The sequence below is a fragment of the Rahnella laticis genome, from assembly GCF_015644585.1.
GTDB lineage: Bacteria > Pseudomonadota > Gammaproteobacteria > Enterobacterales > Enterobacteriaceae > Rahnella > Rahnella laticis.
This window is the reverse complement of record NZ_JADOBI010000015.1, coordinates 1-115,343: the sequence shown is the minus strand read 5'-3', so window position 1 is coordinate 115,343 and position 115,343 is coordinate 1. Positions and strand designations below refer to the sequence as shown.

The 115,343-nt window shown below is 52.1% G+C and carries 104 protein-coding genes and 1 rRNA gene (1 of these 105 running past the window's edge); 62 read left to right on the top strand and 43 right to left on the bottom strand.

Annotated elements, in window-relative coordinates:
* A protein-coding gene (gene oxyR / locus IV433_RS23530) for a DNA-binding transcriptional regulator OxyR (RefSeq protein WP_152325045.1) crosses the window boundary here: on the bottom strand, window positions 1–533 show its 5' portion. The gene continues 391 nt to the left of window position 1, outside the view; the window shows 533 of its 924 coding nt (coding positions 1–533); its start codon is at window positions 531–533; its stop codon lies off the left edge, out of view.
* A 160-nt stretch (window positions 534–693) separates the two neighbouring features.
* Between oxyR and IV433_RS23525 the strand changes: the two genes are divergently transcribed.
* From IV433_RS23525 to IV433_RS23490, 8 genes are all read left to right on the top strand, one after another.
* Window positions 694–1,455, top strand: coding sequence for a glutathione peroxidase (locus IV433_RS23525; RefSeq protein ID WP_152325044.1), 762 nt, complete (start codon window positions 694–696; stop codon window positions 1,453–1,455).
* A 189-nt stretch (window positions 1,456–1,644) separates the two neighbouring features.
* Window positions 1,645–2,667 carry a LacI family DNA-binding transcriptional regulator gene (locus tag IV433_RS23520; RefSeq protein WP_195816164.1) on the top strand — a complete coding sequence of 341 codons (1,023 nt, stop codon included), beginning with the start codon at window positions 1,645–1,647 and terminating at the stop codon, window positions 2,665–2,667.
* A gap of 113 nt (window positions 2,668–2,780) precedes the next feature.
* Complete coding sequence (locus IV433_RS23515) at window positions 2,781–4,166, top strand: Sapep family Mn(2+)-dependent dipeptidase (protein WP_195816163.1); 1,386 nt, start codon at window positions 2,781–2,783, stop codon at window positions 4,164–4,166.
* A 6-nt stretch (window positions 4,167–4,172) separates the two neighbouring features.
* On the top strand, window positions 4,173–4,493 hold the full coding sequence (locus IV433_RS23510) for a PTS fructose transporter subunit IIB (protein WP_152325041.1): 321 nt from the start codon (window positions 4,173–4,175) through the stop codon (window positions 4,491–4,493).
* 36 nt (window positions 4,494–4,529) lie between these two features.
* Window positions 4,530–5,765, top strand: a complete 1,236-nt coding sequence (locus IV433_RS23505) for a PTS fructose transporter subunit IIC (RefSeq protein ID WP_195816162.1) — start codon at window positions 4,530–4,532, stop codon at window positions 5,763–5,765.
* A gap of 52 nt (window positions 5,766–5,817) precedes the next feature.
* Complete coding sequence (locus IV433_RS23500; RefSeq protein WP_195816161.1) at window positions 5,818–6,903, top strand: aminopeptidase P family protein; 1,086 nt, start codon at window positions 5,818–5,820, stop codon at window positions 6,901–6,903.
* Between the two features lie 217 nt (window positions 6,904–7,120).
* The gene (locus tag IV433_RS23495; protein ID WP_195816160.1) at window positions 7,121–11,302 is read left to right on the top strand and encodes an RHS repeat-associated core domain-containing protein; all 4,182 of its coding nucleotides are present in this window, start codon (window positions 7,121–7,123) and stop codon (window positions 11,300–11,302) included.
* An 88-nt stretch (window positions 11,303–11,390) separates the two neighbouring features.
* Window positions 11,391–11,744 (top strand): hypothetical protein, encoded by a 354-nt coding sequence (locus IV433_RS23490; RefSeq protein WP_195816159.1) that lies wholly within the window; start codon window positions 11,391–11,393, stop codon window positions 11,742–11,744.
* A 117-nt stretch (window positions 11,745–11,861) separates the two neighbouring features.
* On the opposite strand, the gene argH is transcribed toward IV433_RS23490, so the two are convergent.
* The 3 genes from argH to argC form a co-directional block, all read right to left on the bottom strand.
* Complete coding sequence (gene argH / locus IV433_RS23485; protein ID WP_195816158.1) at window positions 11,862–13,238, bottom strand: argininosuccinate lyase; 1,377 nt, start codon at window positions 13,236–13,238, stop codon at window positions 11,862–11,864.
* 102 nt (window positions 13,239–13,340) lie between these two features.
* Window positions 13,341–14,114 (bottom strand): acetylglutamate kinase, encoded by a 774-nt coding sequence (argB, locus tag IV433_RS23480; RefSeq protein WP_101079876.1) that lies wholly within the window; start codon window positions 14,112–14,114, stop codon window positions 13,341–13,343.
* 130 nt (window positions 14,115–14,244) lie between these two features.
* Window positions 14,245–15,249: an N-acetyl-gamma-glutamyl-phosphate reductase gene (argC, locus tag IV433_RS23475; protein WP_195816157.1), complete on the bottom strand. Its 1,005-nt coding sequence runs from the start codon at window positions 15,247–15,249 to the stop codon at window positions 14,245–14,247.
* Between the two features lie 135 nt (window positions 15,250–15,384).
* On the opposite strand from argC, the gene argE reads away from it, so the two are divergent.
* Window positions 15,385–16,536, top strand: a complete 1,152-nt coding sequence (gene argE, locus IV433_RS23470) for an acetylornithine deacetylase (RefSeq protein WP_101079878.1) — start codon at window positions 15,385–15,387, stop codon at window positions 16,534–16,536.
* Window positions 16,537–16,824: 288 nt separating this feature from the next.
* Window positions 16,825–19,470, top strand: coding sequence for a phosphoenolpyruvate carboxylase (ppc, locus tag IV433_RS23465; RefSeq protein ID WP_195816156.1), 2,646 nt, complete (start codon window positions 16,825–16,827; stop codon window positions 19,468–19,470).
* Window positions 19,471–19,544: 74 nt separating this feature from the next.
* On the opposite strand, the gene metF is transcribed toward ppc, so the two are convergent.
* The 3 genes from metF to metB form a co-directional block, all read right to left on the bottom strand.
* On the bottom strand, window positions 19,545–20,453 hold the full coding sequence (gene metF / locus IV433_RS23460) for a methylenetetrahydrofolate reductase (RefSeq protein ID WP_195816155.1): 909 nt from the start codon (window positions 20,451–20,453) through the stop codon (window positions 19,545–19,547).
* Window positions 20,454–20,694: 241 nt separating this feature from the next.
* Complete coding sequence (locus IV433_RS23455) at window positions 20,695–23,130, bottom strand: bifunctional aspartate kinase/homoserine dehydrogenase II (protein ID WP_195816154.1); 2,436 nt, start codon at window positions 23,128–23,130, stop codon at window positions 20,695–20,697.
* 2 nt (window positions 23,131–23,132) lie between these two features.
* Complete coding sequence (gene metB, locus IV433_RS23450; RefSeq protein ID WP_195816153.1) at window positions 23,133–24,293, bottom strand: cystathionine gamma-synthase; 1,161 nt, start codon at window positions 24,291–24,293, stop codon at window positions 23,133–23,135.
* A gap of 329 nt (window positions 24,294–24,622) precedes the next feature.
* On the opposite strand from metB, the gene metJ reads away from it, so the two are divergent.
* Entirely contained in the window at window positions 24,623–24,940 is a 318-nt protein-coding gene (gene metJ / locus IV433_RS23445) for a met regulon transcriptional regulator MetJ (protein WP_004392248.1), read from the top strand.
* A 168-nt stretch (window positions 24,941–25,108) separates the two neighbouring features.
* Here metJ and rpmE read toward each other — a convergent pair whose 3' ends face one another.
* Window positions 25,109–25,321, bottom strand: a complete 213-nt coding sequence (rpmE, locus tag IV433_RS23440) for a 50S ribosomal protein L31 (protein ID WP_152325030.1) — start codon at window positions 25,319–25,321, stop codon at window positions 25,109–25,111.
* A gap of 201 nt (window positions 25,322–25,522) precedes the next feature.
* Between rpmE and priA the strand changes: the two genes are divergently transcribed.
* The 7 genes from priA to rraA all read left to right on the top strand — a co-directional run bounded on the left by priA (window position 25,523) and on the right by rraA (window position 33,591).
* On the top strand, window positions 25,523–27,718 hold the full coding sequence (gene priA / locus IV433_RS23435; RefSeq protein ID WP_195816152.1) for a primosomal protein N': 2,196 nt from the start codon (window positions 25,523–25,525) through the stop codon (window positions 27,716–27,718).
* A gap of 190 nt (window positions 27,719–27,908) precedes the next feature.
* Window positions 27,909–28,937 carry a DNA-binding transcriptional regulator CytR gene (cytR, locus tag IV433_RS23430; RefSeq protein ID WP_195816151.1) on the top strand — a complete coding sequence of 343 codons (1,029 nt, stop codon included), beginning with the start codon at window positions 27,909–27,911 and terminating at the stop codon, window positions 28,935–28,937.
* Between the two features lie 80 nt (window positions 28,938–29,017).
* The gene (gene ftsN, locus IV433_RS23425; protein ID WP_195816150.1) at window positions 29,018–29,971 is read left to right on the top strand and encodes a cell division protein FtsN; all 954 of its coding nucleotides are present in this window, start codon (window positions 29,018–29,020) and stop codon (window positions 29,969–29,971) included.
* A 115-nt stretch (window positions 29,972–30,086) separates the two neighbouring features.
* A complete protein-coding gene (hslV, locus tag IV433_RS23420) occupies window positions 30,087–30,617 on the top strand; it encodes an ATP-dependent protease subunit HslV (protein ID WP_056774599.1) in 531 nt (176 codons plus the stop codon).
* Window positions 30,618–30,629: 12 nt separating this feature from the next.
* Complete coding sequence (gene hslU / locus IV433_RS23415; RefSeq protein ID WP_152325025.1) at window positions 30,630–31,961, top strand: HslU--HslV peptidase ATPase subunit; 1,332 nt, start codon at window positions 30,630–30,632, stop codon at window positions 31,959–31,961.
* A gap of 97 nt (window positions 31,962–32,058) precedes the next feature.
* On the top strand, window positions 32,059–32,985 hold the full coding sequence (locus tag IV433_RS23410; protein WP_195816149.1) for a 1,4-dihydroxy-2-naphthoate polyprenyltransferase: 927 nt from the start codon (window positions 32,059–32,061) through the stop codon (window positions 32,983–32,985).
* A 120-nt stretch (window positions 32,986–33,105) separates the two neighbouring features.
* Window positions 33,106–33,591, top strand: a complete 486-nt coding sequence (rraA, locus tag IV433_RS23405) for a ribonuclease E activity regulator RraA (protein WP_152325023.1) — start codon at window positions 33,106–33,108, stop codon at window positions 33,589–33,591.
* A gap of 64 nt (window positions 33,592–33,655) precedes the next feature.
* On the opposite strand, the gene zapB is transcribed toward rraA, so the two are convergent.
* Complete coding sequence (gene zapB, locus IV433_RS23400) at window positions 33,656–33,895, bottom strand: septal ring assembly protein ZapB (protein WP_013577585.1); 240 nt, start codon at window positions 33,893–33,895, stop codon at window positions 33,656–33,658.
* Between the two features lie 589 nt (window positions 33,896–34,484).
* Between zapB and IV433_RS23395 the strand changes: the two genes are divergently transcribed.
* From IV433_RS23395 to glpX, 3 genes are all read left to right on the top strand, one after another.
* The gene (locus tag IV433_RS23395) at window positions 34,485–35,333 is read left to right on the top strand and encodes an MIP/aquaporin family protein (protein ID WP_152325022.1); all 849 of its coding nucleotides are present in this window, start codon (window positions 34,485–34,487) and stop codon (window positions 35,331–35,333) included.
* A gap of 45 nt (window positions 35,334–35,378) precedes the next feature.
* The gene (gene glpK, locus IV433_RS23390; RefSeq protein ID WP_152325021.1) at window positions 35,379–36,902 is read left to right on the top strand and encodes a glycerol kinase GlpK; all 1,524 of its coding nucleotides are present in this window, start codon (window positions 35,379–35,381) and stop codon (window positions 36,900–36,902) included.
* 143 nt (window positions 36,903–37,045) lie between these two features.
* Complete coding sequence (gene glpX, locus IV433_RS23385) at window positions 37,046–38,056, top strand: class II fructose-bisphosphatase (RefSeq protein ID WP_195816148.1); 1,011 nt, start codon at window positions 37,046–37,048, stop codon at window positions 38,054–38,056.
* A gap of 68 nt (window positions 38,057–38,124) precedes the next feature.
* Here the strand turns inward: glpX and emrD are convergent, their stop codons facing one another.
* The gene (gene emrD / locus IV433_RS23380; protein WP_195816147.1) at window positions 38,125–39,318 is read right to left on the bottom strand and encodes a multidrug efflux MFS transporter EmrD; all 1,194 of its coding nucleotides are present in this window, start codon (window positions 39,316–39,318) and stop codon (window positions 38,125–38,127) included.
* Between the two features lie 308 nt (window positions 39,319–39,626).
* On the opposite strand from emrD, the gene fpr reads away from it, so the two are divergent.
* Window positions 39,627–40,373 carry a ferredoxin--NADP(+) reductase gene (gene fpr, locus IV433_RS23375; RefSeq protein ID WP_195816146.1) on the top strand — a complete coding sequence of 249 codons (747 nt, stop codon included), beginning with the start codon at window positions 39,627–39,629 and terminating at the stop codon, window positions 40,371–40,373.
* 7 nt (window positions 40,374–40,380) lie between these two features.
* Here the strand turns inward: fpr and IV433_RS23370 are convergent, their stop codons facing one another.
* Window positions 40,381–40,809: a DUF805 domain-containing protein gene (locus tag IV433_RS23370; protein WP_195816145.1), complete on the bottom strand. Its 429-nt coding sequence runs from the start codon at window positions 40,807–40,809 to the stop codon at window positions 40,381–40,383.
* A gap of 158 nt (window positions 40,810–40,967) precedes the next feature.
* Between IV433_RS23370 and IV433_RS23365 the strand changes: the two genes are divergently transcribed.
* On the top strand, window positions 40,968–41,573 hold the full coding sequence (locus IV433_RS23365) for a DUF1454 family protein (RefSeq protein WP_195816144.1): 606 nt from the start codon (window positions 40,968–40,970) through the stop codon (window positions 41,571–41,573).
* Window positions 41,574–41,700: 127 nt separating this feature from the next.
* The gene (gene tpiA, locus IV433_RS23360; RefSeq protein ID WP_104923984.1) at window positions 41,701–42,468 is read left to right on the top strand and encodes a triose-phosphate isomerase; all 768 of its coding nucleotides are present in this window, start codon (window positions 41,701–41,703) and stop codon (window positions 42,466–42,468) included.
* A gap of 64 nt (window positions 42,469–42,532) precedes the next feature.
* Here tpiA and IV433_RS23355 read toward each other — a convergent pair whose 3' ends face one another.
* The 3 genes from IV433_RS23355 to cpxP all read right to left on the bottom strand — a co-directional run bounded on the left by IV433_RS23355 (window position 42,533) and on the right by cpxP (window position 45,558).
* Window positions 42,533–43,522: a sulfate ABC transporter substrate-binding protein gene (locus tag IV433_RS23355; RefSeq protein ID WP_104924834.1), complete on the bottom strand. Its 990-nt coding sequence runs from the start codon at window positions 43,520–43,522 to the stop codon at window positions 42,533–42,535.
* Window positions 43,523–43,716: 194 nt separating this feature from the next.
* Window positions 43,717–44,703: a 6-phosphofructokinase gene (gene pfkA / locus IV433_RS23350; protein WP_152325016.1), complete on the bottom strand. Its 987-nt coding sequence runs from the start codon at window positions 44,701–44,703 to the stop codon at window positions 43,717–43,719.
* Between the two features lie 345 nt (window positions 44,704–45,048).
* Window positions 45,049–45,558, bottom strand: a complete 510-nt coding sequence (gene cpxP / locus IV433_RS23345; protein WP_195816143.1) for a cell-envelope stress modulator CpxP — start codon at window positions 45,556–45,558, stop codon at window positions 45,049–45,051.
* Window positions 45,559–45,709: 151 nt separating this feature from the next.
* On the opposite strand from cpxP, the gene cpxR reads away from it, so the two are divergent.
* The 3 genes from cpxR to trmL are packed head-to-tail and all read left to right on the top strand — an operon-like array spanning window position 45,710 to window position 48,289.
* Window positions 45,710–46,411 carry an envelope stress response regulator transcription factor CpxR gene (gene cpxR, locus IV433_RS23340; protein ID WP_013577597.1) on the top strand — a complete coding sequence of 234 codons (702 nt, stop codon included), beginning with the start codon at window positions 45,710–45,712 and terminating at the stop codon, window positions 46,409–46,411.
* Window positions 46,408–47,778, top strand: coding sequence for an envelope stress sensor histidine kinase CpxA (cpxA, locus tag IV433_RS23335; protein WP_152325014.1), 1,371 nt, complete (start codon window positions 46,408–46,410; stop codon window positions 47,776–47,778). The genes cpxR and cpxA overlap by 4 nt, the downstream gene beginning before the upstream one ends.
* A 37-nt stretch (window positions 47,779–47,815) precedes the next feature.
* Entirely contained in the window at window positions 47,816–48,289 is a 474-nt protein-coding gene (trmL, locus tag IV433_RS23330) for a tRNA (uridine(34)/cytosine(34)/5-carboxymethylaminomethyluridine(34)-2'-O)-methyltransferase TrmL (RefSeq protein WP_195816142.1), read from the top strand.
* Window positions 48,290–48,348: 59 nt separating this feature from the next.
* Here trmL and cysE read toward each other — a convergent pair whose 3' ends face one another.
* The 5 genes from cysE to IV433_RS23305 form a co-directional block, all read right to left on the bottom strand.
* A complete protein-coding gene (cysE, locus tag IV433_RS23325; protein WP_101079904.1) occupies window positions 48,349–49,170 on the bottom strand; it encodes a serine O-acetyltransferase in 822 nt (273 codons plus the stop codon).
* 88 nt (window positions 49,171–49,258) lie between these two features.
* Window positions 49,259–50,278: an NAD(P)H-dependent glycerol-3-phosphate dehydrogenase gene (gpsA, locus tag IV433_RS23320; RefSeq protein WP_195816141.1), complete on the bottom strand. Its 1,020-nt coding sequence runs from the start codon at window positions 50,276–50,278 to the stop codon at window positions 49,259–49,261.
* Window positions 50,278–50,748 (bottom strand): protein-export chaperone SecB, encoded by a 471-nt coding sequence (gene secB, locus IV433_RS23315; protein ID WP_013577602.1) that lies wholly within the window; start codon window positions 50,746–50,748, stop codon window positions 50,278–50,280. The genes gpsA and secB overlap by 1 nt, the downstream gene beginning before the upstream one ends.
* A 64-nt stretch (window positions 50,749–50,812) precedes the next feature.
* Window positions 50,813–51,064: a glutaredoxin 3 gene (gene grxC, locus IV433_RS23310; RefSeq protein ID WP_101079906.1), complete on the bottom strand. Its 252-nt coding sequence runs from the start codon at window positions 51,062–51,064 to the stop codon at window positions 50,813–50,815.
* Between the two features lie 53 nt (window positions 51,065–51,117).
* On the bottom strand, window positions 51,118–51,549 hold the full coding sequence (locus tag IV433_RS23305; RefSeq protein WP_152325009.1) for a rhodanese-like domain-containing protein: 432 nt from the start codon (window positions 51,547–51,549) through the stop codon (window positions 51,118–51,120).
* Window positions 51,550–51,853: 304 nt separating this feature from the next.
* On the opposite strand from IV433_RS23305, the gene gpmM reads away from it, so the two are divergent.
* The 5 genes from gpmM to IV433_RS23280 all read left to right on the top strand — a co-directional run bounded on the left by gpmM (window position 51,854) and on the right by IV433_RS23280 (window position 58,110).
* A complete protein-coding gene (gene gpmM / locus IV433_RS23300) occupies window positions 51,854–53,398 on the top strand; it encodes a 2,3-bisphosphoglycerate-independent phosphoglycerate mutase (protein WP_195816140.1) in 1,545 nt (514 codons plus the stop codon).
* Window positions 53,399–53,570: 172 nt separating this feature from the next.
* Entirely contained in the window at window positions 53,571–54,836 is a 1,266-nt protein-coding gene (envC, locus tag IV433_RS23295) for a murein hydrolase activator EnvC (protein ID WP_195816171.1), read from the top strand.
* A gap of 2 nt (window positions 54,837–54,838) precedes the next feature.
* Window positions 54,839–55,771 carry a divergent polysaccharide deacetylase family protein gene (locus IV433_RS23290; protein ID WP_195816139.1) on the top strand — a complete coding sequence of 311 codons (933 nt, stop codon included), beginning with the start codon at window positions 54,839–54,841 and terminating at the stop codon, window positions 55,769–55,771.
* 183 nt (window positions 55,772–55,954) lie between these two features.
* Window positions 55,955–57,178 carry a glycosyltransferase gene (locus IV433_RS23285; protein ID WP_195816138.1) on the top strand — a complete coding sequence of 408 codons (1,224 nt, stop codon included), beginning with the start codon at window positions 55,955–55,957 and terminating at the stop codon, window positions 57,176–57,178.
* A gap of 2 nt (window positions 57,179–57,180) precedes the next feature.
* Window positions 57,181–58,110, top strand: a complete 930-nt coding sequence (locus IV433_RS23280) for a hypothetical protein (RefSeq protein ID WP_195816137.1) — start codon at window positions 57,181–57,183, stop codon at window positions 58,108–58,110.
* A gap of 58 nt (window positions 58,111–58,168) precedes the next feature.
* On the opposite strand, the gene tdh is transcribed toward IV433_RS23280, so the two are convergent.
* Both tdh and kbl read right to left on the bottom strand, forming a co-directional pair.
* Window positions 58,169–59,191 carry an L-threonine 3-dehydrogenase gene (tdh, locus tag IV433_RS23275; RefSeq protein ID WP_195816136.1) on the bottom strand — a complete coding sequence of 341 codons (1,023 nt, stop codon included), beginning with the start codon at window positions 59,189–59,191 and terminating at the stop codon, window positions 58,169–58,171.
* A 9-nt stretch (window positions 59,192–59,200) separates the two neighbouring features.
* On the bottom strand, window positions 59,201–60,397 hold the full coding sequence (kbl, locus tag IV433_RS23270; protein ID WP_195816135.1) for a glycine C-acetyltransferase: 1,197 nt from the start codon (window positions 60,395–60,397) through the stop codon (window positions 59,201–59,203).
* A gap of 242 nt (window positions 60,398–60,639) precedes the next feature.
* Between kbl and rfaD the strand changes: the two genes are divergently transcribed.
* The 11 genes from rfaD (at window position 60,640) to coaD (ending at window position 71,908) form a co-directional block, all read left to right on the top strand.
* Window positions 60,640–61,572, top strand: a complete 933-nt coding sequence (gene rfaD / locus IV433_RS23265) for an ADP-glyceromanno-heptose 6-epimerase (RefSeq protein ID WP_101079915.1) — start codon at window positions 60,640–60,642, stop codon at window positions 61,570–61,572.
* A gap of 29 nt (window positions 61,573–61,601) precedes the next feature.
* On the top strand, window positions 61,602–62,651 hold the full coding sequence (gene rfaF / locus IV433_RS23260; RefSeq protein ID WP_195816134.1) for an ADP-heptose--LPS heptosyltransferase RfaF: 1,050 nt from the start codon (window positions 61,602–61,604) through the stop codon (window positions 62,649–62,651).
* Entirely contained in the window at window positions 62,651–63,634 is a 984-nt protein-coding gene (gene rfaC / locus IV433_RS23255) for a lipopolysaccharide heptosyltransferase RfaC (protein WP_195816133.1), read from the top strand. The genes rfaF and rfaC overlap by 1 nt, the downstream gene beginning before the upstream one ends.
* Window positions 63,635–63,636: 2 nt before the next feature.
* A complete protein-coding gene (locus tag IV433_RS23250; protein ID WP_195816132.1) occupies window positions 63,637–64,740 on the top strand; it encodes a glycosyltransferase family 9 protein in 1,104 nt (367 codons plus the stop codon).
* Window positions 64,727–65,731 (top strand): glycosyltransferase family 8 protein, encoded by a 1,005-nt coding sequence (locus IV433_RS23245; protein WP_195816131.1) that lies wholly within the window; start codon window positions 64,727–64,729, stop codon window positions 65,729–65,731. The genes IV433_RS23250 and IV433_RS23245 overlap by 14 nt, the downstream gene beginning before the upstream one ends.
* Window positions 65,732–65,869: 138 nt before the next feature.
* Complete coding sequence (locus IV433_RS23240; protein ID WP_195816130.1) at window positions 65,870–66,877, top strand: glycosyltransferase; 1,008 nt, start codon at window positions 65,870–65,872, stop codon at window positions 66,875–66,877.
* Window positions 66,878–67,036: 159 nt separating this feature from the next.
* The gene (gene rfaQ, locus IV433_RS23235; RefSeq protein WP_195816129.1) at window positions 67,037–68,119 is read left to right on the top strand and encodes a putative lipopolysaccharide heptosyltransferase III; all 1,083 of its coding nucleotides are present in this window, start codon (window positions 67,037–67,039) and stop codon (window positions 68,117–68,119) included.
* Window positions 68,112–69,257: a glycosyltransferase family 4 protein gene (locus tag IV433_RS23230; protein ID WP_195816128.1), complete on the top strand. Its 1,146-nt coding sequence runs from the start codon at window positions 68,112–68,114 to the stop codon at window positions 69,255–69,257. The genes rfaQ and IV433_RS23230 overlap by 8 nt, the downstream gene beginning before the upstream one ends.
* A 120-nt stretch (window positions 69,258–69,377) precedes the next feature.
* On the top strand, window positions 69,378–70,652 hold the full coding sequence (gene waaA, locus IV433_RS23225; RefSeq protein WP_195816127.1) for a lipid IV(A) 3-deoxy-D-manno-octulosonic acid transferase: 1,275 nt from the start codon (window positions 69,378–69,380) through the stop codon (window positions 70,650–70,652).
* Window positions 70,652–71,419 carry a glycosyltransferase family 2 protein gene (locus tag IV433_RS23220; protein WP_195816126.1) on the top strand — a complete coding sequence of 256 codons (768 nt, stop codon included), beginning with the start codon at window positions 70,652–70,654 and terminating at the stop codon, window positions 71,417–71,419. The genes waaA and IV433_RS23220 overlap by 1 nt, the downstream gene beginning before the upstream one ends.
* Window positions 71,420–71,425: 6 nt before the next feature.
* Window positions 71,426–71,908 (top strand): pantetheine-phosphate adenylyltransferase, encoded by a 483-nt coding sequence (gene coaD, locus IV433_RS23215; protein ID WP_101079926.1) that lies wholly within the window; start codon window positions 71,426–71,428, stop codon window positions 71,906–71,908.
* A gap of 7 nt (window positions 71,909–71,915) precedes the next feature.
* On the opposite strand, the gene mutM is transcribed toward coaD, so the two are convergent.
* The 4 genes from mutM to radC form a co-directional block, all read right to left on the bottom strand.
* Window positions 71,916–72,725: a bifunctional DNA-formamidopyrimidine glycosylase/DNA-(apurinic or apyrimidinic site) lyase gene (gene mutM / locus IV433_RS23210; RefSeq protein WP_195816125.1), complete on the bottom strand. Its 810-nt coding sequence runs from the start codon at window positions 72,723–72,725 to the stop codon at window positions 71,916–71,918.
* A 140-nt stretch (window positions 72,726–72,865) separates the two neighbouring features.
* Window positions 72,866–73,033, bottom strand: a complete 168-nt coding sequence (gene rpmG / locus IV433_RS23205; protein ID WP_004392084.1) for a 50S ribosomal protein L33 — start codon at window positions 73,031–73,033, stop codon at window positions 72,866–72,868.
* 11 nt (window positions 73,034–73,044) lie between these two features.
* A complete protein-coding gene (gene rpmB, locus IV433_RS23200; RefSeq protein WP_101079928.1) occupies window positions 73,045–73,281 on the bottom strand; it encodes a 50S ribosomal protein L28 in 237 nt (78 codons plus the stop codon).
* Window positions 73,282–73,546: 265 nt separating this feature from the next.
* Complete coding sequence (radC, locus tag IV433_RS23195; RefSeq protein ID WP_195816124.1) at window positions 73,547–74,227, bottom strand: RadC family protein; 681 nt, start codon at window positions 74,225–74,227, stop codon at window positions 73,547–73,549.
* Between the two features lie 183 nt (window positions 74,228–74,410).
* Here radC and coaBC point away from each other — a divergent pair, with 183 nt between their 5' ends.
* The 3 genes from coaBC to slmA all read left to right on the top strand — a co-directional run bounded on the left by coaBC (window position 74,411) and on the right by slmA (window position 76,832).
* The gene (gene coaBC, locus IV433_RS23190; protein ID WP_195816123.1) at window positions 74,411–75,628 is read left to right on the top strand and encodes a bifunctional phosphopantothenoylcysteine decarboxylase/phosphopantothenate--cysteine ligase CoaBC; all 1,218 of its coding nucleotides are present in this window, start codon (window positions 74,411–74,413) and stop codon (window positions 75,626–75,628) included.
* Window positions 75,606–76,064, top strand: coding sequence for a dUTP diphosphatase (gene dut / locus IV433_RS23185; protein WP_195816122.1), 459 nt, complete (start codon window positions 75,606–75,608; stop codon window positions 76,062–76,064). The genes coaBC and dut overlap by 23 nt, the downstream gene beginning before the upstream one ends.
* Before the next feature lie 171 nt (window positions 76,065–76,235).
* Complete coding sequence (slmA, locus tag IV433_RS23180) at window positions 76,236–76,832, top strand: nucleoid occlusion factor SlmA (protein WP_101079931.1); 597 nt, start codon at window positions 76,236–76,238, stop codon at window positions 76,830–76,832.
* Between the two features lie 70 nt (window positions 76,833–76,902).
* On the opposite strand, the gene pyrE is transcribed toward slmA, so the two are convergent.
* Both pyrE and rph read right to left on the bottom strand, forming a co-directional pair.
* The gene (gene pyrE / locus IV433_RS23175) at window positions 76,903–77,544 is read right to left on the bottom strand and encodes an orotate phosphoribosyltransferase (RefSeq protein WP_195816121.1); all 642 of its coding nucleotides are present in this window, start codon (window positions 77,542–77,544) and stop codon (window positions 76,903–76,905) included.
* Between the two features lie 84 nt (window positions 77,545–77,628).
* Window positions 77,629–78,345 carry a ribonuclease PH gene (gene rph, locus IV433_RS23170; protein ID WP_101079933.1) on the bottom strand — a complete coding sequence of 239 codons (717 nt, stop codon included), beginning with the start codon at window positions 78,343–78,345 and terminating at the stop codon, window positions 77,629–77,631.
* 126 nt (window positions 78,346–78,471) lie between these two features.
* Here rph and IV433_RS23165 point away from each other — a divergent pair, with 126 nt between their 5' ends.
* Window positions 78,472–79,335 carry a YicC/YloC family endoribonuclease gene (locus tag IV433_RS23165; RefSeq protein WP_195816120.1) on the top strand — a complete coding sequence of 288 codons (864 nt, stop codon included), beginning with the start codon at window positions 78,472–78,474 and terminating at the stop codon, window positions 79,333–79,335.
* An 89-nt stretch (window positions 79,336–79,424) separates the two neighbouring features.
* Here the strand turns inward: IV433_RS23165 and fabF are convergent, their stop codons facing one another.
* Together fabF and IV433_RS23155 are read right to left on the bottom strand one after the other, a co-directional pair.
* Complete coding sequence (fabF, locus tag IV433_RS23160; RefSeq protein ID WP_195816119.1) at window positions 79,425–80,699, bottom strand: beta-ketoacyl-ACP synthase II; 1,275 nt, start codon at window positions 80,697–80,699, stop codon at window positions 79,425–79,427.
* A 139-nt stretch (window positions 80,700–80,838) separates the two neighbouring features.
* Window positions 80,839–81,459 (bottom strand): TetR/AcrR family transcriptional regulator, encoded by a 621-nt coding sequence (locus tag IV433_RS23155; RefSeq protein WP_195816118.1) that lies wholly within the window; start codon window positions 81,457–81,459, stop codon window positions 80,839–80,841.
* Between the two features lie 344 nt (window positions 81,460–81,803).
* Between IV433_RS23155 and IV433_RS23150 the strand changes: the two genes are divergently transcribed.
* Window positions 81,804–82,421: a trimeric intracellular cation channel family protein gene (locus IV433_RS23150; RefSeq protein ID WP_195816117.1), complete on the top strand. Its 618-nt coding sequence runs from the start codon at window positions 81,804–81,806 to the stop codon at window positions 82,419–82,421.
* A 21-nt stretch (window positions 82,422–82,442) separates the two neighbouring features.
* Here IV433_RS23150 and ligB read toward each other — a convergent pair whose 3' ends face one another.
* The gene (gene ligB, locus IV433_RS23145; RefSeq protein WP_195816116.1) at window positions 82,443–84,140 is read right to left on the bottom strand and encodes an NAD-dependent DNA ligase LigB; all 1,698 of its coding nucleotides are present in this window, start codon (window positions 84,138–84,140) and stop codon (window positions 82,443–82,445) included.
* 278 nt (window positions 84,141–84,418) lie between these two features.
* Between ligB and gmk the strand changes: the two genes are divergently transcribed.
* From gmk to IV433_RS23105, 8 genes are all read left to right on the top strand, one after another.
* Entirely contained in the window at window positions 84,419–85,042 is a 624-nt protein-coding gene (gmk, locus tag IV433_RS23140; RefSeq protein ID WP_104923929.1) for a guanylate kinase, read from the top strand.
* A 54-nt stretch (window positions 85,043–85,096) separates the two neighbouring features.
* The gene (rpoZ, locus tag IV433_RS23135; protein ID WP_015699238.1) at window positions 85,097–85,372 is read left to right on the top strand and encodes a DNA-directed RNA polymerase subunit omega; all 276 of its coding nucleotides are present in this window, start codon (window positions 85,097–85,099) and stop codon (window positions 85,370–85,372) included.
* A gap of 19 nt (window positions 85,373–85,391) precedes the next feature.
* Window positions 85,392–87,500: a bifunctional GTP diphosphokinase/guanosine-3',5'-bis pyrophosphate 3'-pyrophosphohydrolase gene (spoT, locus tag IV433_RS23130; RefSeq protein WP_095924090.1), complete on the top strand. Its 2,109-nt coding sequence runs from the start codon at window positions 85,392–85,394 to the stop codon at window positions 87,498–87,500.
* 5 nt (window positions 87,501–87,505) lie between these two features.
* The gene (trmH, locus tag IV433_RS23125) at window positions 87,506–88,204 is read left to right on the top strand and encodes a tRNA (guanosine(18)-2'-O)-methyltransferase TrmH (protein WP_195816115.1); all 699 of its coding nucleotides are present in this window, start codon (window positions 87,506–87,508) and stop codon (window positions 88,202–88,204) included.
* A complete protein-coding gene (gene recG, locus IV433_RS23120; RefSeq protein WP_195816114.1) occupies window positions 88,201–90,282 on the top strand; it encodes an ATP-dependent DNA helicase RecG in 2,082 nt (693 codons plus the stop codon). Before trmH ends, recG begins: the two co-directional genes overlap by 4 nt.
* 246 nt (window positions 90,283–90,528) lie before the next feature.
* The gene (locus tag IV433_RS23115) at window positions 90,529–91,854 is read left to right on the top strand and encodes a PTS sugar transporter subunit IIC (protein WP_195816113.1); all 1,326 of its coding nucleotides are present in this window, start codon (window positions 90,529–90,531) and stop codon (window positions 91,852–91,854) included.
* Between the two features lie 265 nt (window positions 91,855–92,119).
* Window positions 92,120–93,511 (top strand): nucleobase:cation symporter-2 family protein, encoded by a 1,392-nt coding sequence (locus tag IV433_RS23110; protein WP_195816112.1) that lies wholly within the window; start codon window positions 92,120–92,122, stop codon window positions 93,509–93,511.
* Between the two features lie 154 nt (window positions 93,512–93,665).
* Entirely contained in the window at window positions 93,666–95,357 is a 1,692-nt protein-coding gene (locus IV433_RS23105; protein WP_195816111.1) for an AsmA family protein, read from the top strand.
* 69 nt (window positions 95,358–95,426) lie between these two features.
* On the opposite strand, the gene fabY is transcribed toward IV433_RS23105, so the two are convergent.
* The 5 genes from fabY to typA all read right to left on the bottom strand — a co-directional run bounded on the left by fabY (window position 95,427) and on the right by typA (window position 100,305).
* A complete protein-coding gene (gene fabY, locus IV433_RS23100; RefSeq protein WP_152324954.1) occupies window positions 95,427–96,359 on the bottom strand; it encodes a fatty acid biosynthesis protein FabY in 933 nt (310 codons plus the stop codon).
* Window positions 96,360–96,392: 33 nt separating this feature from the next.
* A complete protein-coding gene (gene dtd / locus IV433_RS23095) occupies window positions 96,393–96,830 on the bottom strand; it encodes a D-aminoacyl-tRNA deacylase (protein ID WP_195816110.1) in 438 nt (145 codons plus the stop codon).
* A gap of 9 nt (window positions 96,831–96,839) precedes the next feature.
* A complete protein-coding gene (locus IV433_RS23090; protein WP_195816109.1) occupies window positions 96,840–97,718 on the bottom strand; it encodes a virulence factor BrkB family protein in 879 nt (292 codons plus the stop codon).
* 11 nt (window positions 97,719–97,729) lie between these two features.
* A complete protein-coding gene (gene yihX, locus IV433_RS23085) occupies window positions 97,730–98,317 on the bottom strand; it encodes a glucose-1-phosphatase (RefSeq protein ID WP_195816108.1) in 588 nt (195 codons plus the stop codon).
* A 164-nt stretch (window positions 98,318–98,481) separates the two neighbouring features.
* Window positions 98,482–100,305: a ribosome-dependent GTPase TypA gene (gene typA / locus IV433_RS23080; RefSeq protein WP_152324949.1), complete on the bottom strand. Its 1,824-nt coding sequence runs from the start codon at window positions 100,303–100,305 to the stop codon at window positions 98,482–98,484.
* 471 nt (window positions 100,306–100,776) lie between these two features.
* On the opposite strand from typA, the gene glnA reads away from it, so the two are divergent.
* The 3 genes from glnA (at window position 100,777) to glnG (ending at window position 104,909) form a co-directional block, all read left to right on the top strand.
* Entirely contained in the window at window positions 100,777–102,186 is a 1,410-nt protein-coding gene (gene glnA / locus IV433_RS23075) for a glutamate--ammonia ligase (protein WP_101079951.1), read from the top strand.
* A gap of 253 nt (window positions 102,187–102,439) precedes the next feature.
* Complete coding sequence (gene glnL, locus IV433_RS23070) at window positions 102,440–103,489, top strand: nitrogen regulation protein NR(II) (protein WP_195816107.1); 1,050 nt, start codon at window positions 102,440–102,442, stop codon at window positions 103,487–103,489.
* 7 nt (window positions 103,490–103,496) lie between these two features.
* On the top strand, window positions 103,497–104,909 hold the full coding sequence (glnG, locus tag IV433_RS23065; RefSeq protein ID WP_101079953.1) for a nitrogen regulation protein NR(I): 1,413 nt from the start codon (window positions 103,497–103,499) through the stop codon (window positions 104,907–104,909).
* Window positions 104,910–104,969: 60 nt separating this feature from the next.
* On the opposite strand, the gene hemN is transcribed toward glnG, so the two are convergent.
* Together hemN and yihI are read right to left on the bottom strand one after the other, a co-directional pair.
* Entirely contained in the window at window positions 104,970–106,343 is a 1,374-nt protein-coding gene (gene hemN / locus IV433_RS23060) for an oxygen-independent coproporphyrinogen III oxidase (RefSeq protein ID WP_195816106.1), read from the bottom strand.
* 188 nt (window positions 106,344–106,531) lie between these two features.
* A complete protein-coding gene (gene yihI / locus IV433_RS23055) occupies window positions 106,532–107,083 on the bottom strand; it encodes a Der GTPase-activating protein YihI (RefSeq protein ID WP_152324940.1) in 552 nt (183 codons plus the stop codon).
* Window positions 107,084–107,661: 578 nt separating this feature from the next.
* Here yihI and yihA point away from each other — a divergent pair.
* Window positions 107,662–108,306: a ribosome biogenesis GTP-binding protein YihA/YsxC gene (yihA, locus tag IV433_RS23050; RefSeq protein WP_195816105.1), complete on the top strand. Its 645-nt coding sequence runs from the start codon at window positions 107,662–107,664 to the stop codon at window positions 108,304–108,306.
* A gap of 163 nt (window positions 108,307–108,469) precedes the next feature.
* Here yihA and IV433_RS26495 read toward each other — a convergent pair whose 3' ends face one another.
* The 5 genes from IV433_RS26495 to IV433_RS23030 all read right to left on the bottom strand — a co-directional run bounded on the left by IV433_RS26495 (window position 108,470) and on the right by IV433_RS23030 (window position 113,909).
* Window positions 108,470–108,517: a spot 42 RNA, inhibition of DNA synthesis gene (locus IV433_RS26495; protein ID WP_071892919.1), complete on the bottom strand. Its 48-nt coding sequence runs from the start codon at window positions 108,515–108,517 to the stop codon at window positions 108,470–108,472.
* A 180-nt stretch (window positions 108,518–108,697) separates the two neighbouring features.
* Window positions 108,698–111,502, bottom strand: a complete 2,805-nt coding sequence (polA, locus tag IV433_RS23045) for a DNA polymerase I (RefSeq protein WP_195816104.1) — start codon at window positions 111,500–111,502, stop codon at window positions 108,698–108,700.
* 388 nt (window positions 111,503–111,890) lie between these two features.
* The gene (gene dsbA, locus IV433_RS23040) at window positions 111,891–112,514 is read right to left on the bottom strand and encodes a thiol:disulfide interchange protein DsbA (protein WP_101079959.1); all 624 of its coding nucleotides are present in this window, start codon (window positions 112,512–112,514) and stop codon (window positions 111,891–111,893) included.
* A gap of 46 nt (window positions 112,515–112,560) precedes the next feature.
* A complete protein-coding gene (locus IV433_RS23035; RefSeq protein WP_195816103.1) occupies window positions 112,561–113,547 on the bottom strand; it encodes a serine/threonine protein kinase in 987 nt (328 codons plus the stop codon).
* Window positions 113,548–113,639: 92 nt separating this feature from the next.
* Window positions 113,640–113,909, bottom strand: a complete 270-nt coding sequence (locus IV433_RS23030) for a YihD family protein (protein ID WP_195816102.1) — start codon at window positions 113,907–113,909, stop codon at window positions 113,640–113,642.
* Between the two features lie 151 nt (window positions 113,910–114,060).
* On the opposite strand from IV433_RS23030, the gene mobA reads away from it, so the two are divergent.
* Complete coding sequence (gene mobA, locus IV433_RS23025) at window positions 114,061–114,648, top strand: molybdenum cofactor guanylyltransferase MobA (protein WP_195816101.1); 588 nt, start codon at window positions 114,061–114,063, stop codon at window positions 114,646–114,648.
* Window positions 114,645–115,175 (top strand): molybdopterin-guanine dinucleotide biosynthesis protein MobB, encoded by a 531-nt coding sequence (mobB, locus tag IV433_RS23020; protein ID WP_195816100.1) that lies wholly within the window; start codon window positions 114,645–114,647, stop codon window positions 115,173–115,175. The genes mobA and mobB overlap by 4 nt, the downstream gene beginning before the upstream one ends.
* A 95-nt stretch (window positions 115,176–115,270) precedes the next feature.
* On the opposite strand, the gene rrf is transcribed toward mobB, so the two are convergent.
* Window positions 115,271–115,343: ribosomal RNA gene (gene rrf, locus IV433_RS26490) — 5S ribosomal RNA — on the bottom strand; the annotation flags it as partial.

The window sequence follows — 115,343 nt, the reverse complement described above, 5'->3', positions numbered from 1 at the left end:
CGGGATGCCCACGGATGATCGTCGTAGATCGCCAGTTTCATCGGCTCATCAAACAGCGGCACTTCAATAAAGGCTTCGCTTTCTTTGACCAGCGCCAGAATTGCGCAATCGAGTTTTCCGCTGTCGAGCTGCGCCAGTAACTGATGGGTTTGTGCTTCGTGCAGATACATTTCGAGTTTAGGGAATGTTTTATGCAGTGAAGGAATGATTTGCGGCAACAGATAAGGCCCGACGGTAGGAATTAGCCCGATATGCATCGGCCCGGACATCGCTTCGCCCTGCTGGCTGGCCATCTCTTTGAGGACTTTCACTTCACGCAGCACCGTGCGCGCCTGATCTACCAGCAGTAAACCGGCTTGTGTAAACAGCACCTTACGACTGGTTCTTTCAAGCAGCATCACGCCCAGTTCATCTTCCAGCTTACGGATTTGCCCGCTTAACGTCGGCTGGCTGACATGGCAGGAGTCTGCTGCACGACGAAAATGGCGAAACTCTGCCAGTGCCACAAGATACTCTAAATCACGAATGTTCATTTTTCCTCCAGTCCCTATAAGGCAATGCGATAGCCGATAACGATAGATAAGATAGCAATCAACGATTATATCTATCAACCATTATCGTGAATAATGCCTTCCAACGAAACGGCAATGCCGAAAATAATTCATATTCTATCGATTAATTAAGAGGTTATTCATGTTTGCAAGCCAGGAAGGGAAACACGTACCGCACGTTACTTTTCACACCCGCCAGGGCGATCAGTGGGTAGATCTCAGCACCGATGAATTGTTCAAAAACAAAACAGTGATTGTCTTTTCACTGCCGGGCGCATTTACCCCGACCTGTTCTTCAAGCCATCTGCCGCGTTACAACGAACTGGCACCGGTATTCAGACAACACGGCGTCGACAGCATTCTGTGCGTCTCCGTTAACGACACGTTCGTTATGAATGCCTGGAAATCAGAACAGAAGGCATCGAACATTACCTTTATTCCGGACGGCAACGGTGAATTCACCAAAGGCATGGACATGCTGGTCGAGAAAGCGGATTTAGGTTTCGGCCCGCGTTCATGGCGTTATTCCATGCTGGTACGTAACGGCGTGGTCGAGAAAATGTTCGTTGAGCCAAACAAACCGGGCGACCCGTTTGAAGTGTCAGATGCAGACACAATGCTGAAATACCTGGCACCAGAATACAAAGTGCAGGAATCGGTTTCCGTATTCACCAAACCGGGCTGCCCGTTCTGTGCCAAAGCCAAGCAGATGTTGCAGGAACGCGGTATTCAGTATGAAGAAATCGTACTGGGCAAAGACGCCACCACCGTCAGCCTGCGCGCTGTCACCGGCCGCGCGACCGTGCCGCAAGTCTTTATCGGTGGGCGCCACATCGGCGGAAGCGACGATCTGGACGTTTACCTGCATTCAGAAACACAAGAAGTGTGCGAAGTTGCACAATAAGCTTCACCGGAAACAGCTGTAAGAAGTAAGACGATAATCCCTGCATTACCAACAAAAAAGCAAAGTTAGACTACGTGAACTTTCGGCGGGCTTAGTGCCCGCCATTTTTTTGTTTCTGCGATCTCAGCCCGTTTTTTTCCGACCTTCTCCTGCAACACTTTGCGGTCAATTTATTCGAATGGCAGGACGATGACGGCGCAAAAACCCCGCACTAAAATTACTCAGCAGGATGTCGCGCGTCTGGCAGGCGTTTCCGTTGCGGCGGTTTCGCTGGTGCTCGGCGGCAAAGGACGGATATCCCCCGAAGGGGTGGAGCGCATTTATCAGGCTATCGATCAGCTCGGTTACCGTTTGCCGGCCACGCCGTCAGTCACACCTTTCACACGATCGGGCATTCTGCTTTCACCGGATTGCGCTTTCGCCGCCGGTTTACTCCCCGAATTGTCCCGTGCGCTGCAACAAACCGGCTTCACACTTATACCGGGCTACGCAGACACCTCAACGCTTCTGGAGCACGCCGCGCAGCTTCTGGCGCAGGACGTGCGCGGGATTTTCGTTTGCGGGAAATTACTCAATGCACAGCCTGATACGCTGAAAGCCCTGCATGCGCGGGCGACGGCGCGGCATGTGGCGCTGACCGCCGTCGGCACGCATTTCCATACCGGTCCGCTCGCGACAATTCATCCCGACAATGCGCTGGCCGCACACATGGCAGCGGACGCGTTACTTCAACAACAGCATCAGAATATTGGTTATCTCGGCGGGGAAAATCATTCGCTGGTTCGCGCCGAGCGGCTGGGCGGCCTTTCCCTCGCGCTCGGGAAAGCCGGTCTGGCGTTTTCCGCATCGTTAAGTCAGCCCTGCGCGGCAACGTTTGACGACAGCTTCCGCGCAGTCACTCAGCTCATTAAACAAAGCCCCAAAATTTCCGCGATCCTTTGCGACAACCCGACAGTATTACTGGCCGCGCATCACGCGCTGGCCGAGGGTTTGCAAACCTCCCGGTGGCGGCTGTTCTCGCGGCGCATCGCACTGACGGGTTTCGGCGAGTGCGAACATTCCCTGAAACTGGCTTTGCCACTGGTTGCCGCACGTCATACCGAGATGGCGACGCGGGCAGTGGAATGCCTGCATGCGCAGCTGGCCGGAGAGTCATTATTGCCTGACGACCCGCGTCTGAAGGTATCTCCGGCGTTTCTCGCTTCTGCTTAAAAAAACCGGCGAAAAATTTTACCCGTTTTATTTATCAATTCTGAACCCTGCCTTTTGACGGTTTTTCCGCCAGACCCAATGCTGTGACCATGTTTTTCGGAGGGTTAACGTCAATGACTGACTTCGCAGCGCATGCCCGGGATCGGGCGCAGCATTTCCTCACCTTACTCGCCCAATGGGTGGCGATCCCTTCGCCGTTCGACGCAGCCAGCCAGCAGCAGGATGCGCCTTTTGGCCGTGGCGTTGCCGACGCGCTCAGCTGGTGGCAAAAACTCGGCGACGACGCCGGGCTGAACACGCTCAATGTCGACAACCACGCCGTCCATATTGAATACGGCAGCGGCGAGGAAATCGTGTATGTCTTCGGTCACGCTGACGTAGTTCCCGCCGGTGACGGCTGGCATTTTCCGCCGTATCAGCTCTCGCGGTTGGGCGACAATCTGATTGGCCGCGGCGTCGTGGATGACAAAGGCCCGATGATTGCCGCCTGGCTGGCGCTGGATATTCTGCGTGAACTGAATCTTCCTCTCTCACGCCGCATCCGGCTGGTGGCGGGCGGCAACGAAGAGACCGGTTTCCGCTGCATTCGCCGCTATTTTGAATCGCAGCCGCAACCTGACTTTGCTTTCACGCCGGACGGAAAATTCCCGGTGATTTACGGCGAAAAAGGCTCTTTGCTGGTCAGGCTGACGTCGCCGGTTGAACAGCCTGATTTGACCGTATCCTGCGGCAGCGTGCTGAACACCATCCCGGACGTCGCCCGGCTGAACGGATTGTCGCTCTCCTCCGGCGGCTGGACGTTACCCGACGGTTTTACGTTGCTGGCCGAGCCGGGGCAAATTAATCACTGGCAGCTTTATGGTTGCGGCGGACACTCCTCAAAACCAGAAGCCTGTCTGAATCCGATTGCCGGTGCCGCACAACTGCTTCATCAGCGTTTCAGCGCACGCTGGACACAACAACTTTGCGAAATCACCGCGCCAGAAACCGGCCAGAGCGGCGTGCAATTCGCGCTGGATACGCCGGGAGAATGCGGTCAGATCCTGCTGGTTCCCGTCGTCCTGAACATCAAGAACGGGATGATGTCGCTGACGCTGAACGTCCGTTATCCCGAAAACCTGACCCCGGAAAATATCGCTGAACGGCTCTCGATCTGGAACCTCAGCTGGCCTGACAGCCACATCAACATTGAGCCGGTCAAATCACCCAGCCTTTATCCGCCGGACAGCGCGCTGGTGAAGACGTTGCACGAGATTTACACCCGTCATACCGGCGATACAAACCACCCGTCGCGCACCACAGGCGCAGGCAGTTACGCCAGCGCAATGCAAAACGCGGTGATTTTTGGCTGCGAATTTCCCGACGGCTCCTCAGGCAATACACACGGCGCGGACGAATACGGCAGCCTGAGCCGTTTTATCAGTGCCATCGGCATCTACGCCGAAGCCCTTTACCGGCTGGCAAATCTGCCCGCCGCTTCTTCCGATAACACGAGGTAATTCACGATGTCTGCAAAAAAACTGATTGCGCTGTGCGCCTGCCCGATGGGTCTTGCTCATACCTTTATGGCCGCCGAAGCCATTGAAGTCGCCGCCCGCCAGCGCGGTTATGACGTGAAAATTGAAACACAGGGTGCCGACGGCATTCAGAACGAACTGACGGCAGAAGATATCGCGCAGGCTACGGTCATCATCCACGCTACCGGCATTACGCCGCAAAATATCGAGCGTTTTAACGGCGTCGAAGTGTATGAAGTTGAACTGAAAGATGCAGTGAAAAATGCCGGCGGCCTGATTGATGAGATTGAGGCCGATCAGGCCCAGTGATCCCACTTTTGCTTTTTTAAGCGCAAGGAGTTTTCCGTGGCGATAAGAAAAAGAGTCATTAATACCGGTCACAGCCAGGCGTCCGACACGCCGTCTGCGGGGCCAGCGGGTAAAGGCCAGAGCCATGCCTGGAAAGAATTCAGCAAACACATCATGACCGGCATTTCCTACATGATCCCGGTGCTGATCATGGGCGGTCTGATTGGCGCGTTGTCGCAAATCATTCCTTATGTTTTTCTGGGAATGTCGCCGGACGAATCCATCATGGCGGCGCTCAACAGCGGGCGCTTCAGCGGCAGTTCAGTCTGGATGCTGCAAATCGCCAGCATCATGGAAAGCTTCGGTTTCACGCTTTTTGGCTTCGCTATTCCGATGTTCGCGGCATTTACCGCCAACTCTATCGGCGGCAAAACCGCGCTGGCGGCCGGGTTTATCGGCGGTTATGTCTCGATTAAACCTGTCGCTATTCCGGCTCTGATCAATGGTGAATGGGCAGCCGCTGCGCCGGTCGCTTCAGGCTTTCTGGGTGCTATCGTGATTGCCTTCGTCGTGGGCTATTTCGTCCGCTGGCTGAACAACACCATCAAACTGCCGCACAACTGGCTGGCATTCAAAACCACCTTCTTCATCCCGCTGATTTCCGCCATTGTCGCGATGTTGCTGATGGTTTTCCTGATAACCCCAATTGGCGGCTGGCTGAACACGCTCATCCGTGAAGCCTTGCAGGCCGCAGGCGCGGCGGGCACGTATTTCTACGCAACCTTACTGGCAGCGGCGACGGCGTTTGATCTCGGCGGTCCGGTGAACAAAGCCGCCGGATTCGTGGCGCTCGGCTTTACGACGGAAAAAGTGTTGCCGATCACCGCGCGCTGTCTGGCGGTCGTTATTCCTTCGTTCGGTCTCGGGCTGTCGACGGTGATCGACAAATGGCTGGTCGGGCGGCGTGTTTACGATCGCCAGTTCAACCAGATTGGCCGCACCGCGATTTTCCTCGGTTTTATGGGGATTTCCGAAGGGTCTATTCCGTTTGCGCTCGAACGTCCGGGGTTTGTGATCCCGGTGTACGTGATCGGGGCCATTATCGGCGCGCTGCTGGGGGTTTCGCTCGGCGCGGTGCAATGGTTCCCGGAATCCGCGATCTGGGCATGGCCGCTGATCAGCAACATTCCGGCCTACCTGATTGGTCTGGCAGGCGGTTCACTGTTTATCGCCGTAACCTGCGTGTTCTACCGCAACCGTCTGATCAAAAAAGGCTTACTCGAAATCGCCTGATCGCCATCCTGACAGGGCGCACCCGCGGCCTGTTCTGCTCACGGGAGGAAACATGAGCCGTCAGCAACGCCTTAATGTCCTGCGCCAGCACATGGCAGAACATCGCATGTCCGCCGTTTTACTCACAGACAGATTCAGCAAATATTCGCTGGCTGATCTCTACAGCGCGTCCGGCTACGTGCTGGTTACCGCAGACCATCTGCTGATACTGGTCGATGGCCGCTACAGCGCGGAATGCCGGCAGAACAATCCCAACACAGAAGTCGTCACGCTCACCGCAAAACTTCCGCTGGCAGAGGTTCTTGCGCAGCATATTTCCGGTGATGAAACGCTGTTTGCCGATGCCAGCGCGCTGTCTCATCTGGCCTGGAAAACGCTGGAAAACCAGTGCAACGCGCCGCTGCAACACTGGGACGCATCGGTTCTGCGTGTGCATAAATATGCCGATGAAATCGCGAAAATCCGTGAAGCGGCGGCGATTGCCGATCGCGCCTTGCAGGCTATAAAGCCGCTGATCCGGCCAGGTATCAGCGAGAAAGCGCTGGCGGATCATATAGAAATGGCGGTCCGTCAGGCCGGTGGCAGCAAAACATCGTTTGATACCGTGGTGGTCTCCGGCCTGCGCGGCGCGTTGCCACACGGGCGCCCGACGGATAAAAAACTCGCGGCGGGTGAATTAGTGACAATTGATTTTGGCGCGGTCTTTCAGCATTACTGTTCCGATATGACACGGACGTTCGCACTGGGCAGCGTCAGTTCAGAACTGAAAACGTTATACGACACGGTACTTCTGGCTCAGCAGTCCGCACGCGACGCCGTCAGGCCGGGAATTCGTTGTCAGGAACTTGATGCCGTGGCGCGCGATATTATTTCTGCGGCCGGATTTGGCGAGTACTTCAGCCACAATCTGGGGCATGGATTAGGTCTGGATGTCCACGAAGCCCCCGCGCTCAGCCCGCAAAATACGCAACCGCTGGAACCAGGCATGGTGATCACCATCGAACCGGGCATTTATGTTCCGGGTCTGGGCGGTGTGAGAATTGAGGATGATGTTCTGGTAACAGAAAGCGGCAGCGAAGTGCTGACGAAAAGCCCGCGGGACTGGGAGGAGATGAGTGAGTTGATTAAATATTTTTGACTCCAGATTAATTTCAGGCGGACGCCTGCCCGCCTTTTCCCCTTCACTTATTCTGCATTCCTCATACCTGTGAACCTCCTCACAACGCGCACTCCTTTTAAGGTCTAGCTTCTGTCATCATTTTGATTTTGTTGTATTTATCTGATGAATAAAACAATAGATACCCCACCTTCAAATCAATCATTCCACGGACGCTTTACCCAAAAGGACTTTACCCATGACCGGATTTCCCGCTGCCCGGCAGTTCGATAAAACCGCCATTGGCGGCCCGATTGTTCAGGGCTCGCTCGGCGTGATGATTGGCGCACCTACGGGCGTCGCCTGCTCGGTTTGCCCCGGCGGCGTGCTGGAAGGCAGCCCCGTGAACCCGTCCCTCGGCGCCAAAGTTCTGCCCGGCGAGACCGATATCGCGCTGCCCGCGCCGCTGCCCTTTGCGCTATCGCGTTCTTACAGCAGCTATAAAACGGACACGCCCGCGCCGGTCGGCATGTTCGGCCCGGGCTGGTCGGCGGCGGCGGATATCCGCCTGCAAATCCGTGCAGACGAACTTATCCTTAACGACAATGCCGGGCGCAGCATTCATTTCCACCTGCTTCCGCCCGGCCAGATTGCCTTCAGCCACAGCGAAAAACTCTGGCTGGCGCGCGGCGGCGTGGATAAACAACCTGAAAACCATCCGCTCAGTCCGCTCTGGCGGGCGTTGCCGGAAGCTCTGCGCAACAGCCCGCACTATTATTTTGTGGCCAACGACGCCACCGGACCCTGGTGGATTTTGGGCTGCGTGCAGTTACCCGCAACCGCTGAAGACGTGCTGCCGCGGCCATTGCCATCGTCGCGTGTGCTTTTGGGTTTGTCCGACCGTTTCGGCAATCAGCTTAACTATCACCGCGATGAAGAAGGCGAGTTCGCCGGGCAGATTACCGGCGTCACCGACAGCTGCGGGCGGCGTTTCCGCCTTGAATTAGTCACGCTGCGGGATTTCAGACCCGTTCTGAATACAGCCTGGGGTTCTGACTGTGGCGTGCGGCTTTCCGTCGTCTGGCTGACGAAGGATGCGGCGTTTCCGGATTTGCCGTCAAAACCGCTGGCCCGCTATGACTACACCCCGCGCGGCGAGCTGAAAACCGTGTACGACCGCGCCGGTGAAATTGTCCGCCAGTTTGACTGGCATCCGGAACCAGCCGGCACCGGCCTGATGGTCGCGCACCGCTACGCCGGACGTCCGGCCACGCGCTACGTGTACGACGCGTCCGGCAGGGTTGTTTCGCAGGTGAACCCGGGCGGCCTGAACTATCAGTTTGAATACAGTACGCACCAGACCCGCGTCACCGACAGCCTCGGGCGGCTGCGCGTGTATCATTTTGAGGGCGAGAAAGGGTTGCGGCGCGTGGTCAGGCTCGACAACGCCGACGGCAGTTATGTACAAAGCACCTTCGACAGCCGCGGCGGGCTGACCTCGCAGACTGATACCGCCGGGCGCACCACCGGGTTTCATCTCAACCCGGCCAGCGGCGACCTGACCGAAATCGTCCACCCCGGCGGCGAAAAGCGCAGCCGGTTCAGCTATAACCGCGCCGGGCAGCTGATTACGGCCACCGCGCCCGACGGACGTCAGATACGTAAAGACTACGATTCTTCAGGCCGCCTTACGGCTGAGACCGACGCCCTGAACCAGACCCGCCGCTACCACTACGCCGGCGACAAGAGTGCGCAGCCCTGCGCCACCGAAGACGCGGCAGGCGGACGGCAAACGCTGGAGTGGAACGCATCGGGGCTGCTGGAAAGTTTTACCGACTGTTCCGGTTTCAAAACAGTTTACCGCTATAACCGCGACGGCCAGCCGGTGGAAATCCTGCACGAAGAAGGGATGAAGACCCGCTTTGCGTACGACGCGCGCGGCAGACGGATTGTTCGCGAAGATGCCAGCGGGGCAAGAACCCACGAGGAATACAACGCCGCGGGCGACGTCATCACCGTCACCCGCCCCGACGGCACGCAGTCCACGCAGACTTACGATGAGCGCGGCAACCCGACCTCGCAGACCGAAGGCGGGCTCACTCGGCAGACCGGATTTGACAGCGCGGGCAGACTGGTGCGGCTGGTTAATGAAAACGGCGCAGAAACGCATTTTGCCTACGACGTCATGGACCGCCTGATACAGGAAACCGGCTTTGACGGGCGCGTGCAAAACTATCTGTACGACTTATCAGGACGGCTTATCCGCAGCGACGACGCCGGGCTGATTACGCACTGGCACTACGATGAAGACGGCCAGCTTATCCGCCAGCAGCGCCCGGACACGGACGATGGTCCGGACGAGGTGCTGTGGCAGTACGACGCCGCCGGGCGCGTCAACGAAACCGCCCACCGCAGCGAAACCCATCTGGTCACCGTGCGCTTCCAGTACGACGACAACGATAGCCTGACCGGCGAGCGGCAGATTATCCGCAACGCGCACGGCGATTTGCTGTGGCAGCACACCGTCCGCCACCAGTTCGACCCGCGCGGGTTCGAGGTCTCGGCCCGCTACGACGGCCTGCCGGAAATCCACTGGCAGACCTACGGCCCCGGCCACCTGCTGGGCGTGAAGCTCGGGCACGACGTGGTGCTCGAACTCAGCCGCGACAGGCTGCACCGCGAAACCACCCGCCGGTTCAGCGATAACTGGCAGAGCGAAAACGCCTACTCCCTGACCGGACAGCTCGCCGGCCAGAAGACGCCCGACGTCGGCCACCCGAACCTGATGCGCGATTATCATTACAATACCGCCGGGCAGATGACGAAGATGACCACCGGCCTTGGCGACCATCACTATGCTTATACGCCGGCCGGACGGCTTCAAAGCGTCAGCTCCCCCGACGGCTTTCTCGCCACCCTGACCGACCCCGCCGGCAACCGCAGCGTCACGCACCATGACCTGAACGTGCCGCCGGAAGACGCACGGCCGGTCTGGTACCACAACCGCGTACAGCGCGATGAATGTTACCTTTATGAATACGATAAATTCGGCAACCTGACCGAAAAGCATCCGTTCCACGCGGGCCGGATGCACACCCCGCAGAACGGCGGGGCCATCAGCCATTTGGCCTATGACCAGGCGCACCGACTGACGCGCCTGACAACGGAAGAGGACGGACAGACGCTGATGCGGGCACGTTACATCTACGACCCGCTCGGGCGGCGGGTGGGCAAACACGTCAGCCAGATAAACCCGCAATCCGGCGAAGTACAAACGCAGAATACCTGGTTCGGCTGGGACGGCGACAGGCTGGTGCTGACCGAGAACCGCGACACCCAGCTGCACACCATTTATCACCCGGGCAGCTTCGTCCCGCTGCTGCGCGCGGAGCACGCCCGGATGGAAGACAGCCACCGCACGCTGGCGGAAAAGCTCGAGGAAGACGCCGGCAGCCCGTTCCCCGGCGACATCCATCAGCGCTTTAATGATATCGAAAAGGAAATCCGCCGGAACGACGTCAGCGACGCGCACCTGCAGTGGCTGGCCTCCGTGGGCCTGAAAACCGAAAATCTCGCGCCATGGCTCGAACCGCTGCCGGAAGCCGGTGAACTCAAACTGCACCTGTACCACTGCGACCACCTCGGCACGCCGGTGGCGCTGATTAATCACAAAACCGGCAAGGTGGAATGGGACGCGATTTTAGACGTCTGGGGCAACGCGGTAGATATTTTCAACCCGTACAAACTGCGCCAGCCCATAAGAATGCAGGGCCAGCATTACGACGAGGAATCGGGGCTGCATTACAACCGCCACCGTTATTATGACCCGGCGCAGGGACGGTATATTACGCAGGATCCGATTGGGTTGAGAGGGGGGTGGAATAGATACATATACATTAATAATCCTGTTCAATACATCGATGCCTTGGGACTAAAAGGCTTTGGAATTGGTATATCGCAAACTGGTCAGGCGGCAGAATCAGCTGGTCGTTATTTGTCAGAAAGTGATCGTGAAGGTGCGCTATTAGCGATATCCGGACCTTACTATGCACCAATGTCTGGTTCTATCTCTGTAGATTTGTCATACGCACTTGATTTCTTTATGGGTGGGAACGATTCATATGGCTTAGCTGCTGGAACAAATGTAGGGTCTCCAATCGGCGTGGATCTATGTACCTATCGTTCACTTTGCGAACATGAAGGAATTGGAATTGCGGCCGGAGGCGCATTTACAGGAACTATATCAGGAGGAAGCGTATCTTCCGGAGAAAGCGATCTCGAGGGTTGGGGAGGTGCCGGAGGCTGGTTGGGTAAATTTGGGATAACAGCAATGAAAGATAGTGCAGGGAACAAATCTGGCTCGCTTGGAGCAGGGCCAGGTGCCGGTGCATTTGTAGGGAAAATCACCTGCCACCAATCAACTAAATGTGCTTTCGACTAGGATAGTCATGATAATTTATAATAGCTGTATCAAATACTTTATATTGATCGTCATGATTTTTACAATCGCAGCCTGTGATAGTAAAAACATGCAAGAAGTACAACTTGAAATAAAAACGTTTCAAGCAGAGTACAATGATAATAACCTAAAGGAAATGTATGCAGAGACGTCAAATGATTTCAAAAATGCAATGCCTGAAGGGAACTTTATCATCCTCATGAAGGAAAAGAAGAAAATGTTAGGGCCATATGAAAAATCAAGAGTCCTATACAGTCTAGAGAAGGACAATTCCTTGATTAAAATAACTTATATTTCCGAGTACAAAAAATATATTTTGGCCGAAGAATTTGCTTATAAAAAAAACAAAACAAACAACAAATTTGAGTTATTTAGCTTCTTGGTTGATTCAGGGGGATTTATACAGCCCGTCATGAAAAAATAACACGCTTATAAAAAATGACACCATTGTTAATTATTATACAAAAGTCCTTTCAAAATTAATAAACCAGCACAGGTGCTGGTTTATTAATATCGTTAGAAGATTGTAAACATCGAAAAACTAAAAACCTAAACGCGCTTTCGCATCGGCGATGGCCTGTGCGACTTGTTGCGGAGAAACACCGCCTTTGGCTGCACGTTTGTCGAGGCAGGATTGCAGCTCAAGGATCGGATAAACGTCGTCGCCGATCACGCTGCTGAATTTCTGCAAGTCAGCCAGCGTTAAGGCTTCCAGCGCTTTACCTTGTCTGATGGCTTCGACCACGGCTTCACCGACAATGTGGTGTGCTTCGCGGAACGGCACACCTTTGGCAACCAGATAATCCGCCAGTTCGGTGGAGTTCGCGTACCCCTGCTGCGCGGCTTCTTTGGCACGCGGGCGTTTCACCTGAATGCCATCCAGCACCAGCGACGCCATGTTCAGGCAATCCATCCAGGTGTCGAGCGCGTCGAACAGCCCTTCTTTGTCTTCCTGCATGTCTTTGTTGTACGCCAGCGGCAGACCTTTCATGGTCATCATCATGCCGGTCAGCGCGCCCTGAACACGGCCACATTTACCGCGGATCAGTTCCAGCGCATCCGGGTTTTTCTTTTGTGGCATCAGGGAAGAACCGGAAGTCACGCGGTCGGACAAATCAATAAACGCCGCTTCGCCGGTGTTGAAGAAAATCAGATCTTCGGCGAAACGGGAAAGGTGAACCATGCTGATGGCGGCATTGGACAGCAGCTCCAGCACGTGGTCGCGGTCGGAAACGCTGTCGAGGCTGTTACGGGTTGCCGAAGCAAAACCTAACCAGCCAGCCAGTTGCTCGCGATCCATCGGATACGCAGTACCGGCCAGTGCGCCACAACCCAGCGGGCTGACGTCCAGACGGGTCAGGGTATCTTTCAGACGGCTTTCATCACGCGCCAGCATTTCCACATACGCCATACACCAGTGCGCAAACGTCACCGGCTGCGCGCGTTGCAGGTGCGTATAGCCCGGCATCACGGCATCCTGATTAGCTTCGGCAGTGGCGACCAGCGCCTGTTGCAGATGATGCAGCGCGTCGCCCAGTTCAACCACCTGCGCTTTACACCACAATTTGATGTCAGTTGCGACCTGATCGTTACGGCTGCGGCCGGTGTGCAGTTTCTTGCCCAGATTGCCGACTTTGTCGATCAACTTGCCTTCAACCCAGCTGTGAATATCTTCTGCGTCGCTGGCTAAAATAGCGCGCGGATTGGCACGGACTTCTTCCAGCAGAATGTTCAGCGCTTCTTCGAGCTGAACTTGCTCATCAGCGGTTAACACATTCACGGTCACCAGCGCTTTGGACCAGGCGACGGAGCCCACAATATCCTGCTCTGCCAGCCGGTAGTCGAAACGCAGTGAGTCATTGAGTTCTTTAAACCGCTGATCTGCTGCCTGAGTAAAACGTCCGCCCCAAAGTGCCATTTTCCTGCTCCTGAATTTTTTTATGCAAAAGGGCGCAAACTGCTGCGCTCTGACAAAAGTGTGTACCAAATGCGCCAGACCTTAAATCTGCCGAAGGGCAAACTACGCCAGAATACGTGTGCCGATCGCGACGCCGTTAAAGAGTGCCGGTAACTGCTCGGCGTGACGCCAGCTGGCGATATCCACCGGGCGCCCGAGAGAACGTGCGGCGTCGAGCGCCGCATGAACTTTGACGATCATACCGTCAGTAATAATGCCCTGCTCAATCAGATGTTCAGCTTTCTCCGCACTCATTTCCGGAATGCGCTGGCCTTTGCCATCGAGAATGCCGCTGACGTCAGACAGCAGAATCAAATCCGCGCCCAGCGTCGCCGCCAGAGCCGTTGCAGCCTGATCGGCGTTGACGTTCATCAGCTCGCCGGCTTCGGTGATACCGATAGAGCTGACAATCGGCAGATAGCCCGCAGAGGTCAGGGTATTGATCAGCGCAGGATTACCCGCTTCGGCTTTACCGACGAAGCCCAGGGATTCATCCAGCTGGGTTACGCTGACCGTGCCGCCGTCTGCCAGAGACAGGCCAACGGCGTTAATATGGTTTTTCACCGCCCACGCCAGCAGGGTTTTGTTCGCGCTGCCCGCCAGTGCGCCGGTAATAATGTCAATCTGATCGGCCGGCGTCACACGCAGACCGGCTTTTTTCACGACAGGAAGATTTAGCTTTTTCATCAGCTCATCAACCAGGCAGCCGCCACCGTGAACGATCACCAGCGGGCGATGATATTCCTGACGATAAGCCACGACCGCCATGAACAGGCGCTCAAGTGCTTCTTCATTATCCAGCAACACACCACCTAACTTGATGACTAACGGATTCATAGCTGTTCGCGCCTCGACCGATTGATTATGTTAATTAATAACAATGCGTTTAATTTAATCTACCATCCCTGAACGTCTGAATAAACGCTCAGGGACGCGTGTTTTCTGTTTGCTGACAATCTGAGGATTGTTAAAGCAGGGATTGTGTTTCCGGGAAGCCAAAGCGGATATTCATGCACTGCACAGCCTGCGCGGACGCTCCTTTCAGAACGTTATCTTCCGTCGCCACCACAATCAGATGTTCGCCTTTCACCGCGAAGCCGATATCACAGAACGGCAGACCGACCACGTCTTTCAGCGCCGGAACGCCCTTGGTATACAGACGCACCAGCGGTTTGTCGTGATACGCATTGTGGAAAGCTTCCGCCACATCCTCCTCCGTCACACCCGCATTCAGGCGGCAGGTAATGGTCGCGAGAATACCGCGCGGGAAGTTACCCAGATGTGGCGTGAAAATCACCGGCACGCCAAGATGCTCGGCGATTTCCGGCTGATGGCGATGGCTGAACAGTTTGTATGGCTGAAGGCTGACTTCACAGAAGCTGTTGCCCAACGTGGCTTTGCGGCCTGCACCGCTGACGCCGCTGGTGGCGTTGATCACCGGCCACTGGCTGTCATTGAGCAAACTGTTTTCGATAAGCGGTTTCAGCGCCAGCTGGGAAGCGGTCGGGTAACAACCCGGCACAGCAATCAGCTGCGCATCTTTTAATTTGTCAGCCTGCCATTCGGCCAGGCCGTACACGGCTTTATCGAGCAAATCGAGATGCTGATGCTCAAAGCCGTAAAATTCGGTATAGAACTCAGGTTTGCTTACGCGGAAAGCACCGGACAGATCGAACACCACGCAACCGCCCGCCAGAAACTGCGGCGCTAAATCGTGGCTGACTTCATGCGCGGTCGCCAGAAACACCACATCGACGCCTTTCGCCGCTTCCTCCACGTCTTTGAGCGGCAAAACAGGCAGATCGACGATGCCTTTCAATTGAGGGTGCAAATCGGAAAGCAATTTTCCTGCATCTGCACTTTGCGCTGAAACCGTTAAACCGGTTATGTTCATATGTGGGTGGCGGTTCAGATAGGCCGCGAGTTCAGCTCCGGCATAACCTGTGGCACCAACAATCAGCGTATTCAACATAGGGACTGTTCACCTTCTCAATTTTGGGTAAGGAGCCGGATAATTATTCTGGTTTCCTTACGCACTGGCTTATTGTATTTTTATTCACAATTATTGCATGAATATGAATACTACCCTAACTAAAGGCTGTCAACAGTGAAGATGAAATTACCTCCTTTTATTGAGCTCTATCGGGCGTTAATCGCAACCCCTTCCATCAGCGCAACGGACGCTGCTTTGGACCAGAGCAATGAGACGCTAATCCATTTACTGGCAGGCTGGTTCGGTGATTTAGGCTTCAACGTTGAAGTGCAGCCCGTTCCAGGTACGCGCAATAAATTCAATATGTTAGCCAGTACCGGTCACGGCGCAGGCGGCTTACTGCTGGCCGGTCATACCGATACCGTTCCGTTCGATGACGGACGCTGGACACGCGATCCTTTCACCCTCACTGAGCATGAAAATAAGCTCTATGGTTTGGGTACTGCCGACATGAAAGGTTTCTTCGCGTTTATCCTCGATTCACTGCGCGATGTCGATCTGACCAAACTGACTAAACCGCTGTATATTTTAGCGACAGCAGATGAAGAAACGACGATGGCCGGTGCCAGCTACTTCTCCAAAAACGCGAAAATTCGTCCGGACTGCGCAATCATCGGCGAACCGACCTCACTGAAACCGGTTCGTGCGCACAAAGGCCATTTGTCGAATGCCATCCGCATCACCGGTCAGTCCGGCCATTCCAGCGATCCGTCTCGCGGCGTGAACGCCATCGAACTGATGCACGAGTCGATTACCCATCTGATGACGCTGCGCAATACGCTGAAAACCCGTTACAACCACAGTGGTTTTGTGATCCCGTATCCGACCATGAACTTCGGTTATATCAACGGCGGCGACGCGCCAAACCGTATTTGCGCCTGCTGCGAAATGCACATGGATATTCGTCCGCTACCGGGCCTGACGCTGGCCGATATCAATGGCCTGCTCAACGAAGCGCTGGAGCCTGTCAGCCAGCGCTGGCCGGGCCGTCTGGCTATCGAAGAACTGCATCCGCCGATCCCGGGTTATGAATGCCCGCCGGATCACCCGCTGGTTCAGGTGGTGGAAAAACTGCTGGGTGTTGAAACCGAAATCGTGAACTACTGCACCGAAGCGCCGTTCATTCAGGAACTGTGCCCGACGCTGGTTCTGGGGCCGGGTTCTATCGATCAGGCACACCAGCCAGATGAATATATTGATACCGCGTTCATAAAACCGACACGCGAGCTGATTTCTCAGGTCGTTCATCACTTCTGTTATCACTGATCCTGAATCAGGGTTGATGAAGAAACAATCAGGGCGCTTCCGGGCGCCCTTTGATACTGTACAAATGATGGATTAGCCAAACTGATATCGTCGCGGTTGTAATTAAATTTCAGCGACATCGCCAAAAAGACCATTTTTAACGTGAGTGATCGGGTGTTTTTGGGTTAAAACAGGTGCGGTATTTAAAAAGTATGGCCAGGTTGGCGGGTGAACGGGGCATGAATGCCTGACGGGTGAAAGTTATTTACAGAATATAAAAATCAAACGAGAGAACGGGTCAGAGGTGATATGAACGAACAATATTCCGCAATGCGAAGTAATGTCAGTATGTTAGGTAAATTGCTGGGCGACACGATCAAAGATACGTTGGGAGAACATATCCTGGATCGTGTTGAGAAAATCCGTAAGTTGTCCAAATCCTCACGTGCAGGAAATGATGCTGATCGTCAGGAATTGCTGTCAACGCTGCAAAATCTCTCGAATGATGAGTTGTTGCCTGTTGCCCGTGCTTTCAGCCAGTTTCTGAATTTAGCCAACGTAGCTGAGCAATATCACAGCATTTCGCCACACGGCGAGGCTGCCAGCAACCCTGAAGCTCTGGCACAATTGTTCGATCGTCTGAAATCCAAAAATCTCTCTGAACAACAATTACGTGACGCCGTTGACCAGCTTTCTATCGAACTGGTGCTGACCGCGCACCCGACGGAAATCGCCCGCCGCACGCTTATCCACAAACTGGTGGAAGTGAATAATTGCCTCAAACAACTCGACCATAACGATCTGGCCGATTACGAGCGCAAACAAATTATGCGCCGCCTGCGTCAGTTAATTGCGCAGTCATGGCACACCGACGAAATCCGTAAAAACCGCCCTTCTCCGGTTGATGAAGCCAAATGGGGTTTTGCGGTGGTCGAAAACAGCCTGTGGGAAGGCGTTCCTGCTTTCCTGCGTGAACTGAACGAGCAGCTTGAGACGTCACTGAATTACAAAATGCCGGTGGAAGCCGTGCCGGTGCGTTTCACTTCCTGGATGGGTGGCGACCGCGACGGTAACCCGAACGTGACAGCTGATATTACCCGCCACGTTCTGTTGCTGAGCCGCTGGAAAGCCACCGATCTGTTCCTGCGCGATATCGCTGTGCTGGTTTCAGAACTCTCCATGACCGAATGTACGCCGGAACTGCGCGAGCGGGCCGGTGGTGTCGATATCCTCGAGCCGTACCGCGAAATCATGAAACAGCTGCGTACCCAGCTGACCACCACGCAGGTGTATCTCGAAGCCCGTCTGAAAGGCGAACGCGTTGCGCGTCCTCATGATTTGCTGGTGAAAAACGAGCAACTCTGGGCACCGCTTTATGCCTGTTACCAGTCGCTGCTGGCCTGCAATATGGGCATCATCGCGAACGGTCAGTTGCTCGATACCCTGCGCCGCGTACGCTGTTTTGGCGTGCCGCTGGTGCGTATCGACGTGCGTCAGGAAAGTACCCGTCATACCGACGCGATCGCTGAAATCACCCGTTATCTGGGGCTGGGCGATTACGAAAGCTGGTCAGAATCCGACAAACAGGCGTTCCTGATCCGCGAACTGAATTCACAACGTCCGCTGGTGCCACGCCACTGGGAACCGAGCGCAGATACCAAAGAAGTGCTCGATACCTGCCAGGTGATTGCGGAAGCGCCGGAAGGCTCTATCGCCGCTTACGTCATTTCCATGGCGCGCACTCCGTCCGACGTGCTGGCCGTGCATCTGCTGCTTAAAGAAGCCGGTTGTCCGTTCCCGATGCCGGTTGCGCCGCTGTTCGAAACGCTGGATGACCTCAATAACGCCGACGACGTGATGAAGCAGTTGCTGAGCATCGACTGGTATCGCGGCTTCATTCAGGGCAAACAAATGGTGATGATTGGCTATTCCGACTCCGCGAAAGACGCGGGCGTGATGGCCGCTTCCTGGGCGCAGTACCGCGCGCAAGACGCATTAATCAAAACCTGTGAGAAAGCCGGTGTGGCGCTGACGCTGTTCCACGGACGCGGCGGTTCTATCGGCCGTGGCGGTGCGCCTGCGCAAGCTGCGCTGCTCTCTCAGCCACCGGGCAGCCTGAAAGGTGGCCTGCGCGTGACTGAACAGGGCGAAATGATCCGCTTTAAATTTGGTCTGCCGGAAGTCACCATCAGCAGTCTGGCGCTGTATACCTCCGCCATTCTGGAAGCCAACCTGCTGCCACCGCCAGAGCCGAAAAAAGCCTGGGTGGACATCATGGAACAGCTGTCTGACGTTTCCTGCAAAATGTACCGCGGCTATATTCGCGAGAATAAAGACTTCGTGCCTTACTTCCGCGCAGCGACGCCGGAGCAGGAACTGGCGAAACTGCCGCTGGGTTCACGTCCGGCAAAACGTAAGGCCAACGGCGGCGTGGAAAGTCTGCGTGCGATTCCGTGGATCTTCGCCTGGACGCAAAACCGTCTGATGCTGCCAGCCTGGCTGGGCGCAGGTGCCGGTTTGCAGGCCGTCGTCGATGACGGGAAACGCGATGAGCTGGAAGCGATGTGCCACGACTGGCCATTCTTCTCCACGCGTATCGGTATGCTGGAAATGGTGTTCGCCAAAGCCGACCTGTGGCTGGCGGAATACTACGATCAGCGCCTGGTCGAAAAAGAATTGTGGCCGCTGGGCGCGAAACTGCGTGAACAGCTGGCAGGCGATATCAAAGTGGTGCTGGCGATTTCCAACGACGATCATCTGATGGAAGATTTGCCGTGGATTGCTGAATCTATCGCACTGCGTAACGTCTACACCGACCCGCTGAACGTGCTTCAGGCTGAGTTGTTGCACCGTTCGCGCGAGCTGGAAAAAGACGGCAAGCAGGATGCGAATGTCGAACAGGCATTGATGGTAACCATCGCAGGCGTTGCGGCCGGTATGCGCAACACCGGCTAGTTCAGCCGCAGAGCCCAAAGAAAAACCCGCGAATTCGCGGGTTTTTTGCTTTGTGCATTCCAGAAATTATTTACTTACGCACGAACCGGAACCGCGATGTCAGGGCGAACACCCAGTGTATGGCAAATCGCGTAGCTCATTTCGGCACGGTTCAGGGTGTAGAAATGGAAGTCCTTCACGCCTTCGCGGCTGAGGATTTTCACCATGTCCATCGCGATATTTGCGCCGACCATTTTGCGGGTTTCCGCATCATCGTCCAGCCCTTCAAACTGACTGTTCATCCAGTTCGGGACACGCACGTTAGTCATGGTGGCAAAACGCGTCAGCTGTTTGAAGTTGGAAACCGGCAAAATGCCCGGCACGATCTCAACATCAATGCCCTGACCCGCACAGCGGTCACGAAAACGCAGATAGCTTTCTACGTCGAAGAAAAATTGTGTAATGGCGCGGCTGGCACCGGCGTCGATTTTACGCTTCAGGTTGATCAAATCTGCCTGTGCGCTTTTGGCCTCCGGGTGAACTTCCGGGTAAGCCGCCACGGAAATATCGAAATCACCCACTTCTTTCAGCAGATGCACCAGATCGGTTGCATACATATCCGGTTTGCCGCCGCCCGCCGGTAAATCCCCGCGCAGCGCGACGATATGACGGATGCCGCTTTCCCAGTAATCCTGCGCAATCTGGCGCAGTTCATCACGGCTTGCATCGATACAGGTCAGGTGCGGAGCCGCTTCTAAACCCGTGCGCTCTTTAATGCCTTTGATGATGCTGTGCGTGCGGTCGCGCTCGCCGGAGTTAGCACCGTAGGTCACGGACAAAAACTTAGGCTTGAGGCTGCTGAGGCGGTCGATGGAGCTCCACAACGTATCTTCCATCTCGCTGGTGCGCGGCGGGAAAAACTCGAAAGAAACGTTAATCTGACCCTGCAACTCTGCCAGATTCTGATTCAGCGCCTCGCGCTGGTTAGCGTGGAAAAAGCTCATAAACACTACCTCATGGATCACTGCGTTTTAATTATTGGCTTATATGGTAAGCGTCTAGACGTCTAAACGTATGGATAGACAATGGAGGAAGTGAGCAAAACTGTCAACTGCAAAAATGCATCTGAGTGTGATTAATCTTCACTCAAATTGAAGGAATTTCATGTTGGGGGAAAGTGCAGAGGAGAAGATGAGGAGAAGTCTGAAAGCACCCTTCCGGCAGGAACCGGAAGGGTGTAGGTTTTTAAAGCAGCTGAGTCAACCGGTTAAGGTCAGATTGCAGTGCGCCAGCGGTAACATCACGCCCGGCACCTGGCCCGCGGATGACCAGCGGGTTATCGCGATACCAGCGGCTTTCGATGGCAAAAACGTTATCACACGGCAGTAACGCGGCCAGAGGGTGATCCTCACGAACCGCTTCAACGCCAACGCGCGCTTTACCGTTGGCATCGAAACGCGCCACATAACGCAGCACCAGACCCATTTCGCGCGCAGCTTCCAGACGCTGGAGCATTTGCTGATTCAGCGCTTCGCCGTCCTCAAAGAACTGATCGACGGAACCCGTTTCACAACCAGCCGGGACCAGAGATTCCACACGAACCTGCGTCGGTTCGATGTCATAACCCGCTTCACGCGCCAGGATCACCAGTTTACGCATCACGTCCTGACCGGATAAATCATCGCGTGGATCAGGCTCTGTCAGCCCCTGCTGCCACGCCAGATCCACCAGTTCGGTGAACGGCAGCGTGCCGTCAAATTGCAGGAACAGCCAGGATAACGTGCCGGAGAAGATTCCGCTGATTGCCAGAATGCTGTCGCCGCTGTCACGTAAATCGCGCACGGTATGGTTAACCGGCAACCCCGCGCCCACGGTCGCGTTGTACAACCAGTGACTGTCGGTTTTAGAGAACGCATCGCGGATCTGACGGTATTTATTCGTCCCGGATGCGCCCGCCAGTTTATTCGCACTGATCACATGGAAACCGTAGCTGGCGAAATCCAGATACTGATCGGCCAGTTCTGCGCTCGCCGTGACATCCAGCACCACCAGATCATCATAAGGGTGCGCGCGCATCCACAGGAACAGCGATTCTTCGTCGTGCGTCTGGGATTCGTCGTCGAAGAAGGCCAGCGCACGGCTTGCGTCCAGACCTTCGTAATTGAGCAGGCTGCGTTTGCTGTCTACCACACCGGCCAGCACGAATTCGAAACCGCTGCGGGCAGAAATATTCTTTTGTTCACGGGCAAACAGTTCCAGCCAGCGTGAACCGATATTGCCTTTACCAAACAGCATCAGACCAATTTGTTTTTCAGCGCGGAACAGGGTTTTATGCAGCCCCTGAATCAGATGAGCAGTCGGGCCGACGCGCAGAACCGCCACCAGACTGATGCCGTCTTCCGACTGCCAGATGAATTCGATCGGCTGATCTTTCATTTCCTGATAGAAACGGTGGCTGTGCAGCGGGTTTTTACACACGCCCGCACCGACCAGCGCCACCATTGCCAGCCCTTCACGCAGCGTCAGACGCCCCGGCAATGCGGCATCTTCCAGCACCTGCAAGGCGCTCCCCGCTACTTCGGAGGTATAACAAAATTGCAGCAGATTGCGGTCAGGATGCACACCGGTACACAGCGGTTTGATCTGCGCACGCTTGAGCAGCAACTCAACATCTTTTTGTGCCAGCGCAAAATCATGCGCAGACGGAATAGCCATTTCGATCAGGCAAATATCATCGTGGCTGGTGACAATTTTTGCGCCCGTGCCGGAAGCCAGTACGCGTTCGATACGCGTCGAGCCCTGCTCCGGTTTGTAGCTACAGCGCAGCTGTAAATCGATATCGCTGCCGGAAACCGGCTGCAAAGTGCGGGTATGCAAGACCGGTGCGGCCAGACGCGCCAGTTCACTGGCTTCATCCAGACGCAGCAGCGGCAACAGGCAGGCATCTTTCACTTTACGGGGATCGGCGCTGTAAACCCCGGCGACGTCACTCCAGATGGTAACGCGGCTGGCGTTCGCCAGTGCGCCAATCTGGGTGGCGGAATAGTCGCTGCCGTTACGGCCAAGCAGAACGGTTTCACCGGCGTCACTGCGGGCGATAAACCCGGTCACCACCAGATATTGCTGAGGATGCTGCGCGATAAGCTGTTGCAGAAGCGGATAAGAACGCCCTTCATCTACCTGAGGCTGAGCCGCGCGTTCAGCACGCAGAAATTCGCGCGCATCCAGCCAGGCGGCAGGCAGCTCCATTTTGCACAACACGGCAGACATCAGCCGTGCAGACCAGATTTCGCCATGACCGACGACTTCTGCGTAAACCGCATCGGTCATCTTGTCATCGAGCAAAACAGCCAGACGTTCGAGGTCATGAATAAAAGAAGCAATAAGCGGTTCTGCCATTTCCGGCGGAAGCAGGCCGGAAATCAAATCACTCTGATACCGGCGCAAGGCCTGCTGAACCTGATGCGCGGAAAGCCGGTCGGTCTGGCTCAGTTTCAGCCAGCTGATCAGCTGGTTGGTCGTGCTGCCCGCCGCCGACACCACCATCATGTCGCCCGGCTTTGCGTACTCAGCCATAATACCTGCGACGCGCAGATAACATTTCACGTCAGCCAGGCTGCTGCCACCAAATTTGTGCAACTGCCGGCTTCCCGCCGGCGCTGCAACCGCTATTGCATTCATACTTACCTCGTTGCCACTGACTGGAATGCGTGTTCCAGATCAGCAATCAAATCTTCGCTGTCTTCAAGACCTACAGAAATACGGAGCAAGCTGTCAGAAATCCCGGCGGCTTTACGCGCTTCCGGCGCCATGCCAGCGTGTGTCATGGTTGCCGTATGAGAAATCAGGCTTTCGACGCCTCCCAGTGATTCTGCGAGGGTAAATAACTTCAATTCTTTCAGGAAATGACGCAACTGCGCTTCATCTCCGTTAAATTCAAAACTGATCATGGCCCCGAAGCCACGTTGCTGACGGCGGGCAATTTCATGCCCCTGGTTTTCCGGCAGCGACGGATGATACAGCTTTTTGACCTGCGACTGTTTTTGCAAATACGCCACAATCGCCAGCGCATTTTCCTGCTGTTGTTTTACGCGAACCGTCAGCGTACGCAGGCCACGCAACAGAAGGTAGCTGTCAAACGCCGCGGCGGTTACGCCGATATTGTTCGCCCACCACGCCAGTTCAGTTGCATGCTCTGCGGTCTTAGATATTACCGTACCGGCGACCACATCAGAATGCCCATTCAGATATTTCGTACAGGAATGTACAACTAAATCCGCCCCCAGCTTCAGCGGGTTTTGCAGCGCCGGGCTCAGGAACGTGTTATCCACCACGGTCAGTGCGCCAGCCGCGTGAGACGCCGCGCAAATCGCCTCGATATCGACCACACGCAGCAGCGGGTTGCTTGGGGATTCAATCAGCACCAGTTTTGGTTTTTCCTTCAGCGCTTCGGCCAGCGCCTGAGGGTCACCCTGATCGACAAACAGCACGCGGTACGCACCGCGCTTACTCAGGCTGTCGAACAGGCGGTAGCTGCCGCCGTAGCAATCGTGCGGCGCAACCAGCAAATCGCCAGGTTTGAGAAACACCGTACACACCAGATGGATTGCGGACATCCCGCTGCTGGTGAGCACCGCGCCCGCTCCGCCTTCCAGTTCGGCCAGCGCACGCTGAGCGATATCACGCGTCGGATTTCCGCGACGTGAATAGTCATGGGCTCTCGGCTGATTGAAATCTTCAAAGTTGTAAGTGCTGGAAAGGGCGATAGGCGGAACTACACAACCATATTGCTGATCATTGTTCAGGCCACTGCCTACGGCAATGGTGGCTTGCTTGTGCGTCATAGTCGTTTCTTCCTGACGAAATGCGGAGGATGAGGGTGTAAAGAGTAACGCCCGGAATTATAGACGTCAATACATCTGGACATCTAAACTTCTTTGCGTATAGATTGAGCAACAGAGCAATACCCGCTAAAATTATGACGTTAATGAAGATGTCCGGCAGATCCGTTGCGTGAAGCAGTTAAGCGCAAGGTGACAAAATGAACAATGCCGCAGGGCAAATCGTGAGATATCCCTGTAAAATGACGACATTTATTTAGTGAGAACAGTGAAAATCGGGCATAATCACGCGGTTTTCAGTATTTTATTTTTTGATAAATTTAAGGTGTCCCATGGCTGAGTGGAACGGCGAATATGTCAGCCCTTACGCTGAACACGGTAAGAAAAGTGAGCAAGTTAAGAAAATCACGGTATCCATTCCGCTGAAAGTCCTGAAAATTCTCACCGATGAACGCACCCGTCGTCAGGTGAATAACCTGCGTCATGCGACTAACAGTGAATTATTGTGTGAAGCTTTCCTGCATGCGTTCACCGGTCAGCCTTTGCCGAATGACGAAGACCTGCGTAAAGAACGCAGTGACGAAATCCCGGAAGCGGCGAAGATCCTGATGCGTGAACTGGGTGTTGATCCTGATACCTGGGAATATTGAGAAACGCTGAGATTTTCTGACAGCCCCGTGCAATTCATTGTGCGGGCTTTTGGCGAGCGGGCGATCAATAGAACGTTTTGAATCACTGAAGGTTTTGTCTGGCGGGAAGTGAAACGACAGGCAACAAAAAAGGCGCCAAAGGCGCCTTTTTTTGCTCTCAAGCGTAGCTTATTTGCTGCTTGGAACGCTGAAACGCTTGTTGAAGCGGTCAACGCGGCCACCGGTAGCCACTTCACGTTGCTTACCAGTGTAGAACGGGTGGCATTCGCCACAAACGTCCAGGTTCAGATCGTGACCCACAGTTGAGTGAGTTTTGATTACGTTACCGCATGAGCAAGATGCAGTAACTTCTACATATTTAGGGTGAATACCTTTTTTCATGGAAAACCTCTTCTTAAGGCCGCGTCGCTATCCAACCCTGTTCTGTCAGACACCACGCGTAGTGGATGATAGGCTTTGAGTGCGAAATGCACCAAAGGCGGCGAATCATACAGAATCTCTGAGAACCGCGCAATGATGTTCATGCATTTCGAAGGACACAGTGTACACTATCTCGTCATTTTTTTATAGTCTGGACCCACAATGCCTGTTGCCCACGTCGCGTTACCTGTTCCACTTGCCCGTACTTTCGATTACCTCCTGCCGCCTGGATTGCAGGTTTCTCAGGGTTGTCGGGTCAGTGTGCCTTTCGGTAAACGCGACGCTATTGGCATTGTCACGCGCGTCAGCGACTCGAGCGAATTTGGCCTGGATAAGCTGAAACCCGTGCGTGAAGTCCTCGACTCTTCCAGCCTGTTCACGCCCGATCTGTGGCGCATCCTGCTGTGGGCTGCCGACTATTATCATTTCCCGATTGGCGAAGTGTTGTTTCACGCGCTGCCGGTGTTGTTACGTCAGGGGAAACCCGCTGAACTGACGCCGCTCTGGCAATGGTTTGCCACCGAACAGGGGCGCGCCACGCCGCTCGACAGCCTGAAACGTGCGCCAAAACAGCAACAGGCGATGGCGGCACTGATCCAAAAACCGCTATATCGCCATCAGGTTGCTGACCTCGATCTGACCGATACCGCCTTGCAGACACTGCGGGCGAAAGGGCTGACGGATTTACGCAGCATCGCACCTGCCACACAAGACTGGCGCAAAGATTTCTCCGTCGTGGGCGAACGCCTGCGACTGAATACCGAACAGGCCACCGCCGTCGGTGCCATCCGCAGTGAAGATCAGCAGTTCTCTGCCTGGCTGCTGGCCGGTGTAACCGGTTCGGGTAAAACCGAAGTGTATCTGAGCGTGCTGGAAAATATTCTCGCGCAGGGCCGTCAGGCGCTGGTGATGGTGCCGGAAATCGGCCTGACGCCGCAGACCATCGCGCGTTTTCGCGAACGTTTCAGCGCGCCGGTCGATGTCTTGCATTCCGGTCTCAACGACAGCGAACGGCTTTCCGTGTGGCTGCGGGCGCGTAATGGTGAAGCCGGAATTGTGATCGGCACGCGCTCATCGTTGTTCACACCGTTTGCACGTCTGGGCGTCATCATTATCGATGAAGAACACGACAGCTCTTATAAGCAGCAGGAAGGCTGGCGTTATCACGCGCGGGATCTCGCGGTGTATCGCGCCCACGCGGAAAACATTCCCATTATTATGGGCTCGGCAACGCCTGCGCTGGAAACGCTGCACAACGTGGAACTGGGTAAATATCGCCAGCTGAAGCTGACCAAGCGCGCCGGTAACGCCAAACTCGCGCGGCAAAATTTGCTGGATTTAAAAGGGTTGCAGCTGAAAGTCGGGCTTTCCCAGCCACTGATTCAGCGCATGCAGGAACATCTTAAAGCCGACAATCAGGTCATGCTGTTTCTCAACCGCCGAGGCTATGCGCCTGCCCTGCTCTGCCACGAATGTGGATGGATTGCTGAATGTCAGCGCTGCGATCACTATTACACGCTGCACCAGAATCAGCGCCAGCTACGTTGCCACCATTGCGACAGCCAGCGTGCCGTGCCGCATCAGTGCCCGCATTGCGGATCGACGCAACTGGTGTCAGTTGGCGTCGGCACCGAGCAGCTGGAAAACGAGCTGGCGCCGCTGTTCCCCGATACGCCAATCACCCGCATTGACCGCGATACCACCAGCCGCAAAGGCTCGCTGGAACAGCATCTTAATGAAGTCCATCGCGGTGGCGCACGTATTCTTATCGGCACGCAAATGCTGGCGAAAGGCCATCATTTCCCGGATGTCACGCTGGTCTCGCTGCTGGACGTTGACGGCGCGCTGTTCTCGGCGGATTTCCGTTCAGCAGAACGTTTTGCCCAGCTTTATACTCAGGTTTCAGGCCGTGCCGGTCGTGCAGGTAAACAAGGTGAAGTGGTTCTGCAAACGCATCACCCTGAACATCCGCTGTTGCAGGTTCTGTTGCAGCAAGGCTACGACGAATTCGCAAAACAGACGCTTGCCGAGCGCAAGAGCGTCTTTCTGCCGCCTTACACCAGCCACATTATGATCCGCTCAGAAGACCACGATAATCAGCAGTCGGCGCTGTTCCTGCAACAGTTGCGAAATCTGCTGGAATCCAGCCCGCTGAAAGATGATTCGTTGTGGATTTTAGGGCCGGTGCCCGCTCTGGCGGCCAAGCGTAACGGACGTTTCCGCTGGCAGCTGTTATTGCAGCATCCTTCCCGCCGCGTTTTGCAGCATCTGATCAAAAGTTCTCAGCCGCAGATTGCCAGCCTGCCGCAGGCTAAAAAAGTGAAATGGACGCTGGATGTCGATCCGATCGATAGCTAATCCGCATAAATAGTCAGGATTTCTGCGTGATGGATCGAAAAAAGCATCTGCATCACACTTTTAATGCAAATTAGGTAACAAATCCTACTCACATTCTGTTTAGAATGTGATGAGCTACACAGCATGGGTAGCCAGGTGAGGAATGTGGATGTTGTTGTGTCAGTTTGATGCTGTTGCAAGGAGAGATGCGTTGGATCACAAGAAAGAATTACCCGCCGCGACAATGAAAGATGTGGCAGAACAGGCAGGCGTTTCAACAGCAACGGTATCCCGCGCGTTAATGAACCCGGAGAAAGTTTCCGCCTCTACCCGTCAGAAGGTCGATCAGGCGGTGATGGCCGTAGGGTATTCTCCTCATGCTTTGTCCCGAAACCTGAAGCGCAACGAATCGCGAACCATTCTGGTGATCGTCCCGGACATCTGCGATCCGTTTTTCGCCGATCTGATCAAAGGGATCGAACACACTGCCGCCGAAAGCGGTTATCTGGTGCTGATTGGCGACTGCGCTCAGCAAAACCAGCAGGAAAAAACCTTTATCAATCTGATCATCACCAAACAGATTGATGGCATGTTGCTGCTCGGTTCCGATTTACCTTTCGATGCCAGTAAAGAAGAACAACGCAACCTGCCACCGATGGTGATGGCCAATGAATTTGCGCCCGAACTGGAACTGCCGACGGTTCATATCGATAACCTGACTGCCGCGTTTGAAGCGGTGCATTATCTGCTCAATCTGGGCCACCAGCGTATTGCCTGTATCGAAGGGCCGAAACACATGCCACTGTGCCAGTATCGCTCGCAAGGTTATGTGCAGGCGCTGCGCCGCAACGGGATCAGCGTCGAAAATGCATTAACCGCTCAGGGCGATTTTACCTACGAATCCGGCGCGCGGGCGGTCAGCGAACTGATGGCGCTGCCTTCTCCGCCAACGGCCATCTTCTGCCATAACGACATTATGGCGATCGGTGCGATGTTCCAGGCGAAGAAAATGGGTTTGCGTATTCCGCAGGATTTATCGGTTGTCGGCTTCGATGACATCAAAGCCAGCCAGTTTACCGATCCTCCGCTGACCACCGTCGCGCAGCCAAGATTCCAGCTTGGCCGTCAGGCTATGTTATTATTACTTGAGCAGTTACAGGGAAATCCGGTACAAAACGGTTCGCTTCTGCTTGATAGTGAGCTGGTCGTCCGCGAAAGCACGGCAGCCCCGAAAGCGTGAGTCAGTTTTTGATTTGTTATATATGCAGGGTTAAGTAACATGACGCACTTCTTCATTCATCACGACACAGCGAAACGATAGTGGCACAAAGAGACTATGTAAGCCGTGGGCGCTCAGGAGCGCGGCGGAAAAGTACCAGCCGGAGTAAAAAACGCAGTTCCCCAACGATCTCCAAAACCATGGTGGTTTTAGCCGTTGCGGTACTGGTGGTGTTTGTCGGTGGCCTCTATTTTATTGCGCACAATAAACATGAAGAAGCGGCAGTACTGCCGACGCATGCTGTTCGTCCGGGTAACGGATTACCGCCGAAGCCTGAAGAGCGCTGGCGTTATATCAAGGAACTGGAAAACCGTCAGATGGGCGTCACCACGCCGACAGAACCGACGGCAGGCGGTCAGGTTGAATCCAAAACTCAGCTGACGCCGGAACAACGACAGCTTCTCGAACAAATGCAGGCCGATATGCGCCAGACGCCAACACAGCTGTCTGAAGTGCCGTATAACGACCCAAGTCAGGTCGCCACGCGTCCGGCACAAACGCAGCGCCAGGTTCAGCAACAGCAGCCGACTTATGCCCAGCAGCAGCCGGTGCAGACACAGCCGCGTCAGGTTCAGCAGCCAACGTACACGCCGCAAACGCAGCCAGTTCGCGCGCCGCAGGCTCAGGTACAAACTCAGCCTGTTCAGCCAAAACCTAAGCCACAGGTGAAAGAACCGGTCAGAGAAGTGCCGAAAGAACAACCGAAAGCACAGCAACCGGCCGCCATCACACAGGCAGCGCCAGAGAAACCGAAAGAGCAGGAAAAAACCCAGCGCTTTATGGTGCAGTGCGGTTCGTTCAAAGGTGCCGATCAGGCGGAATCCCAGCGCGCCAAGCTGGCATTCGAAGGATTTGAAGGTCGAATCACCACCGGCGGCGGCTGGAATCGTGTCGTGATTGGCCCATACAACAATCGCTCCGGTGCAGACAGCACCTTATCCCGCCTGAAGAGCGCAGGCATCTCCGGTTGCATTCCCCTCGCAACCGGGGGTTGAAAACCCTTAATCCTTCCCCAATCTATACTTTCAATATGCCCCGTAAGTTTGTGAGACACGCAAAGTGTCCCACAAGCCTGCGGGGATCTTTTCCGTCTGCAACGAGGAACCGCTCGTGACAACAATTGTAAGTGTACGCCGCAACGGCAAGGTCGTTATCGGTGGTGATGGCCAGGCCACATTGGGAAATACCGTCATGAAGGGCAACGTCAAGAAAGTACGTCGCCTGTACAACGACAAAGTGATCGCTGGTTTTGCTGGCGGTACCGCTGACGCCTTCACGCTGTTTGAGCTGTTCGAACGCAAACTGGAAATGCACCAGGGTCATCTGGTAAAAGCCGCCGTTGAGCTGGCTAAAGACTGGCGTACCGACCGTATGCTGCGCCGTCTCGAAGCGCTGCTGGCCGTGGCGGATGAAAATGCCTCGCTGATTATCAGTGGTAACGGCGACGTCATCCAGCCTGAAAACGACCTGATCGCGATTGGTTCCGGTGGCCCGTATGCCCAGGCCGCTGCCCGTGCTTTGCTGGAAAACTCAGAGCTTGGCGCACGTGATATCGTGGAAAAATCGCTGAGTATTGCGGGTGATATCTGCATCTACACCAACCAATTCCACACCATCGAAGAATTGTCTTCTAAAGCGTAAGGATCGAAAATTATGTCTGAGATGACCCCGCGCGAGATTGTCAGCGAGTTAGACAGCTACATCATTGGCCAGGATAAAGCGAAACGCGCTGTTGCGATCGCCCTGCGTAACCGCTGGCGCCGTATGCAGCTTGATGAAGCGCTGCGCCACGAAGTCACCCCAAAAAATATTCTGATGATCGGCCCGACCGGTGTCGGTAAAACCGAAATCGCCCGTCGTCTGGCTAAACTGGCTAACGCGCCGTTCATCAAAGTCGAAGCAACCAAGTTCACCGAAGTGGGCTACGTCGGGAAAGAAGTGGATTCAATTATCCGTGATCTGACCGATGCCGCCGTGAAAATGGTCCGTCTGCAATCCATCGATAAGAACCGCTTTCGCGCCGAAGAAATGGCCGAAGAACGTATCCTCGATGTGCTTATCCCGCCGGCGAAAAATAACTGGGGCCAGGCTGACGAAGCGCATGAGCCTTCTGCCGCGCGCCAGAACTTCCGCAAGAAATTGCGTGAAGGCCAGCTCGACGACAAAGAAATCGAAATCAATCTGGCGGCTGCGCCAGTTGGTGTTGAAATCATGTCCCCTCCGGGCATGGAAGAGATGACCAACCAGCTGCAATCCATGTTCCAGAACATGGCCGGACAGAAGCAGAAACCGCGCAAACTGAAAATCAAAGAAGCTTACAAGCTGCTGGTTGAAGAAGAAGCGGCGAAACTGGTGAACCCGGAAGAGCTGAAAGAACAGGCGATTGAAGCCGTTGAACAGCACGGCATCGTGTTCATCGATGAGATCGACAAAATCTGTAAACGCGGCCAGAGTTCAGGCCCGGATGTGTCACGCGAAGGCGTTCAGCGCGATCTCCTGCCACTGGTGGAAGGTTGTACCGTTTCCACTAAGCACGGCATGGTGAAAACGGACCACATTCTGTTTATCGCTTCCGGCGCGTTCCAGACGGCCAGCCCGTCAGACCTGATCCCGGAATTGCAGGGTCGTCTGCCAATTCGCGTTGAGCTACAGGCGCTGTCGACTGAAGACTTCGAACGTATTCTGACTGAGCCAAGTGCATCCCTGACTCATCAGTACAAAGCATTGATGGCGACCGAAGGTGTGACCATTGATTTCACGGCTGACGGCATCCGTCGTATCGCGGAAGCGGCATGGCAGGTGAACGAAACCACCGAGAACATTGGCGCACGTCGTCTGCACACGGTTCTGGAGCGCCTGATGGAAGATATTTCCTACGACGCCAGCGAAAGCAACGGTATCTCCATAAACATTGATGCAGATTATGTTAGAAGCCACCTTGATCAGCTGGTAGCTGATGAAGATCTGAGCCGTTTTATCTTATAATTTGCTCATACGTTCCGAAAGTGATCTTCAGGGAGGCGTTTGCCTCCCTGATTTTTTTTAGATTTCGGACTGACTGTTCACCTGAGCGAAATCACCTATGAGCACAATGACTCCCTGCACCCCGACCACGCCTGCCCGCGCATGGCTTGAAAGCCTGCGTCCTAAAACGCTGCCTCTGGCTTTTGCCTCAATTGTCATGGGTTCGGCGATTGCCAGCCTGCAAGGCGTTTTCCATCCGCTCATCGCGCTGCTGGCGTTGCTGACGGCGGGTTGTCTGCAAATCCTGTCTAATCTGGCCAATGATTATGGCGATGCCGAAAAAGGCAGTGATACGCCGGATCGCGTCGGGCCGTTGCGCGGGATGCAAAAAGGGATGATTACCGCCGCGCAGATGAAGCGCGCGATTATCCTGACCATCGCCCTGACGCTCGTGTGCGGTATTGCGCTTATCGCTGTCGCCTGCCACAAACCGAGCGATGTCGTGGGCTTTGTGATCCTCGGCCTTCTCTCGATTGGCGCGGCCATCACATATACCGTCGGCACACGCCCTTACGGTTATATGGGGCTGGGTGATATTTCCGTTTTGATTTTCTTTGGATGGATCAGCGTCGCCGGGACATTCTATTTGCAGGCGGGATATTTTGACTGGATTGTGATGCTGCCGGCCACCGCAACGGGATTGCTCTCGACGGCGGTGCTGAATATCAACAATTTGCGCGATATCGAAACCGATCGCGCCAACGGCAAAAACACGCTGGCGGTTCGCCTCGGGCCGGAGAATGCCCGCAATTATCACACGTTTATTTTGGCCGCCGCCACGCTGTGCCTGGCCATTTTTTCCGCCGTGTATTTGCACCACTGGACCGGCTGGTTATTTATTCTGGCCGTACCGATGCTGGTGACTCACGTCATCCGCGTGAGAAAGTCCAAAACATCTTTGGAAGTGCGTCCGCTGCTCGAACATATGGTGAAAACGGCGTTACTGACTAACGTGTTGTTTGCGGTGGGTCTGTTACTCAATTGAATAAAAGTGGCCTGATGTGCGTTTATCGGGCCGCTTTTCACATTTAACAATTGATGATTTTGCCAACATCCGCCCGAAAGGGATATACTGAACACTCATGCAGCAACCAGATGAAATCCTATGAAATACGATACTTCCGAACTTTGCGACATCTACCATGAAGAAGTGAATGTCGTCGAACCCCTGTTCTCCAACTTTGGTGGCCGTACTTCATTTGGCGGGCAAATCACGACAGTGAAGTGTTTCGAAGACAATGGCTTGCTTTATGACTTGCTGGAAGAAAATGGCCGTGGTCGCGTACTGCTGGTCGATGGCGGTGGCTCCGTTCGTCGCGCATTGCTGGATGCCGGTCTGGCACGCCTGGCGTTGCAAAACGAATGGGAAGGCATTGTGATTTACGGTGCTGTTCGTCAGGTAGACGATCTGGAAGAACTGGATATCGGCATTCAGGCGATGGCAGCGATTCCGGCGGGCGCAGGCAGTGAAGGGATTGGCGAAAGCGACATTCGTGTCAATTTCGGCGGTGTCACCTTCTTCTCCGGTGACCATCTTTATGCCGACAACACCGGTATCGTGCTGTCAGAAGACCCGCTCGACATCGAATAACCTTGCGCTTTCAGCAACAAAAAAGGACGCCGTGGCGTCCTTTTTTATTTTCAGGCCGAAGTCATCAGACTTCTTCCATTTTTCCCAGCAATGCACGCAGACGATCCTGCCACACGTGCTGTTCTTCTTTCAGCTGTGCATTTTCACGCACCAGCGACTCATGATTACCACTCGCCTGCTGAACTTCCTGAGACAGGGTATTGTTTTGTTCTTTCAGTTCTTCGATTTCCATCTGCAAAAGAGTAATGGTATCGATCGCTTGCTGAACTTTAGCTTCTAATTTCTCAAATACTTCAAATGACATTTTTCGGTCCCCTTATGTTCGCAAGGCGCACATCTTATGTTCTGCCGCATCATCCGGACACGGCTCAAGAATTCCTGCACTCCGTCGATTTTGATAACGAATTCAAACCAAATCCGGGTCTGAATTGCGCCAAAGTCTTGTAAAACCAGCGGGTGTCTTACCGGGTGATTGTATGTAGCCAGCTTTGCCCTGTCTAGCAAGAACCCCTTCCTGCACGCAGTCTGTTGCAATTTTACAGCGCCGGGTATCAGGAAATGCTTAAAAAGCAGCGTCACTCACCAGAAATCCCCGTTAATACCGAATAACCTTATCCGGCCTGTTGTTATGTTCGTTTCGCCCAACGCGGCGCGAAAATTGTTAAATCGTGGCCTTTTTGCCGCGCGCGATAGCCTGAGAATACGCGAAATCGCTCATTTTTATGACACGACACACAAAATTTGATTTCGCTATTTCTCGTTTATGCTCGTTAACGATAAATTCACATTACGTTCTCATTTAATGATGAACGTCAAAATCCGATTACGTTCACGTACGACATAACAGAAAAACTATAACCAATCATTAACATCATCCTTAGCAGGATCAAACTATGAGCCAAACCATGAGTTCCACATTAAAAGGTCAGTGCATCGCTGAGTTTCTGGGTACCGGGCTTATCATTTTCTTCGGTGCAGGCTGTGTTGCTGCATTGAAGCTTGCCGGAGCATCCTTTGGCCAGTGGGAAATCAGTATCGTCTGGGGTTTCGGTGTGGCCATGGCCATTTACCTGACTGCGGCGATCTCAGGCGCACACCTGAATCCGGCTGTCACCGTCGCGCTATGTTTGTTTGCAAACTTTGAAGGACGCAAAGTTCTGCCTTACATCATCGCGCAGGTCGCAGGCGCCTTCTGTGCAGCCGCGCTGGTTTACGGCCTTTACTACAATCTGTTTTACGATTTCGAGCAAACTCACAATATGGTACGCGGCAGCGTAGACAGTCTGAGCCTTGCCGGTATCTTCTCGACGTATCCAAACCCGCACATCAGCGTATTGCAGGCGTTCCTGGTTGAAACCGTGATCACCGCCGTTCTGATGTCGCTGATCCTCGGCCTGACCGATGATGGCAATGGCCTGCCACGTGGCCCGCTGGCTCCGCTGCTGATCGGTATTCTGATTGCAGTTATCGGTGCATCCATGGGGCCACTGACCGGATTCGCACTGAACCCGGCGCGTGATTTCGGACCGAAACTGTTCGCCTACTTCGCAGGCTGGGGCAAAGTGGCCTTCACCGGCGCCCGCGATATCCCTTACTTCCTGGTACCGATTTTTGGCCCACTGCTGGGTGCGTGTCTGGGTGCGGTCGGCTATAAAGCATTGATTAGTCGTCATCTGCCACACCAGATTAACGAAACAGCGGCTGACAAAGCGTCACAGCCAACCAAACAGCGCAAGGCCTGATCGGCTAAACTGTTCCACAGCTTACTCATTTGCAGGATGAAAATTATGTCAGCAGATACGACTCACGAAAAAAAATACATTGTCGCACTCGATCAGGGTACGACCAGCTCACGCGCAGTAGTGCTGGATCACGATGCCAACATCATCAGCGTTTCTCAGCGTGAATTTACCCAGATCTACCCTAAATCTGGCTGGGTTGAGCACGATCCGATGGAAATCTGGTCATCGCAAAGCTCGGTACTGGTTGAAGTGCTGGCCAAAGCCGACATCAATTCCGATCAGATCGCCGGTATCGGTATCACCAACCAGCGTGAAACCACCATCGTGTGGGAAAAAGAAACCGGCAAGCCGATTTATAACGCGATTGTGTGGCAATGCCGTCGTACTGCTGATATCTGCGAAAAGCTGAAAAAAGACGGGATGGAAGAGTATATCCGTCACAACACCGGCCTGGTGGTTGACCCGTACTTCTCCGGCACCAAACTGAAATGGATCCTTGATAACGTCGAAGGTTCCCGTGAACGTGCAAAACGCGGCGAACTGCTGTTCGGGACTGTCGATACCTGGCTGGTCTGGAAAATGACTCAGGGACGCGTTCACGTGACGGATTACACCAACGCATCACGTACCATGCTGTTCAACATCCGTGATTTGAAGTGGGATGAACGCATGCTCGAAGCGCTGGATATTCCGCGCGAAATGCTGCCGGAAGTCCGTCCTTCCTCAGAAATTTACGGCCAGACCAACATTGGTGGTAAAGGCGGTACACGTATTCCAATCGCCGGTATTGCTGGTGACCAGCAGGCGGCGCTTTACGGCCAACTTTGCGTGCAACCGGGCATGGCGAAAAACACCTACGGCACCGGCTGCTTCCTGCTGATGAACACCGGTACTGAAGTTGTTGCATCGAAAAATGGCCTGCTGACCACCATCGCCTGCGGCCCGCGTGGCGAAGTAAACTACGCGCTGGAAGGTGCCGTGTTCGTCGGGGGCGCATCTATTCAGTGGCTGCGTGATGAGCTGAAACTGATCAGCGATGCGACTGACTCCGAATATTTTGCGATGAAAGTGAAAGACACTAACGGCGTTTACGTGGTGCCTGCTTTCACCGGCCTCGGCGCCCCTTACTGGGACCCGTATGCCCGTGGCGCAATCTTCGGTCTGAGCCGTGGAGCAAACAGTAACCACATCATCCGCGCAACGCTGGAGTCTATTGCTTATCAGACCCGCGACGTACTGGATGCCATGCAGGCCGATTCCGGTGCCCGTCTTCAATCCTTACGCGTGGACGGCGGCGCGGTCGCCAACAACTTCCTGATGCAATTCCAGTCCGACATTTTGGGTACCCGCGTTGAGCGTCCTGAAGTGCTGGAAGTGACCGCGCTGGGTTCTGCTTTCCTCGCAGGCCTGGCCGTCGGTTTCTGGAACGATCTGGAAGAAGTCCGCAGCAAAGCCACTATCGAACGTGAATTCCGCCCAAGTATTGAAACGACGGAACGTAATGTCCGCTATAAAGGCTGGCAGAAAGCGGTGGCACGCGTTCGTTCGTGGGAAGATCACGACGAATAAGCCCGTCAGTTTTACGCCAACACCTTTTATGAAACTCCCCATCCGGGGAGTTTTTTTATGCGTCCTTCCCACTGTGCTAAAATCTGCGGCACAGATGAGCCTTGCCTCACCGAACTCTTTCTTTTCTTCCAACAGGTTTTCCAATGAAACGTGAATTAGCAATCGAGTTCTCCCGCGTGACCGAAGCTGCCGCGCTCGCCGGTTATAAATGGCTGGGCCGTGGGGATAAAAACCTCGCCGATAACGCCGCCGTGCAGTCCATGCGTATCATGCTCAATAAAGTCGATATCGATGGCACGATTGTGATTGGCGAAGGTGAAATCGATGAAGCACCGATGCTGTATATCGGTGAAAAAGTCGGTACCGGCAACGGCGACGCGGTCGATATCGCGGTGGATCCGATTGAAGGCACGCGCATGACCGCAATGGGTCAGTCCAACGCACTGGCTGTGCTGGCGGTGGGCGATCAGGGTTCTTTCCTCAACGCCCCTGACATGTACATGGAGAAAATCGCCGTCGGCCCTGGCGCGAAAGGCGCGATTAATCTGAACCTGACGCTGGCAGAAAATCTGGCGAATATTGCCAAAGCGCTGAACAAACCGCTGACCGAACTGACCGTCGCCGTGCTGGCAAAACCGCGTCATGACGATGCAATCCGTGAAATGCTGGCCGCCGGTGTCCGCGTCTTTGCGTTCCCGGACGGTGACGTCGCAGCAACCATTCTGACCTGCATGCCGGAAAGTGAGGTTGACGTGCTTTACGGAATTGGCGGCGCGCCTGAAGGCGTGATTTCTGCGGCCGTTATCCGCGCACTGGATGGCGATATGCAGGGGCGATTACTGGCGCGTCATGACGTCAAAGGGGATACGCCGGAAAACCGCCGGATTGGCGAAGAAGAGCTGGCGCGCTGTAAAGCGATGGGGATTGAAGCCGGGAAAGTGCTGTTGCTCGATGATATGGCGCGCAACGACAACGTGATTTTCTCCGCAACCGGGATTACCAAAGGCGATCTGCTGGAAGGCATCAGCCGTCAGGGAAATATGGCGACGACCGAAACACTGCTGATTCGTGGCAAATCCCGCACCATCCGCCGCATCCGTTCGACGCATTATCTCGACCGCAAAGACGCCGCGCTGCACGAATTCATTATCTGATTCGCACCCTTTCGGTCATCAAAAAGGCAGGGTTTTTCACCCTGCCTTTTTTAATGTAAAACAAAACGTTAAGCCGCATGCCCTTCATGCTGACTGCGGTTCGACATCGGCCACCAGCACAGCAAAATCAGCACAGCCATCGCAAACATCAGCAGGCCAAGACTGAACTGACCGGTTTGCGGCAACATTGCTGACATCCACGCCACCAGGCCGGATCCCATATTTTGCAAACCGCCCACCAGTGCCCCTGCCGCACCCGCCAGATACGGGAAAGGCTCCATCGCGCCGGTCGTCGCCAGCGGGAATAACATACCTGCGCCGAAGAAGAACAAAGACGCAGGCACGATCAGCGTCCAGATATTCATGATGCCCAGCCAGCCCGGGATCCACATCAATAGCCCCGCCAGCAGACAGCTGATGACCGAATGCCACATCAGTTGCTGGAAACTTTTCTCCGTGCGCCCGGCATACCAGGCACCAAAGAATGCGGCAGGGATCGGCAGGATAAACAGAATGCTGACCATTACGCCGCTCAGCCCCAACACGCCGCCCATCAGCACGCCGCAGCTGGCTTCAAAGACCGCCACGCCCGCCAGCGCGCCTACCAGCATCACCAGATAACGGCTGAAATTGGCGTCTGCCAGCAACAAACGCAGGCTGCTGAGCATTTTGCGCGGCGGATGGTCGGCGGTAAATTCCGGGCGGGTTTCCGGCAACCAGCGGTACATAGAAAACGCGACGCCCGCACATAGAATAAGCAGAAAACCAAAACTCGCCCGCCAGCCTAACCACGCGGCCAGCGCACCACCGATAACCGGCGCTAACAGCGGGCTGACCAGAATTCCCATGTTCAGCAAACTGTTGGCGTGGCGCAAAGCACCGCCGCTGTATAAGTCACGCGGCATGGTTCTCGCCATCACGCCCGCTACGCCGGTGCCCAGCCCCTGCACGGCGCTGGCGGCAATCAGCATATTCAGACTGGACGACATCATCGCGCCCGCCGCACCAATCAGGAAAATCATCAGACCGGTGAGGATCACCGGTTTGCGGCCCACGTTGTCGGACAACGGGCCGTAAATCAGCTGCGAGCCCCCGTACGTCAGCAAATAAGCGGCCATAACGCGCTGCACTGCCCCCGGTTTGACGGCCAGGCTGGTCGCCATATCCGCGATGTTCGGCACATAAATGGTCTGCGCCATCTGACCGACCGCCACCAGCAATATCAGCATCACAAGCAGGTGAATATTTTCCAGATTTTTCATTTTTCAGTTCGTTATCAGATGGAGAAGGAAAAGTGCAGAACAAATAACCAGCATAACCGCCGATAATACGGCGGCGCATAAGTTAACAAATTCAGATGAATAAGCGAGGGGTGAGGCAAACTCTCCTGTTATTTTGCTGGCAGCGGCAGGAGCCAGATCTGTAACGCAGACTGTACAGAAATCGATACCGGCTAACGGCCGCAGAACAGGCTGATAACATTTAACCGATAAGGGATCCGAAAAATTTGAAATAAAATCAGCGCATAAATTCGCTATGCATGACGAAATCAGAAACGACGGGAGTTTTTATGGCTGATTGGGTGACGGGAAAAATCAAAAAAGTTGAGCACTGGACGGACAATTTGTTCAGCATCACGGTCAATGCGCCAGTCGACTCTTTTACCGCAGGCCAGTTTGCCAAACTCTCTCTGGAAATCGACGGCGAGCGGGTTCAGCGTGCATATTCCTACGTCAATTCGACTTCCAGCGCAGACCTGGAGTTTTATCTGGTCAACGTGCCGGAAGGAAAACTCAGCCCGCGCCTGCACGTGATGCAGCCCGGTGACGAAATTCATGTCACCAAAGAAGCCGCCGGTTTTTTCGTGATTGATGAAGTTCCCGAGTGCGACACCCTGTGGATGCTGGCAACCGGCACCGCTATCGGGCCTTATCTTTCGATTTTGCAGGAAGGGATGGGTCTTGAGCGTTTTAAAAATATCGTGCTGGTCCACGCTGCGCGCTTTGCCGCCGATCTCAGCTATTTACCACTGATGCAGCAATTACAGCGCCGTTATGAGGGCAAACTGCACATTCAGACCGTCGTCAGCCGTGAGGAAATTTCAGGCTCGCTGACCGGGCGTGTTCCGGCGCTGATTGAAAACGGCACGCTGGAAGGGGCTGTCGGCCTGAAGATTAACGCAGACGACAGCCACATCATGCTTTGCGGGAACCCGCAGATGGTTCGCGATACCCAGCAGGTTCTGAAAGACTTACACGGCATGCGTAAACATCTCAAACGCAAACCGGGCCATATGACCAGCGAGCACTACTGGTAAGTGCGATTTATGCGGATTTAAATCTGACGTCTTCCGGTTCCGGGCCAAAACGATTTGTGCCCGGCGTACCAACAAAGGCACCGCAGTCGATAATCAGCATGATGAAAATCACCGAAGGCGCCAGCCGTCCTAATACCCAGCTCCACGTCTGCGGCATCGCCGCCGCCCAGTTTCCGGCCACCAGCATCCACGCCAGCACAAACAACAATGCCCACCAGGCCGACTTATTGCGGTCATGTAACCTTTTCACCAGCACCGCCGCAGTTGGCCACAACAGGACGACCAGCGCGAAACCCGCGGTCTGATAGGTAATCCATAGCTGTGCGGCAAAGAAGAAATCGGCGGCCATCAGAACCAGCCAGCTGATCATCCAGAGCCAAAAATCGCGGCGGCCCAGGCGGCCGTTAAAAGAAAACAGTGCGTGCTGTAACGTCATCGACCGTCGGTTCCCTAAAAAACAATGAGAGGAAAATGTTAAAACAGGGCGAGTGTACCTGATGCACCGTGGCCGGGAGAATCTTTACGCACTCCTTTTGACATTGCCCCCCGATCACCGCTTTAATCGGTCTGTTGAAACAAAATAAGAAACGCCCTATGACTGTTGCTAAATCGATTTTACAACTGGCTTTGCCCGTATTACTGATACTCGCGGGCCAGAACACTGCCCTTGCCGATCCGCCGGCTGACCATTCCGGCGCAGAAGAGATGCCGAAAGCCCCGTATCTTCTGGCTGGCGCACCGACCTTCGAAACAACGCTGATTAACTTCCGCGCCAAATACAATGAAGCGAATCCGACACAGCAGATCGGCGAATTCCGCGCGATCAGCGAATCCGCCAGCAGCTCGCTGACCCGCGCGGCCAGTAAGATTAACGAAAATCTTTACGCCTCCACCGCGCTGGAAAAAGGCACAGGCAAAATCAAAACGCTGCAAATTACCTATTTGCCGATCCAGGGCCCTGAAGAGAAAGCCGCCCGCGCGCTGGCTGTCAGCTATATGGCGAATCTGATGCGTCAGTTTGATGCCACCCTTTCGCCGGAACAAAGCGTGGCGAGAGTGACGTCCCTGATTGAAAAAGGGAAAGGTCAGCAATTTTATAAACAGGAAGTTGGGGCGGTGCGTTTTGTGATTTCAGACAATGGCGAAAAAGGCCTGACGTTTGCCGTTGAGCCGGTAAAACTGGCGCTGGCTGAGCCCTGAGATGACGGTTTTTAATGACAAAAAGCAAAGCCTTTATGGTCAATGATCTCTATACTGTTGCACAGGTAATCTGCTTGTTTGGCAGAAATTTTAATCGACACTCGCGTCCCCTTTTGGAGGAAAAAACATGCGACATCCATTAGTGATGGGTAACTGGAAGCTTAACGGCAGCACCCACATGGTTAACGAACTGATTGCTGCTCTGCGTACCGAGCTGAGCACCGTTGTAGGTTGTGGCGTTGCAATTGCTCCACCAGAAGTTTACCTGTCACAGGCTAAACACGCTCTGGCCGGCAGCCGTATCGCGCTGGGTGCTCAGAACGTTGATGCTAACCTGTCCGGCGCATTCACCGGTGAAATCTCTGCCGACATGCTGAAAGATATCGGTGCAAAATACATCATCATCGGTCACTCAGAACGCCGCACTTACCACAAAGAAAGCGACGAGTTCATTGCTAAGAAATTTGGCGTGCTGAAAGAAGCGGGTCTGATCCCTGTTCTGTGCATCGGTGAAACTGAAGCAGAAAACGAAGCCGGTAAAACTGAAGCCGTATGCGCTAAGCAACTGGACGCCGTTCTGAACACTCTGGGCGCAAAAGCATTCGAAGGCGCAGTGATCGCTTACGAACCAGTTTGGGCAATCGGTACAGGCAAATCAGCGACCCCAGCTCAGGCTCAGGCCGTTCACAAATTTATCCGTGACCACATCGCTAAACAAGATGCTGCTGTGGCTGAACAAGTTATCATCCAGTACGGCGGTTCTGTTAACGCTGCTAACGCTGCTGAACTGTTCACTCAGCCAGACATCGATGGCGCACTGGTTGGCGGCGCATCACTGAAAGCTGACGCTTTCGCTGTGATCGTTAAAGCGGCCGCAGAAGCAAAACAAGCGTAAGCCTGTTTCTTCTGAGCGCAAAAAACCCCGGCATGCCGGGGTTTTTTATTGCCTGAAAGCAGGATTAACGCTTGCTGATTTGGTCAAAAATTCCGTCAGTCGCGAAGTGATCTTTCTGCGCCTGAGCCCAGGTTCCTGCAACATCACCAATGGTGAACAGTTTCAGTTTAGGGAATTCAGCATCGAATTTTTTCTCAACAACCGGATCACGCGGACGATAGTAGTTTTCAGCCGCAATAGTCTGGCCTTCCGGTGAGTACAGGTACTTAAGATAAGCTTCCGCCACGGTACGCGTATCACGCTTATCGACCACTTTATCCACCACAGAAACCGTTGGTTCTGCCAGAATCGATTCGCTTGGCGTCACGATTTCAAACTTGTCTTTGCCAACTTCTTTGGTGGCCAGCAGCGCTTCGTTTTCCCAGGCAATCAGCACATCACCAATACCGCGTTCCACAAAGGTATTTGTCGCGCCGCGGGCACCGGAATCCAGCACTTCCACGTTTTTATACAGCGCTTTCACAAAATCCTGAGCTTTCGCTTTGTCATTGTTGTTGTGATGCAGGGCATAGCCCCACGCAGCCAGATAGTTCCAGCGCGCACCGCCTGATGTTTTAGGATTCGGGGTGATTACCGACACGCCCGGTTTGATCAAATCATTCCAGTCGTGAATTTGTTTCGGGTTGCCTTTGCGTACCAGGAATACGATGGTCGACGTGTAAGGGGCAGAATTGTCTGGCAGGCGGGTGATCCAGTTTTTATCAATACGGCCGCGTTCAGCGATAGCATCTACGTCATACGCGAGGGCGAGGGTCACGACATCGGCTTCAATACCGTTAATGACTGACGTTGCTTGCTTGCCTGAACCACCGTGTGACTGGCGAACGGTCACGGTATCGCCGGTTTTACCCTGCCAGTATTTGCTGAACGCTTTATTGTATTGTTCATAAAGCTCACGGGTTGGATCGTACGACACGTTCAGAATCTGAATGTCTTTGGCAATCGCCCCGGTTGCTACCAACAGTAATGCCAGACCTGCACCCCATTTACGCATACGCATCGCACTCTCTCCCAAAAATAGTTTTTATGGATTTCATTAATTTGATCGGATGAACAGAGCGTGCCAGAGAAAAAGAAAACAACTAAAGAATAAAAGGTTTTTTTCTATTACTTTCTGGAATAACCAGAAACAGGTCGAAAAAAAACCTCCCGTAAAGGAGGTTCTTATATTCTGGCAAGAAGCTGTTTTTAGAACAGTTTTTTAGCTGTGTCGTACCAGTCTTCTTTGAACTTACTTTTCTTGTTCTCAGGAGAAATACACACAGAGATCAGTTCATGAACCATTTTCTCGTTTTGAACACCGACGCAGTAACCGCCTTTGCCGTAGTCACGACCTTCTTCCATCAGCAGGTCTACCGCGTAAGCACCCATGCGGGACGCTAAAATACGGTCATAAGCAACCGGTGCACCACCACGCTGGATGTGACCCAGTACGGTGCCACGGGTTTCACGACAGGTTTCTTTCTCGATGTATTTTGCCAGCTCATCGATATCATCTAACTTTTCAGTGATGGCGACGATAGCGTGCTTTTTACCTTTCGCGATGCCGGCTTTGATTTCAGCAACCAGATCATCACGTTTGAATTCAACTTCAGGGATGGCGATAAATTCGCAACCACCGGCAATTGCCGCAGCCAGGGTCAAATCGCCGCAGTAACGGCCCATCACTTCAACGATAGAGATACGCTGGTGTGAAGAAGAGGTGTCACGCAAGCGGTCGATAGCTTCAACCACAGTACCCAGAGCAGTGAAGAAACCGATGGTGTAGTCAGTACCGGCAACGTCGTTGTCGATGGTGCCTGGCAGGCCGATACAACGGATGCCACCTTCTTTGGTCAGCAGGTCAGCACCGGCATAAGAACCGTCACCGCCGATAACGACGAGGCCGTCGATACCGCGATCTTTCAGGTTTTGCAGGGCAACTTTACGCATGTCCGGATCGCGGAATTCAGGGAAACGCGCTGAACCCAGGAAAGTACCGCCACGGTTGATCATGTCTGAAACGCTGTAGCGGTCGAGTTCTCGCATGCGATTTTCGTACATGCCGAGATAGCCATCTTCAATACCGAAAACTTCCAAACCTGCGGATAACGCCGAACGCACAACGCCACGGATCGCAGCGTTCATGCCCGGGGCATCGCCACCGCTTGTCAGTACACCAATTTTTTTGATCATGACTACCTCTGAACTTGTAGATGCAATTTCTTAAGAATCTTGAGCCTGCCCGTCGGCGGATTTAACTTTTGCAGCCAAAGGGCTTATTAGCGTTTAAGCCTATAGTATAACAAAACACCGTAGCTGAATTGATTCAAGTCAGCAAGAACACGCATACAACGCTCTGTACATCGCAATTTACTGATTCATACGGCTTTTACAAGATATTTCCGGTTGGTTACGCGCAGATTTCCATCTTGTTAATTTCCGGTTTTGTGAAACGATTCCAAATTGCGGACAAAAAAAACCCCACCTTTCGGTGGGGGAAGACAGGGATGGTGTCTATGGCAAGGAAAAACAGGGATCTTACTCGGTCGTGCTGGTACTACTCGTCTTCTGGGCAGAAGGGGGTTGTAATCCGGAAAGCTGCGCCTGCATCTCTTTCATGCGTTGCTCGTGCTTCCGGTTAAGTACATCTTTTTGCTCAGGAGTCAGAAGATTAAACATCTGGTTGCGGATGCGGGCCATTTCGACCTGGCGGTCCACTTGCTCCTGAGCCATTAATTCGGCTTGGGCCCTTACAGCGCCCTGATCAAATTTTTCAGCGGTCACCAGCCTGTGCATAGTTTCCATCTGTTCTACATTTACATGAGGCAAATCTTTACGGGCCTGATGCATTAGGTCGCGCATTTGTTGGCGCTGTTGCTCTGTCAGATTCACACCATCAAACAGTGTGTTGCGTTCCTGAGGCTTATCCAACAACGTGCTATCATGTTCTGCTGGCATCGCCGACACTGGTTTTGCGCCATCTGCTAAAACGACACCTGAACTCAGCGTCAGAAGCGTGGCCAAACCAATTGAAGCTGCCTTAAACATCACATACTCCTAAAGTCTTTATCGCTCATCGCGAATCATTGAAAAGCAGTCTAAACCTGCTGCTGCAAACAAGCGTCAGTGCTTGTAAAAGTACGTAAAGTCATGGAATAGCGGCAATTGATGACGTATTTTGCGTCTAGAGGTAAATACAATGAATAAAATTTTGTTAGTTGATGATGACCGTGAACTGACTTCACTTTTGAAAGAATTGCTCGAAATGGAAGGCTTTAATGTTGTGGTTGCTTACGACGGTGAGCAGGCATTAGAGAAAATCGATAATACCATCGACCTTTTGTTACTTGACGTGATGATGCCGAAGAAAAACGGCATTGAAACCCTTAAAGAATTACGCCAGCGCCACCAGACGCCAGTGATTATGCTGACCGCCCGTGGCAGTGAATTAGACCGCGTTCTCGGCCTCGAACTGGGTGCCGATGACTATCTGCCAAAACCGTTTAACGACCGTGAACTGGTTGCGCGCATCCGCGCCATGTTGCGCCGTTCCAACTGGAGCGAACAGCAGCAAACCAATGAAAACAATGGCTCGCCAACGCTGGAAGTCGACGGGCTGCAACTTAACCCCGGCCGCCAGGAAGCCAGTTTTAACGGTGAAGCGCTGGATCTCACCGGGACTGAATTTACCCTGCTGTATTTACTGGCAAAACATCTCGGACAGGTCGTTTCACGCGAACATCTGAGCCAGGAAGTACTGGGTAAACGTCTGACGCCGTTTGACCGTGCCATCGATATGCATATTTCTAATTTGCGCCGTAAATTGCCCGACCGTCAGGACGGACATCCGTGGTTTAAAACCTTGCGCGGACGCGGTTATCTGATGGTTTCTGCTTCATGATAAACAGCCTTACGGCACGTATTTTTGCCATTTTTTGGTTCACATTAGCGCTGGTGCTGATGTTGGTATTGATGGTGCCGAAACTCGATTCACGCCAGATTACGCCGTTGCTCGATAATGAACAGCGGCAAGGCCTGATGATTGAACAACATGTCGAAGCCGAACTCGCCACCGATCCTGCCAATGACCTGATGTGGTGGCGCAGGCTGTTTCGCGCGATCGATAAGTGGGCTCCGCCTGGCCAGCGCCTGTTGCTGGTCACGAGTGAAGGCCGTGTCATTGGTGCGCAGCGCAATGAAATGCAGATTGTGCGTAACTTCATCGGGCAGTCTGATAACTCAGATCGTCCGAAGAAAAAGAAATATGGCCGCGTTGAAATGGTGGGGCCATTTTCTGTTCGTGACGGCGAGGACAACTATCAGCTTTACCTGATGCGTCCGGCCAGCAGCTCTCAGTCTGATTTTATCAATCTGATGTTTGACCGCCCGCTTCTTCTGCTCATCGTCACAATGCTCATCAGCGCCCCGCTTCTGCTCTGGCTGGCATGGAGTCTGGCGAAACCTGCTCGTAAGTTGAAAAACGCCGCAGATGACGTTGCACGGGGAAATCTTAAACAGCATCCGGAACTCGAAGCCGGACCGCAGGAGTTCCTCGCGACCGGCGCCAGTTTCAACCAGATGGTCAGCGCGCTCGAACGCATGGTGACCGCGCAGCAACGGCTGATTTCGGATATCTCACATGAACTCCGGACGCCGCTGACGCGCCTTCAGCTGGCAACCGCGCTGATGCGTCGTCGCCATGGCGAAGGCAAAGAGTTGCAGCGCATTGAGAACGAGGCGCAGCGTCTGGACGGCATGATCAATGACCTGCTGGTGTTATCGCGCAGTCAGCACAAGAATGAGCTGTCGCGGGAAACCCTGAAGGCCAACGAGTTGTGGGCTGGTGTGATTGATGATGCGCAGTTTGAAGCTGAGCAGATGGGCAAAACCCTTGAAGTGACATCGCCTCCGGGCCCGTGGAAGCTCATTGGTAATGCGGCTGCGCTCGACAGCGCGCTGGAAAATATTGTGCGTAACGCCCTGCGTTATTCACATCATCACATCGCGCTGAACTTCGCTCACGACAACGAAGGTATCACCATTACCGTGGATGACGACGGCCCCGGTGTCAGTGAAGAAGATCGCGAACAGATTTTCCGTCCGTTCTACCGGACTGATGAGGCTCGCGATCGTGAATCAGGCGGCACTGGCCTCGGGCTGGCGATTGTGGATACCGCCGTTCAGCAGCACAGAGGCAAGGTTAAAGCCGAAGACAGCCCGCTGGGTGGTCTTCGCCTGATTATCTGGCTGCCGCTGCACCAGCGTTGAGTTTCTGCTATTCTGCGTCCCTCTATCAGGGGGACGCATGCTTAACATCGTTTTATTTGAACCAGAAATCCCGCCAAATACCGGCAATATCATCCGTTTGTGTGCCAACACCGGATGTCAGCTTCACCTCATCGAACCGCTGGGTTTCGGCTGGGACGATAAGCGCCTGCGCCGTGCCGGGCTCGATTATCACGAATTCGCTCACATCAAACATCACGCAAACTACGACGCTTTTCTCAGCAGCGAAAAACCGCAACGTCTGTTCGCCTTGACCACCAAAGGTACGCCCGCTCACAGCGGCGTCAGCTATCAGGACAATGATTTTTTGCTGTTCGGCCCGGAAACGCGCGGCCTGCCCGCCACGATCCTGGATGCACTGCCCGCCAGGCATAAAATCCGTATTCCGATGCTCGCAGAAAGCCGCAGCATGAACTTGTCGAATGCTGTTTCTGTGGTGGTTTACGAGGCCTGGCGCCAGCTGGGATATCCAGGTGCTTTACTCAAAGAGTAAACCGGAAGAGAAAAAATGAAGTGAACGATGGCATGCAAGAACATGCCATCGGAAATCTGTCAGATACCGTCGCCGAATTCAAAACCCTGCGCAATACCGTTGAAATGCTGATCCATATCCATTGAAGGTCGTTCGCTTTCTGGCCGCCCGACGATGCGTGCAGGAACGCCTGCCGCCGTGGTGTGCGCCGGAACAGATTGCAATACCACAGAACCCGCCCCGATTTTTGCCCCTGCACCCACTTCGATATTGCCGAGGATTTTCGCGCCCGCGCCAATCATCACGCCTTCACGAATTTTCGGATGGCGGTCACCGACGGTTTTACCCGTCCCCCCGAGCGTGACCGATTGCAGAATCGATACATCGTTTTCAACCACGGCCGTTTCACCAATGACAATCCCGGTGGCGTGGTCAAACATGATGCCGCAACCAATACGCGCCGCCGGGTGAATATCCACGCCGAAGGAGACAGAAATCTGGTTCTGGAAATAAATCGCCAGCGCTTTGCGATCCTGCTTCCACAGCCAGTTACCGATGCGGTAAGCCTGAAGCGCATGAAAACCTTTGAGGTAAAGCAAAGGCGTGGAGAATTTGTCGACCGCCGCATCGCGCTGATGCACCGCCAGAATATCGCGGGCAGCAGAGAGGATCATTTGCTCGTCGTTGCGGTAAGCTTCTTCGACCACTTCACGAATCGCCATCGCCGGCATAATTGGGTTGCCCAGCTTGTTAGCCAGTATGTAGCTCAGCGCGCTGCCCAGCGTTTCATGTTTGAGTAACGTCGCGTGGAAAAAGCTGGCCAGCATCGGTTCACACTCAGCCAGTGCTCTCGCCTCTGATTTAATGTTATTCCAGACCAGTTCTAATTCTTCTAGCGACATCACTTTTCCTTACGACTTAGCAGGTTTTGATAATAAAAAGCCGCCCTGTCGGGAGACCCAACAAGGTGGCTATGCTTCATGTCGCCTTTCAGTGGCTGTGTTTTTCGTCCTTGCTCGCACGGGCAAGCAGACTGATGGCCGCTTCACGGGCATCTTTACCGCAGTACAACACCTGGTAAATCTGTTCCGTAATAGGCATCTCAACGTTATTACGCTGAGCCAGCGCCCGTACTTCTTTCGTGTTGCGATAGCCTTCAACAACCTGACCGATAGTGTCCTGAGCAGTCTGAACATCTTTGCCCTGTCCCAGCATAATGCCGAAACGACGGTTACGTGACTGGTTGTCTGTGCAGGTTAACACCAAATCGCCCAGCCCCGCCATGCCCATAAATGTCGCAGGATCAGCACCCAGTGCGGAGCCCAGACGGGTCATTTCGGCCAGACCACGGGTGATCAGCGCAGTTCGGGCATTCGCGCCAAAACCAATCCCATCGGACATACCGGCACCAATGGCGATGACGTTTTTAATCGCGCCGCCAAGCTGTACACCGATAAAATCAGGATTGCTGTAAACCCGGAAACTCTTGCCGCAATGCAGTAACTGCTGAAGATCTTCCGCAAAGCTCGCATCGGTGGCGGCCAGTGAAATCGCTGTCGGCATGCCGGCAGCCAGTTCTTTGGCAAACGTCGGCCCGGAAACCACGGCCAGCGGAATCGCATCACCCAGCTCTTCACGCGCGACATCCTGCAACAAACGTCCGGTTTCCGCCTCAAGCCCTTTCGTCGCCCACACTACGCGCGCATCGGCCCGCAAATGCGGTTTCAGCTGACGCAGGACGTTACCAAAAACGTGGCTCGGCACGACAACCAGCACATTGCGGCTGGCCGCTAATGCGACAGACAGATCGGTTTCGAGCAGCAGATTATCGGGGAACGGAACATCAGGAAGGAATTCCTGATTACAACGGGCTTGTTGTAAGGCATTGATGTGGTCGGGATTGTGACCCCAGAGCACAACGGGATGGCCATTTCTGGCAAGAGTAATAGCTAAAGCGGTGCCGTAAGATCCGGCACCGATAACAGTCATTGACGCATTGACGGTTTTCATCAGGCATCCTGATGCGGTTCAGCACCTTCGCCTTCAGCTTGCTGTTGCAGATAGTTCATGAACAGAGCGTCGAAGTTAACAGGTGCCAGGTTCAGTTGCGGGAAGGTACCGCGTGAAACCAGGCTGGTGATGCACTCACGCGCATACGGGAACAGGATGTTCGGGCAGTATGCACCCAGGCAATGTGCCATCTGGTTGCCATCAATACCGGAGATAGTGAAGATACCACCCTGTTGAACTTCGCACAGGAATGCCGTTTCGTCACCCAGTGAAGACGTTACGGTCACACGCAAGACGACTTCGTATACGCCTTCAGCCAGCTGGCTGGAAGCCGTATCAAGATCCAGTTTCACTTCCGGCTGCCAGTCCTGCTGGAAAACCTGAGGAGCATTTGGCGCTTCGAAAGAAATATCTTTGGTGTAAATACGTTGGATCTGGAAAGCCATCTCGGTGTTGTTTTGTTCTGACATGTGAGTAGTACCCTCGAGTTAATAGTCCTTTTAAACACTTAATGAAAATACGCGGCTATCGGCATTAACCCAGTAATGGGTCAAGGCCACCACGCGCATCAAGTGCATGTAAATCATCGCAACCGCCCACGTGCTGCCCGTCGATAAAAATCTGAGGAACAGTCGAACGACCGCTGCGGGCGATCATTTTTTCACGCGTATCTGCGTCACCATCAATAGCGATTTCATCAAATGAAGCGCCTTTGCTATTGAGCAGGGCTTTCGCACGATGGCAGTAAGGACAGGTTGCCTTGGTATAGATTTCAATTTTAGCCATGGGTTCCACCTCTGAGTCGTAGATTTTAGTGCCGTTGCGACGGGGTCTGAATCTTACTTACCGCGAACTAAAGGCAGGTTTTCACCGCTCCAGCCGCTGATACCTTCTTTCAACGTGAAAACACGTTCGAAACCTGCTGCGATCAGGCCTTCTGCCGCCGTGCGGGAAGTCTGGCCGGTGGCACAGACAACGATAACCGGTTGCGCTTTGTGCTTGCTTAGTTCGCCCAGGTTATTGTTTTTAATGTCTGCACTCAGCACATTTTGGGATTCTGCGATGTGGCCTTTGCGGAATTCTTCACGCGCGCGAACATCGACAACAACAGCATCTTCTTTGTTGATCAGGCGGGTTGCTTCGCCACGCGTGATCTCTTTCACTTTAGAAAAACGTGTTTTAAAGGTGGTCACAATTACTGCAATCAGTAACGCAACCCACGCCAGGCTGAGAACCGGATGCGCACTGATGAATGGCATAATATCTTGCATGGGGTGTAGCAACTCCCGTCAGTTGGGGGAAAATTCAAGGCTTCAGAGTATACCTGCGCGTCGGCGCAAATACAGCCAGTATGCGCGGGCTAATGCCACAAACTGCGGCACATCCCGAAAAATTAACACGCCTTTATGCCGAAAGTTAACTCCCGCCGCGCCCCATCTTTGATCTCCCACGGCTATTCCCCTTTCAGCGCTGGGGTAAAATCAGCCCGCTTAAATGCACTTAGCCACGCCTGTTTTTCACATCGAGCTGGCGAGCCTATTGAGCATTTCATCTTTCAAATTGAGGTCAATTGACATGTCGAGCAATAAAAAACCGATGGTTCTGGTTATTCTTGATGGCTACGGATTTCGCGAAGAACAACAAGATAACGCGATTCTGAATGCAAAAACCCCGGTCATGGATAAGCTGTGGGCGACTCAGCCTCACACCCTGATTGCTGCTTCAGGCCTTGACGTAGGCCTGCCTGATGGCCAGATGGGCAACTCCGAAGTGGGCCACGTCAATTTAGGCGCGGGCCGTATCGTTTATCAGGATCTCACCCGCCTGGATAAAGAAATCAAAGAAGGCGACTTCTTTAATAATAGCGTACTGACCGGTGCGGTTGATCGCGCAATCAGCGCGGGCAAAGCCGTTCACATTATGGGTCTGCTGTCTGCGGGTGGCGTTCACAGCCACGAAGACCACATCATGGCGATGGTAGAACTGGCTCACCGCCGTGGCGCGAAAGCCATCTATCTGCACGCATTCCTGGATGGCCGCGACACGCCTCCACGCAGCGCCGAAGCCGCATTGAAGCGTTTCTCCGAGAAGTTTGCAGAAATCGGCTCCGGCCGCATCGCGTCTATCGTCGGCCGTTATTATTCAATGGACCGCGACAACCGCTGGGATCGCGTGCAACTGGCTTATGACCTGATGTCTCAGGCCAAAGGCGCGTTCACCGCAGATAACGCTCTGGCAGGCTTGCAGGCCGCTTACGCCCGTGACGAAAATGACGAGTTCGTGAAACCTACCGTGTTGCAGGCTGCCGGCGAAGAAAACGCGGCAATCAATGACGGCGATGCGATGATCTTTATGAACTTCCGTGCTGACCGTGCACGTGAAATCACCCGCGCCTTCATTAACACCGACTTCGACGGTTTTGCCCGTGAAAAAGTGATTAACTTCGGCGATTTCATCATGCTTACCGAATACGCCGCTGATATTAAAGCTGCCTGCGCGTATCCGCCTGCATCTCTGAAAAACACGCTGGGCGAATGGCTGATGGCGCATAAGAAAACTCAGCTTCGTATCTCCGAAACTGAGAAATATGCGCACGTAACCTTCTTCTTCAACGGCGGCATGGAAGATGCGTTTGAAGGCGAAGACCGCATTCTGGTTAAATCACCGAATGTCGCGACCTACGACCTGCAACCGGAAATGAGTTCAGCAGAACTGACCGATAAATTGCTGGGTGCGATCGCCAGTGGCAAATATGACGCGATTATCTGTAACTACCCGAACGGCGATATGGTCGGGCATACCGGCGTTTATGATGCTGCCGTCAATGCGGTAGAAGCGCTGGATCATTGTGTTGCTCAGGTTGTGGATGCGGTTAAAGCGGTCGGCGGCCAACTGCTGATCACCGCCGATCACGGTAACGCAGAGCAAATGCGTGACCCGGCAACCGGCCAGGCGCACACAGCACATACCAGCCTGCCGGTTCCGCTGATTTACGTGGGCGGCAACGCGCAAGCCATCGAAGGCGGGAAATTGTCTGATATTGCACCGACCATGCTCTCCCTGATGGGGATGGAAATCCCGGCCGAAATGAGCGGCAAACCGCTGTTTATCGCGCGCTAATTTCCGCTAAGAAAGCGAATTTAAGGCGTATCAGCGCAGGCTGGTACGCCTTTTTTGTTTGTGCATCAGCCGGTTGATTAGTGTTACGATAAGATAAGGGACAGCCATATTGTCTATCATCCACGGTCGACAAGCGGAAAAAAGTTTGAGCAAATTCATTCATTTCAGCCTGATGAGAACCCGCCTTTCCGCTCAGGACAAGGCCGTATCTGCCTTCCCATCTCCTGCCTTATTACTTTGCGCTTCATTGTTAACCCTCTCCGTGAGTGTGCACGCTGACGAAAACAAAGATCAGCTCAAAACCATTCAGCAGAACATTGCGGAAAAAGAGAAAAGCGTAAAGCAGCAGAAACAGCAGCGCGGAACGTTGTTGCAACAGTTGCAGGCACAGGAAAAAACCATTGCCTCAGCCAGCACTCAGTTACGCGGGACACAGTCGACACTGGCGACGCTGAATAAAGATATCGCCGGGCTGAATGCCTCTATCGATAAACTGCAAAAACAGCAGAAAACGCAGGAAGCCATTCTTGCAAAGCAGCTGGATGCGGCATTCCGTATCGGCCAGCATAAAGGCCTGCAACTGCTGTTAAGCGGTGAAGAGACCGAACGCAGCGAACGCATCATGGCCTATTTTGGCTATCTGAATGAAGCCCGCCAGAAAACCATCGAAGAACTTAAACAAACGCGTACCAAACTGGCCGAACAGCGGGTTTCCCTGCAATCGAAAGAGACCCAGCAAAAAAGCCTGTTAGGCGAGCAGCAGACGCAGCAACAAAAACTTGAGCAGGCCCGTTCGGCGCGAAAACAAACGCTGACGGCGCTGGAATCCTCGTTGCAAAAAGATGAGCAAAGCCTGACCGAGTTGCGCGCCAACGAAGCCAGCTTGCAGAATAAAATTGCCGCCGCTGAACGTGCAGCAAAAGCCCGGGCCGAAAAGGAAGCGCGCGAAGCCGCCGCCGTCCGGGCGAAAGAGCAGCAGGCGAAGAAAACCGGCACCACCTATAAACCGACCCAAAGTGAGCAATCACTGATGGCACGAACCGGCGGTCTGGGAAGACCATCCGGCCAGAATATGTGGCCGGTTAACGGTTCGTTGATACATCGCTTCGGCGAACAGCTTCAGGGTGAACTACGCTGGAAAGGTATTGTTATTTCAGCAAGAGAGGGCAGCGACGTCCGCGCAATTGCCGACGGTCGTGTCATTCTGGCTGACTGGTTGCAAGGTTACGGGCTGGTTGTGGTCATCGATCACGGCAAAGGTGATATGAGCCTGTACGGATACAATCAGGATGCGTTAGTCAGCGTCGGGGACCAGGTCAGAACCGGTCAGGCCATTGCTAAAGTTGGAAACAGCGGCGGACAGGGCCAGCCATCGCTGTATTTTGAAATTCGTCGTCAGGGTCAGGCAGTCAATCCACAGCCGTGGTTGGGAAGATAGCATTGCGATATAAAAAGTCCGTTTTAGCTGCCCTTTGTGGTACTGCGTTATTCGTTTGTCAGGTTCAGGCAGCGAAGTTATCCATCCTGATAGATGACTTTGGTTATCGCCAGCATGAGGAAAACCAGGTACTTCAGATGCCAAAAGCGGTATCCGTAGCGATTTTCCCCAATGCGCCAGATTCGCAGATGATGATGAACAAGGCCCATCAGCAGGGACGTGAAATCCTGATCCACCTGCCGATGGCGCCGCTGAGTAAGCAACCGCTGGAAAAAAATACGCTGACGCCGTCCATGAGTGCAGCTGAAGTGAAGCGCATTGTCGATCAGGCTATCAGTAATATCCCTTACGCCATCGGCATCAATAACCATATGGGCAGCGCCATGACCTCCAGCCTGTCTGGCATGGAAAACGTCATGCAGGCCATGAACGCCCATAACCTCTTCTTCCTCGACAGCATGACGATCGGCAATACTCAGTCGGTCAAAGCCGCTCAGGGCACCCGAGTGAAAGTCATCAAGCGCAATGTCTTTTTAGATGATGTGCAGAATGAAGCCGAAATCCGCCGCCAGTTCGAGCGCGCAATTCAGTTAGCCCGCAAAAATGGTTATGCGATCGCCATCGGCCACCCGCACCCGACGACGGTAAAAGTGCTGCAACAAATGCTGCCAAATTTACCGTCAGATATTGTGCTGGTGCGCCCAAGTGATTTGTTGGATGAAGCCCAGCGCAGCGCACCTTCCGGCAAACCGGTAAATATCCCGCCTGCCAAACCATCACGCAAAGGCATCAGCCAGTGCCGGACCAAACATCCTGTACCGCCAGTTTATGCCGGCAGCTTGTTTACCGTCGTGGGAGAAAGCCTGCAATCGCTTCCAGCCATTCAGTTCGCAGAACGGCAATATGGGGTTTGGGTCGGACTCATCAAAAAATAGGCGTTCGCCAGATTAGCCTTCAGATTACAACTATAAGCCCGATGGATAGTTCTTAAAAATTCATTCAATATATTGAATATAAAGATTTTAATGAACATATCAAAGAGGTAGAGCTTATAGAGTTTGCCTCCTATAATGGAGGCTGCTAATTATCTTATTCAGACTGAGCAGGAGCACTAACCGATGGGGCAAGATCGATTTAAAATTCTGCTGCTGGATAGCGGCAAAGAATGGGGAGGCGGAACTAACAGCATGTTAGAACTGCTGAAAAGAATCGATCGCGATAAATTCGAAATCAGTTGCTGCTTCTACAACGATTACGCCCGTGACAACGGAGAAACCATCGGTCAGATATTAAACTCATTGAATGTACCGGTGTTTTTTATTCCTCAGGCAAAGCAGCCGACCTGGGCAAAAATCAGCAAAGAAGTTTTAAGAACGCTGTTTTTCTTCAGTAGCAATTTACGTCAAAAAGCCATTTACGCTGTCGACAAAATTTGGCGAATTAACCCTAATATTCGCAAAATCCACTCCCTGCTTGAACTCGGCCAGTTTGATATTTTATATATGAATAATCAGCCGAGCTCTAATGTGGAAGGCTATTATTCTACTGACGGTTTACCGACACAGATTGTCCAACATTGTCGCATTGAGCCTGTTCTTAGCCGGGATGTTGTACGTATCGTGAACAAATTCTGCCACAGTATAATTTCGGTTTCTCAGGGTGTGCAGGAACAACTGCTAAGACGCGGCGTTCGTAAGGAATTATGCTTCACCGTCTTCAATGGGATAGATATCAACCAGCCTTTGCCAGATGGGAAAAATATCCGTGAGACGCTCGGGACAACCGAAGAAACCTTCATCTTTGGCAGCATCGGCTCACTGATCAACCGTAAAGCGCATCAGTTTACTTTGCTGGCACTGGATAAATTTAACCGCACGTTCCCTGAAGCAAAATGGAAGATGGTTTTTGTCGGCGAAGGCCCTAATCTTCGTAAGCTGATCCAACAGGCATCAACCCTGAACATTCTGGATAAAGTCGTCTTTACCGGTTTTCAGCACAATGCACTGGAATATCTGGCAGCTTTCGATACCTTTATTTTAGGTTCTAAAAGCGAAGGTTTGCCGCGGGTCGTTTTAGAATCGATGTTACTTAAAACACCGGTTATTGGCTCAAATGTCACCGGTACTGCTGAACTCGTCAAAAATACAGAAACGGGCATGCTCTTCGAATATGGCGATATTGAGATGCTCTTCAACCATATGAAAACCCTGTATCTGAACGAACACCTGAGAAATGAAATTGCGCTACAGGCAAACTCTGTGGTTCGTGAAAGGTTTGCTATTGAAAAATATGTCTCAGGTGTTGAAACCGTTTTAAGCAGCGTAAATAAGCAACAAGGCTGAAAATGTTCAAATTTCTAAACTCAAAATATCGCCATATTCTTTCACGTCATAACCTGCCTTATGCAGAAACCGTGACAGCTGGAATGCCTGAGTATACGGTGACATCTGTTGTGATCCCGTCGGCGGGTGCTGACTATATTGAAGAAGCCTGCCTGTGTGCAGAATTTGCCGACAGATTTGCCACCGAATTAGTGGAAATCGTGATTGTGACCGATCAGGACGCCAGTCAGTTCCGACCGCTGCCTGCTAAAGTTCGTATTGTGACGCTAAATACGGAGACGAAGCCTGGTGATTATCGCTACAAGCAAATCTATCTCAGCCGACTGATTAAACTTATGGCACCTTTGCAGGCCAGAACCGACGGTATTTTGATGATCGACTCCGATCTTAATCTGCTTAAAATGCCGGAAATTCAGCTACAGGATAATCATATCTACTCCAGTTTCCGTCAGGGGAAAATGATTGCGAAACTTGATGGTTGCGACCCGGAAACCATCCCGGCCTATTATAAAAATAGCGTTCGCCCCTATATTGTCGACCATGTTAACGGGGCATTTTTAGCGGCAACACGTAAAACCTGGGAACGCTTATCTCCGCTGTGGATTATGTTTTTCAGAGATACCTGGAACATTCTGCCGGATAACCAGCCACCGACAGATCAGCTGCCACTAGCCGCCATGCTTGATACTCTCGATATCAAAAGCGTCAATCTTGGTGACTGGATGAACTGGCCGGTTTCAAAGAAAATTGGCGGAACGCCGTCAGTTATTCCTAAAGAAGTGATTGGTGCTCATGGAGGATTTCCGTTATCCGAATGGCAAAAATACCTCGAGTCACCGGCTAACAAACTGTTATTTAAAGGACAGGATTACACACGTAAAGTCCGCTATCTGACAGATGCAGAGAAGCAGGCCGCCGACCCGGCAGTGTAATCGCTCAGAAAAGGCCCGTGAATATCACGGGCCTGATTTGTTTTGAATGGCGTCAGCACTACCAGTCCAAAATCACTTTTCCTGAGTGGCCGGACCGCATTGCATCGAAACCCTTCTGGAAATCATCGATCGGGAAATGATGCGTAATCAGCGGTGTCAGGTCTAAACCTGACTGGATCAGCGCCGCCATTTTGTACCAGGTTTCAAACATTTCCCGGCCATAAATCCCTTTGATGAACAACCCCTTGAAGATGACCTGATTCCAGTCGATAGCCATTTCGGTTGACGGAATACCCAGCATCGCAATACGCCCGCCGTGATTCATAGCATTGAGCATGCTGCGAAACGCCGCCGGAGCGCCGGACATTTCGAGTCCCACGTCAAAACCTTCAGTCATGCCAAGCTCTTCCATGACGTCCTGCAAACTTTGCTGGCTGACATTCACCGCGCGGGTTACGCCCATTTTACGGGCCAGCTCCAGACGATATTCATTCATGTCCGTGATCACCACATGGCGGGCACCCACATGTTTGCAAATCGCCGCAGCCATAATGCCAATCGGGCCTGCACCGCTGATCAGGACATCTTCCCCGACCAGATCAAACGATAACGCGGTATGCACAGCGTTGCCTAGAGGGTCGAAAATAGCCGCCAGATCGTCGGAAATATTGTCCGGAATTTTAAAAGCATTAAAGGCAGGCAGAACCAGATATTCCGCAAAAGCGCCTGGACGGTTAACGCCCACACCTTGTGCATTTCGGCATAAATGCGTGCGGCCACCGCGGCAGTTGCGGCAATGGCCACAGGTAATGTGCCCTTCACCTGAAACCCGGTCGCCAAGGCTAAAACCTTTCACTTCCTGACCAATCCCCACGACTTCGCCGACATATTCATGCCCGACCACCATCGGTACCGGAATAGTTTTTTGCGACCACGCATCCCAGTTGTAAATGTGAACATCCGTACCGCAGATGGCAGTTTTACGGATTTTGATCAGCAAATCGTTATGTCCCAGCTCCGGCACCGGCGCATCGGTCATCCAGATGCCTTCTTCACGTTTCAGTTTTGCTAAGGCTTTCACAGACTCTCCTCAGGCGATCACGCCAAGTTTTTTGCCAATTTGGGTGAAGGCGCTGATCGCCTTTTCGATTTGTTCCGTGCTGTGCGCGGCAGACATTTGTGTGCGGATACGCGCCTGCCCTTGTGGCACCACTGGATAGAAGAAGCCGGTGACGTAGATACCTTCCTGCTGAAGCAGCGCGGCAAATTCCTGTGCCAGCCGCGCTTCGCCGAGCATCACGGGAATAATGGCGTGATCGGCCCCGGCCAGCGTGAAACCGGCAGCGGTCATTTTTTCACGGAAGAGTTTTGCATTGCTCAGCAGCTTTTCACGCAGCTCGCTGCCGGCTTCCAGCATCGACAGGACTTTCAGGGAAGCGGAGACAATCGAAGGAGCCAGAGAGTTTGAGAAAAGATAAGGACGGGAGCGCTGACGTAACCAGTCGATCACTTCCTGACGCGCGGCGGTATATCCGCCGGACGCGCCGCCCAGCGCTTTGCCGAGCGTTCCGGTGATGATATCCACGCGGCCCATAACGTCGCAATATTCGTGCGTTCCGCGCCCTTCCGCGCCAACAAAACCAACGGCATGGGAATCATCTACCATGACCAGCGCATCGAAACGCTCCGCCAGATCGCAAACGCCTTTCAGATTGGCAATGACGCCATCCATCGAAAACACGCCGTCTGTCGCCACGAGAATATGACGTGCGCCGTCCTTTTTCGCCTGCTCCAGACACGCTTCAAGTTCGGCCATATTATTATTGGCATAGCGGTAACGTTTCGCTTTGCAAAGACGAACTCCATCAATAATTGACGCGTGATTCAGTGCATCAGAAATAATAGCGTCTTCTTCGGTCAGCAGTGTTTCGAATAATCCGCCGTTGGCATCAAAGCAGGAGGAATACAAAATGGCGTCGTCCATCCCGAGAAAATCTGCAAGGCGATGTTCGAGTTCTTTATGAGTATCTTGCGTTCCGCAAATGAAACGTACCGATGCCATGCCAAAACCGTGGCTGTCGAGCCCCGCCTTTGCGGCCTGAATTAATTCCGGATGGTTTGCCAGCCCGAGGTAGTTATTCGCACAAAAATTGATGACCGGCTTGCCGCCCGCGACGGATACTTCGGACTGCTGAGGCGTGGTCAGAATGCGTTCTTCTTTAAACAGCCCTTCGGCACGCGCCTGGTCAAGCTGATCTTCTAACTGGCGATAAAACGAAACAGACATACAGTATTCTCCTGAAATGGCTCATTCACGGAATACCTTACTAACCTGACTGCGAAATAACGATGGAACCGCTCACAATATCTTCGTTTTGCAGCATAGTTCACGCCTTACCACCTGAAACACAAGAATGCGTGTTATAGGACACCTTCCCAATGTGAGCTTCATAATGAAGTGTTATGATATTACCCAATGTATAAGCTGCGCATGGTGCGTGGCTCTTCTAAAGATTAAAGGTGAATCCCATGATAATCGTCACTGGCGGCGCTGGTTTTATCGGCAGCAATATTATTAAATCGCTCAATGATATGGGATACCGCGATATTTTGGTGGTAGACAACCTGAAAGACGGCACGAAATTCGTCAATCTGGTTGATCTGGATATCGCGGATTACTGCGATAAAGAAGATTTCATTGCCAGCATCGTTGCTGGCGACGATCTGGGTGATATCGACGCCATCTTCCATGAAGGCGCCTGCTCTTCCACCACCGAGTGGGACGGCAAATACATGATGGATAACAACTATCAGTATTCCAAAGATATCCTGCATTATTGCCTGGATCGTAGCATTCCTTTCCTTTACGCCTCTTCTGCCGCCACTTACGGCAGCCAGAGCACCAGCTTTGTAGAAGACCGTAAATATGAACAACCGCTGAACGTCTACGGCTACTCCAAGTTCCTGTTTGACCAGTATGTTCGCGAGATCCTGCCTCATGCGGATTCACAAATTTGTGGTTTCCGTTACTTCAACGTCTACGGACCGCGTGAAGGCCATAAAGGCAGCATGGCCAGCGTAGCGTTCCACCTGAACAATCAGATCAAAGCCGGTGAAAATCCGAAATTGTTCTCAGGCAGCGAAGGGTTCAAACGCGATTTCATTTACGTGGGTGACGTAGCCGCCGTGAACCTGTGGTTCTGGCAGAACGGCGTTTCCGGTATTTTCAACTGCGGGACGGGCCGTTCAGAATCGTTCCAGGCCGTTGCAGATGCCGTCGTTGCATACCACAAATCTGGCGATATCGAATACATTCCTTTCCCGGAAAAACTGAAAGGCCGTTATCAGTCCTTTACTCAGGCCGATATGACCGCGCTGCGTAACGCCGGTTACGACAAACCGTTTAAAACGGTTGCTGAAGGCGTAACGGAATACATGAGCTGGCTTAACCGCACAGTATAAGTCCGCTGATTGAGGAATGGATTAACGGTATGAAAATACTGGTAATTGGGCCGTCGTGGGTCGGTGACATGATGATGTCACAAAGTCTCTACCGCACGCTGAAAGCGGCGCATCCGCAAGCGCAAATCGACGTGATGGCACCTGCATGGTGCCGTCCTTTACTCGACCGGATGCCGGAAGTGCGTCAGGCTCTGCCGATGCCGTTAGGCCACGGTGCTCTGGAACTCGGTGAGCGCCGCCGTCTGGGCATTTCGCTTCGTGGCGAACAATATCAGCGCGCCTTCGTGCTGCCTAACTCGTTCAAATCAGCGCTGGTTCCGTTCTTTGCCCGCATTCCTCAGCGTACCGGCTGGCGTGGCGAAATGCGTTATGGTCTGCTCAATGACCTGCGTGTTCTTGATAAAGCCGCCTTCCCTCTGATGGTTCAGCGCTATGCTGCACTCGGCTACGACGCGCAACAAATCCGCACCGCTGCCGACCTGCCGCAGCCAATTCTCTGGCCAAAATTACAGGTGTCAGAAGCGGAAGTGGCGGCGGTTAAAATCTCCTTTGGCATCAGCGATAACAGGCCGCTTGTGGGCTTTTGTCCGGGAGCAGAATTTGGCCCGGCAAAGCGCTGGCCGCACTATCATTATGCCGCTCTTGCCGAAAAACTGATTGGCGAAGGCCAGCAGGTGGTGCTCTTTGGTTCTGCGAAAGACCACCCGGCGGGAGAACAAATCCGCCAGTCACTAACGGAAAGCGCACAGCCTTTCTGCCTGAACCTGGCGGGTAAAACGTCGCTGGATCAGGCGGTTGTAATGATTGCCGCCTGTCAGGCCGTCGTCAGCAATGACTCAGGGCTAATGCACGTGGCGGCCGCGCTGGATAAACCGCTGGTTGCCCTGTACGGGCCAAGCAGTCCGGATTTCACTCCGCCGCTCAGCCATCAGGCCAAAGTTATCCGCCTCATCACCGGCTATCATAAAGTCCGCAAAGGCGATGCCGAAGAAGGCTACCACCAGAGTCTGATCGATATTCAGCCAGAACAGGTTTATCAGGAATTAAGTCAGTTACTGAATTCAGGGAAGGAGCAGTAATGCGGGTTCTCATCGTCAAAACATCGTCAATGGGTGACGTTCTGCATACTCTCCCGGCACTGACGGATGCCATGCAGGCTATCCCCGGGATCCGGTTTGACTGGGTCGTGGAGGAAGGTTTCACGCAAATTCCCGGCTGGCATCCGGCGGTAGATCGCGTTATCCCGGTAGCAATCCGTCGCTGGCGCAAAAACTGGTTTGGTTCTGAAACCCGCCAGCAGCGTTGTGATTTCAAACGTGAAGTGCAGTCACGGACTTACGATGCGGTCATCGACGCACAAGGCCTGATCAAAAGCGCGGCACTGATTACCCGTGTCGCAAAAGGCGAAAAGCACGGTCAGGATTGCAAAAGTGCCCGCGAGCCTTTTGCCAGCTGGTTTTACAATCAGCGTCACGAGATCGATAAAAAACAGCATGCTGTAGAACGCACCCGTGAGCTTTTTGCAAAAAGTCTGGGCTATGAAAAGCCGGCGATTCAGGGCGACTATGCCATCGCCGCACGCTTCCTTTCACATCCACCGGAAGATGCTGGCCAGTATCTGGTTTTCCTTCACGCCACCACTCGCGCAGATAAACACTGGCCAGAAGAGCACTGGCGTGAACTGATTGGCCTGTTCAGTACGCAGAATATCCGTATCAAACTGCCGTGGGGCGCGGAACACGAATATCAGCGTGCGCTGCGACTTGCAGAAGGTTTCTCTTTCGTTGAAGTATTACCAAAATTAAGCCTGCAAAATGTGGCCGAAGTGCTGGCAGGGGCAAAGGCTGTCGTTTCAGTCGATACTGGCCTGAGTCATTTGACTGCCGCACTGGATCGCCCAAATATCACGCTTTACGGCCCGACAGATCCCGGGCTGATCGGGGGATATGGGAAGAATCAGTTCGTCCTGAAAGCAGATGGCAATTCTTTAGAAAATCTGAAGGCGGGACAAGTGTTTGATCGTCTGGATGATATTCTTTCTGCAGAAAAGGAAATGAACTGACCATGAGCTACGTGATTATTTTCATCCTGCTGTGGCCGTTCAAGATGCTGATGAAACCTTTCCACCAGCGTACAGGGCGAAATTTGGTCATACAAACCGCTAAAATTGGCGATTTCGTTAATATCACGCCACTGCTTAAGCATCTAAAAAAATCTGATGTCCTGATCAGCAAAACTGTTTTACCTCTGGCTGAGCGGGATTCGACAATCGGGAATATCTATCTCATTGAAGAGCATAAAAAAACCTTCTTCAGTAAGATTCGTCTCGCCTTTACTCTGCTCAACCGCTATGACAACGTATATTTGCTGCAACCCAACAGCGTTAATGCTTTCTATGCGGCATTTTGCAATGCCAGTAAAAAAGCGTTCCTGGTCGCTTATACTCGAAAGTGGTATCACTGGATTTTCTATCAGACTGCGGATGTTATTCGATTACATCAGAAAACAGACTTCACGCTGGAGAGTTATCTGAAGCTGGCAGATCCGGCTTTAACGGCAGAGAGCTATCATAAACATGCGACCTATCCGTTGTGGATACCCAATGAAATCGTAGCTGAACTGGCTGAAAGTAAGCCGATAAAAATAGGCATCAGCATTTCTGCCGGCAATAAAGCAAAAACAATTCCGACAGAAAGCTGGATTCGCATCCTTGGATGCCTGTCGGATTTACCCTGCTCTTTTTATGTTTTTGGCCCTGAAAATGAACAGCAGTACCTTGCTCAGTTGCTGGCAAAAACAGAACCAAGTGAAAACATCATCAGTTTGATCGGTAAGCTAAAGTTACATGAAGTTCCGCATGCTATTTCATTGATGGATTTATATGTCGCCTCTGATTCAGGCAATATTTATATCGCTGATGCAGTGGATGTTCCGGTTGTGTGCCTTGCGGGTCCTTGTGATCTCGCAGAGCAGCACCCAACCTTTGATCCATTGATTCTGACACCTGAAGATAAGGATTTAGCCCCAGAATCTTACATATTTTCAGCACCTTATATATTCAAACACAGTGCCGAAGAACTTTTTTCTCTAAGTCCGATACAGTTAAGTCAAATACGTTCATTTGTGATCAGCAGAACACGCCAGGAACAGAATCATGCACAACCATGAATACCTAAGTTATCTCGAGCATAAAGAAGAGCTCGTAAACAATTTAGAGTTTTCAGCATTGCCTGTTGTTCATATTGCGTTCGGAGTAAACAATGCGTATGCCCGCGGCATGGGGATCACTATTTTTTCAGTTCTGGAAAACAACCCAGATTTAGCATTCCATATTCATATCTTTGGCAGCGGTCTGGACCAAAAATCTAAATCTTTGCTGCTTGAACTTGCCGCCAATCATCCTTTAGCAATGACGTGCTATGTGTTCCAAGAGTCGGCTTTTACAGATTTGCCACTTATGGGACGCTATCCGCAGGCGATTTATTACCGTCTGTTCACGCCGTATATTCTTTCTGATGTCACATCAAAATTACTTTACCTTGATGCAGATACTCTTTGCATTGGCAGTTATAAAGCATTAAGCGAATTAGACATAAGCAAATTTACTCTTGCTGCAGTTAATGATACCGGGCGTGCAAGAAATAAACTCTGCCCTAAACTTGGCCTTGAAAGTGGAAATTATTTCAACTCTGGTTTTTTATATATCAACGTTCCTCTTTGGACTGAAAAAATGACCACAGAGCGAATCATTCAAACACTTTCTGTTCATGGCGAAGTGCTCAATTTCCCGGATCAAGATGCACTCAATATTACGCTTGAACATGAAGTCATGTTGCTGCCTAAAAAATATAATTTCATATGTGACATCATTTTAAACAAAGTCGGAAAAAAAATAGCAATACCTCAGGATACGGTATTAATCCACTACACCGGTAAATGTAAGCCCTGGCATCTTTGGGGGACGGGGGAACTGGCCGCTATTTATGATCAATACTATGAAAGGTCACCCTGGAAATCGACCCCACATGATATGCCAGTTTCTTATAAAGAAATGAAACGCTATGCGCAGGCACTTTGGCATAAAGGCCAATATGGAAGCAGCCTATATTGGACGTTTAAATATATGAATTATAAACTTTTCAGGGCTAAGGTTTTATGATTCATGTTCGGCCATTCAACATAAAAAACCGTTCAGGGAATGAAAACGGACAGAGATATTTGTTGCCCCATAATCTGGCTGTTACTTTCTCAAGCTCTCTGAGAAGAGATCTATTATTATCAGTGGGAATTGTGTGATATGACCCTTACAACGACCTCCGAAAACATTCAGCTCAGCGCAATTATCCCGATGTTCAATGCAGGGGCAATGTTCCGAAACTTTATGGACTCTCTCGTTGCTCAGACGTTGAACAGCTTCGAAATTGTCATTGTTAATGACGGTTCGACGGATGGGTCTGATCGGGTGGCGAAAGAATATGCAGACAAATTTCCTCATATCCGCGTAATCCATCAGGAAAACGGAGGGGTTTCGCGCGCGCGAAATGCGGGTCTCGATATTGCTCAAGGCCAATATGTCACTTTCCCTGATGCAGATGACATAATCGATCCGAATATGTACAAAACGCTGATAGAAATGTGTGAACAGGATAATTTGGATGTCGCACAATGTAATGGTGAACGTTATTTCGTCGGCTCGGAAAAAGTAAAACCGATTATTCCCACTGACCGCCTAACGTCTACCGGCGTGCTGGATGGGCCATACTGGTTGAAAACGGCACTGGCAACCAACCGCTATTTGCATGTGGTCTGGCTTGGCGTTTACCGACTGGAACTCATTAAGAAACATGGACTTTATTTTGAGCCCGGTTTGCATCACCAGGATATTCCCTGGACCACCGAGGTAATGTTCAACGCGCGACGCGTGAGATATACCCAGACAATACTTTATCGTTATTACATCCACGGTCAGTCTATCAGTAACCAAAAGCGGACAGGGATGAAAAACGTTGAATACCAAAGACATTATCTGAGAATTGCCAAAATGCTCGATGAACTGAACCGGCAATATAAAGATAAAGTGAAAATCTATGCAGAGTTCCATCGCCAGGTTACCCGTGAGGCACTGACGGTGTGTCATTCGGTTCGTCGTGAGCCCGATCCTGCTGCACAAAAAGCCATCATTAATGATATTTACACTTCTGGCACGCGCAACATAATGCTCCGTAATGCACGTGGCCCTAAACAATGGTGGCAATTATTGTTGTGGCTGAAACGCCTTCATGACCTGAAAAAGAAACTCGCATGAGATGTTTCAGAAAGTGATGATTCCATTACGCTCTGAACCCTATTATAAAGACTTCATAAACGAAGTTATTTATCTTCTATATCAGCCAGATAAATAACTTCACAGCACCGGATTCTTCACCTAGAATCAACTTACTCTATTCTACGATCAGAAAATAGAATGCCTAACTCCGAAGCCAAATATGCAGCGCTGACTCCCAGAAGAATTCTGCTGATTAAACTCCGCCATCACGGAGATATGGTGCTGACGACGCCGGTGATAAACAGACTTCACCAGCATTATCCTGATGCTGAAATTGATGTGCTTTTGTACAAAGAAACACGTCCTATTCTTAGCGAACATCCTGCATTAACAGATATCCATGTCATTGACAGATCATGGAAAAAGAAAGGTATTCGCTACCAGATGCAGCAAGAACTTCTGTTAATCAAAAGCATCCGCGCACGACAATATGATCTGGTGATAAATCTGGCAGATCAATGGCGCAGCGCCCTGCTTTCGATGCTCTCCGGTGCAAAAGTCCGGCTGGGATTCGACTTCAAAAAACGTCGTTCAGTAGTATGGCGGGTGGGTCATACGCATTTGGTCACAACGGAAAATCACAGCGAGCTGCACACGGTTGAGCAAAATATGTCGATTTTATCTCCGCTGGGTATTTCGACTGAAGATGCCAGAACATCAATGCATTATTCAGAAAGTGATAAAGCATTCTGTCAGCAATTACTGATAAAAAATCAGGTTACGGGCGGATACATCGTGATTCAGCCAACATCCCGCTGGGCTTTTAAATGCTGGGATGATGATAAATTTGCCAGCGTAATTGATGCGCTTGGAGAGACGGGCCTGACGGTAGTAATGACAGCCAGCCCCGACAAAAAGGAACTGGAGATGGTACGGAAAATCCAGGATCTTACGCACAATCCTCAGGTGATTTCTGTTGCCGGTCAGCTGTCACTGACTCAACTGGCTGCGATGATAGATGGTGCGAAACTCTTTATTGGCGTCGATTCCGCACCGATGCATATGGCAGCAGCGCTCAATACGCCTTGCGTTGCCTTGTTCGGGCCAACAAAAATGCAGCACTGGCGACCGTGGGGAAATAACAACACGACGCTGTGGGCGGGTGATTACGCGCCTCTGCCTGCACCTGATTCCATCGATACGAAAACCCAACAACGTTATTTGCATGCAATCCCGGTGAACGATGTCATTGATGCCGCCAGGAGTTATTTGCATGACTAAAACTCCGGATGCAAAAGCAATCTCTCTGGCCATTGTCAGGCAAAAATATCGGCCTGACGGAGGCGCTGAGCGCTTTATCTCCCGGGCTCTTGAAGCACTTGATGATCAGAATATCGACCTGAATATCATTACCCGTCAGTGGGAAGGCAAGCCAAATCCAAAATGGAAAATCCACCTCTGCAATCCGGCAAAATACGGTAGGGTCTCAAGGGAGAAGGGTTTTGCAGCCGCGGCGCAAAGATACTGGAAACAAGAACATTTCGATATTGTTCAAAGTCATGAGCGTATTCCCGGCTGCGATATTTTCCGTGCAGGCGATGGCGCGCATCGTGTCTGGCTTGAACAACGCGCTCGCGTTGTTTCACCTTTGCAGCGTCTGATTACTCAAATCAGCCCCTACCACCGTTATGTTCTTCGGGCCGAGGAAGAGATGTTCCATTCCCCGGAATTGAAGAAAATCATCTGCAATTCAGAGATGGTTAAGCGCGATATCATACGTTGCTATGGCGTTCATGAAGACCGTTTCGAAGTGATCTACAACGCGATTGATGCTCAAAAATTTGTTCCTGCGACACCAGAGCAGCGCGCACTGTCACGCGAAAATCTTTCTATCCCGCAGAATGCTGTGGCGCTGATTTATGTGGGCTCTGGTTTTGAACGCAAAGGTTTAAAACCGGCGATTGAAGCCATAGCGGCAAGTGACCGTTATCTCATCGTAGTCGGCCAGGATAAAGATCAGAAAAAGTATGAAGATCTGGCGCAGCAATCAGGTTGCGCTGACCGTGTTCGTTTTGCAGGTGTTCAAAACCACGTGCTTCCTTATTATCACGCGGCCGATGGTATGATTTTGCCCACGCTGTATGACCCGTTCCCGAATGTCATTCTTGAGGCCATGGCCTGCGGATTGCCTGTTATCACCAGCCAGACTTGCGGCGGCGCTGAATTTATCACCGAAGGTCGCGAAGGTTTTGTTTGCGATGCGCTTGATGTCGCGAAACTCAGTGAATTTGTGAAGCGTATTCCGTCCCGTCTTGAGAATGAAAAGATGGGGAACGCTGCCAGAGAGCGTGTTTTACCTTATTCACCTAAAAACCTTTCACAACAGTTAGTCGCGCTTTATTACTCATTACTGGCCTGACGACACGGGCGCTGACATGATGAGTCGATCGTACTTATCTGGTAACATGTGCCCAACTATCCGCCGGGACTATTTTCGCTATATGAAATTGACTTTCCCTAACGCAACGCCTCAAAAAAAATGACTATTTTTTATAATATAATCATATACCTCATCCAGCCTCTTATCTGGATCCGTTTACTGGTACGTGGCCGGAAGTCACCGGCATACCGTAAACGCTGGGCTGAACGTTATGGCTTCTGCAAAGGGAAGGTGGTTTCTGGCGGCATCATGCTGCATTCAGTCTCCGTGGGCGAAACACTGGCGGCAATTCCTTTAGTCCGTGCCCTGCGTCATCGTTATCCTTCTTTGCCGATCACGGTGACCACGATGACACCGACGGGCTCCGAGCGTGTTCAGTCCGCTTTTGGCGCCGGTGTTCATCACGTTTATCTTCCTTATGATCTGCCAGGATCGCTGAACCGTTTTCTCAATGAGGTGAACCCGAAGCTGGTTATCATTATGGAAACCGAGCTTTGGCCAAATCTCATTAGCGCCCTGCATCGCCGTAAAATACCTTTAGTGATTGCTAACGCGCGCCTTTCCGAACGCTCGGCCAAAGGCTACAAAAAGCTGGGCAAATTCATCCGCACTATCTTGCAACGTATCACGCTGATTGCCGCTCAAAATCAGGAAGATGGCGACCGCTTCCTTTCGCTGGGATTAAAACGCAATCAGCTCGCGGTTACCGGTAGCCTGAAATTTGATATTTCCGTGACGCCGGAACTTGCCGCGAAAGCCATCGCGCTGCGCAGTCAGTGGGCATCACGCCGCCAGGTGTGGATTGCGACCAGTACGCATGAAGGGGAAGAAACCCTGCTACTGGAAGCGCATAAAGAATTGCTGAAAGCTCACCCGACGCTGTTGCTGATCCTTGTGCCGCGCCATCCGGAACGTTTCCCGGTTGCCTGTGAACTGACGCGCAAAGCGGGTCTGACCTTCACACAGCGCAGTACGGGGGAGGTGCCTTCGTCGGGAACGCAGGTCGTAATCGGCGATACGATGGGTGAGTTAATGCTGCTGTACGGAATTGCCGATCTGGCGTTTGTTGGCGGCAGTCTGGTCGATCGCGGAGGCCATAATCCTCTGGAAGCCGCAGCACACGCTATTCCTGTCCTGATGGGTCCCCATACGTTTAACTTCAAAGATATCTGCGCCAAGCTCGCGCAGGACGATGGGTTGATCACCGTGTCGGATACGCCATCGCTGGTCAAAGAAATCTCCACGCTGCTGACAGATGAAGATTATCGTCTGTATTACGGGCGCCACGCGGTAGAAGTTTTGCATCAAAATCAGGGCGCGCTGCAACGCCTTCTGCATTTGCTGGAGCCTTATCTGCCTGTGCGGGGTCATTAATGGCCGATAAAAAACGTTTATCCGTCGTGCTAATTGCACGCAATGAAGCAGATCTGCTGCCTGAATGCCTCGAGTCCGTGGCCTGGGCAGATGAAATCATCCTGCTTGATTCAGGCAGTGAAGATGCCACACCGGACGTTGCCCGTCAGTTCGGTGCGAAAGTTTTCACCAACGTGCAATGGCCCGGTTTTGGCAGGCAGCGCCAGTTAGCGCAAAGCTATGCGACCGGCGATTACATTTTGATGATCGACGCGGACGAACGGGTTTCCCCAGAACTGCGTCAGTCGGTTGAAAACGTTCTGAATAATCCTCAGGAAAATACGGTTTACAGTCTCGGCCGCAGTAATTTATTCCTCGGAAAATTTATGCGCCACAGCGGCTGGTATCCCGATCGCGTCAACCGCTTATATCCTTCAGCCTTCCGCTATAACGACGATTTAGTTCATGAATCGCTGAACACGGGCAATGCCGCCGTCATCCCTTTGCAAGGCGATTTGCTGCACCTGACTTGTCGGGATTTATTTGCTTTCCAGCGCAAACAGCTCAGCTATGCCGAAGCATGGGCCCGTCAGCGCCATCAGCAAGGCCGCCGTTGCAGCTTTTTCTCTGTCATTTCACACATGTCAGGCGCATTCATCAAAACCTGGGTCCTGCGGGCGGGTTTTCTGGATGGAAAACAGGGTTTGATCCTGGCGGGCGTCAATGCACAGTATACTTTCAATAAATATGCCGCCCTGTGGGCGCTCAGCCATCAACTGCAAAAGTGAGCCAGTATGAGCACTAAGGCAATTTATCCCGGCACTTTCGACCCGCTGACTAACGGACATCTGGATATCGTGACGCGTGCTGCGCTGATGTTCGATCACGTCATTCTGGCGATTGCCGCCAGCCCGAGCAAAAAACCGATGTTTACTCTGGATGAACGTGTAGCGCTGGCCACGCAGGTGACTTCTCATCTGAAAAATGTCGAAGTGATTGGCTTTAGTGATCTGATGGCGAACTTTGCCAAAGCGCAGGGCGCGAATGTGTTGGTGCGTGGCTTGCGTGCGGTGTCTGACTTTGAATATGAGATGCAGCTGGCAAACATGAACCGGCATTTGCTGCCGACGCTGGAAAGCGTATTTATGATGCCATCAAAAGAGTGGTCGTTTATTTCATCATCTCTGGTGAAGGAAGTAGCCCGCCACGGTGGCGATATCACGCCTTTCCTGCCTCAAAAAATCACTCAGGCTTTGATGGAGAAGATCAGCGCCTGAGTCTGTTCTACCGCTGGCAGTTAGGGCAAAAAAACGTGGTACGCTGAGCATGTTTCTTACTCTCGACAGGCGTACCGCATACCCTGCAAGGCTCGCCAGCGCGGCCATAAACCTGTAATTCCTGCGCGAAATACCCCGGTTTGCCATCCGACTGAAGGAAATCTTTCAGCGTGGTTCCGCCCTGCTCAATGGAACGTAGTAACACCGCTTTAATGGTTCTGACGAGTAATTCGGCCTCATCGCGTTTAAGCGAATGCGCCAGCCTGTCCGGTGAAATCCCCGCAACAAACAGCGATTCGCTGGCGTAAATGTTGCCTACTCCGACCACCAGTTTGTTGTCCATCAGCCAAGGCTTGATGGGGGATTTTTTTGTGCGCGACTTCTCCAGCAGATAATCGGCCGTAAAATCAGTACTTAAAGGCTCCGGCCCGAGGTGCGCTAAAACATTGCTGGCCGCCAGATCTGAAGACCATAACCAGGCTCCAAAACGTCGCGGGTCGGTATAACGCAACACGAAACCGGTATCCATCACCAGATCGACATGGTCATGTTTACCTGGCTCGGTTTCTTCCGACAAAATCCGCAAACTGCCAGACATGCCCAGATGAATGATGATCCAGCCCGTCTTGAGCTCAACCAGCAGGTACTTTGCACGACGCTGAACGCTCAGCACCGGCTGGTCACTGAGCGACAGAATCTCTGTAGAAACAGGCCAGCGCAGACGCGGATTACGCACGATAGCGTGCATGATCGTGTGGCCTTTCAGATAGGGTTCAATCCCTCTGCGGCTGGTTTCAACCTCAGGTAATTCCGGCATAATTTCTCCCTTAGCAGAATGATTCTCAGAGTGTGTCGCAGACATCGGCATCAGGCAAACAAAAGTCGCGCTGAGCGGAAATAGCCAAATTCAGGCAATAAAAAACCCGGCCGGAGCCGGGTTTTATTAATCCACTAAAATTATTTAATTTTAGCTTCTTTATAGATCACGTGTTGACGGACAACTGGATCGAATTTCTTCAGTTCCAATTTTTCCGGCTTAGTACGCTTGTTCTTCGTGGTGGTATAGAAGTGACCAGTACCAGCAGAAGAAACCAGCTTGATCTTCTCGCGAACACCTTTAGCCATGATGCAGTTCCTTAATACTTCTCACCGCGGGCACGCAGATCGGCCAAGACCGTCTCAATACCCTTCTTATCAATAACACGCATACCTTTAGCAGATACACGCAGAGTTACAAAGCGCTTCTCAGCCTCAACCCAAAAACGGTGGGAGTGCAGGTTCGGCAGAAAACGGCGTTTGGTCGCGTTCAGTGCGTGGGAACGGTTGTTACCGCTCACCGGGCGCTTGCCAGTAACTTGGCAGACTCGGGACATGTCTATTCTCCAAAAATCAAATCAGCTCGAGCTTCGTATAGGGTATGGCCGCCTCGTCAGGCTTTTAGAGCCCATCTCAGCAAACTCCACTGAGAACCGACTCACTGTCGTCGGGTAAAAACCAATTCATCAGGTTAGAAACCTGCTGAGATAGGCTCTTAACGCCAAACCCAAGATTCTCAAAGGTGGCGTAGTATACGCTCTGTAGCGTAAGTGCTCAAGTCCCGAACAGCTAAAGATCCCTAAGGATCTTCAAAAAACGACGCTAAATCCAACCGCGTTCAGCAAAAGAGACTGTTTCTCCGTGGCCTACAACCAAATGGTCGAGGACGCGAATTTCCAGCAGTTGGCAAGCTCGAATAATCTGTTCAGTCACTTTCCGGTCCATCAGGCTGGGCTCAGCCCGACCGGATGGGTGATTATGCGCCAGAATTAGGGCTGCCGCATTAACCTTCATCGCACCGCGAACAATTTCGCGGGGATACACTTCTACGTGCCCAATAGTACCAGCAAACATCTCCTCATGGCGAATAACGCGATGCTGGTTGTCGAGAAAAAGTACCAGAAAGACCTCTCTTTCCCGAAAAACCAGCAAATTCTGCAGATATTCCCGCATGACCTCAGGGCTAAGCATCGCATTCTCAGCATTGAGGTGGCGTAAATATGACCGCCGCGAAAGTTCTGAAACTGCAACCAACTGTGCAAATTTCGCGACGCCCATCCCTTTAATGCCCGCCATTGAATCAAAATCAGCCATCAGCAACTGATGCAGAGAACCGAATTTTTCCAGAAGATTCTTCGCCAGCTCCATGACGTGCATCCCCTGACAACCGGTGCGCAGATAGATCGCCAGCAGCTCCTGATCGGTCAGCCCTTTTGCGCCCTGTTGCAGTAGTTTTTCCCGCGGAGGCAACTCTCCCGGCCAACTTTCCTGTGCTTTCGTCATCCTGACTCCTTTTAGGCGCCGATTGTGGCACAGAGCGCTGCCCGCGGGTGTTTCCGGTTTAAAAGCCTGCGAGGCATTACGCAGAATTTTTATTCATCCGCTTAAGAGCATCGCCAATAGCTGTCATCATTCCGCGTTATGCTAAAATGTCGCTTCTTTCGGCTTACAACCAATCGGACAATGATGATGACGGGACTTTCCGGCAAACATATTGTGCTCGGTATCAGCGGTGGTATCGCTGCCTATAAAGCACCAGAACTGGTACGTCGCTTACGTGAAAGAGGCGCAGAAGTACGCGTGGTCATGACGCAAGCGGCGAAATCCTTTGTGACTCCCCTGAGCCTGCAGGCCGTTTCTGGCTATCCGGTCTCTGATGACCTCCTTGATCCGGCTGCCGAAGCGGCAATGGGGCATATTGAGCTGGGCAAATGGGCTGACTTAGTTCTGATTGCTCCCGCCACGGCTGATTTACTGGCACGAATGAATGCCGGTATGGCGAATGACCTGCTGACAACCGTCTGCCTGGCAACTGCCGCGCCCGTTGCCGTTTTGCCAGCTATGAACCAGCAAATGTATCGCGCTGCCGTCACTCAGGAGAACCTGGAAAAACTGGCCGCACGCGGCACGTTAATCTGGGGGCCCGACAGCGGAAGCCAGGCCTGTGGCGATATCGGCCCTGGCCGGATGCTCGATCCGCTGGTGATAGTCGATTTAGCCAATACCCATTTTTCTGCACGTAAAGATCTGGCGCATCTGAATATCATGGTTACCGCAGGCCCGACGCGCGAAGCGCTCGACCCGGTACGTTTTATCAGCAACCACAGTTCAGGAAAGATGGGATTCGCCATCGCCAAAGCGGCTGCTGACCGTGGCGCACAGGTCACGCTGATTGCGGGTCCTGTATCACAACCGACACCGCCGAATGTCCGCCGCATTGACGTCGAAAGCGCGCTGGATATGCAAAAAGCTGTGCAACTTTCCGCCGCTTCACAGCAGATTTTCATCTCCTGCGCAGCCGTCGCGGATTACCGTGCAGAGTTAGTTGCTGAAGAAAAAATCAAAAAACAAGGTGATGAAATCACTGTAAAAATGGTCAAAAATCCCGATATTGTGGCAGGCGTTGCCGCTATGACGGAAAACCGGCCCTATGTCGTGGGGTTTGCCGCAGAAACCCAGAATGTGGAAGAATACGCGCGGCAAAAAAGGATCCGTAAGAATCTGGATCTGATTTGCGCTAACGACGTTTCACTTGCCGGACATGGTTTCAATACTGATACCAATGCCTTGCATCTTTTTTGGCAGGACGGGGATAAAATCTTACCGCTCAGCGATAAGTCCCTGCTTGGTCAACGTTTATTAGAAGAGATTGTCAGCCGTTATGATGAAAAAAATCGACATTAAAATTCTCGACCCGCGCATCGGTTCGACTTTCCCTTTACCTGCTTACGCAACACCGGGCTCCGCAGGTCTTGATTTGCGCGCCTGTCTGGACGCATCTGTAGAACTGAAACCGGGCGAAACGACGTTGCTGCCAACCGGTCTGGCTATCCATATCGGTGATGCAAATCTGGCGGCAGTTATCCTGCCACGTTCAGGTTTGGGCCATAAACACGGCGTCGTTCTGGGCAACCTGGTCGGTCTTATCGATTCCGATTATCAGGGCCAGTTGATGGTTTCCGTCTGGAACCGTGGTCAGACAACATTTGTGATCGAGCCGGGCGAGCGTATTGCTCAAATGGTCTTTGTGCCGATTGTTCAGGCAGAATTCAATCTGGTGGAAGATTTTGACGCCAGTGAACGCGGTGAAGGTGGTTTTGGCCACTCGGGCCGTCAATAAGAACCTGTTCAGCACCGCAGATTTTGACGCGATATTGAACAGATCCTTATCACTATCAGACCGTAACAACACCAAGGGAACGAAATAAGCCGCAGGATCACAGCGATTCATGCGGCAGTTGTGCGGTTTCTCCATGATTTTAGCCGTTTTTTAGCAAGGGTCTATTCAGACATGGCAGAGAAAGAAACGACAAAAAGGAACCGGCGCGAAGAGATTTTGCAGGCGTTAGCGCAAATGCTTCAGTCCAGCGATGGCAGCCAGCGGATCACTACCGCAAAACTCGCCGCCAGCGTAGGCGTTTCGGAAGCAGCTCTTTACCGTCATTTTCCCAGTAAGACGCGGATGTTTGACAGCTTAATCGAGTTTATCGAAGACAGCCTGATCACCCGTATCAATCTTATCCTCCAGGATGAGAAAGATACGTTAAACCGAATCCGTCTGATTTTACTGCTGATTTTAGGTTTTGCCGAACGCAATCCGGGGCTTACCCGCATTATGACCGGTCACGCACTGATGTTCGAACAAGACCGCCTGCAAGGCCGCATAAACCAGCTTTTTGAGCGGATTGAAGCGCAACTGCGACAGGTATTGCGTGAAAAGAAAATGCGTGAGGGCAGCGGATTCGCCAGTGATGAAACCCTTCTCGCCAGTCAGTTGCTGGCATTTTGCGAGGGGATGTTATCGCGGTTTGTGCGTTCAGAATTCAAGTATCGTCCGACTCAGGACTTTGATACACGCTGGCCGCTGATTTCTGCTCAGCTGCAATAACGTCAATTTTCAGCACAGATTACAGATGCAAAAAAGGGCCGGAAGGCCCTTTTTCATTTCACAGGAATGATCACACGCCGTACGTTTGCTGATACGCGCGCACAGCCGCCAGATGGTCAGCCATTTCCGCTTTCTCTTCCAGATATTCAATCAAATCCGCCAGCGTAATAATTGAAATCACCTTGCAGTGATAATCACGCTCAACTTCCTGAATCGCCGAAATATCCGCGCGGCCACGTTCCTGACGATCCAAAGAAATCAGCACGCCCGCCAGCGTCGCGCTGTGAGCATTGATGATTTCCATGGATTCACGGATAGCGGTACCGGCGGTAATCACATCATCAACCAGCATGACGCGGCCCTGAAGCGGGCTGCCCACCAGTAAACCGCCTTCACCGTGATCTTTGGCTTCTTTGCGGTTGAAACAATACGGTACATCGCGGTCATGATGCTCAGCCAGCGCGACGGCGGTGGTTGTCGCGATCGGAATCCCTTTATAGGCCGGGCCGAAAACTAAATCGAAATCAATTTTTGAATCCATCAATGCTTCAGCGTAAAAACGTCCCAGTAACGCCAGATCACGGCCAGTATTAAACAAACCGGCATTGAAGAAGTAAGGACTGATGCGCCCGGACTTCAGGGTAAACTCGCCGAATTTCAAAACCTGTTTGTTCAGTGCGAACTCAATAAACTGGCGCTGATAGGCTTTCATTGATGGTCTCCTCGTTAACGTCTTATATCTGCAATTGTCAGCCCGCAGGCCATAAAAAAGGCGACTTCTCAGTCGCCTTAAAAATTATTCCGCCAGCGCCGCTTTCTGCGCCTGGAAGATAGTGTCGATCCCCTCTCGTGCGAGGGAAAGTAAAGTGAGTAGTTCTTCGTGGCTGAACGGCTCGCCTTCGGCGGTGCCCTGTACTTCAATCATGCGGCCATCTTCCATCATGACCACGTTCATGTCCGTTTCAGCGGCGGAGTCTTCGACATACTCGAGGTCGCACAGCGCTTCACCTTTCACAATACCGACGGAAACGGCAGCAACCATCCCTTTCATCGGATTGGCTTTCAGTTTACCCGCAGCCACCAGCGCGTTCAGTGCATCCGCCAGCGCCACACAGGCACCGGAGATAGATGCAGTACGCGTGCCGCCGTCAGCCTGCAAAACATCGCAGTCCAGCGTGATGGTGAATTCACCCAGTTTTTTGAGATCCACTGCCGCACGCAATGAGCGGGCAATCAGACGCTGAATTTCAAGAGTACGACCGCCTTGTTTGCCTTTCGCGGCTTCACGCGCATTACGGCTGTGCGTGGAGCGCGGCAGCATGCCGTATTCAGCCGTGATCCAACCTTGTCCCTGACCTTTCAGGAAACGCGGAACGCCTTCTTCGACCGTCGCGGTACACAGCACTTTGGTATCACCAAACTCCACCAGCACGGAACCTTCAGCGTGTTTAGTGTAATGGCGGGTCAGTGTTACGGGGCGTACTTGTTGTGCATTTCTGCCTGCTGGACGCATGGATAGTTCTCCGGGTCGCGAATCGTGTTTGGCTGCGCATTATACGGACTTCGCGAGGTAATGCCTATCATGACCCGCTTACCGGGGCTATAATCGCTGCATCTTTACATTAACAGGTACGCATACATGATCCGTAGTATGACCGCTTATGCCCGACGCGAAATTAAGGGTGACTGGGGCAGCGCCGCGTGGGAACTTCGCTCGGTAAACCAACGTTATCTCGAAACTTACATCCGTCTGCCAGAGCAATTTCGCAGCCTGGAACCAGTTATTCGCGAGCGCATTCGTGCCCGTCTGACACGGGGTAAAGTCGAATGTAATCTGCGTTTTGATCTCGATCCGGGCGCGCAAAGCACTTTGCAGCTGAATGAAAAACTGGCGAAACAGCTGGTTGAAGCGGCGCAATGGGTAAAAATGCAAAGCGACGAAGGCGAAATTAATCCGCTGGAAGTTCTGCGCTGGCCGGGCGTAATGCTGGCCGAAGAACAGGATCTGGATGCAATCAGCACCGAACTGCTGCTGGCGCTGGATACCGCGCTGGACGACTTTATCAGCGCGCGCGAAAGCGAAGGTGCTGCGCTGAAAACGCTGATTGAACAACGTCTCGACGGCGTCAGCGGTGAAGTCGTGAAAGTCCGCGCCCAGATGCCCAATATCCTGCAATGGCAGCGCGAACGTCTGGTGAGTAAACTGGAAGACGCGCAGGTTCAGCTGGAAAATACCCGCCTGGAACAGGAACTGGTATTGATGGCGCAGCGTATTGATGTGGCAGAAGAGCTCGACAGACTGGAAGCGCACGTTAAGGAAACGCATAAAATCATGAAGAAAGAAGAGGCGGTCGGCCGTCGCCTTGATTTCATGATGCAGGAATTTAACCGCGAGTCGAACACACTGGCATCCAAATCGATCAATGCCGATGTCACAACTTCAGCCATCGAGCTGAAAGTGCTTATCGAACAAATGCGCGAACAGATTCAGAACATCGAGTAAATCATCTGTTCTGATGCAATAAAAAACGCCTCCGGTCAGCCTGACCGGAGGCGTTTTTTTATGCTTTAGCTCTGAAAATCAGAAAGAAATTAATCTTCCCAACGTTTCAGGAGTACACAAGCATTCACACCACCAAAACCAAAGCCGTTGGACAGCGCGTAAGTAATGCCGTGCTTCTGCGCCGTGTTGCCAACGATGTTCAGGCCTTCTGCCGCGGCATCTTTGTTTTCAAGGTTCAGCGTTGGCGGGACGATTTGGTCGCGCACAGCCAGGATGGTGAAGATAGTTTCCAGACCGCCCGCAGCGCCCAGCAAGTGGCCGGTTGCAGATTTGGTGGATGTTACCGCCAGCTTCCCGTCTGTACCGAACAGGGTTTTAATCGCGTTAATTTCACCTAAATCACCCACCGGCGTAGAGGTCGCATGCGCATTCAAATGCTGCACGTCTGAAGGCTGAATGCCCGCCTGACGCAAAGCAATTTTCATCGCACGACCCGCGCCGTTGCCGTCTTCCGCACCGGAGGTCATGTGATAAGCGTCGCCGCTGGTACCGTAACCCACGATCTCAGCGAGAATTTTTGCGCCACGCGCTTTCGCATGTTCCAGTTCTTCGATAACCAGCATGCCTGCGCCTTCGCCCATCACAAAGCCGTCACGGGCGCTGTCAAATGGACGGGATGCTTTTTCCGGATGATCTTCGTGGCCGGCAGACATCGCTTTTGCCGCTGCAAAACCACCCAGGCTCACGGTATCGATAGCCGCTTCAGCGCCACCACACAGTGCAACATCAGCTTCATCATTGCGAATCAAACGAACCGCATCGCCGATTGCCTGAACACCCGCCGCACAGGCGGTCACCGGCGCGCCGATTGGGCCTTTGAACTGGTGTTTAATGGAAACCTGACCGGAAGCCAGATTCACCAGGAATGAAGGAATGGTGAACGGGGATAAACGCTTAGCACCGCGGCTGTCGTTGGTGCGCACAGCATGTGCAATCGCCGGGAAACCCCCGATACCAGAACCGATGACGGTTGCAGTACGTTCCTGCTGTTCAGCGGTTTCCGCTTTCCAGCCTGAATTTGCAATCGCCATATCGGCAGCGGCCATGGCGAAAAGAATGAAACGGTCCATTTTCTTCTGGTCTTTCGGCACAACAAACAGGTCAGGGTCGAAACCTGACTCAGGATCCTGTTCTTTAGTTTGTACCTGACCGCCAATTTTCACGGACAGCGTTTCAACAATTTCTTCCGGCAAAACACGGATACCAGACTGACCGGCCAGCAGGCGCTTCCAGATAGTTTCGATATCACAGCCCAGAGGACTCACAGCCCCCATGCCGGTAATAACCACTCGACGATGAGTCATAAAACTTTCCTCTCTGTCTGTTGAAGACATAAGTTTCTGCTGAAACTTCCACCAGCGGGCAGAAACGATTTAATTAAAGGCTGACAGTATGTGACGAATTACGATTTTGTAAACCCGTAACTCGAAATTTTTGTCGCGACTATTTGGCCAGGCTACGCAGAACCAGACCGGTAATGGCCTGAACGCGTTCTTCCAGTTGCTCCGGCGTTTTTTGTTCCAGCAACAGCGGGTGAGAGAACGGAGTCGTCACGCTGGTGATGGCCATACAGACCTCATCCAGAGGCGTCTTACGTTCAAATTCGCCAGACTCACGCCCGTCATTGACTATTTTTTCAACGATGGCATACATCATAGCCCGGTGATTTAGCGTAGATTTCCACTGCTGCGCCGAAGCTGTCGCAGCCAGGTCGTGCAACTTTCGATCCTGAAAGAAGAGATCCAGACTACGTGTTAACAACGTCTTAAAAATTGAACGCAGGCGCAGAGTTGCACTTTGGTCGCTCTGAGCAATCAGCAGCAAAGCCTGATCAATCTGACCGACTCGCTGGGAACAGATTGCTTCACCAATCGCCTGTTTTGACTCAAAAAACTTATAAATATAAGCACTTGAAACACCGATTGATTTCGCCAGATCCGCTACAGACGTTTTGGCATAACCATACAGACGAAAGTGCTCAAATGCCGCATCAATAATTTGTTCGCGTCGTTCGTGTTCGGCTGGTCCACGCTGAGTTAACGCAACCGGAATTTCGGGCTTCATACACTCCTCCGGACAGATAAAATCATTGGGTCTTGCGTCTTTTAGTGACGATTTTAAATAATCGTAACTTAAAAATAGACACTTTTCATCTTTATGGAAGAAACCCATCAGGAAGAAAACGAAAGAAGGATGAACAAACTGGCATGCGATATCTGTTTTTCTAATCTAAAATAAGCCAGAATCCTTCCCGAGCCTTTTACTTAGCCTGACTGATGCGTAAATCACATTAGTTTTTATAATCTGAAATAAGATGCAAAAGAAAAACTTAATCGAGAGTTTATGAAAAGCTCATTACTCTACGCTGCTCCTGCTTTCTCACTTACTGATTTGTCCGGCGAACATTCATGTTACTCACAGTTCTTTATATTATTGGGATCACCGCAGAAGCCATGACCGGTGCTCTGGCGGCCGGGCGTCGTAAAATGGACTCCTTTGGCGTCATTATTATCGCAGCGGCGACTGCCATTGGTGGCGGATCTGTTCGTGACATGTTGCTCGGGCACTATCCTTTAGGTTGGGTTAAGCATCCGGAATACATCGTCATTGTGGCCGTTGCTGCCATTATGACGACCTGGCTGGCACCACTGATGCAACATCTTCGCCGGCTATTTCTTGTGCTTGATGCCGTAGGCCTGGTGGTGTTTTCAATCATCGGGACGCAGGTTGCGCTTGATATGGGCCACGGCGCCATTATTGCTTCAGTCTGTGCAGTGATTACCGGCGTTTTCGGCGGCGTACTGAGGGATATGATGTGTAATCAGATCCCGCTGGTTTTCCAAAAAGAAATCTACGCCGGGATCTCTTTCGCCTCCGCCTGGGTTTATATCGGCCTGCAATACCTCGCATTGCCGCACAACCTGGTGGTGATCATCACCCTGCTTGTCGGTTTTACCGCACGCCTTATCGCGCTGCGCTTTCGCCTCGGGCTGCCGGTTTTCAACTACCCCCACTCAGACCATTAAGTTATCGGCTGGCTTTGTGCGTTACTGAAAAGCAGGCAGTTCTGCCTGCTTTAGCCGTCCGGCCAGCGCCATAACCTGAGGGTGATGGATAAAGTCGTAAACCTGACGGGCCCGTTTTTGCCCAACTCCGGCCAATGTTTCCCATTCACCTGAAGTAAGTTGTTCCAGCTGACGCCAGTTTTGCCTTTGCTCCGCAAACTTCAGGGCAAAGGTAGGAAAACCCAATGCTGACAGCCAGTGCCTGAAACTTTTATCCCGTGCCAGCTGGATTTGCGCCACCAGCTTCTGCGCCTGCTTAACACTAATTCCCGGCACAGCCGCCATGTCCTTCTCATTCAGATTTAACCACGCCACCAGTGAATCAGCCGGGATCCTCTCGAACAACTTTTGCCACGTCGCACCACCAAACCCGGCCATATCTAATCCTTCAGGACCACTAAGCCAGACAAGGCGCGAGAGAAATTGCTGCGCGCAACCGGGCTCCGGAGTGAAACAAGAAAGCGCATCATATTGTTGTGGATCAGGAAGGTTTATTTCGGGGCGTTCGCTCACGCGCCACGTGACATCATCAAGGCGCGGGATCCCCTGACCGGCCAGACTGATAGCCACCTGATCACCGGGCAACACATCCCATGCTTTAAAGCGGGCAACCGAGCCTACACTGACTTTACTCACCGATTTATCGTCCAGTTTCAGCGTCTTCAGGTTCAGAATTACGGTGACTTTTCCACTTCGCCCCGTGGTTGTTGTAATTCCGGAGACTTCCGTGAGTTGTCTTGCGGGCGGGTATTTCCACGCAACGGCCCATGCGGCGGGTTTATTGATCCAGTATTTTCCGGCTGGCTCTTCTTGCTGGCGGATCACCACGCCATCGGTCGCAAAAGGCAGCAGCCGGAGAAACCAGGCATCACGCCATTTCGATACATCTTCCACCGAGTTAACTGCAAGTGTGAATTGAGAAACTTCAGGGAACCCTAAAGCACTAAGTTTTTGGAGATGTTCCTGCATGTCGGCAGGCCCGTCAGGCCATGACCAGATGAAGATGCCAAGTTGACTGAGCTGATCGGACACCGAATTTCGCATCATGGCACCCGCCACTTTCGATCTCGCATTCATGCCACCTTCAACACTTTGTTGGTGACCGGTCATCTTCAGATACAGCTCGCCCTGCAATACCAGTTCCGGGCTTTTATCGGCAATATTGAGTGGAATTGACGGAATGGAAGCCGCTTTAACCGTCCAGTTCTGGCCTTTGGCGCCATCGCCCCGGCTTAACAGAGCCGCCAGTTTGCCATACCGGTAAATCAACGAAACGGCCACACCATCGACTTTAGGCTGTACCCAGAGATTTTTACGGCCGCGCATCCAGTCTGATACAGCCTGTTTATCACGTAATTTATTGAGCCCGGTATGAGCGACAGGGTGAGTAACGATGGCGTCATCGCCACCCGGTACCGTGAGCTCAGGCAATGGCAATCCGGCGCACTGCAACCACTTACTCTGCTTCTGTCGCAGGTTATCGTAAACAGAATCTTCGATCGGGCTGCTTCCGGATTCATGGTACACCTTGTCCCATTGAGCCAGTTGCTCCGAAAGCTTATGTGTTTCCCGGTTCAGCTGCGCCGCTGACCACGCAGGACAATCCTGCTGGAATATCTCACCGGCAACCGTTGGGAAAATAAAACAGAACACACTGATAAAAAGAATGAAACGGCGCATAAGCACCTCCTTGTGAGCGCCAGTAAACGTTGTCGATATCTTATCTGCCAGTGCCAATGTTCATTCTTGCGAGATGCTTTCCTGGTTATTTCATTCGTTGCTGTAATACAAAGAAATTTTGGAATGCAGCGCGTAATTCCACAAAGTGGGGCTGTTTTCCCGAGCTTAGTTACGATGAAATACGTCGGAACGCTGCACCGAATGCGGCGAGCGTGTATACTGTGCGAGAGATCACTCTTCGCATACTTCCTATCAACCCAATCAGTTGAAACGTCATCATGGTTCAAGGCACGCTATATATTGTCTCCGCCCCGAGTGGAGCAGGTAAATCAAGTCTGATTCAGGCTTTACTGAAGACACAACCGCTCTACGACACACAGGTTTCTATTTCCCATACCACCCGTACAGAACGTCCGGGCGAGAAACATGGCGAGCACTACTTCTTTGTCTCTAAAGAAGAGTTTCGCGAGATGATTGAACGTGATGCCTTTTTAGAACACGCAGAAGTTTTCGGGAATTATTACGGGACTTCACGTGAAACCATTGAGCAGGTTTTGGCGTCTGGTGTTGACGTTTTCCTGGATATCGACTGGCAAGGTGCTCAGCAGATCAGGAAAAGAATGCCGCAGGCACGCAGTATTTTCGTATTGCCGCCATCAAAAGATGAGCTTGACCGTCGCCTGCGTGGCCGGGGTCAGGACAGCGAAGAAGTCATCGCAAAACGTATGGCGCAGGCTGTTGCAGAAATGACGCACTTTGCTGAATACGACTATTTAATTGTGAATGATGATTTTGATCTGGCTTTATCAGATTTAAAAACGATTATTCGCGCCGAACGTCTGCGTCTGAGCCGTCAACGGCTCCGTCATGACGGATTAATCACCAAACTATTGGCAGACTGAAGTCACTTTCAGTATTATGCCCAGTCTTTCGTCACCCTGTGGAGTAGCACATATATGGCACGCGTAACTGTTCAAGACGCTGTTGAGAAAATTGGTAACCGTTTTGACCTGGTGTTGGTGGCTGCTCGTCGCGCACGCCAGCTGCAATCTGGTGGTAAAGATCCACTGGTCGCTGAAGAAAACGATAAATTCACTGTTATTGCCCTGCGCGAAATTGAAGAAGGCCTGATCACTAATCAGATCCTCGACGTTCGTGACCGTCAGGAACAGCAAGAGCAGGAAGCCGCAGAGATTCAGGCAGTGACTGCCATCGCTGAAGGTCGTCGTTAATTAACGAAACGGATCTCACTTGTATATCTTTGAAAGCCTGAATCAACTGATTCAAAAATACCTGCCGGAGGAGCAAATTAAGCGCCTCGTGCAGGCTTACCTCGTGGCGCGGGACGCGCATGAGGGGCAAACACGCTCCAGCGGTGAGCCTTATATCACTCACCCGGTAGCCGTGGCATGTATTTTGGCTGAAATGAGGCTCGATCATGAGACTCTGATGGCGGCGTTATTACACGACGTTATCGAAGACACGCCTGCAACCTACCAGGATATGGAACAACTGTTTGGCAAAAGCGTTGCTGAACTGGTTGAAGGCGTTTCAAAGTTAGACAAGCTGAAATTCCGCGATAAGAAAGAAGCACAGGCGGAAAACTTCCGCAAAATGGTCATGGCGATGGTGCAAGACATCCGCGTCATTTTGATCAAACTCGCCGATCGTACCCACAATATGCGCACGCTGGGCTCTCTTCGCCCGGATAAACGTCGCCGCATCGCCCGCGAAACGCTGGAAATTTACAGCCCGCTGGCACACCGTTTAGGTATTCACCATCTGAAAACCGAGCTCGAAGAGCTGGGCTTCGAAGCACTCTATCCAAACCGTTATCGCGTCATCAAAGAAGTGGTGAAAGCCGCACGTGGTAACCGTAAAGAGATGATCCAAAAAATCCTCTCTGAGATAGAAGGCCGTTTAACCGAAGCCGGTATTCAGTGCCGTGTAAGTGGTCGCGAAAAACACCTGTATTCGATCTATTGCAAAATGCACCTGAAAGAACAGCGTTTCCATTCCATTATGGATATCTACGCGTTCCGGGTGATCGTTAAAGAACTCGATACCTGTTACCGCGTGTTGGGCCAGGCGCACAGCCTGTACAAACCGCGTCCGGGTCGGGTTAAAGATTACATCGCCATCCCTAAAGCCAACGGCTATCAATCTCTGCATACTTCTTTAATCGGCCCGCACGGTGTTCCGGTTGAGGTACAAATCCGTACCGAAGATATGGATCAGATGGCAGAAATGGGGGTTGCGGCACACTGGGCTTATAAAGAGAACAGTGAAACCAGCACGACGGCGCAGATTCGTGCGCAGCGCTGGTTGCAAAGCCTGCTCGAACTGCAACAAAGCGCAGGCAACTCATTTGAATTTATCGAGAGCGTGAAATCGGATCTGTTCCCGGACGAGATTTACGTCTTCACGCCGGAAGGCCGTATTGTCGAATTGCCTGCGGGTGCGACACCGGTCGACTTCGCGTACGCCGTGCATACCGATATCGGCCATGCCTGCGTCGGCGCCCGTGTAGATCGCCAGCCTTATCCGCTCTCGCAGCCGCTGACCAGCGGCCAGACAATCGAAATCATTACCGCGCCGGGCGCCCGCCCGAATGCGGCATGGCTCAACTTTGTCGTCAGCTCACGCGCTCGCGCCAAAATTCGTCAGATGCTCAAGAACCTGAAACGTGATGATTCCGTTTCGCTCGGTCGACGTCTGCTGAACCATGCGCTGGGTGCCGGTAAGAAACTGTCAGACATTCCGCCAGAAAATATCAAAAACGAACTCGACCGCATGAAGCTCGCGGCGATGGACGATTTGCTGGCTGAAATTGGTCTCGGTAACGCCATGAGCGTCGTCGTGGCTAAAAATCTGATGGGTGATCAGTCTTCGATGGCAACATCGGGTACACGAAATCTGCCAATCAAAGGCGCAGACGGCGTGCTGATTACCTTCGCGAAATGCTGCCGCCCTATTCCGGGTGACCCGATTATTGCTCACGTGAGCCCGGGTAAAGGACTGGTTATTCATCACGAATCCTGTCGTAACATTCGCGGTTATCAGAAAGAACCTGAGAAATTCATGGCCGTTGACTGGGACGATCACCAGGAAACCGATCAGGAATTTATCGCGGAAATTAAAGTCGATATGTTCAACCATCAGGGCGCTCTGGCAAATCTGACCGCTGCGATTAACGCCGCGCAGTCAAACATCCAGAGCCTGAGCACTGAAGAAAAAGACGGCCGCGTATACAGTGCCTTTATCCGCCTGACGACCCGCGACCGCGTTCATCTGGCGAATATCATGCGTAAAATTCGTATCATGCCGGATGTCATCAAAGTTACCCGCAACCGAAACTGATTGTTATGACCCCAGAACGTTATGCGCGCATCCGCGAAATGCTTGCGGCCCGACAGCCAGACCTGACGGTCTGCATGGAACAGGTGCATAAACCGCATAACGTTTCTGCTGTCATCCGGACCGCCGACGCCGTCGGTGTTCACCAAATCCACGCCGTCTGGCCAACAACCCGAATGAAGACGCTGGTGTCTTCCGCTGCGGGCAGTAACAGCTGGGTTCAGGTCAAAACGCACAAAACTATTCAGGATGCCGTCGCCAAAATGAAGGCGCAAGGTATGCAGATTCTTGCGACCAATTTGTCTGAAAAAGCCGTCGATTTCCGCGCGATTGATTACACCCGTCCGACCTGCATTTTGCTGGGGCAGGAAAAAACCGGTATTACTCCCGAAGCGCTGGCTCTTGCAGACAGCGATATCATTATTCCGATGATCGGGATGGTACAGTCGCTGAATGTGTCTGTGGCCTCCGCTTTAATCCTGTACGAAGCACAGCGCCAGCGTGAGAATGCCGGAATGTATACTCGCGAGAACAGCGTTTTAAGTGAGAAAGAACAGCAACGTCTGCTCTTTGAAGGTGGCTATCCGGTCTTATCTCATGTGGCGCAACGTAAGAAATTACCGCGTCCGTTCATTGATGAGAATGGTCAAATTATTGCTGATGAGGAATGGTGGTCAGCGATGCAAATGACGGTGAAAAAAAGATGAAAGGCCGCCTGCTCGACGCCATCCCGCTCACGTCGCTCTCCGGCGTGGGAGCCAGTCAGGCAGACAAACTCGCTAAACTCGGTCTTGAAACTATTCAGGATCTGCTGCTTCACCTTCCCCTGCGTTACGAAGACCGCACCCGTCTGTACACCATCAATGATTTATTGCCGGGCATCTTTGCGACCGTTGAAGGCGAAGTGCTGCGAAGTGACATCAGTTTCGGCCGTCGCAGAATGCTGACCTGCCAGATAAGCGATGGCACTGGTTTGCTGACATTGCGATTTTTCAACTTCAACGCCGCCATGAAAAATAGCCTGGCTGCTGGCCGCCGCGTGACGGCTTATGGCGAAATCAAACGCGGCACGCACGGCGCTGAAATCATTCATCCGGAATACCGTATTCAGGGCGAAAACAGCGAAGTTGTTTTGCAGGAATCGCTGACGCCGGTTTATCCGACAACGGAAGGCATCCGTCAGGCCACGCTGCGTAAACTGACCGATCAGGCGCTGGAATTACTCGATACCGTGCCTATTGCGGAACTGTTGCCGGAAGAACTGAGCCGTTCGCTAATTCCGCTTCCGCAGGCGCTGCATTTACTGCACCGTCCGCCGCCAGATATTCAGCTGGCCGATCTTGAGAAAGGGCATCATCCGGCACAACGCCGTCTGATTATGGAAGAGTTGCTGGCGCACAATCTCAGCATGCTGGCCGTTCGCGCTGGCACGCAAAACTATAAAGCCATGCCGCTGGATCATGACGATCGTCTGAAAAATCAGTTCCTGGCCTCTTTGCCGTTCAGCCCGACCGGCGCACAACAGCGCGTGGTGGCTGAAATCGAACAGGATTTAGCTAAAAGCTATCCGATGATGCGTCTGGTTCAGGGCGACGTAGGTTCAGGTAAAACGCTGGTAGCAGCACTTGCTGCGCTTTGTGCGATTGCGCAGGGTCAGCAGGTAGGGCTGATGGCGCCGACCGAATTACTCGCCGAGCAGCACGCTAATAATTTCCGTCAGTGGTTCGAACCGCTGGGAATTCAGGTCGGATGGCTGGCCGGAAAACAAAAAGGCAAAGCCAGACAGGCGCAGCAGGATGCGATTGCCAGTGGCCAGGTTTCGATGGTCGTCGGGACTCACGCGATATTTCAGGAACAGGTTCTGTTCTCCTCATTATCTCTGGTGATCATTGATGAACAACACCGCTTTGGCGTTCATCAGCGGCTGGCATTGTGGGAGAAAGGTCTGCAACAGGGACTCCATCCGCATCAACTGATCATGACCGCAACGCCAATCCCGCGAACGCTGGCGATGACCGCTTACGCGGATCTGGATACGTCGGTCATCGACGAACTTCCGCCCGGGAGAACGCCGGTAACAACCGTTGCGATCCCTGATACGCGCCGCAGCGATATCATCAGCCGCGTGAAAAGCGCCTGCGAGCAGGAAAATCGTCAGGCTTACTGGGTTTGTACGCTGATTGAAGAATCAGAAATGCTGGAAGCTCAGGCGGCGGAAGCCACCTGGGAAGGGCTGAAAGAAGCGCTGCCTGCGCTGAATATCGGGCTGGTTCATGGCCGGATGAAAGCACAGGAAAAGCAGGCCGTCATGCAGGCGTTCAAACAGGGCGAAGTGCAGCTTCTGGTGGCGACAACCGTCATTGAAGTGGGCGTCGATGTGCCCAACGCCAGCCTGATGATCATCGAAAACCCGGAACGCCTCGGGCTGGCGCAGTTGCACCAGCTGCGTGGCCGCGTCGGACGAGGTGCAGTCGCTTCTCACTGCGTATTGTTGTACAAAACACCGCTGAGCAAAACAGCGCAGAAGCGCTTGCAGGTTTTACGCGACAGCAACGATGGTTTTGTGATTGCTCAGCAGGATTTAGAAATCCGCGGGCCGGGCGAATTGCTGGGCACGCGCCAGACCGGCAGCGCTGAATTTAAAGTCGCTGATTTGCTGCGCGATCAGGCCATGATCCCCGACGTACAGCGCATTGCGCGGTATCTTCAGCAGCAATTTCCCGATCATGCCAAGGCGCTGATTGAGCGCTGGCTGCCGGAAAGAGTGCGTTATACCAACGCATAATTCTTATGCTTTTCGACTTTCGTTTTTCTCTCTGAAACGCCAAAACATTATTGAAAATGATGTTTTGGCTTCAATGTATTAACCCGACTTTTGCTCATTTCTGCCTCAAAACCATTAAGTCCTCTGGTTATTTGATGACCTTCACAGACTGGGGCAAAGTCGGTAACCGGTTTCATATCCCGCCACTACACTGATGATAATTAAGGCAAGCCTGTCAGATCCCCTCACCATAAGGCCAATATCATCATGAGTATCAGCCAAACCCTCTTTGATTTTATAGAACAGAAAATCAGCCCGTTTGCGGCCCGGTTATCTTCTCAGCGCCATGTTATGGCGGTGCGTGACGGGTTTATTTCAGCAATGCCGTTTATGATTGTGGGGTCCTTTTTGCTGGTTTTCGTACACCCACCTTTCTCTCCTGAATCCTCATGGGGATTTGCCCGAAACTGGCTGGAACTCTCGGCAAAATATGAAGTGCAGATTCTGACACCGTTTAATATGACGATGGGGATTATGTCGATCTACATCGCTGCGGCCATTGCCTACAACCTGGCGCGAAGCTACAAACTTGACCCGTTTATGACCGCGATGCTTTCGCTAATGTCTTTTCTGCTGGTGGCTGCGCCTCAGATCGATGAAAAAATGTCGACAGCCGCACTGGGCGGCGTAGGGATTTTCACCGCAATTCTGGTGGCGATTTATGTGACCGAGCTGACGCGCTTGCTGAAAAAATACAATATTGGCATACGGCTACCTGAACAGGTTCCTTCCAATATTAAGCATTCATTCGATCTGCTGATCCCGATTATTGCCGTTGTGATTACGCTGTTCCCGCTGAGTTTGCTGGTGCAGTCGGGCTTCGACATGCTGTTACCGCAGGCAATTATGGCGCTTTTCGAGCCGTTGATTTCCGCCGCTGACTCCCTGCCCGCCGTACTTCTGGCGGTACTGATTTGCCATCTGCTGTGGTTCGCCGGTATTCATGGTTCGGCTATCGTTTCGGGGATGTTGCAGGCTTTCTGGCTAACCAATCTGGGGTTGAACCAGACTGATCTCGCCGCCGGTTTGCCGATGACGCACATCATGACCGAAGCATTCTGGAACTTCCTGATCGTGATCGGCGGCTCCGGTGCCACCATCGGGCTGGTCTTGCTGTTTTGCCGCAGTAAATCGGCGCATCTGCGCACCATGGGAAAACTTAGCCTGGTACCGAGTTGTTTTAACATCAATGAGCCGGTGATCTTTGGTACGCCGATCGTCATGAACCCGGTCTTTTTCATTCCGTTCCTTCTCGCACCGATGGTTAACGCCATAATTGCCTACCTCGCTGTCTCGACTAATCTTCTTCCGCACATGATTTCACTGGTTCCCTGGACATCTCCGGCACCGATTGGTGCTGCATGGGCAATGGGCTGGGATTTCAAAGTCTCGATTCTGGTGATCATGCTGATGCTGCTTTCGATGGTGATTTACTATCCGTTCTTCAAGGTTTACGAAAAGCAGTTGCTGACGCAGGAAAAGGCAGCGGAAGCTGAAGCGGTGTTTACGGAAAAAGCAGAGGCCACTCAGTAAGCGATAAGTGAAGAAACAGAAAGCCTGAAACAGGCGCCGTGGCTTTTATCCCGGCGCCTGTTTAGCTTCAGTCGCCCACCGGAATTACCCGATTTTCCGTAAAAACGGAACAAGATCTTCTCAGAAAAAACCTCCGCCGGGCAAACAGTTCATAAAAGATTTTTTAACGAAGATTTCACAGTTTAAATTGTCGTTAGCAAACGTTTGCTTTTGTCGCGTATTTCAATAAAAATGCCCGCTTTGCCGCTTATTGGAATGCCATAACATGAGTTCGCAAACCACAGAACAAGACTCGCAGCAACCCGACCTTTCCCGCCAGCCAAAAAGTGAACTGATTTACCGGCTTGAAGACCGTCCGCCAATTCCTCAGACTCTCTTTGCCGCCTGTCAGCATTTACTGGCGATGTTCGTCGCGGTGATCACCCCCGCATTACTGATTTGTCAGGCGCTGGGTTTACCTGCGCAGGACACTCAGCACATCATCAGTATGTCGCTGTTTGCTTCGGGCCTGGCTTCCATTCTGCAAATTAAAACCTGGGGTCCCGTCGGTTCCGGCCTGCTTTCAATTCAAGGCACCAGCTTTAACTTTGTTTCACCGTTGATTATGGGCGGTCTGGCGCTGAAAAACGGCGGCGCTGACGTTCCGACAATGATGGCCGCACTGTTCGGCACATTGATGCTGGCATCCTGCACCGAAATCGTTTTGTCGCGATTCCTGCACCTTGCACGCCGCGTCATCACCCCGCTGGTTTCCGGCATCGTCGTCATGATTATCGGTCTTTCGCTGATTCAGGTCGGGCTGACGTCAATTGGTGGCGGCTATGCGGCGATGAGTAATCATACGTTCGGCGCGCCTAAAAACCTGATTCTGGCTGCCGTCGTTCTGGTGGTTATCATTCTGCTCAACCGCCAGCGTAATCCGTATATGCGCGTCGCTTCTCTGGTTATCGCCATGGCGGTAGGGTATCTGGCGGCCTGGATGATGGGGATGTTGCCTGAAGTGGCACCAGCCGCGCAGAGCAACTGGATTACGTTACCGACGCCGTTGTATTACGGCCTTGGCTTCGACTGGAATCTGCTCATCCCGCTGATGCTTATCTTTATGGTGACGTCGCTGGAAACCATCGGTGATATCACTGCGACATCTGACGTTTCCGAGCAGCCGGTCAGTGGCCCGCTGTATATGAAGCGTATCAAAGGCGGCGTGCTGGCTAACGGCCTGAACTCAATGCTGTCAGCCGTATTCAATACCTTCCCGAACTCCTGTTTCGGCCAGAACAACGGCGTGATTCAGCTGACCGGCGTAGCCAGTCGTTATGTTGGTTTTGTGGTTGCGCTAATGCTGATCGTACTGGGGCTTTTCCCTGCGGTTGCCGGGTTCGTGCAGCACATTCCTGAGCCTGTTTTAGGCGGTGCAACCATCGTGATGTTCGGTACGATTGCCGCTTCCGGCGTGCGCATTGTTTCCCGCGAGCGCCTGAACCGCCGCGCGATTATGATCATGGCGCTTTCACTGGCCGTCGGCATGGGCGTTTCCCAGCAGCCGCTGATCCTGCAATTCGCGCCAGACTGGATTAAAACGCTGCTGTCTTCCGGCATCGCGGCAGGCGGGATTACTGCGATAGTTCTGAATCTGGTTTTCCCTCACGAAAAGTAATCACGGGATGTAATCCACGTGCAACAGCGGCAGCGGGTCTGGAACCCCTGCCGCTTTTTATTGTCTCCCTTCTGCTAACCTGTTGAGAAAAGTCGCTGTTTGCGGCATAAACAAAGAATCTTTTTTCCTTTTTCCCGTTACAGGGCTCCAGACGATGAGATTTATCGGTAAAATTTTGCTGACGTTCGCCTTACTTCTGGTGCTGGCGATCGTACTGGTGTACGTCCTATTACAAACCCGCTGGGCTGCCGGCTGGGTCAGTCGCTGGATAAGCGACAACAGCGAGTACAGGCTCTCGGTAGAAAAGCTGGATCACAACTGGTCAACGCCTAGCCGCGTCACGCTGACGAATGTCATCTTCGGGCAAAAAAATAAGCCTGAAATTCTGAACGCCGGAGAAGTGGATCTCGATTTGAGCTGGCGTCAGATTACTGACCCTTACTTTTTCGATCACGTTGTTCTGGCCAATGGCCGCCTGAACGTTAGCCCTTCTGCCATCAAGCTGCCGTTACAGGCCAATACTTTGCAACTGAGCAAGATGGCACTGACCGGGAATACCGCAGGCCTCGATATTCAGGGGCAGCAAATTAATGCCGGTATTTCACCGTGGCAGCCGAAACCGAATCAGCTTCTGGGTGATAAAGCCGATTTCCAGCTGAGCGCGTCGAACCTGACCGTGAACGGGCTGCCGGCTGAGAACGTGCTGATTCAGGGCAATATCAACAACAAGAACCTGACACTGAGTAATTTCGGTGGCGATCTGGCGCGCGGTCAGCTTACCGGTAAAGCGACACAGGCCGCTGATGGCAGCTGGAATATCGAGAACCTGCGTCTGAGCAATGTCCGCCTGCAAACCTCAAAATCGCTTTCTGCATTCTTTGATGATTTCCAGACATTGCCGAAAGTGACGATTCAGCGCCTGGATCTGATCGACGCCCGGCTGCAAGGCACTGACTGGGCTTTCAGTGATGTCGACCTTTCCGTGCAAGACCTGACGCTGGAGAAAGGCGACTGGCAAAGCGATGACGGCGAAATCACGCTGAACGCGACGGACATGATTGACGGTAATCTGCATATTCAGGATCCAATCATCAGCCTCGACCTTTCCCCGCAGGGAATTTCCATCAAACAGGCCACCGCACGCTGGGAGCGTAGCTTGCTGAGAACGACCGGTAACTGGCTGCGCGCGAACAAACGTCTGCAACTGGATGAACTTTCCGTTGCCGGGCTGGAATACACGCTGCCTCAGAACTGGAAACAACTCTGGATTCAGGCGCTGCCTGCTCCGCTGGCCGAAATTTCTGTCAGCCGGTTCATCGCTAACCGTAACCTGATTATCGATATCAACCCGCAATTCCCGTTCCAAATCACAGCACTTGATGGTTTGGGCAGTAATTTGTTGCTGGCACGCGACCATCAGTGGGGAGTCTGGGACGGGAAGCTGAATCTCAACGCCAGTGAAGCGACGTTCAACCGTAATGATGTTCGCCGCCCTTCCATAACGCTGGATGCGAACGACAGTCAGGTGAATATTTCCGAGCTGAGCGCTTTCACCAAAGAAGGATTACTGGAAGCGACGGCAACGGTAGATCAGCAACCACAGCGCCATTTCTCCGTGAAAATGACCGGACGTGCAGTACCGGTAAATGAGCTGGAAAACTGGGGATGGCCGCACCTGGCGCTGGACGGTAATGCCAATATGCAGCTCAATTTGCAAGGCCAAATGCCCGCCAATGTGGATTTCAAACCGACGCTCAGAGGCACTTTGCAGGTTACCGGCAGCAACGGACAGACTTTGAATCAGCAAATGGTTAACGGGCTGGTTTCAGGCGCTGCGCCGGAATAATTAATTCCGCATCTGAACGTAAAAAGGCACCGTTTGCACGGTGCCTTTTTGTTTTTTACGGAAAGCGAATCAGTTGATTTCAGGTTCCAGCGGCGCGCCGGGAGCGGCGGGAAGAACCAGATAAGTACCTTCAAATACTGCGCCGTCAGTCTCGTCGCCGTATAAATTCACTTCAAGCTGCACGCGCGCTTTGCGTCCGCGGGCCAGCCGGTCAAGGTCGCCCCGGACAGAGCCCAAATCGGCGATGGCACGCGGTCTGCCGGTCACCGGTGTGCTGTAACGGATATGCGCATCGGCCAGCACGATAGTGCCGCCCAGATGGCGCTCACGCAGCAATAACCAGATGAGTCCCCAGCCGGTCAGTGTGGCCAGAGAGAACAAGCTGCCCGCAAACAAAGTGTGATGAGGATTCTGATTGCCCGTTTCCGGCATCGTGGTTACGAATCTCTGGCCAGTGTACTGGCTGATACGCACGCCCATTTTTTCACTCAGCGGGATGTGATCGTACCAGGCCTGCTGCAACTGACCGCACCAGTCCGGGCGGTGCAAAATATCGTCCAGCGTTTCAATGGGTTTGATCATCAGGAAATGGCGAACCGGCGTCGTTTGCGGCGTGGTGATTTCACCCTGATTCACAAAACCCAGCTTGGCGAAGAATTCCACGGCATCTTCACGCGCGCTACACACTACACGCTTCACGCCTTCCTGACGGGCGACAGACTCCAGCGTCATCGCCACCAGCGTCCCCAATCCTTTGTCCTGTACATTCGGATCAACGGCCAGAAAACGGATTGAAGCCTCGTTATCGGCATTAATATATAAACGACCTACTGCAACCGGATCGCCGTTTTCATCCACAACCATTTGGTGATGCGCAATCGAATCGTAGGCATCACGTTCTGAACCTTCCGGCTGATGCAACGGCTTGCGCAGCATTTCCCAGCGGAATCGGTAATAGGCGGCCAGCTCTTTTTCGGTCGTCGGTACTCTCAGGTGATACATAGATGCTTTCTCTCCGGCGTTATGCCTTATCGATCAGACTTGTAGCCAGAAGGTCACCGGCCCGTCATTCACCAGTGCCACTTTCATATCCGCGGCGAAACGGCCCGTTTCGGTAGCAATACCCTTCTCACGGCATTGCCCGCAAAAATACTGATACAAACGGTCGGCTTCCTGCGGCTCTGCGCCCTGTGAGAACCCCGGACGCATGCCTTTTTGAGTGTCCGCTGCCAGCGTAAACTGCGAAACCACCAGCAAACTACCGCCAGCCTGCTGGACGTTCAGGTTCATTTTGTCATTCTCGTCACCGAATATCCGGTACCCGATCACCCGTTCACAAAGACGTTTGGCTTTTTGTTCGTCATCGCCCCGCTCAACCCCCAGCAAAACCAGCAACCCTGGCCCGACTTCACCACAGACGCTTCCGTCGATGGTCACGCTGGCATTCAATACCCGCTGAATTAACGCAATCATACAAATCCTTCAGACTGATTTTTCTGCTGCTACTTGCTGAGCAGACTGCAATTTTCTCAGGGAACGAAACTCGCCAAGCGTAACGGTAATTTCCGCGCCAAGAAGCACGATACACCAACTGACATAGACCCAAAGAAATAAAATCGGAATCACCGCCAGTACACCGTAAATCAACTGATAAGACGGGAAAAGCTGAATATACAGGGCGAAGATTTTTTTACTCAATTCAAATAATGCACCGGAAACCAGCGCGCCGACCAGTGCATCTTTTGACGGAACCCGAACCGTTGGCACCACCTGATACAGCAGCCAGAACGAAACCCAGGAGATCAGCAACGGCAGAACCCTCAGGGAATGATCGATGACTGAATGCACGCCGCTGATGTTCAGCCAGTTCAGCGAGAGAAGGTATGAACTGACCGCCACGCTGGCCACCAGGAGGATCGGCCCGAGCGTCAGCACCATCCAGTAAACAGCAAAAGAGAAGACGATCGGGCGTTTCGTTTTGCTGTCCCAGATTTTGTTCAGCACGCTGTCGACGGACGCGATCAGCAACAGCGCAGTGACGATTAACCCGCAGGTGCCCACCGCCGTCATTTTGCTGGAGTTTGCGACAAACTGTTCGAGGTAGCGCTGGATGACGTTGCCGGTCGCCGGCATGAAATTGGAAAAAATGAATGTTTTGAGCTGCGCGCTGATATCCGAAAACACCGGAAACAGCGCAAACAATGAAAAGACCACCGCAATCAGCGGCACCAGCGACAACAAAGAGACATAGGCTAAATGGCCCGCAAGGAGCGTCAGGCCATCTTTATCTGAACGCTTTAAGAGCAGGTGGGTGAATTTCCACAATGATTTCGGGTAGTGGCTCAGTGCCCTTTTCTGCATCCTTTCATCCTTCAGGAAAAGTATTTTGGTACGGTTTGATTATCTTCCACCCAAACGGCTTCAATTCCGGCCGCACGGGCAGCTTCAATGTTTTCTGCGACATCATCAAAGAATACCGCCTCACTTGCGCTGAAACCTTCTTTTTCAAGCACATGCTGAAAAATTTCCGGCTCGGGTTTACGCATACCCAAATTTTGCGAGAGGTACATAGCGTCGGTATTGGCTTCGATTTCAGGATAGTGATGCGGCCAGAAATCCAAATGCAGGCGGTTGGTATTCGACAATACGACAACGCGATGGCCTTCTTCGCGCAGCTTTTTGAATACCGTGATCACCTCAGGCCTCAACCCGACGAAGATAGCTTGCCAGCCCGCGCTGAACTGCTCGAAACTGAGCGCTATGCCCATTTCATGGCATAAGTCGGCGGCAAACTGTTCATCGCTGATTTCGCCACGCTCGTGCTTCTGGAATACCTCGCCCATCGAGAATCGCTCCGTCAGCGTGGCCAGCGGCGTACCGCTCAGATGGCTCCACACGCCAAGAACACGTTTGAAATCAATATCAATAATGACGTTTCCCATATCAAAAATGTACAGCATTGCACGCTCCTGATTTCAAAGATGACTTTTAACTTTAGCGGTAAAACGTACAGGTGAACAGTGACAGATGCGCGGGGTTTAGTGCAGGTTTGGAAAAAAAACACAAAAAAAACAGGGTACCCAAAGGCACCCTGCTTCTGTGTAACGGCTTGCGTAAAAGAAGATTAACCTTCTTTTGGACCACGCATTGCACGTTTACGGTCGTTCTCGGTCAGGTGACGTTTACGGATACGTACAGACTGAGGAGTCACTTCGACCAGTTCGTCATCATCGATGAATTCCAGAGCTTGCTCCAGAGACATTTTGATAGCAGGAACCAGAGTCGTTGCTTCGTCAGTACCGGACGCACGCATGTTGGTCAGTTTCTTACCGGTCAGGCAGTTCACGGTCAGGTCGTTAGAACGTGAGTGAATACCGATGATCTGGCCTTCATACACTTCTGCGCCGTGGCCCAGGAACAATTTACCGCGGTCTTGCAGGCTGAACAGTGCGAACGCAACTGCTTTACCCTGACCGTTGGAAATCAGAACGCCGTTCTGACGCTGACCGATTTCGCCCTGACGGACGTCATCGTAGTGGCTGAACGTGGAGTACAGCAGACCGGTACCTGAAGTCATGGTCATGAACTCAGTACGGAAGCCGATCAGGCCACGTGCTGGGATCAGGTAATCAAGACGGATACGACCTTTGCCGTCAGGGATCATGTCTTTGACATCGCCTTTACGCTCACCCATGGCCTGCATTACAGAACCCTGGTGTTGCTCTTCGATATCCAGTGTCACGTTCTCGAATGGCTCTTGCATGCGGCCATCGATTTTACGGTTGATTACTTTAGGACGGGAAACCGCCAGCTCGAAACCTTCACGACGCATGTTTTCGATCAGAACCGACAGGTGAAGTTCACCACGGCCTGAAACACGGAATGCATCAGCATCTTCAGTTTCTTCAACACGCAATGCTACGTTGTGCACCAGTTCTTTGTTCAGACGGTCAAGGATCTGACGTGAAGTCACATACTTACCTTCTTTACCACAGAACGGAGAGGTGTTAACGCAGAAGTACATGGTAACGGTTGGTTCATCAACGCTCAGCGCTGGCAGAGCTTCAACATTTGCCGGGTCACAGATAGTGTCGGAAATGTTCAGCTCACCCAAACCGGTGATCGCGATGATGTCGCCAGCTTCAGCAACGGTCGCTTCGATACGCTCAAGACCCATGTGGGTCAGAACTTTACCGACTTTACCGTTACGGGTTTTACCTTCGCTGTCGATCACAGTGATCTGCTGGTTAGGTTTAACAGTACCGCGTTTGATACGACCGATGCCGATGACGCCAACATAGTTGTTGTAGTCCAGCTGAGAGATTTGCATCTGGAAAGGTGCTTCCATCTCAACTTGTGGCGGAGATACGTGGTCAACAATCGCCTGGTACAGCGGGGTCATGTCTTCGGCCATATCGTTATGGTCGTTACCCGCGATACCCATCAGTGCAGATGCATAGATGATTGGGAAATCGAGTTGTTCGTCAGTTGCGTCCAGGTTTACGAACAGGTCGAAGACCTGATCAACAACCCAGTCAGGACGCGCGCCAGGGCGGTCAACTTTGTTGATTACCACGATCGGCTTCAGACCATTAGCGAATGCTTTTTTGGTCACGAAACGGGTTTGCGGCATTGGGCCATCCATTGCATCCACAACCAGCAGCACCGAGTCGACCATTGACATCACACGCTCTACCTCACCGCCGAAGTCGGCGTGTCCTGGGGTATCCACGATGTTGATGCGGTAGTCTTTCCAATTAATGGCGGTGTTTTTTGCGAGGATGGTAATCCCACGCTCTTTCTCCAAATCGTTGGAGTCCATTACGCGTTCGGTGGCTTCTACACGTTCTCCGAAAGTACCGGATTGTTGCAGCAGCTTGTCGACCAGGGTGGTTTTACCATGGTCAACGTGGGCAATAATGGCGATGTTACGCAAATTTTCGATCACAGCTTTGCCTCAGGCATTAGAAATAGCGCGCTATTGTACACGTATTAAGCGAGGTTCTAAACAAGATCACAAGGATCTTGTTGAAACAACTTGTGGATGGCTACTTTGTGATCCCTTTCACGGTGCAAAAGAACCCCTGAACCATTATGACGCACCTTTTTGGTGCCTTGCATCTCACGATTAGCACCATTGTAGTGCATAAATTCCGTTATGGTGCATACTTATTGAGTGCAAAAGCCCTGTAAAATGGCGTTGTTTGCATTTTCTCAAAGTTGGCACACTTTTCGCTAATAGTTTTTAGAGTAAAAATTTTTTAGGGTAAAAAGTTTTTACTGGGTGAAAGAGTCTGACCAGACAAATAATAGTGCTGTTTAGGCCACACGCCAGTTCAAGTAAAGCTGTTATTTCCAACTAAAGACCAAAAATGGTTATTCGTTCCACGACGATAATGAGAAATTCGGGAGAACTAGTATGTCCGCTGAACACGTTTTGACGATGCTGAATGAGCATGAAGTGAAATTCGTAGATTTGCGTTTCACTGACACCAAGGGTAAAGAACAGCACGTCACCATTCCAGCGCACCAGGTTAGCGCTGACTTCTTCGAAGAAGGCAAAATGTTTGATGGTTCATCAATCGGTGGCTGGAAAGGCATTAACGAATCTGACATGGTTCTGATGCCAGACGCGAGCACTGCTGTTCTTGACCCATTCTACGAAGAAACCACGCTGATCATTCGCTGCGATATCCTTGAGCCAACAACGCTGCAAGGTTATGACCGCGACCCACGCTCTACCGCAAAACGTGCAGAAGACTTCCTGCGCTCTTCTGGTATCGCGGATACCGTCCTGTTCGGGCCAGAACCAGAATTCTTCCTCTTTGATGATGTGCGCTTCGGCAGCAGCATCTCCGGTTCCCACGTTGCTATCGATGATATCGAAGGCGCATGGAACTCAAGCACCAAATACGAAGGCGGCAACAAAGGCCACCGTCCTGCAGTTAAAGGCGGTTACTTCCCGGTTCCTCCGGTCGACTCCTCCCAGGATCTGCGTTCTACCATGTGTCTGACCATGGAAGAAATGGGTCTGGTTGTTGAAGCTCACCACCACGAAGTCGCCACTGCTGGCCAGAACGAAGTGGCAACCCGCTTCAACACGCTGACCAAAAAAGCTGACGAAATCCAAATCTACAAATACGTGGTTCACAACGTGGCTCACGCATTTGGCAAAACTGCGACCTTTATGCCAAAACCAATGTTTGGCGATAACGGTTCCGGTATGCACTGCCACATGTCTCTGTCTAAGAACGGTAACAACCTGTTCTCTGGCGACAAATACGGCGGCCTGTCAGAAATGGCACTGTTCTACATCGGCGGTATCATCAAGCACGCTAAAGCCATCAATGCCTACGCTAACCCGACAACAAACTCCTACAAGCGTTTGGTCCCGGGCTACGAAGCACCTGTGATGCTGGCGTATTCTGCACGTAACCGTTCTGCTTCTATCCGTATTCCGCACGTATCCAGCCCTAAAGCCATGCGTATCGAAGCTCGCTTCCCTGATCCAGCGGCTAACCCATACCTGGCGTTTGCTGCACTGATGATGGCCGGCCTGGACGGTATCATCAACAAGATCCACCCTGGCGATGCGATGGATAAAAACCTGTATGACCTGCCACCGGAAGAAGAAGCAGAAATTCCAAAAGTTGCAGGTTCACTGGAAGAAGCTCTGAACGCACTGAACGAAGACCGCGAGTTCCTGACCCGTGGCGGCGTGTTCACTGACGACGCTATCGATGCTTACATCGGTCTGCGTAAAGAAGAAATGGACCGTGTGCGTATGACTCCGCACCCTGTTGAGTTCGAACTGTACTACAGCGTTTAATTTCTGATTAAACCCTGAACTCAGCGCCCGCTGTTGGGCTGCCGCTGAGCGTAATACCCGACTGATGGCCTGGTTGTAACAAAGCCTTCAGCGTCAAAATTAAGTAAGACGATTTTATTTGTTGCCGTGGAAACTTTCAGCCCATCTCCGGATGGGCTTTTTTCTCCACACTCTTTCCTGCTTAACCCCTCTGGCCCGTGATTTCGCCGGGTAGCGAGATAAAATGCACCAATCAGGTGCGGGAGACTGCGGTATGGCAACTGGCAAGCTGCCCGATGCTGGGCAGATCCTGAATTCCTTAATCAACAGCGTTCTGTTATTGGACGACGAATTGGCTGTGCATTACGCCAATCCGGCCGCTCAGCAGTTACTGGCGCAAAGTTCCCGCAAACTCTTTGGTACCCCTTTGCCGGAACTGGTGGGATATTTTTCGCTCAATATCGACTTAATGCGTGAAAGTCTGACAGCCGGACAGGGCTTTACAGACAGTGAAGTGACTCTGGTTGTCGATGGGCGCGCACATGTTCTTTCACTGACCGCGCAGATGCTGCCGGAAGGTTTCATTCTGGTCGAGCTGGCGCCGATGGATAACCAGCGACGTCTGAGTCAGGAACAATTGCAGCATGCTCAACAGGTTGCCGCGCGTGATTTGATCCGCGGCCTGGCCCATGAAATCAAAAACCCGCTTGGCGGGCTGCGTGGTGCCGCCCAGTTATTATCCAGAGCACTGCCCGATCCGGCTCTGCTGGAATACACCAAAGTCATTATCGAGCAGGCCGACCGTCTGCGTAATCTGGTTGACCGCCTGCTGGGGCCACAACGCCCAAGCCAGCACGTCACACAAAGTATTCATCAGGTTGCGGAACGTGTTTGCCAGCTGGTGTCGATGGAAAAACCGGATAACGTTCAGCTGGTCAGAGACTATGACCCGAGCCTGCCAGAACTGGCGCACGATCCGGATCAGATAGAACAGATTTTGCTGAACATCACCCGCAACGCATTGCAGGCGCTCGGGGAGGAAGGCGGCACAATTACTTTGCGCACACGCACGGCTTTCCAGATTACGTTACACGGCGTGCGTTATCGTCTGGTGGCCCGTATCGATATTGAAGATGACGGCCCCGGCGTACCGGCGCATTTGCAGGACACCCTTTTTTACCCCATGGTCAGTGGCCGCGAAGGGGGCACCGGTTTGGGCCTCTCTATTGCGCGCAGTTTGATTGATCAGCATTCGGGTAAAGTTGAATTTAACAGTTGGCCAGGACACACCGAATTCTCGGTTTTCCTGCCTATTCGCCAGTGAGGTTCTTATGCAACGAGGGATAGTCTGGATCGTCGATGACGATAGCTCCATCCGCTGGGTACTTGAACGCGCGCTCACTGGAGCCGGTTTAACCTGCACCACGTTTGACAGCGGCAATGAAGTGCTTGATGCCATTGCGACTCAAACCCCTGACGTTTTGTTATCAGATATCCGTATGCCCGGCATGGACGGTTTAGCGCTGTTAAAACAGATTAAACAGCGCCATCCGATGCTTCCGGTCATCATAATGACAGCGCATTCCGATCTGGATGCCGCGGTCAGCGCCTATCAGCAAGGTGCGTTTGATTATCTGCCAAAACCGTTCGACATCGACGAAGCCGTTGCGCTTGTCGAGCGTGCGATCAGTCATTATCAGGAACAACAACAACCAGCCCGCAGCCAGCCTGCCAGTGGCCCGACGGCTGATATTATTGGTGAAGCGCCAGCCATGCAGGACGTCTTCCGCATTATTGGCCGGTTATCACGCTCTTCAATCAGTGTGCTGATAAACGGGGAATCCGGAACCGGTAAAGAGCTGGTCGCCCATGCTTTGCATCGCCACAGCCCGCGCGCCAAAGCGCCCTTTATCGCGCTGAATATGGCTGCGATCCCGAAAGACCTGATTGAGTCCGAGTTATTTGGCCACGAGAAAGGCGCATTTACCGGGGCGAATACCATCCGTCAGGGACGTTTTGAGCAGGCCGATAACGGCACGCTGTTTCTCGATGAAATCGGTGATATGCCGCTTGATGTTCAAACCCGCCTGCTGCGCGTGCTGGCTGACGGGCAGTTCTATCGGGTTGGCGGCTACGCACCGGTAAAAGTGGATGTCCGGATTATCGCGGCTACCCACCAGAATCTGGAGTTACGGGTTCAGGAAGGCAAATTCCGTGAGGACTTATTCCACCGTCTGAACGTGATCCGCGTCCATCTGCCTCCGCTGCGTGAACGTCGTGAAGATATTCCGCGTCTGGCCCGTTATTTCCTGCAAGTTGCGGCGAAAGAGCTGGGTGTGGAAGCCAAAAATCTTCACCCTGAAACTGAAACGGCGCTGACGCGTCTGCCGTGGCAAGGGAACGTGCGCCAGCTGGAAAATACCTGCCGCTGGTTAACCGTTATGGCCGCCGGCCAGGAAGTGTTGATTCAGGATTTACCGAGTGAATTGTTTGAAACGACAGCACCAGAGACGGGTGGGCAAAGTCTGCCGGACAGCTGGGCAACGCTGCTGGCACAATGGGCCGATCGCGCCCTGCGTTCCGGTCATCAAAATCTGTTGTCAGAAGCACAGCCGGAGATGGAGCGTACGCTGCTGACTACGGCGCTGCGCCATACTCAGGGGCACAAACAGGAAGCGGCACGTTTACTGGGCTGGGGACGAAATACCCTGACCCGTAAACTGAAAGAACTCGGCATGGAATAACGTCATTGCCAGAAAGCAAAACAGCCGCAAATGCGGCTGTTTTTGTTTGTGCGGCGAACGTCAGATAACGCGGGAAAATTGCTGCTGGCGAACCTGGCGGCGCAGGTAAATATCAAAACACATACAGATATTACGGATCAGCAGACGGCCACGCGGGGTGACCTGAATGAGGTTTTCACTGACTTCCACCAGACCGTCTTTGACCAGCGGCTCCAGCAAGGCCAGATCATCGGCAAAGTAATCCGTAAACTGAATCCCGTGACGTTTCTCGATATCGGCAAAATCCAGTTCAAAATGACAGATTAGTGCTTTGATTACGTCGCGGCGCAGGCAATCGTCATCTGTCATTACCAGACCCCGCCACAGCGCATTTCCTTCAGCTTCCACACGGGCATAGTAGGTTTTCAGGTCTTTTTCATTCTGCGCATAGGTGTCGCCCAGCATGCTGATCGCCGAAACGCCCATGCCTAATAAATCGCTGTCGCCCTGCGTGGTGTAGCCCTGGAAGTTGCGATGCAATTTCCCTTCGCGCTGGGCCACGGCCAGTTCATCATCCGGGCGGGCAAAGTGGTCCATGCCAATGAAGCGGTATCCGGAATCTGTCAGCGAAGCGATGGTTTCCAGCAAGATCTTCAGTTTTTCTTCGGCGCCGGGTAAATCGGCATCTTTGATTTTGCGCTGAGCGGCGAACAATTTCGGCATATGCGCGTAGTTGAAAACGCTCAGACGATCGGGGTTCAGCTGCGCCACGCGTTTCAGTGTATACGCAAAACTTTCTGCGGTTTGTTTTGGCAGGCCGTAGATAAGATCGATATTGGTGGAGTTGAAACCCAGCGCACGCGCCCGTTCAATCAGCGCAAAAATGAAGTCTTCGTCCTGCTCGCGGTTCACCAGACGCTGCACTTCTTTATTGAAATCCTGCACGCCCATGCTCAGACGATTAAAACCTTCGCTGCGCAGATGATCGAGAACATCCAGCTCTATTTCACGCGGATCCACTTCCAGCGACATTTCGGCTTCAGGCAGGATATCGAAGTGTGCCCGCAGAAGGCCCATCAGGCGGCTTATCTGCGCTTTATTAAGGTAAGTCGGAGTACCACCGCCCCAGTGCAACTGGCTGACCTGACGGCCTTTAAAGAGCGGTGCACGGTGGCTGATCTCTTTCTCAAGGACGTTAAGGTATTCTTCGGCTTTATGCTGCTGGCGGGTCACCAGTTTATTGCAGCCGCAGAAATAGCAGAGCTTATGGCAGAAAGGAATGTGCACATACAGCGAAAGGAAACGCTCTGGATAACGCACAGCCGCTTTTTTAAAGGCCGCATCATCGTAGCTTTCGCTGAATTCGAGTGCTGTTGGATAGGATGTGTATCGCGGACCTGAATAGTTGTACTTCTGGATCAGCGCTAAATCCCAGACGGTTGTCTGTTCTGACATGGGGTGACTTACTCCTTCCGGCGTCGGATGCTGCCGGTTCGCCTTACAGGCAGGTTTTGGGCCTGCCGTGCAAAGGTCGCTCTGCGCAAACGTGCTTTGGTTTTCGATAACCGCCGTAGTTTACCGAATAACCAAAGCATATAACATGCAAAGAGTAAGGCTATTGCCGGGATGACCCAGCGCATGGCTTAGAAACCGTCTTTTGGATTTCCGCGCTTCAGCAACTGCATCATATCTTCGTTCTTCTCTTCTTCTTCGTCATCTTCATCGTCGCCGAGTTCAATGCCGAGGATTTCCATCAGAACATCAATACGATCCAGCGTCTGATCAACGTAAGCCTGATCTTCTGCGCTCAGTGCTTTGCCGTCATCGATGAGGTCCAGGAGTGAATCCAGACGCTCATCATTTTCCAGCAACGTCAGTTCTTCTTCCGGCGTCATTTTTGGTTTTGCATCTTGCTTCGGCTGCGCGGCTTTTTTAGCTTTCGCCGCATTGTTCGTTACTGTCTCAACGATTAATGGCACCGCTTTCTTGCTGCCGATGCGCGGATCGGCTTTCTTAGCGCCGGAACCGTTTTGATTCTGGGCCGCATCCGGATTGGCGCGTGAGCCTGCTTTATGGCCACGGCGCTTGTTATCACGCTTGCGTTCGCGCGCTTCGATATCAAGCTCTACACGACTTTTCTTCTTCGTTTTAGCTGTCGCGGTTTTGGCGCGTGGTGCTTTCGCTGGCTGTTTCATGGCATCTGCTCTTAGGTGTGTACATTTAGTATAGATTTGCGGCGGAATCTAGCAGAAAGCGAACAAAGAAAAAAGCAGCAAGGTAACCTTGCTGCCTTTTTCTTTCCTTCGTCTGAAGGATATTCATCAAACACTTTCCCTGTATAGCGTCAACGTCCCGGTTTTTCCTTTGCCTTTCAGAGCCTCCGGCCCCGTTCGTCCTTAAATCGCAATGCATTTCCCGTGATCCGTGAATGCAGAATTCGTCCGTGTTTCCCTACTTGCCTTCATCGCGTAAGAATTACTTTACCCGACTGGCGCAAAGGCTCAAGATACCCGCCAGCCGCCAGTGAGGTTTCGGAAACACTCAAATTTTATCTTGTTGATTACGATAAGAATTAAAAAATACGGCGATAAAACAAGCGAAATAACCCGCATCATGAATAGCAAATGTCTTACATCATGAAGGCAATTTCCCCCGCCTTCATCTCTGTGGTCCCTTCGCCTCATCATTCGGATTTCAAAAACACAAACACATCTCGGCTCTGTTGCAGTTATAATCGCCAGCCAGATACTCATGCCTCACGGAGACGCACGTTTTGACCAGCCAAACTTACAACTATCATATGACCCATTTCGTCATGAGCGCCCCGGATATCCGGCACCTGCCAGCTGACGAAGGCATTGAAGTCGCATTTGCTGGTCGTTCAAACGCCGGCAAATCCAGTGCGCTGAATACGCTGACGCAGCAAAAAAGCCTCGCACGTACCAGTAAAACGCCGGGACGTACTCAGCTAATCAACCTGTTCGAAGTCAAACAGGGCATCCGTCTGGTCGACTTACCGGGTTACGGTTATGCAGAAGTACCGGAAGAAATGAAACGCAAATGGCAGCGCGCGCTGGGCGAATATCTGCAAATGCGTAATTCGCTGAAGGGTCTGGTTGTGCTGATGGATATCCGTCATCCGCTTAAAGATCTCGATCAGCAGATGATTCAGTGGGCAGTGGATGTTGGTACGCCGGTAATGTTGCTGCTGACTAAGGCCGACAAACTGGCTTCCGGTGCGCGTCAGGCACAGATCAAGATGGTCCGTGAAGCGGTAAAAGAATTCATGGGCGATATTCAGGTTGAAGCGTTCTCTTCACCGAAGAAAATGGGCGTGGATAAACTGAGCGATAAGCTGAACAACTGGTTCAACGAGATCCCACCGGAAGTGCTGGAAGAAGAATTGTCCGGCGAATAACGTTACCGGCCATTATGAATGGCATGTGTAAGTAAGGAACATCATCAGGGTGGCCAGCAGGTCGCCCTTTTTTATGGATTGCGTTTGAGGGAAACCATCGCAACGTCATGAAAAGCTCAATAAAAAACGCCCCAGACATAAATGCCTGGGGCGGCTAAAATATTCAGCCAAATCCGATTACGTGAAGTAAAAGGTCTGAAAGATAGAACATCTTACCTCTGTACCCTACAAGAGAAACTTTACCCTATTTCCTGACGGGGAAAAAGAACTTTTTGTAGTTTACTTACACAAAAATCGCGGATTATGCGATCACCTTCAAGGTCTGAGCACATAATCCTGTAGCTTAATTACAAAAAAAGCTTAATTACTATCCACTTAGTCAAATGACCGCTTAGTGAGCCTGGTCCCAGTTTTCACCCGTACCGACATCCACTTTAAGCGGAACAGCGAGCTCCATGCTCGACTCCATCAAATTACGAATTTTCTCACTTGCTGCATCGACATCATCCTTATGCACCTCGAACACCAGTTCATCGTGTACCTGCATGATAATGCGGGCACGCGGAGCATCGGATTGCCTGAGCCAGTCGGCAACGCTGATCATCGCGCGTTTGATAATGTCCGCTGCGGTTCCCTGCATCGGGGCGTTGATTGCGGCACGCTCGGCGCCTTTACGGCGCATGGCATTACTGGATTTGATATCCGGCAGATACAGACGGCGGCCATCAAGCGTTTCAACATAACCCTGCTCAGAAGCCTGAGTACGTGTGCGTTCCATGTATTCAAGTACGCCCGGATAGCGCTCGAAATACAAATCCATATAACGCTGAGATTCTTTACGGGGAATGTTCAGCTGGCGGGATAACCCGAAAGCACTCATGCCATAAATCAGACCAAAGTTAATCGCCTTAGCGCTGCGACGCTGTTCACCGGTGACGCTTTCCAGTGGCGTACCGAAGACTTCCGCCGCGGTTGCACGGTGGATATCTTTACCTTCAGCAAACGCTTTCAGCAAACCTTCATCTTTGGATAAGTGCGCCATGATACGCAGTTCAATTTGCGAGTAGTCGGCAGCCAGAATGATGTAATCTTTTGGCGCAATAAAAGCCTGACGAATACGACGTCCTTCATCATTACGCACAGGAATGTTTTGCAGGTTTGGATCGCTGGATGACAGACGACCGGTAGCCGTTACCGCCTGGTGGTAAGAGGTATGAACCCGGCCAGACTGCGGGTTGATCATCAGAGGCAACTTATCGGTATACGTTGACTTCAGCTTTGCCAGACCGCGATATTCCAGAATCACTTTTGGCAACGGATAATCCAGTGCCAGCTCAGCCAGAACTTCTTCATTCGTTGATGGAGCACCACCTGGCGTTTTCTTCAGAATCGGCAATTTCTGTTTTTCATACAAAATAGCCTGAAGCTGCTTGGTCGAAGAAAGGTTGAAAGGTTCTTCCGCCAGCTCGTGTGCTTTGTTTTCCAGCTCATTCAGGCGGATTGCCAGCTCTTTGGAATGAGCGGCCAAAATATTCTGGTCAATCAAAACACCGGTGCGCTCGATATGAGACAGAACGGGCACCAGAGGCATCTCAATTTCAGTGAAGACTTTCTTCAGTGATTCACTTTCCTGAATACGTGGCCAAAGCGCCTGATGCAATTGGAGCGTAACATCAGCATCTTCCGCTGCATACGGCGCGGCCTGCTCCAGTGCGATCTGGTTGAAAGTCAGCTGATTTTTGCCTTTCCCGGCGATCTCTTCGAAACCTACAGTTTTATGACCGAGGTAGCGATCTGCAAGGCTGTCCATATCATGACGGCCAGATACGCTGTCAAGAACATAGGATTCAAGCATCGTGTCGTAGGCTATGCCTTTCATTTCGATGTCATAGCGCAATAAGATGCCACGATCGAATTTCAGGTTCTGCCCGACTTTCAACTGCTTCTCATCTTCCAGCAACGGTTTAAGTTGCTTAAGCACTTCATCGCGATCAAGTTGTACCGGCGCGTCCAGATAATCATGAGCAACGGGCAGATAAGCGGCTTTGCCTGCTTCTGTTGCGAAAGACAGACCAATCAGGTTGGCCGTCAGCGTATCCAGACCATCGGTTTCTGTATCGAAGGCGAAAACGTCAGAAGCTTTCAGATAACCAATCCATTCATCCAGTGTCACCTGATCCAGAATCGTGACATAACCGTCCTGAGACAGCTGATTGCGCTCAAGAGGTTCTGCTGAGGCCACTTCGGTTGAGTCAGTACTCTTTTTCGATGTGGCAGAAGCCTTAACAGCAGATTTCTTACCGCTCAGCCAGGTGCCAGCTTCAACATCGGCCAGCCAGCGTTTAAATTCATAACGGCCAAAGAGCTGATGAAGCTCATCAGCATCAGGTTCTGAAACGGTCAGTTCTGCACAGGTCAAGTCGAGCTTAACGTCTGTTTTAATGGTTGCCAGCTGATATGACAGATAAGCGACGTCTTTATTGTCAGCAAGCTTCGCAGCCATGGTTTTCGAACCACGGAAACTTAATGTCGATACTTTATCAAGGTCTGCATATAGAGCATCAAGGCCGCCAATCCCCTGCAACAGAGCTTGCGCTGTTTTCTCTCCAACGCCCGGCACACCCGGAATGTTATCCGAAGAATCGCCCATCAGAGCCAGGAAATCGATAATCAGTTCAGGCGGTACACCATATTTCTCAACGACTTCTTCAGGCCCGAGAATCGCATTATTCATGGTGTTAATCAGCGTCACGCCCGGTGTCACCAGTTGTGCCATATCTTTATCGCCGGTGCTGATAAGAACAGCATGACCAGCCTTTTCCGCTTCCAGTGCCAGAGTACCGATCACGTCGTCAGCTTCTACGCCGGAAACCACCAGCAGCGGCAAGCCCATAGCTTTAACCATCTGGTGCAATGGTTCTATCTGCGAGCGCAGATCATCAGGCATCGGAGGACGATGGGATTTGTACTGTTCAAAAAGTTCGTCACGGAAGGTTTTGCCTTTCGCGTCGAAAACCACAGCGACATGGCTTGGTGTGTATTGCAGCAATAAACTGCGCAACATGTTAAGCACACCGTACATCGCGCCTGTCGGTTCACCCGCAGAGTTTGTCAGCGGCGGGAACGCATGATAAGCGCGATAGAGGTAAGACGAACCGTCTACCAGGATTAAGGGGTTTTCTGCTATCTGGGCCATAACTCTTCTTTATTCGTGATCAGACATGCTCTAAGGATGCCATAGCCAGCCGGAAAGACGAACCTCGCGAGGAAAAATCATTGCGAACTTGCGAGGGATCTCGAAGGATCTTCCTGTGGATAAGTTTGTGAATAGTTTCCAAAGGGGATTATTATCTGAATTGTACCGGAAAATATTACAGAATTTTAACTACTGGTTTCATCAGGTTATAGAAAGCTGGCGGGGGATTATCGTGTAATAGAAACTTAATAGCTTTTGTGGATAGTTATATTTATTAAGAATAACTGCCGGCAGAAAACATTTATATTTTCGTCCGTGATCATTTCTGATTTTTAATTTTATGAAAATAGAACGCCAGCCCTGAGGCTGGCGTTGGGATCAAAACGTCTTATTTTTTGGTCGATAAGAAGTTAATCACATCAGAATATTGTTTGACGTAACTGTCCATTGAGCTGGTATCAAGTCCGTCATTTTTAACCATATATTTGCCGTTCACAAATACAGAAGGTACGCCTTGCAGACCCAGATCGGCAGCGGCTTTTTCCTGTTGAACAACCAATGATTTCACTACAAAGCTGTTAAGCGCAGCATCGTAGTCTTCGCCTTTCACACCGGCCTGAATAAAGACCTTACGGATATCATCAGCATTCTGAACAGACTGTTGTTTCTGAACGGCATCAAACATCAGCGGGCTGACTTTATCCTCAACACCCAGAGCAATAGCAACAGCCCATGCCTGAGTTAATTGTTTACCCAAAGGCCCCAGGAATTCCACGTGGTATTTGGTGTATTTCACATCTTTTGGCAGGTTCTTACGGATGCTGTCTGATACATGCCAGACTTGTTCGAACTGATAGCAGTGCGGGCAATAAAATGAGAAGAACTCGAGTACCTGTGGTTCATTAGCAACGGTTTTATCTAAAGTAACGTACTGTGCACCATCAGAAAACTGTGCTGCAGATACACTGAAGGCCATAACCATACCAACCAGTGCCAGGAATATCTTTTTCATATAAAGCCTATCTCCATTTAATTAAACTTCGAACATTAATCGTGACTCAGTACATTGGCATCAGCTGTAAAGGAGGTGCCTGTAATTTCTTAATTTGCTCGGTGAAAGCGGATATCTGACCACGCCAAAAATCTTCGTCCTGCATCCACGGGAAGCTTTTTGGAAACGCCGGATCACCCCAACGCTTCGCGACCCAGGCCAGATAATAGACCATGCGCATAGCACGCAGCGGCTCAATTAACGCCAGCTCGCTGGAATCAAAATCGGCGAATTCCTCATAAGCTTCCAGCAAGATATCTAACTGAATTCGTTGCTCACTTTGCTCGCCATGTAACAACATCCACATATCCTGAACGGCCGGGCCAGTGCGGGCATCATCCATATCGACAAACAGCGGGCCATCACGCCAGAGAATATTTCCCGGATGGCAATCACCGTGTAAACGCAACGACTGCCAGTCCGTATGCCAGAATTCCCGCGTAGTACGGATCAGGTTATCAGTAGCGGATAAGAAAGGTTCGCGCAGGCTGGCGGGTATCAGGGAGCATTGCGCGAGAACTTCCCGCGGCTGCGTCAGATACTCATCCAATCCTATCGTCGGACGAACTTTGAACGGGCTCTGACCACCAACCTGATGAATGCGACCGAGGAAACGGCCCACCCATTCCAGCTGGTCCAGATTATCGATTTCATACTGACGACCGCCCACGCTGGGAAACACTGTGAACAGGTAACCCTGATGGCGATGGAGGGTATCTTTATTGATTGAAAGCGGAGCGACAGCCGGTATTTCAGCATCAGCCATATCAAGCGAAAAACGATGCTCTTCGTAAATTTGCTCTTCGCTCCAGCGTTCCGGGCGGTAGAATTTTACGACGTAACGTTTTCGGTCTTCACCAAGAAATTGGTAAACCCGGTTCTCGTAGCTGTTCAATGCAGTGAGGCCGGACTCAGCAATAAGACCGACACTCTCTAAAGCATCAAGGATAAGATCCGGCGACAATGCCTGAAAATTAAATGCTGAATTGTTCATGACTTCATTCGGATTGGCCGCACAGAAAAATGACAATGGGAAATAGTATCATCTATTTTTAGCGGCACGCATGAAGTTCACATAAGTTTACATCAATCTTTAATCACGCCACGGGCACGTAAAAGAGCCGTTTTAAAGTCATCCTCATAGTCTTTCTTAAGCCCCGGAATTTCAGCTGTGCTGTCGGTACCACGCATTTTAAGGTGATAAATCAAGGTGTCATCGCTTAGTTCACCCAATGGCCCCTGATAACCACATTCCGTTGCCAGTTTCTGAATAAACTCTATCAGGTTAAGATCACAGTCTTCTTTCCATGCCGGATGCAGTAATTCAATCAACTCGTTTACGCGATGCTCTTTCATGTTATTTCTCTCTATTAGCTTACAGACCCTAAAAATAACAGGGTTATTTCTTTTGGGGAAGAGCCGGCTTGCGACGTAAAAGTTAAATCTGCCCGCCCTCATCGTAAGACGTTACAATCATCAGAATACAGACTCCCCGGCAGGAAAAATTATGAACCGCAGTGACATTACTGGCGTTATTTTGGCAGGTGGCCGCTCAACGAGAATGGGCGAAGATAAAGGGCTGGTAGAAGTAAACGGACGGCCTTTATTCGAATATATCGCCCAGAAGTTACTACCACAGGTCAGTGAAATTCTGATCAGCTGTAACCGAAATAATGAACGTTACGGAAGAGATTTTCAGACCGTCCCAGATCTGACATCCGACTTTTCAGGCCCGCTGGCAGGCATGCTTGCCGCATTGTCAGTGAGCAAAACCGAATGGGTTTTATTTGTCCCCTGCGATGTCCCTGCTTTCCCTGACAATCTTGCTGAAGTATTACAGGCCGAAGCTAGCGGGCAGTACGCCGTTTATGCACGTGATCCTGAAAGAGCCCATCCGACACTTTGCCTGCTGAATCGAAAAATTATTCCAGCGCTCGAATCTTATCTGGGAAATGGTGATAGAAAGCTGATGATTTTCTTTGAAAAAATCGGCGCCCAAACAGCTCTTTTCCATAATCCGGCAGATTTTTCAAACCTCAACACGCCTGAGGATGTTGAACTTTGGAAGGCTAACCAGCGAGATCTCGAACGATGAAAAGCACGCAGATCCCTTTACTTGGAATCGTCGCATACAGCGGAACAGGTAAGACGACGTTGCTGAAACAACTCATCCCGTATTTACGTTCGTGTGGTATCCGGACCGGCCTGATAAAGCATACACACCATGATGTTGATGTAGATACTCCTGGAAAGGATAGCTTCGAGCTACGCAAAGCCGGTGCTGACCAGACAATGGTCGCCAGCAGTAGCCGATGGGCACTTATGACAGAAACACCTCTGCAAAATCAGCCTGATCTTAACTATCTGGCCAGCCGTTTTGACTGCCAGGATCTGGATGTGATTTTAGTAGAAGGTTTCAAGCATGAAAAAATTGAGAAGATTTTTCTTCACAGAGAAAATGCTGGAACGCTTTTGGATAAATTAATCGACGATCATGTGATCGCTGTTGCTACAGATATCTCTTCCGCACCAATCTTTGACGGTGTCAGGGTTTTAGATCTGAATAACGTTGGTGAAATTGGTGAGTTTGTCATCGAGTGGTTGAGAAAAAAGAAGGAATAGGCACGACAGCCACCTTCCGACACCTTCAATATTTCCCCAAATTCTCCATAGCAAAAAGCCCTGTACGTCAGTACAGGGCTTTCCACTTATTTGATGCCTGGCAGTTCCCTACTCTCGCATGGGGAGACCCCACACTACCATCGGCGCTACGGCGTTTCACTTCTGAGT

What these genes read in the sequence shown, in the direction of transcription:
- IV433_RS23525 (WP_152325044.1), top strand. Translation starts at nt 694, where the DNA reads ATGTTTGCAAGCCAGGAAGGGAAACACGTACCGCACGTTACTTTTCAC.
- IV433_RS23520 (WP_195816164.1), top strand. Translation starts at nt 1,645, where the DNA reads ATGACGGCGCAAAAACCCCGCACTAAAATTACTCAGCAGGATGTCGCG.
- IV433_RS23515 (WP_195816163.1), top strand. Translation starts at nt 2,781, where the DNA reads ATGACTGACTTCGCAGCGCATGCCCGGGATCGGGCGCAGCATTTCCTC.
- IV433_RS23510 (WP_152325041.1), top strand. Translation starts at nt 4,173, where the DNA reads ATGTCTGCAAAAAAACTGATTGCGCTGTGCGCCTGCCCGATGGGTCTT.
- IV433_RS23500 (WP_195816161.1), top strand. Translation starts at nt 5,818, where the DNA reads ATGAGCCGTCAGCAACGCCTTAATGTCCTGCGCCAGCACATGGCAGAA.
- IV433_RS23495 (WP_195816160.1), top strand. Translation starts at nt 7,121, where the DNA reads ATGACCGGATTTCCCGCTGCCCGGCAGTTCGATAAAACCGCCATTGGC.
- IV433_RS23490 (WP_195816159.1), top strand. Translation starts at nt 11,391, where the DNA reads ATGCAAGAAGTACAACTTGAAATAAAAACGTTTCAAGCAGAGTACAAT.
- argH (WP_195816158.1), bottom strand. Translation starts at nt 13,238, where the DNA reads ATGGCACTTTGGGGCGGACGTTTTACTCAGGCAGCAGATCAGCGGTTT.
- argB (WP_101079876.1), bottom strand. Translation starts at nt 14,114, where the DNA reads ATGAATCCGTTAGTCATCAAGTTAGGTGGTGTGTTGCTGGATAATGAA.
- argC (WP_195816157.1), bottom strand. Translation starts at nt 15,249, where the DNA reads ATGTTGAATACGCTGATTGTTGGTGCCACAGGTTATGCCGGAGCTGAA.
- ppc (WP_195816156.1), top strand. Translation starts at nt 16,825, where the DNA reads ATGAACGAACAATATTCCGCAATGCGAAGTAATGTCAGTATGTTAGGT.
- metF (WP_195816155.1), bottom strand. Translation starts at nt 20,453, where the DNA reads ATGAGCTTTTTCCACGCTAACCAGCGCGAGGCGCTGAATCAGAATCTG.
- IV433_RS23455 (WP_195816154.1), bottom strand. Translation starts at nt 23,130, where the DNA reads ATGAATGCAATAGCGGTTGCAGCGCCGGCGGGAAGCCGGCAGTTGCAC.
- metB (WP_195816153.1), bottom strand. Translation starts at nt 24,293, where the DNA reads ATGACGCACAAGCAAGCCACCATTGCCGTAGGCAGTGGCCTGAACAAT.
- metJ (WP_004392248.1), top strand. Translation starts at nt 24,623, where the DNA reads ATGGCTGAGTGGAACGGCGAATATGTCAGCCCTTACGCTGAACACGGT.
- rpmE (WP_152325030.1), bottom strand. Translation starts at nt 25,321, where the DNA reads ATGAAAAAAGGTATTCACCCTAAATATGTAGAAGTTACTGCATCTTGC.
- priA (WP_195816152.1), top strand. Translation starts at nt 25,523, where the DNA reads ATGCCTGTTGCCCACGTCGCGTTACCTGTTCCACTTGCCCGTACTTTC.
- hslU (WP_152325025.1), top strand. Translation starts at nt 30,630, where the DNA reads ATGTCTGAGATGACCCCGCGCGAGATTGTCAGCGAGTTAGACAGCTAC.
- IV433_RS23410 (WP_195816149.1), top strand. Translation starts at nt 32,059, where the DNA reads ATGAGCACAATGACTCCCTGCACCCCGACCACGCCTGCCCGCGCATGG.
- rraA (WP_152325023.1), top strand. Translation starts at nt 33,106, where the DNA reads ATGAAATACGATACTTCCGAACTTTGCGACATCTACCATGAAGAAGTG.
- zapB (WP_013577585.1), bottom strand. Translation starts at nt 33,895, where the DNA reads ATGTCATTTGAAGTATTTGAGAAATTAGAAGCTAAAGTTCAGCAAGCG.
- IV433_RS23395 (WP_152325022.1), top strand. Translation starts at nt 34,485, where the DNA reads ATGAGCCAAACCATGAGTTCCACATTAAAAGGTCAGTGCATCGCTGAG.
- glpK (WP_152325021.1), top strand. Translation starts at nt 35,379, where the DNA reads ATGTCAGCAGATACGACTCACGAAAAAAAATACATTGTCGCACTCGAT.
- glpX (WP_195816148.1), top strand. Translation starts at nt 37,046, where the DNA reads ATGAAACGTGAATTAGCAATCGAGTTCTCCCGCGTGACCGAAGCTGCC.
- emrD (WP_195816147.1), bottom strand. Translation starts at nt 39,318, where the DNA reads ATGAAAAATCTGGAAAATATTCACCTGCTTGTGATGCTGATATTGCTG.
- fpr (WP_195816146.1), top strand. Translation starts at nt 39,627, where the DNA reads ATGGCTGATTGGGTGACGGGAAAAATCAAAAAAGTTGAGCACTGGACG.
- IV433_RS23370 (WP_195816145.1), bottom strand. Translation starts at nt 40,809, where the DNA reads ATGACGTTACAGCACGCACTGTTTTCTTTTAACGGCCGCCTGGGCCGC.
- IV433_RS23365 (WP_195816144.1), top strand. Translation starts at nt 40,968, where the DNA reads ATGACTGTTGCTAAATCGATTTTACAACTGGCTTTGCCCGTATTACTG.
- tpiA (WP_104923984.1), top strand. Translation starts at nt 41,701, where the DNA reads ATGCGACATCCATTAGTGATGGGTAACTGGAAGCTTAACGGCAGCACC.
- IV433_RS23355 (WP_104924834.1), bottom strand. Translation starts at nt 43,522, where the DNA reads ATGCGTAAATGGGGTGCAGGTCTGGCATTACTGTTGGTAGCAACCGGG.
- pfkA (WP_152325016.1), bottom strand. Translation starts at nt 44,703, where the DNA reads ATGATCAAAAAAATTGGTGTACTGACAAGCGGTGGCGATGCCCCGGGC.
- cpxP (WP_195816143.1), bottom strand. Translation starts at nt 45,558, where the DNA reads ATGTTTAAGGCAGCTTCAATTGGTTTGGCCACGCTTCTGACGCTGAGT.
- cpxR (WP_013577597.1), top strand. Translation starts at nt 45,710, where the DNA reads ATGAATAAAATTTTGTTAGTTGATGATGACCGTGAACTGACTTCACTT.
- cpxA (WP_152325014.1), top strand. Translation starts at nt 46,408, where the DNA reads ATGATAAACAGCCTTACGGCACGTATTTTTGCCATTTTTTGGTTCACA.
- trmL (WP_195816142.1), top strand. Translation starts at nt 47,816, where the DNA reads ATGCTTAACATCGTTTTATTTGAACCAGAAATCCCGCCAAATACCGGC.
- cysE (WP_101079904.1), bottom strand. Translation starts at nt 49,170, where the DNA reads ATGTCGCTAGAAGAATTAGAACTGGTCTGGAATAACATTAAATCAGAG.
- gpsA (WP_195816141.1), bottom strand. Translation starts at nt 50,278, where the DNA reads ATGAAAACCGTCAATGCGTCAATGACTGTTATCGGTGCCGGATCTTAC.
- secB (WP_013577602.1), bottom strand. Translation starts at nt 50,748, where the DNA reads ATGTCAGAACAAAACAACACCGAGATGGCTTTCCAGATCCAACGTATT.
- grxC (WP_101079906.1), bottom strand. Translation starts at nt 51,064, where the DNA reads ATGGCTAAAATTGAAATCTATACCAAGGCAACCTGTCCTTACTGCCAT.
- IV433_RS23305 (WP_152325009.1), bottom strand. Translation starts at nt 51,549, where the DNA reads ATGCAAGATATTATGCCATTCATCAGTGCGCATCCGGTTCTCAGCCTG.
- gpmM (WP_195816140.1), top strand. Translation starts at nt 51,854, where the DNA reads ATGTCGAGCAATAAAAAACCGATGGTTCTGGTTATTCTTGATGGCTAC.
- envC (WP_195816171.1), top strand. Translation starts at nt 53,571, where the DNA reads ATGAGAACCCGCCTTTCCGCTCAGGACAAGGCCGTATCTGCCTTCCCA.
- IV433_RS23285 (WP_195816138.1), top strand. Translation starts at nt 55,955, where the DNA reads ATGGGGCAAGATCGATTTAAAATTCTGCTGCTGGATAGCGGCAAAGAA.
- IV433_RS23280 (WP_195816137.1), top strand. Translation starts at nt 57,181, where the DNA reads ATGTTCAAATTTCTAAACTCAAAATATCGCCATATTCTTTCACGTCAT.
- kbl (WP_195816135.1), bottom strand. Translation starts at nt 60,397, where the DNA reads ATGTCTGTTTCGTTTTATCGCCAGTTAGAAGATCAGCTTGACCAGGCG.
- rfaD (WP_101079915.1), top strand. Translation starts at nt 60,640, where the DNA reads ATGATAATCGTCACTGGCGGCGCTGGTTTTATCGGCAGCAATATTATT.
- rfaF (WP_195816134.1), top strand. Translation starts at nt 61,602, where the DNA reads ATGAAAATACTGGTAATTGGGCCGTCGTGGGTCGGTGACATGATGATG.
- rfaC (WP_195816133.1), top strand. Translation starts at nt 62,651, where the DNA reads ATGCGGGTTCTCATCGTCAAAACATCGTCAATGGGTGACGTTCTGCAT.
- IV433_RS23250 (WP_195816132.1), top strand. Translation starts at nt 63,637, where the DNA reads ATGAGCTACGTGATTATTTTCATCCTGCTGTGGCCGTTCAAGATGCTG.
- IV433_RS23245 (WP_195816131.1), top strand. Translation starts at nt 64,727, where the DNA reads ATGCACAACCATGAATACCTAAGTTATCTCGAGCATAAAGAAGAGCTC.
- IV433_RS23240 (WP_195816130.1), top strand. Translation starts at nt 65,870, where the DNA reads ATGACCCTTACAACGACCTCCGAAAACATTCAGCTCAGCGCAATTATC.
- rfaQ (WP_195816129.1), top strand. Translation starts at nt 67,037, where the DNA reads ATGCCTAACTCCGAAGCCAAATATGCAGCGCTGACTCCCAGAAGAATT.
- IV433_RS23230 (WP_195816128.1), top strand. Translation starts at nt 68,112, where the DNA reads ATGACTAAAACTCCGGATGCAAAAGCAATCTCTCTGGCCATTGTCAGG.
- waaA (WP_195816127.1), top strand. Translation starts at nt 69,378, where the DNA reads ATGACTATTTTTTATAATATAATCATATACCTCATCCAGCCTCTTATC.
- IV433_RS23220 (WP_195816126.1), top strand. Translation starts at nt 70,652, where the DNA reads ATGGCCGATAAAAAACGTTTATCCGTCGTGCTAATTGCACGCAATGAA.
- coaD (WP_101079926.1), top strand. Translation starts at nt 71,426, where the DNA reads ATGAGCACTAAGGCAATTTATCCCGGCACTTTCGACCCGCTGACTAAC.
- mutM (WP_195816125.1), bottom strand. Translation starts at nt 72,725, where the DNA reads ATGCCGGAATTACCTGAGGTTGAAACCAGCCGCAGAGGGATTGAACCC.
- rpmG (WP_004392084.1), bottom strand. Translation starts at nt 73,033, where the DNA reads ATGGCTAAAGGTGTTCGCGAGAAGATCAAGCTGGTTTCTTCTGCTGGT.
- rpmB (WP_101079928.1), bottom strand. Translation starts at nt 73,281, where the DNA reads ATGTCCCGAGTCTGCCAAGTTACTGGCAAGCGCCCGGTGAGCGGTAAC.
- radC (WP_195816124.1), bottom strand. Translation starts at nt 74,227, where the DNA reads ATGACGAAAGCACAGGAAAGTTGGCCGGGAGAGTTGCCTCCGCGGGAA.
- coaBC (WP_195816123.1), top strand. Translation starts at nt 74,411, where the DNA reads ATGATGACGGGACTTTCCGGCAAACATATTGTGCTCGGTATCAGCGGT.
- dut (WP_195816122.1), top strand. Translation starts at nt 75,606, where the DNA reads ATGATGAAAAAAATCGACATTAAAATTCTCGACCCGCGCATCGGTTCG.
- slmA (WP_101079931.1), top strand. Translation starts at nt 76,236, where the DNA reads ATGGCAGAGAAAGAAACGACAAAAAGGAACCGGCGCGAAGAGATTTTG.
- pyrE (WP_195816121.1), bottom strand. Translation starts at nt 77,544, where the DNA reads ATGAAAGCCTATCAGCGCCAGTTTATTGAGTTCGCACTGAACAAACAG.
- rph (WP_101079933.1), bottom strand. Translation starts at nt 78,345, where the DNA reads ATGCGTCCAGCAGGCAGAAATGCACAACAAGTACGCCCCGTAACACTG.
- IV433_RS23165 (WP_195816120.1), top strand. Translation starts at nt 78,472, where the DNA reads ATGATCCGTAGTATGACCGCTTATGCCCGACGCGAAATTAAGGGTGAC.
- fabF (WP_195816119.1), bottom strand. Translation starts at nt 80,699, where the DNA reads ATGACTCATCGTCGAGTGGTTATTACCGGCATGGGGGCTGTGAGTCCT.
- IV433_RS23155 (WP_195816118.1), bottom strand. Translation starts at nt 81,459, where the DNA reads ATGAAGCCCGAAATTCCGGTTGCGTTAACTCAGCGTGGACCAGCCGAA.
- IV433_RS23150 (WP_195816117.1), top strand. Translation starts at nt 81,804, where the DNA reads ATGTTACTCACAGTTCTTTATATTATTGGGATCACCGCAGAAGCCATG.
- ligB (WP_195816116.1), bottom strand. Translation starts at nt 84,140, where the DNA reads ATGCGCCGTTTCATTCTTTTTATCAGTGTGTTCTGTTTTATTTTCCCA.
- gmk (WP_104923929.1), top strand. Translation starts at nt 84,419, where the DNA reads ATGGTTCAAGGCACGCTATATATTGTCTCCGCCCCGAGTGGAGCAGGT.
- rpoZ (WP_015699238.1), top strand. Translation starts at nt 85,097, where the DNA reads ATGGCACGCGTAACTGTTCAAGACGCTGTTGAGAAAATTGGTAACCGT.
- trmH (WP_195816115.1), top strand. Translation starts at nt 87,506, where the DNA reads ATGACCCCAGAACGTTATGCGCGCATCCGCGAAATGCTTGCGGCCCGA.
- recG (WP_195816114.1), top strand. Translation starts at nt 88,201, where the DNA reads ATGAAAGGCCGCCTGCTCGACGCCATCCCGCTCACGTCGCTCTCCGGC.
- IV433_RS23115 (WP_195816113.1), top strand. Translation starts at nt 90,529, where the DNA reads ATGAGTATCAGCCAAACCCTCTTTGATTTTATAGAACAGAAAATCAGC.
- IV433_RS23110 (WP_195816112.1), top strand. Translation starts at nt 92,120, where the DNA reads ATGAGTTCGCAAACCACAGAACAAGACTCGCAGCAACCCGACCTTTCC.
- IV433_RS23105 (WP_195816111.1), top strand. Translation starts at nt 93,666, where the DNA reads ATGAGATTTATCGGTAAAATTTTGCTGACGTTCGCCTTACTTCTGGTG.
- fabY (WP_152324954.1), bottom strand. Translation starts at nt 96,359, where the DNA reads ATGTATCACCTGAGAGTACCGACGACCGAAAAAGAGCTGGCCGCCTAT.
- dtd (WP_195816110.1), bottom strand. Translation starts at nt 96,830, where the DNA reads ATGATTGCGTTAATTCAGCGGGTATTGAATGCCAGCGTGACCATCGAC.
- IV433_RS23090 (WP_195816109.1), bottom strand. Translation starts at nt 97,718, where the DNA reads ATGCAGAAAAGGGCACTGAGCCACTACCCGAAATCATTGTGGAAATTC.
- yihX (WP_195816108.1), bottom strand. Translation starts at nt 98,317, where the DNA reads ATGCTGTACATTTTTGATATGGGAAACGTCATTATTGATATTGATTTC.
- glnA (WP_101079951.1), top strand. Translation starts at nt 100,777, where the DNA reads ATGTCCGCTGAACACGTTTTGACGATGCTGAATGAGCATGAAGTGAAA.
- glnL (WP_195816107.1), top strand. Translation starts at nt 102,440, where the DNA reads ATGGCAACTGGCAAGCTGCCCGATGCTGGGCAGATCCTGAATTCCTTA.
- glnG (WP_101079953.1), top strand. Translation starts at nt 103,497, where the DNA reads ATGCAACGAGGGATAGTCTGGATCGTCGATGACGATAGCTCCATCCGC.
- hemN (WP_195816106.1), bottom strand. Translation starts at nt 106,343, where the DNA reads ATGTCAGAACAGACAACCGTCTGGGATTTAGCGCTGATCCAGAAGTAC.
- yihI (WP_152324940.1), bottom strand. Translation starts at nt 107,083, where the DNA reads ATGAAACAGCCAGCGAAAGCACCACGCGCCAAAACCGCGACAGCTAAA.
- polA (WP_195816104.1), bottom strand. Translation starts at nt 111,502, where the DNA reads ATGGCCCAGATAGCAGAAAACCCCTTAATCCTGGTAGACGGTTCGTCT.
- dsbA (WP_101079959.1), bottom strand. Translation starts at nt 112,514, where the DNA reads ATGAAAAAGATATTCCTGGCACTGGTTGGTATGGTTATGGCCTTCAGT.
- IV433_RS23035 (WP_195816103.1), bottom strand. Translation starts at nt 113,547, where the DNA reads ATGAACAATTCAGCATTTAATTTTCAGGCATTGTCGCCGGATCTTATC.
- IV433_RS23030 (WP_195816102.1), bottom strand. Translation starts at nt 113,909, where the DNA reads ATGAAAGAGCATCGCGTAAACGAGTTGATTGAATTACTGCATCCGGCA.
- mobA (WP_195816101.1), top strand. Translation starts at nt 114,061, where the DNA reads ATGAACCGCAGTGACATTACTGGCGTTATTTTGGCAGGTGGCCGCTCA.
- mobB (WP_195816100.1), top strand. Translation starts at nt 114,645, where the DNA reads ATGAAAAGCACGCAGATCCCTTTACTTGGAATCGTCGCATACAGCGGA.